This window comes from Pseudomonas sp. PDM19 (assembly GCF_014852215.1).
Lineage (GTDB): Bacteria > Pseudomonadota > Gammaproteobacteria > Pseudomonadales > Pseudomonadaceae > Pseudomonas.
The window spans coordinates 1012803-1126689 of record NZ_JACVBG010000003.1 but is presented as its reverse complement, the minus strand read 5'-3'; the positions used below and the strand labels follow the sequence as shown (position 1 = coordinate 1126689).

Here is a 113887-nt window from a genome sequence, read left to right as displayed (position 1 = left end):
TGTTCGACTATTCCGCCCGCCCCGACCTGCTCAAGGGCCGCGTGATCCTGGTGACCGGCGCCGGCCGCGGTATCGGCCGGGCCGCCTCGCTCGCCTTCGCCGCCCACGGTGCCACCGTGCTGCTGCTGGGCAAGACCGAGGACTACCTCAACGAGGTCTACGACCTGATCGTCGCCGCGGGCCATCCGGAACCGGTAGTGATTCCGCTGAACCTGGAAACCACCCTGCCGCACCAGTACGACGAACTGGCGGCGATGATCGAGAAAGAATTCGGCAAGCTCGACGGCCTGCTGCACAACGCCTCGATCCTCGGCCTGCGCTCGCCCATCGAGCAGATATCCACGGACAACTTCACCCGCGTCATGCAGGTGAACGTCAACGCCATGTTCAGCCTCACCCACACCCTGTTGCCGCTGCTCAAGCTCTCCGAGGACGCCTCGGTGGTCTTCACCTCCAGCAGCGTAGGCCGCAAGGGTCGGGCCTACTGGGGCGCCTACGCGGTATCGAAGTTCGCCACCGAGGGCCTGATGCAGGTGCTGGCGGACGAGTGCGAGGACATCACCCGCGTGCGCGCCAACAGCGTCAACCCCGGCGCCACCCGGACCGCCATGCGCGCCCACGCCTATCCGGGCGAGAACGCCTACAACAACCCGGCGCCGGAAGAGATCATGCCGGTCTACCTGTACCTCATGGGCCCGGACAGCCAGGGTGTGAACGGCCAGGCCTTCAACGCCCAGGACTGATTCCGCCCCCGAATATCCGGCACGGACGTACCAGCGGCGTCGGCCTGCAGCCCAGCAACCACGCCGCTTTCCGCCAATTTTCCGGCTCCATCGCTGACCGCCCTCCGGCAAAGTGCCACTATTTCGCCAGACTTCTGGCGAAACCTTCCGCCCCTCGGGAACCCTGACCGCCATCGGTCGGTCAATACGGCGTCTTTTCAGGCCTTTCCGCGCCCTGGCACGGAAATCGCTCTGTCCTTCGCAAACGCCGTAAAAATGGTCACCGCCATGGTTCCTCCCAAGCAGTCCAACACCATCGATTTCGATGCTGCCAAGCTCCAGCGCGCAGCCAGCCAGGACCCCCGCCCTCTCTCGCGGCGTCCGCTGGACCTGCTGGAATTGCGCCAGCAGTTGAACCTGCAATTGCAGGTGAGCCTGGAGGCCGAGCGCATCCTGGCGGTGTTCTTCCGCGAGATCCAGCAGATGCTGCCGGTGGAATACATGGCCTACTACCACGCCGGCGCCGACCTGCGCCTGGAGTTCGGCGAGGCGGCCCGGCACAGCGCCGACTACCGCCTGACCCACGGTAGCGAATACCTCGGCGAGATCAGCTTCCGCCGCACCCGGCGCTTCTCCGAGGCCGAGCTGTCGCAGCTGGAATCGCTGATGGCCTGCCTGCTCTACCCGCTGCGCAACGCCCTGCTCTACCGCGCCGCCGTGCAGTCGGCACTGCGTGACGCGCTGACCGGCACCGGCAACCGCATCGCCATGGACCAGACTCTGGGCCGCGAGGTCGAGGTGGCGCGGCGGCACCTGCTGCCGCTGTCGATCCTCATGCTCGACCTTGACCACTTCAAGCAGATCAACGACGAGCACGGCCACAGCGTCGGCGACGACGCCTTGCGCGCCGTGGCCACTGCACTGAAGAACAGCCTGCGCAACGTCGACATGGTGTTCCGCTTCGGCGGCGAGGAGTTCCTCGTGCTGCTCTCCAACACCCCCGGCGTCTCCGCCGTGCAGGTGGGCGAACGGCTTCGCGCTGCCGTGGAGGAGCTGAACCTGGCCGCCGACGGCAAGCGCTTGCCGCTGTCCATCAGCCTGGGCTGCGCGACACTCAATGGCGGCGAGTCGGTGGACGATCTCCTGCGCCGGGCAGACAACGCCCTCTACGAGGCCAAGCGCGACGGTCGCAACCGGCTGGCCTGCGCCAGCTGACGCCTGCCTCGCTCCTACGAAGAGCCCATCCGGGTAATTCGCAGGCAATAAAAAAGGGCTCCGAGGAGCCCTTCTTCATTTACTGCTGTCGCTTAGCGCTTGAAGCCCGGACGCATGCCGTCACCGGCAGCTTGCGGACGACGCTTGGCGATCGGCTTGCGGGCGACTGGCTTGCCGGGACGCTCGGCCAGCGGGGCGCCTTTCTCGCGAGCCGGGCGGTCGCTCGGCGCCTTGCGCGGTGCGCGGCCTTCGCCGGCATCGCTGCGCGGACCACGGGCCGGACGATCGGCGCCGTCACGCGGCTTGCGCGGAGCGCGGCCTTCACCAGCATCGCTGCGCGGGCCACGAGCCGGGCGATCACCCGCATCGCGCGGAGCACGAGCAGGACGATCACCACCGGCGTCACGCGGCTTGCGCGGGGCGCGGCTGTCGGCGGAATCACCACGCGGGGCGCGCGCCGGACGGTCGCCTGCATCACGCGGAGCGCGAGCCGGACGCTCGTCGGAATCGCGCGGAGCACGGGCCGGACGCTCACCAGCAGCCGGACGCGGAGCACGCTGCGGACGCTCGCCTTCGGCGCGCTCGGTGCGGGTACGCGAGCCACGGCCCGGACGCTCGCTGGGCGCCAGCTTCTTGCCGAGCTTGCGCTCCTGGCGCTCGACCTTTTCCTTGGTCTTGGTCGAGACCGCCGGCAGGGCGATCGGCGTCAGGCCGACTTCCTCGCTGAGGATGTCCAGCTCGCGCTGGCCCATCTCGCGGTAGCGGCCCATGGTCAGCTCGGAGGTCAGGAAGACCGGTCCGAAGCGCACGCGCTTCAGGCGGCTGACCACCACGCCCTGGGATTCCCACAGGCGGCGGACTTCGCGGTTACGGCCTTCCATCACCACCACGTGGTACCAGTGGTTGAAGCCTTCGCCACCCGGCGCTTCCTGGATGTCGCTGAACTTGGCCGGGCCGTCTTCGAGCATCACGCCGGCTTTCAGGCGCTCGATCATCTCTTCGTCGACTTCGCCACGCACGCGTACGGCGTACTCGCGGTCCATCTCGTAGGACGGGTGCATCAGGCGGTTGGCCAGCTCACCGTCGGTGGTGAACATCAGCAGGCCGGTGGTGTTGATGTCCAGGCGACCGACGTTGATCCAGCGACCACTGCGCAGGCGCGGCAGGCGGTCGAATACGGTCGGGCGGCCTTCCGGATCGTCGCGGGTGCAGACTTCGCCTTCGGGCTTGTTGTAGATCAGCACGCGACGGACGTGCTCTTCGATCTTCTCGCGCTTGAGCAGGCGGTCATCGACGGCGATGGCATCGCGGTCGCCTACGCGCTGGCCGAGGGTGGCCACGGCGCCATTGACCTTGACGCGGCCTTCTTCGATCCAGGCTTCGACGTCGCGGCGCGAGCCGACGCCCATGCGGGCGAGGACTTTCTGCAGTTTCTCGCCGGCCGGGGCTGGGGTAAGTTCTTCAAGGTTTTCGTGCGTGTCGGTCATCTGGGCACCTCCCGGTGTGGCATGCAACGAATAAAAAAGGTCGCGCATCATACGCGCTTGCGGGCAGCAAAGCACCGTCCGCAGTCGGGAAAGACTAGTCGACTTACAGGGGGAAGAAAGCCATGCAGCCAGAAGAAGACTTCACCGGCGCCAAGCTCGCGCTGTTCCACGCCGGCCAGCTGGTGGTCTACAAGCGCGACGAGAAGCCCGGCATCCCCTACCCCGGCTGCTGGGATTTCCCTGGCGGCGGCCGCGAAGGCGACGAAACGCCGGCGCAATGCGCGCTGCGCGAACTGGAGGAAGAATTCGCCCTGCGCCTGGACGAGCAGCGCATCGAATGGCAGCGCCGCTACCCGGCCACCCATGGCCCGGCGCCCTGGGCGTGGTTCCTGGTGGCGCGCCTGGAGCAAGCCGAGTTCGAGGCCATCCGCTTTGGCGACGAAGGCCAGTACTGGCGCCTGATGCGTGTGAGCGAATACCTCGCCCATGACGAGGCGGTGGATTACCTGCAGGAACGCCTGCGGCATTTCCTCGCAGGGCGGCTGGATATCGCCTGATTCCGCAGCGCAGGCCGCTGATCCGTATTTGCGCGGCCTATCTGAATCTGTTTCCTGCCCGCGCATTTTCCTAGATTGCCCGCTCACCGAAGCGTGTCGGACTCGCAGTCCATGGCGCGCTCGGACGTTCTGTCACAAGCGGGAATCGAGCATGAACACGAGAAGCACGGAGCAGGCGTACAACTACAAGGTGGTCCGCCAGTTCGCCATCATGACGGTAGTCTGGGGCGTCATCGGCATGGCCATGGGGGTTCTGATCGCCTCCCAGCTGGTCTGGCCGCAACTGAACCTGGACCTGCCCTGGACCAGTTTCGGGCGCCTGCGCCCGCTGCATACCAGCCTGGTGATCTTCGCCTTCGGCGGTTGCGCACTGTTCGCCACCAGTTACTACACGGTGCAGCGCACCTGCCAGACGCGGCTGTTCTCCGACAGCCTCGCCGCCTTTACCTTCTGGGGCTGGCAGGCCCTGATCGTGACCATGATGATCACCCTGCCGCTGGGCTACACCACCACCAAGGAATACGCCGAGATCGAGTTCACCGGCGCGGTATGGATGGCCATCGTCTGGGTCGCCTACGCCGTGGTGTTCTTCGGCACGCTGATGAAGCGCAAGACTCCGCACATCTATGTGGGCAACTGGTTCTTCGCCGCCTTCATCCTCGTTACGGCAATGCTGCACATCGTCAACCACCTGGCCATTCCGGTGGACTGGTTCAAGTCCTACCCGGTGTACTCCGGCGCCACCGATGCCATGGTGCAGTGGTGGTACGGACACAACGCAGTAGGCTTCTTCCTCACCACCGGCTTCCTCGGGATGATGTATTACTTCGTGCCCAAGCAGGCCGGACGACCGGTGTACTCCTACCGGCTGTCCATCGTGCACTTCTGGGCGCTGATCACCCTGTACATCTGGGCCGGCCCGCACCACCTGCACTACACCGCGCTGCCCGACTGGGCGCAGAGCCTGGGCATGGTGATGTCGCTGATCCTCCTGGCGCCCAGCTGGGGCGGCATGATCAACGGCATGATGACCCTCTCCGGTGCCTGGCATAAGTTGCGCACCGACCCGATCCTGCGCTTCCTCGTGGTTTCCCTGGCGTTCTACGGCATGTCGACCTTCGAAGGTCCGATGATGGCGATCAAGACCGTCAACGCCCTGTCTCACTACACTGACTGGACCATCGGCCACGTCCATGCCGGCGCACTGGGCTGGGTGGCGATGATTTCCATCGGCTCGCTCTACCACCTGATTCCCAAGGTCTTCGGTCGCGAACAGATGCACAGCATCGGTCTGATCAACGCACACTTCTGGCTGGCCACCATCGGCACGGTCCTCTACATCGCCTCGATGTGGGTCAACGGCATCACCCAGGGCCTGATGTGGCGCGCGGTGAACGCCGACGGCACGCTCACCTATTCCTTCGTCGAAGCGCTGCAGGCCAGCCACCCCGGCTTCGTGGTGCGCATGAGCGGCGGCATGCTGTTCCTCGGCGGCATGCTGCTGATGGCCTGGAACACCTGGATGACCGTGCGCCAGGCGCGCCCGGAAGCCCTGCGCATCGCCGAGCGGATGGCCTGAGATGACGCTCTGGCTGGGGCTGGTCAGCCTGCTGGCGCTGTACTTCGGCGTCGGCTGGTGCCTGCGGGCGCACCGCGAGCGGGGCATCGAGGAGGCCAGCATGCTGCCCTTCGCCGATGACGAAGAAGCCGCCCAGCGCATGGAGAAAGCCACGGGCCGCAGCCGCACCGGCTGCGCCTGCCCCGGCCGCTGCCAGGGCGACTGCGAGCACTGGCGCGACTGGCAGCCCTAGCGCGCCACCTCGGGCGCGCACCTGCGACAGAGCGCCGCATCACCTCCATCAATTTTCATTAGCAAGCACATCAATTTCCCGGCGGGCAGCCCGAGGAGGAATATCACTCCCGTGCCCCGCCACCTGATGGACGCCTGAAGCATCGTCCCCTGTCCTGTCTGGACCCCAGGACAGACATCATCGATGCCAGTGCTCCCCGGTGGGGCTTTCAAACCCATTCAGGGCCCCAGCGGGCCCTCACCGAGCGTTTTATCGAGGGAATAAAGAATGAAGCTTGCCTCTGTCGTGTCGGCTGTCATCTCCAGCCTCGCCCCGATGGCTTTTGCCCAGGACGCAATCAAGAACCCCGGCGCCGAGCTGCCGGTTACCGAATACCACTACGGCATGTCCCTGGACGTCGACAAGGTTCTGCACCGCACCGACAACTCCGGCAAGGTCGGCATCGTGCCCGCCTACATGGTCTACCAGGATCACAACGGCGAGACCCACAAGGTCCGCTTCCTCGAATGGGGCGGCAGCACCAGCCAGGGCTGAGCCTTTCGCGAACATCGTCCTCCGGCCGTCTTGGCCCAACCCCGCGAGCCTGTGGTGGCGGTCGGGGGGCGATCCTGATTTCCTGCACAGCGATGCAGTTCGCCCCTGCGAAGAGCCATCAGCACGGGGCTGCACCCACAATGAAAAAACGCGCCATTGGGCGCGTTTTTTCATACAGCGAAAACTCAGATTTCCACCTGCGTCCCCAGCTCGATCACCCGGTTCAGCGGTAGGTTGAAGTAACGCAGGTTGCCATTGGCGTTCTTCAGCAGGAAGGCAAACAGCGCTTCGCGCCAGCGCGCCATGCCGATCAGCTTGGACGGGATCACCGTCTCGCGGCTGAGGAAGTAGGTGGTGCGCATCGGGCTGAAGTCCAGCTCGTTGAGGTGGCACAGTTTGAGCGCCTGCGGGATGTCCGGGTCTTCCATGAAGCCGAAGTGCAGCACCACGCGGAAGAAGCCCTCGCCGTAGGCATCCACCTCGAAGCGACGGTCCGGCGGCACGCGCGGACTGTCTTCGTTGACCACGGTGAGCAGCACGACCTGCTCATGCAGCACCTGGTTATGCAGCAGGTTGTGCAACAGCGCATGGGGCACGGCGTCGGTGCGGGCAGTGAGGAACACGGCGGTGCCCTGCACACGGTGCGGCGGCTGCGAGCGGATGCTGGAAATGAACAGCGGCAGCGGCAGCGAGCCCTCGTCGAGGCGGTCCACCAGCAGTTGGCGGCCGCGCTTCCAGGTGGTCATCAGGATGAACAGACCGATACCGGCGATCACCGGGAAGGCACCGCCCTGAACGACCTTGGGCAGGTTCGCGGCGAAGAACAGGGTGTCGACGAACAGCATCATCAGGAAGAACGGAATCGCCAGCCACAGCGGCCACTTCCACAGCAGCCAGACCACCACGCCCATCAGCAGGGTGGTCATCAGCATGGTCCCGGTCACCGCCACGCCATAGGCCGAGGCCAGGGCGGCGGAGGATTCGAAGCCCAGCACCAGCAGGACCACGCCGACCATCAGCGCCCAGTTCACGCCCGGAATGTAGATCTGCCCCTGCTCGTGGCTGGAGGTGTGCTGGATCGACATGCGCGGCACGAAGCCGAGCTGGATGGCCTGGCGGGTCAGCGAGAAGGCGCCGGAAATTACGGCTTGCGATGCAATCACTGTCGCCGCAGTGGACAGCGCCACCATCGGCACCAGCGCCCAGCCCGGCGCGGTCAGGTAGAAGGGGTTCCGCGCGGCTTCCGGGTTGACCAGGATGGTCGCGCCCTGGCCGAAATAGTTCAGCACCAGCGCCGGCAGCACCAGGGCGAACCAGGCACGGGCGATGGGCTTGCGGCCGAAGTGGCCCATGTCCGCGTACAGCGCTTCGGCGCCGGTCAGCGCCAGCACGGTGGCGCCGAGGATGGCCACGCCGATGCCCGGATGGGAAACGAAGAAGTTGAAGGCCCAGGCCGGGTTCATCGCCTTCAGCACTTCCGGCTGCCGCGACACGCCGTAGGCGCCCAGCGCCGCCAGCGCGAGGAACCACGCCACCATCACCGGGCCGAACAGAATGCCGATGCGCGCGGTGCCGTGCTTCTGGATGAGGAACAGGCCGACCAGCACGATCAACGACAGCGGCACCACCCAGTGCTCCAGGCCGTCGAAGGCGATCTCCAGGCCCTCGATGGCCGAGAGGACCGAGATCGCCGGGGTAATCATGCTGTCGCCATAGAAGAGTGCCGCACCGATCAGGCCGGCGATCACCACCATTGCCTGCAACCGATGCTTCCCGGCGGCGGCGCGGCGAGCCAGCGCGGACAGCGCCATCACCCCGCCCTCGCCCTGGTTGTCGGCGCGCAGTACGAAGATCACGTACTTGATCGACACTACCCAGATCAGCGACCAGAAGATCAGCGACAACACGCCGAGCACGCCGTCGTGGTTGGCCTGTACGCCATATCCGCCGACGAAGACTTCCTTGAGGGTGTACAGCGGGCTGGTGCCGATATCGCCGTAGCAGACGCCCACGGCGCCGACCATCAGGCCGATCGCGGAGCTCGAATGGGGCTGCTCATGCTCAACGGTGCCGGCGCTTGCATCGGACATGTAACAAAATTCCTCAAAAAAATTCGGCGCATCCTGCTCCGACCCTTTCGTCGATGCAAGAGCCGGGTACGAAGGTTCTGAATGACTATAGAGCCTGTTGCCCGGAATTACCGGGCGAACGGGGCTGTCAGGCGGCGTGCGACAGCTTGTCCCAGAGAGGCTGGTCAAGTGCGCGGGACGCCGCTAGAATTGCGCACTTTTTGATCAGAGGCGCCGCCAGCGCGCCCTTCGAGGTTAGCCGCACATGTCCACCGCCACACCCAAAGTCGGATTCGTCTCGCTCGGATGCCCGAAAGCGACCGTCGACTCCGAACGCATCCTCACCCAGCTGCGCATGGAAGGGTACGAAATCGTTCCCACCTACCAGGACGCAGACGTGGTGGTGGTGAACACCTGCGGCTTCATCGACAGCGCCAAGGCCGAATCCCTGGACGCCATCGGCGAAGCCATCGCCGAGAACGGCAAGGTGATCGTCACCGGCTGCATGGGCGTCGCCGAAGACAGCATCCGTGACGTGCACCCCAGCGTGCTGGCCGTGACCGGCCCGCAGCAGTACGAGCAGGTGGTCAATGCCGTCCACGAGGTGATCCCGCCCAAGGCCGAGCACAACCCGCTGATCGACCTGGTGCCGCCGCAAGGCATCAAGCTGACCCCGCGTCACTATGCCTACCTGAAGATTTCCGAAGGCTGCAACCACAGCTGCAGCTTCTGCATCATCCCGTCGATGCGCGGCAAGCTGGTCAGCCGGCCGGTCGGCGACGTGCTCAGCGAAGCCCAGCGCCTGGTCAAGGCCGGCGTGAAGGAACTGCTGGTCATCTCCCAGGACACCAGCGCCTACGGCGTGGACCTGAAGTACAAGCTGGACTTCTGGGACGGCCAGCCGGTGAAGACCCGCATGCTGGAGCTGTGCGAGGCGCTTTCCTCGATGGGCGTGTGGGTGCGCCTGCACTACGTCTACCCGTACCCCAACGTCGACGACGTGATCCCGCTGATGGCCCAGGGCAAGCTGCTGCCCTACCTGGACATCCCCTTCCAGCACGCCAGCCCGAAAGTGCTGAAGTCCATGAAGCGCCCCGCCTTCGAGGACAAGACCCTGGCGCGCATCAAGAAGTGGCGCGAGATCTGCCCTGAGCTGACCATCCGCTCCACCTTCATCGTCGGCTTCCCCGGCGAGACCGAGGAAGACTTCCAGTACCTGCTGGACTGGCTGACCGAAGCACAGCTCGACCGCGTCGGCTGCTTCCAGTACTCCCCGGTGGAAGGCGCTCCGGCCAACGACCTGGGCCTGGACGTCGTACCCGATGACGTCAAGCAGGACCGCTGGGAGCGCTTCATGGCGCACCAGCAGGCGATCTCCGCCGCCCGCCTGCAACTGAAGATCGGCAAGGAAATCGACGTGCTGATCGACGAAGTGGACGATGAAGGCGCGGTCGGCCGCTCCTACGCCGACGCCCCGGAAATCGACGGCGCCGTGTACATCGACAGCTTCGACGTGAAGCCGGGCGACAAGGTGCGTGTACGCATCACCGACGCCGACGAGTACGACCTCTGGGCCGAACTGGTCTGATCCGCAAAAGCCCCGCTGAAGCGGGGCTTTTCATTTCAAGGGTAAGAACATGACCAACAACGACGTGCTGCGCAGCCTGCGCTACCTGCTGGACATCCGCGATGCCCAGGTGGCCGAGATCACCGCGCTGGCCGGGTTCAACGTCAGTGCCGAGGAAATCGGCGCCTACCTCGCCCGCGACGACGAGCCGGACTTCAAGCCGTGCAGCGACCGCGTGCTGGCGCCCTTCTCGACGGCCTGATCGTGCATCGCCGTGGCCGCGACGAATCGCGCCCGCTGCCGCCGGTGGAACTGCCGCTGACCAACAACATCACCCTGAAGAAGCTGCGCGTCGCCTTCGAGCTGCGCGATGACGACATCCTCGCGATCCTCGACAGCGTCAGCTTCATCGTCACCAAGACCGAACTGGGTGCGCTGTTCCGCAAACCCGGCCACAACAACTACCGCCCCTGCGGCGACCAGCTGCTGCGCAACTTCCTCAAGGGCCTGACCCAGCGCCAGCAGCGCTGAGGCCAACGTGCTCTATCGCCTGGCCGCCGACGCCGTCGTCCTGCTGCACCTGGGGTTCATCCTCTTCGTGCTGCTCGGCGGCCTGCTGGTGCTGCGCTGGCCGCGCCTGGCCTGGCTGCACGTGCCGGCGGCGGCCTGGGGCATGGCGGTGGAGTTCCTCCACCTCTACTGCCCGCTCACCCCGCTGGAAAACCACTTCCGCGCACTGGCCGGCGACAGTGGCTACAGCGGCGGCTTCGTCGAGCACTACCTGATCCCGCTGATCTACCCCGCCGGCCTGACCGAGGCGACCCAGGTCGTGCTCGGCCTCGTGGTGGTCGCGGTCAATCTGCCGCCTTACCTGCTTCTGCTGCGCCGGGCACTGCGTTCGCGCTGAGCGGATTGGTCATGGGCAGATACGCCAGGCTGGCTTCCTTGTTCTTCGCATGGCCCAGGCGCTGGCCATTGTTGAGCCTCGACTCGATCAGCCGGTGATCCGCCGTCAGCCAGTTCAGCGGCTGCTTTCCTTCGTGCGTCACCTGGGAAATGATCAGGGTACGCGCCGGGTCCCAGTCCTCGCCGGTAGTCTTGCGCAGCCAGTCGAACAGCGCGGCGCTGTCGCCCTGTGGATAACCGGAGTGGATATAGAGGAACGGATGCGCCTGGCGTTCGCCGCGCTGCTCCAGATACATTGGCAGGCGTGCATCGTCATCGCCGAGGATCAGCACCCGCCACTTCGACCAGGGCGCGGCCTGCTCCGCCGCGGCGCGCACCTCCTTGGCGAACAGCGGAACCCCGCCACCGCCGTTGCTCCACGGATAAGCCACGCCAACCACCAGCAGCATCAGCACCGCTCCCGCGCCCACCACCCGAGGCCAGATACGCCCCAGCCCCGCGAGCCCGCGCTCGTGCCGCGATTCGACCACCCACCAGGCCGCCAGCAACTGGGCGAACGGCACCAGCGGCAGCACGTAGTAGCTGCGCCGGCCGCCGCTGGCGGTGAAGAAGGCGAACAGCAGCACCAGTGCCCAGACCAGCCAGCGAGCGTTGGGTTGCAGTTGCTGCCAGCGGCGCGCGGCGAACCACAGGCCGAGTATCCACAACGGCGCCCAGGGCAGCGTGTAGGCCGGCAGGTAAAGCAGGTAGGTGTAGATCGGCCCCTCGTGGTCAAAGGGCTGGAAGAAGCGCACGACGTTCTCGCGGAACACCAGCGCCAGGCCGCTCTCACCGTAGCTGGGCTGGCCGTAGAAGTGCGACAGCACGAAGGGAATCGCGTAGGCCGCGCCGGCCACCACCAGCGCCGCCAGCAGCCGCAGGTTCAGGTGCCGACGCCAGCGCCTCTCGCTGAACAGGTGCGGCAATAGCACCAGCCCCGGCAGGACGAATCCGATCAGCCCCTTGCACAGCGACGTCAGTGACAGGATCAGGAAGAAGCCCAGGTAGCCGGAGAACCGTGTGTTCTCCGGATCACGCCAGTACCAGGCCAGCGCCGCCAGCACGCCGAACACCGTGAGCACGTCCGCCGTTGCCACCCGCGCCCAGAACAGGAAATAGAAGGTGGTCGCCAGCAGCCAGCCGGCCAGCACTCCAGTCCCCTTGCGCAACAGGCGCTCACCCAGCCACAAGGTCAGCCAGACGCTGCCCAGCCCGGCCAGTACGGTGCTCAGACGCAGCGTCCAGTGGTTGAGGCCGAACAGGCTGGCGGGCGCGGTAATCAGCCAGTAGGACAGCAGTGGCTTGTCGTAGTAAGGCGCGCCACGCAGGTAGGGATCGAAGTAGTCTCCCGACTGCAGCATCTGCAATGAAATGTCCGCCCAGCGCACTTCCGGCCCCCAGACCTCGCGCCAGCCCAGCCCGAACACCAGCAGCACCAGCGTGGCGCCCAGCAATAGCGCCAGCGCCTTGCGATCGTTACTCCAACCCTGCATCACCCGGCCCCCGGCCTCTCGAACGTGCGCCGGACACTAGGGCAGCGATGGTTATGCGCAGGTTAAGAAAATGCAGCCATCGCGTAATGCGTCGGCATTTGCCGATTGGATAGTGCTCGGAGCGCCCCGGCGATACCGCTAGGGTGAGGCGAAAACCCAGCCAGGAGAGGCTCATGCACCCGTACTTTTCCCTCGCCGGACGGACCGCTCTGGTCACCGGCGGCACCCGCGGCATCGGCCGGATGATCGCCCAGGGCCTGCTCGAAGCCGGCGCCAAGGTAATCATCTGCGCCCGTGATGGCGCCGCCTGCGCCGACACCGCCGCCGAGCTGTCGCAGTACGGCGAGTGCATCGGCCTGCCGGCCAACCTCGCCACCGAGGAAGGTGCGCGCGCCCTGGCCGCCGAGCTGAACGAGCGCCTGGACCACCTCGACATCCTGGTGAACAACGCCGGCACCACCTGGGGCGCACCGCTGGAAAGCTACCCGGCCTCGGGCTGGGAGAAGGTCATGCAACTCAACGTCACCGCCGTGTTCAGCTGCATCCAGCAACTGCTGCCGCTGCTGAAGAAAGGCGGCAGCGCGCAGAACCCGGCCCGGGTGATCAACATCGGCTCGGTGGCCGGCCTCACCTCCCACGGCGAAAGCGCCTACGCCTATGGCCCGAGCAAGGCCGCGCTGCACCAGCTGTCGCGCATGCTCGCCCGCGAACTGGTGAAGGACCACATCAACGTCAACGTCATCGCCCCCGGCCGCTTCCCCAGCAAGATGACCCGCCACATCGCCAACGACGAACAGGCCATGGCCGAGGACACCGCTGTCATCCCCATGCGCCGCTGGGGCCGCGAGGAAGAGATGTCCGCCCTGGCAATCAGCCTGGCGAGCTCCGCCGGCGCCTACATGACCGGCAACATCATCCCCATCGATGGCGGCTTCCACCTCGGCTGAGCCCCGCTACGAGGGGAATCGGGTACCATGGCGGCCCCAGCAACAGCCCGTGCCGCCATGTCCCACAGCATCTCGCCGATCGGCCACGTCCGCTCCTGCTTCAAGGAGAAGTTCGCCATTCCGCGCCAGCCGCAACTGGCCCCGGCCGCGACCGGCGTGCTGGAACTGCTGCCGCCATTCGACACCGGCGACGCGGTGGAAGGCCTGGAGCAGGTCAGCCACGTCTGGCTGATCTTCCTCTTCCACCAGGCGCTGGAAGACAAGCCGCGGCTGAAGGTGCGCCCGCCGCGCCTGGGCGGCAACCAGTCGATGGGCGTGTTCGCCACCCGCGCCACCCACCGCCCCAATGGTCTTGGCCAGTCGGTGGTGAAGCTGGAGAAGGTCGAGCCCGGCCGCCTCTGGCTATCCGGCATCGACCTGCTCGACGGCACCCCGGTCATCGACATCAAGCCCTACGTGCCCTACGCCGATATCGTGCCGGACGCACACAACGCCATCGCCGACGCTCCGCCCGCACCCATCGCCGTGCACTGGAGCGACGAAGCCCTGCGCCAGGCCCATGAGCACGGCCTGCGCCTCGGCCAGCCGGTGCGCGAACTGGTCGAGCAGTGCCTCGCCCAGGACCCACGCCCGGCCTACCAGAAGCCGCCGCCCGAGCGCCGCTATGGCGTGCGCCTGTGGGACCTTGACATGCACTGGCACTACCCCAGCGACGGCGAAATCCGCGTGCTGGACCTGCAACCCGCCGCCGACTGAAGCCTGCGTCAGTCCACCGGATTGAGGGCGATCACGTCGCTCTCGAAGCACTCCTGCTCGAGGATCAGCGGTTCCACCAGCGGGCGGCTGTCGCGGAAGTGCGCGGTTTGCGTGTGCGCCTCGTAGGCCGCGTCGTCGCGGTAGATCTCGTAGAGGTAGATCACGTCCGGATCGAGGCGATCCTGGGACACATCGAAGACCAGGCAGCCGGGCTCGCTGGACACGGAAGCGGCGGCGTTGGCCTTGATGGCGTGGAGGAAATCCTCGGCGCTGCCGGGCTTCACGCGGGTCTTGATGAACAGACTGTACACAGGACGTTCCTTTTGTTTTAAATTTGAAATCAAATTGTATACAAAAAAGGAACCGCGTCCATGTCCGATCTCCCTGCCCGCCCCGGCCGCCTCAACGGCCTGCGCCACCTCGCCCTGCTGGTACCGAACCTCGAGGAGTGCGAGCGTTTCTACGTCGAGGTACTCGGCATGCAGGTGCTCAACCGCGCCAACGAAGACCTGGTCTACCTCACCTGCGGCAACGACAACCTCTCCCTGGGGCGCGGCTTCGGCGCGGCCAACGGCCTGCAGACCATGGACCACTACGGCTTTGTCGTCGACAGCGTGGAAGAGCTGGAGGCCTGGTACCAGTATTTCAAGGCGCGCGGCGTGACCCTGCTGGACCGCCCTTTCGACCATGGCGACGGCGCGCGCAGCTTCCACCTGCTCGACCCGGCGGGGAACAAGGTGCAGCCGCTGTATCACCCGGCGGTTTCCGGCCAGTGCCTGGCATAAGCCGTGCCTCGACGCTCGCGCAGGGCGCATAAACCGGTACGGGTTATCCGCCAATTCGGCGGATGACGCCGCTGGCGTAATGCGCCCCACGTCCCGCACCACAGGAATCCGCGCATAAAAAAACGCCGCGATCCCAAAGGAGTCGCGGCGTTCTTTCGACTGAAGCGTCGTGCGCTTCTTACTTCTCGGCTTACTTTTCTACGAAAGCGCGCTCGATCAGGTAGTCGCCCGGCTCGCCCATGCGCGGGGAGATCTGCAGGCCGAAGCCGTTCAGCACTTCGCTGGTCTCGTCGAGCATGCTCGGGCTGCCGCAGATCATCGCGCGGTCGTCCTGCGGGTTCATCGGCGGCAGGCCGATGTCGGCGAACAGCTTGCCGCTGCGCATCAGGTCGGTCTGGCGGCCCATGCTGTGGAACTCTTCACGGGTAACCAGCGGGCAATAGATCAGCTTCTCTTTCACCATATCGCCGAAGTACTCGTGCTCCGGCAGGACCTTGGTGATGAAGTCGGAGTAAGCCAGCTCGCTGACCCAGCGTACGCCGTGGACCAGGATGACCTTCTCGAAGCGCTCGTAGACTTCCGGGTCCTGGATGACCGACAGGAACGGCGCCATGCCGGTGCCGGTGCTCAGCAGGTACAGGTGCCGGCCGGGCTTGAGGTCGTCCAGCACCAGGGTGCCGGTGGGCTTGCGGCTGACCATCAGCTCGTCGCCTTCCTTCAGGTGCTGCAGACGCGAAGTCAGCGGGCCGTCCGGGACCTTGATGCTGAAGAACTCCAGGTGCTCTTCGTAGTTCGGGCTGGCGATGCTGTACGCGCGCATCAGCGGACGACCGTTGACTTCCAGGCCGATCATCACGAACTGACCGGTCTTGAAGCGCAGACCCGGGTTACGGGTGGTCTTGAAGCTGAAGAGAGTGTCGTTCCAGTGGTGCACGCTGAGAACGCGCTCGGTGTACAGGTTGCTCATCAAGGACTCCTAGGAGAAACGTGGCGCACCCCAGCAGATCCCGGACGTAGCGCAATTGCGCGACATTTTATAGGCGGCGACAATATCCGCAAAATAAATTATCTGGATATTGCTAATCCAAAACGCAGATAAGGCCGCCCAGTCGCCGCGAAAGGATACCGTCAGGTGCTTCCTACGCCGGGGTGACGAAATGTCGCGCAGCCTTCTCCGGAGCCCCACAGCATGAAGTTCACCCTGCGCCAGCTCGAAGTCTTCGTCGCCGTCGCCCAGCAGGAAAGCGTCTCCCGCGCGGCCGAAGCCCTGTCCATGTCGCAGTCGGCCACCAGTACCTCGCTGGGCGAGCTGGAGCGACAGTTCGACTGCAAATTGTTCGACCGCTCCGGCAAACGCCTGACACTCAACGCCCTCGGCCGCCAGTTGCTGCCCCAGGCAGTGGCCCTGCTCGACCGCGGCAGCGAGATCGAGAACATGCTCAACGGCAAGAGCGCCTTCGGCTCCCTGGACCTGGGCGCCACCCTGACCATCGGCAACTACCTGGCGACCCTGCTGATCGGCACCTTCATGCAGCGCCAGCCCGATTGCCGGGTGCGTCTGCATGTGCATAACACCGCCCACGTGGTGCAGCGCGTGGCCCACTACGAACTGGACCTGGGCCTGATCGAAGGCGACTGCCAGCACCCGGACATCGAGGTGCAGCCATGGATGGAAGATGAACTGGTGGTGTTCTGCGCGCCGCAGCACCCGCTCGCCCGTGAAGGCCGCGCGAGCCTGGAGCGACTGACGGAGGAGGCGTGGATTCTGCGGGAACAGGGCTCGGGCACACGGCTGACCTTCGACCAGGCCATGCGCCATCACGTGGAGCCCTTGAACGTGCGACTGGAGCTGGAACACACCGAGGCGATCAAGCGTGCGGTGGAGTCGGGGCTGGGCATCGGCTGCATCTCGCGCCTGGCCCTGCGCGACGCCTTCCGCCGTGGCAGCCTGGTGCCGGTGGAAACGCCGGACCTGGACCTGCGCCGGCAGTTCTACTTCATCTGGCACCGGCAGAAGTACCAGACCGCGACCATGCGCGAGTTCCTCGAGCTATGCCGCAGCGAAACCGCCGGGGTCACGCGCAGCGACGACATTGTCCTGCCGATGATTCCCTGACGGGACTTCGGATTTGGCGTAGGGCGAATAACCTGGAACAGGTTATCCGCCGGCTCTTGCTGGCGGATAACGCCGGCGCGTTATCCGCCCTGCGAAAGCCCCTGCAGAAAACCGTTTAGCCGAGCAGGATGCCCGCCCAGGTCACGGTGATGATGGTCAGCGCGACGAACTGGGCGGCGCTGCCCATGTCCTTGGCGTTCTTCGACAGCGGGTGGCGCTCCAGGGAAACCCGGTCCACCACCGCCTCGATGGCGGAGTTGAGCAGCTCGACGATCAGCGCCAGCAGGCACACGGCGATCATCAACGCGCGTTCGCCGCGGGTCACGTCGCAGAAGAACGACAGCGGGATCAGGATGACGTTGATCAGCACCAGCTGGCGGAAGGCCGCTTCACCCTTGAAGGCGGCGGCAAAGCCGGCCAGGGAGTAGCCGGCGGCGTTGAAGATGCGTTTCAGGCCAGTCTGGCCCTTGAAGGGGGAAGCGGACACGTGTGGTTCTCACAGGCAAAGGTCGCGGCACTCTATACCAGCGATCGTCAAAATGGGGTCAAGGCCATTACAGAATGTGACGGCCTCAGGGGCTGAATGTGACGGGCCTCAGGCCCCCGGCACCGATTCCATTTGCGCCAGCAGCAACGCCGCCTGGGTGCGGGTGCGCACGTTCAGCTTGCGGAAGATCGCCGTCACGTGAGCCTTCACCGTGGCTTCGGAGACACTCAGCTCGAAGGCGATCTGCTTGTTCAGCAGGCCTTCGCAGACCATGGTCAGCACGCGGAACTGCTGCGGGGTGAGGCTGGCCAGACCGGCGCTGGCGGCGCGCACGTCGTCGCTCATCTCGGTCACGGCGTCCACCTGCGGCGGCCACCAGACATCACCATCGAGCACCGCACGCACGGCCTGCTGCAGCACGCTCAGCTCGCTGGACTTGGGGATGAAGCCGCTGGCACCGAACTCGCGGGAGCGCTGCACCACGGCGGCATCTTCCTGGGCCGAGACCATCACCACCGGAATCTGCGGGTACTGCCCGCGCAGCAGCACCAGGCCGGAGAAGCCATAGGCGCCGGGCATGTTCAGGTCCAGCAGGACCAGGTCCCAGTCGGCCTTCTCGTTCAGGCGCGTCTCCAGCTCCGCGATACTCGCCGCCTCCGACAGCCGCGCCTCGGGGCCGAGACCGATGGTCAGGGCCTGGTGCAGGGCACTGCGGAACAGCGGGTGATCGTCAGCGATCAGGATCTCGTAGGAAGCCATGAATTTTCCTTGAAGGCCGCGCCGAAGTCCCGCCGTGGATAACAGCCAGACTTGCGCAGGAAAGGTCGGAGCACGGATAGAGCACTACTTGTCACATTGTACGCAAAGAGCGGCTTCGCTGTCCGCCGCGAATACGTCCCTCGCAGTACATGCACAATGGCCTGAAAGCCCCTGCCACTGTGCCCGCCGGGAACCCTGTCCCCTTTCCAAAGGCCCGGCGTTACGGCAGAGTTCCGCTTTTTTTCCTGCCCGTTACGAGAACAAGATGAAAAGCCATGCGCTGCGCGCCGATTTCCTGATGCTGTTCACCGCGATGATCTGGGGGGTCTCCTTCGTCGCGCAACGCCTCGGGATGGATGCCATCGGTCCCTTCCTCTATACCGGCCTGCGCTTCACCCTCGGCGCCATGGCACTGCTGCCGCTGCTGGCCTGGTCGAGCAAGCGCGGCGCCCAGCCGTTCAACCGCGGCCTGATCCTGGCCGGTCTGGCCATCGGCACCGCGCTGACCGTGGGGATCAACCTGCAGCAGGTCGGCCTGATGTTCACCAGCGTGACCAACTCCGGCTTCATCACCGGCCTGTACGTCATCATCGTGCCGCTGCTCGGCCTGCTGATCGGTCATCGCGCCGGCACGGGCACCTGGATCGGTGCTGCGCTGGCGGTGACCGGCATGGCGATGCTGAGCATCGGCCCGGACTTCCACGTCGCTTCCGGTGACTGGCTGCAACTGACCGGCGCCTTCGTCTGGGGCGGCCACGTCCTGCTGGTGGGCCTGTTCGCCAGCCGCTACGACCCGATCCGCCTGGCCTTCCTGCAGTTCGCCACCTGCGCGGTGGTGAGCATGATCCTGGCGCTGGTGTTCGAGGAGATTCACCTCGACGCCATCCTCCAGGCCGGCCCTGCCCTGCTCTACGGCGGCCTGTTCGGCGTCGCCACCGGCTTCACCCTGCAGGTCATCGCGCAGAAGCACGCCATCGCCTCCCACGCGGCGATCATCCTCTCGCTGGAAGCCGTGTTTGCCGCCATCGCCGGCGCGCTGTTCCTCAACGAAACTCTGCACGTGCGCGGCTACTTCGGCTGCGCGCTGATGCTCGCCGGCATGCTGGTCGCTCAGCTGTGGCCGAAGAAGGCTGACGCCAAGGCGGCTTGAAACACCCAATAAGCCTGCAGGCGCGCGCATGACCCGCGTCTGTAAAGGTTGCGTTGGCGAGGCAGGTTATCGCTGGGTAAACGGCATCAACGCCTGATGCGCCGGGCTCTGCTCGTCCAGCGGCTGCTGGCGCTTGGAGCCCAGGTAGCGTTCGCTGAACACATCCAGGTAGGCATCCAGCGCATCGCCGGCGCGGCGGTCGCCGGCCAGCCCCAGGCACAGCGCGGCAACCTCGGCGGTGCACAGGTGTTCGTCGAACTTGGAGCGGCGCAGGCGATAGCGCGACAGCGCATCGGGGGTGATGCTCAGCACCGGGAAGCGGTCCAGGTACGGGCTCTTGCGGAACATCTTGCGCGCCTCGTTCCAGGTGGCATCGAGCAGGATGAACAACGGGCGCTTGCCGTCCTGCGGCTCCACCGTGGTGACCACGCGCTCGGGCTGGACGAACTCGCCAGGGAACACCACATACGGCTGCCACTGCGGATCGTCGAGCAGCGCCAGCAGCGCCGGGTCGACCTCAATGCGCGACCAGCCGAAGGCCCAGGTCTCGGGCACGGTCTCGGCGATCAGCCAGCCGGTGTTGCTGGGCTTGAGCGGTTCGGTGTCGAACATCACCAGGCACATCGCCGAGTTGGACTCGACCTGCGGGCGCAGGCTGCACATGCAGTAGTTCGGCCGCAGGCGGCAACCGGGGCAGCGCGGCGAGCGTGAGCCACGGGCGAAGAACGGCTTGATGCAGCGGGCCAGGCGCTTATCGCGAAGGCGGGCGACGGCGTGGCTCATGCTGCAGCCACCGGGATGAGGAAAAGCGAACGGGACATCGAAGGCTCGAACGGGACGACGGTTGCGGACCGCCGATTGTACCAGAGCCGCCGCCCGCCTCCCTGCGAGCGGCGCGGTGGCTTTCAAGGCAAGTGGCTTGGAGATAAGCGGCCTTCAGAAGCTGTGGTTGAGCGCCAGGCCGATGAACTGGATCTGCTGCTTGTATTCGCCCTTGTAGTTGCCGCCGTTACCGGTGCAGCGCACGCCGCTATCGACGTAGAGCCCTCCGGAACCGGGCGCCCAGCCAGCCGGCGAGCAGCCGTCGGCGTAGTCCATCTTGCCGCTGTCGAACTTCACGAAGCTGTAGGCCAGGTCCACCGAGGTGTCCTTGGTGAAGTGGTAGTTGGCCCCCAGCGACAGCCACTTGCGATTGGCGTCGGGGAAGGCCGGGTGGCGTAGCCCGTCGCCGCTGACCGGGGTCTTGTCGTAGGCGATGCCGCTGCGCAGCAGCAGGTCGTCGTTGAACTGGTAGTTCATCCCAAGCGAGACCTTGTAGGTGTTCTTCCAGTCCTGCTTGACGCTCAGGTCCCCCTCGTTGACGCCATTGAAGTACGGGTAGCCCTGCACCTGGTCGATGCCGATATCCACCGAGTCCAGCCGCGAGTGCCGCGTCCAGGTCACGTCGGCCATCAGCGCGACCTTGTCGTTGAGCTGGTGGAAGCCGTTGATGGACAGAGATTCGGGCGTGTCGATGGTGACCTTGGCATTGGAGTTGGGGTGCAGCCGGGTGGCGGCGAACTGGCCGGGGTTGACCCACTGGTCCGGGTCGAACAATTGCTGGATGGCGTCCTTGGGCGGCAGTTCGATGATGCCCAGGTCCAGGCCGCCGCTGAGGTCGGTATCCGGCGAGGGCACCGTGCCCTGCACGTCGGAGAAGCTCCACTTGGTCTTGCCTTCCAGTTCATGCTTGATCCGCGAACGGTAGGCGATACCAAAGCGCGTGCGCTCCGTGGGTTCCCACAGGTAGCCGAAGTTCCAGCCGTAGCCCCAGTCGTCACCCTTCACGCGGAAGTAACCGTCGCCCTGGACGTTGTCGGAAAAGTTCTTCGCCACGCAGTCGACGAAGGCATCACCGTTCTGGCCGTTACAACTGGTCACCTCCTCCGGCACCTGCACGCCGTAGACCAGCGGGATCACCGCCTGCCCCAGGGGCGAGGCGGCCAGTTCGGTGACGTCCTGATTCTCCTTGACGAACTGCCCGGCCAGTTGCCGCGAGGCACCCTTCACGTCGGCCGCGCCGCGCTGGATGGAGCGGATGTACTGGGCCGAGACGCCGAAGCCGACGCTATGGTGCTCGTTGAGGCGGAAGGAAATGCTCGGGTTGAAGGTGACGGTTTCCAGCGAGGCCGACTGGATGCCGTAGCGGCCGCTCCAGTCCTTCTCGTAGTCGAGCTTGGCGCCATAGGGCGTGAAGATGCCCAGGCCGATGTTGATGGTGTCGTTCACCTGGTGGGAGAAGTAGAAGTTCGGCGCGGCGGCCGCGTCCGGCAGGTAGGAGCCGGCGTCGCCGTCGCCCTCACCGGTGCGGTTGCCGAACACGTCGGTGGAGCCGTCGTCATCGTACTCGCCCTTGGGCAGCAGGATGGTCAGGCCGCCGGTGACCTGGTTGCCGGGCAGGCGGGCCATGCCGGCGGGGTTGTAGAAGATGGTCGAGGCGTCGGCCGCTTCGGCGCCGTTGGCGTGGGCGGTGCCCTGGGCGGACACCGACTGTGAGCCGAAGTGATAACCGGACGCCTCGGCCTGCTGCGCGGGGACTGCGATCAGGCACCAGGAGCCCAGGGCAAGCGGCCAGGGGCGCAATACTCTTGTCATTGTTCTTCTCCTGCGATGGGATGATTCGCCCGACGCATCGACAAGAGTCCGCCCTACCGCAGAAGCAGCATGAAAATGGCACCGCCTTGCGCGGCGGCTGGACCTCCCGATGGTCGACCCTCCCGCTCGGAGGGCAGAGGTTGTGACCGGAGAGCGGCGCCATCCTCCCCCCATCCTTTGACGGGGTTGGCCGCCCGGCGGCGCGGTCTGGGGTCTGAGGTAACAGTTCCTCGGCAGGCGCGCCGTTTTAAGGGACAATAGGCGGCTTGAATGACCGTCGAACCCGGAAGGCTCGCCACGGTCGAATCGGCACCATTGTCAGGAGATGCCCATGCTGCGCCTCACCGCCCTCGCCCTCTGCCTCGTCATTCCCGTCGCGCACGCCGCGTCGAAGAAGGACTTCGAACTGACCCAGACCCTGGAAAAGGTCGCCAAGGAAAGCAGCGAAGGCACCCCGCGCGCCATCAACGAGGACATCCTCGACCAGGGCTACACCGTCGACGGCCCGCAGTTGATCAACCACCTGAGCGTGCGCGCCAGCCATGCCGAGCGCATGCGCGAGAACCCCGACAGCGTGCGCAGCCAGCTGGGCGACAGCGTCTGCAGCAACACCGCCTACCGCCAGTTGCTGGCCGAGGGCGCGATCCTCACTTACAGCTTCACCGAGTACAAGACCAACGCCCCGGTCGCCACCGAGCGCTTCGACGCTGGCAGCTGCAAGATCAAGCTGAAGAAGTAAGCCGCACCCATGCTCGACAAGGAAATGCTGCTGAAGATCGCGCGTACGCCGATGCCCTTCGGCAAGTACCAGGGTCGCATGCTGGTGGACCTGCCTGACGAGTACCTGCTGTGGTTCCACAAAAAGGGGCAGTTTCCGGCCGGCGAATTGGGCCGGCTGATGCAGCTGACCCTGGAACTGAAGATCGATGGCCTGGACGACCTGATCAAAGCGCTCAAGCGCTGAGGCCCGCGCAACCGCCCTGTGGCGGTTGCGCCAGCGCTCGTCAGCGCAGCACGGCGGGGTTCTCCTTGCCGGCCACCGCCGCTGCTTCGTCCGGCGCCAGCAAGGCGCTGCGCGGCACATCCAGCAACCGCGCGCAGGCCGCCAGCACGTGGGCCCAGCTGCAGCGGTTGGCAAACAGCATGCCCGCCTCGTCCAGCGTACCGCCCTGGTTGCGATAGCCCAGCACCGCCGTCTTCAAGGCGTCCGGCAGGATCGGCCAGAGGTGCCCGCGCGCCACTTCCGGACGCATGTGAGTGAGCAGCACACGGCGCTGGTAATGGTCTGGGAACAAACGCATGGCCACGGACTCATCCGTCAGCGCCTGCAACTCCCAGTTGTCACGCGGCGCGCGGAAGCGCCCCGGCTCCTGCAGATAGACCAACCGATACGGATAACCGGCCTCCTCCAGCCGCAACGCGGCGCGACGCATCTCGGCCAGTTGGTAGCTGCCGTTGGCGATCAGCAGCAGTGGCTCGGCACCGGGATGTTCGTCCATCAGGATCGCGCCATCGCGGGCCAGCTGTTCCGCCTGGGCCTGGTTGAACACGGCCGGACGCTCGCGCTTGGGTGCCACGATGCAGGCCAGTTGCCCGCGACTGCGGTAGATGTCCGGCAGCAGGGCCAGGTGACTGTTGTGGTCGGCCGGGAAAACCACCCGAACCATGTCGCTCATCTCGCCCAGCAGCGCCTCGCAGAAGGTGGTGTCCTGGTGTGACTGCTGGTTCTTGCCGTTCTCCCACGTATGCGAAGTCGCCACCAGCGGCCAGCCGAGCCAGCCCGCAGGACGCCCGGCTTCCTTCTGCTGGCGGGCAAAAATCAGCGTCTGGCGCACGGCCCCGAGCATCTTCACGCAGAAGGCTTCGTAGCTGGCCACCAGGTTCAGTCCACCCTGGTTGGCCAGGCAGGCGGAAACCACCGCTTCCTCGTTGAGCGCGGTGATGATCCGGCCATCCACGGCCTCCAGATCGCTTTCCGGCTCACTCACCCGGTGCCGCAGCGCCTTGAGCACGCCGCCCAGGCGGTTGCTCGCCAGCTCGTCCGGGTTGCCGACGCGGGCGCGCAGGTCCGGGTTGGCGCCGCACAGGTCAACGAAAAAGCGATCCAGCGCGGCCATGGGCGAGCATTCGTCGTTGCGGTAATGCAGCGGCGGAATCGAAGGTTCGATAGGCCGACGCACGGCCAACGGGTTGTCCCGCTCCAACACCCGGCCGCTGCGCGAGGCAGTGAACAGGCCGCAGGCCTCGGCGAGCTCTTCCGGCTCCACCCACAGCGGCGCCGCATGCTGGTTGAACAGCTCGCGCGCCTCGGCGTCCACTCCGGGGTTACCCGGGAGTGGCAGGTTGTGCGCGGCGTTGCTGCCGGCCCCGTAGAAGCCGTAACCCTTGGTCGTCTCGGCAATGCCATAGGGAATCGGCAGCGGATAGCGCAGGATGCCGCGCTCCTTCTCGTCGACGCGATGTTGCAGGCGTTCTTCCATTTCCCACAGGGCGCAGACGAATGCCGCCGGGTCACGTCCATCGAAGCTGATCGGGTCGAAGCCACAGCGCCGCAGGTGCAGCTTGAAGCCTTCCAGTCCCTCGTGGGTGCCCAGGTCGGTACGCTGCTCGATGCGCCGGCCGTTGGCGATCATCACCGGCAGCGCCGTGCCGCAATCTTCGGCGCGCCACCAGCGGGGAATCCAGTCGCTGCCGCGCTGTTCCTCGGCGGCGCCGTCGGAAAGAAACGCCACCAGGGTTTCGCCCGGTAGCGGCATGTGCGCATACATCAGCTCGGCGAAGCCGAGGTAGCCGCCTTCGGCAATGCCACCAGCGGTATGCGGGTTGACGTGGCTGCCCAGCGGCGCGGCGACCTTGCCGTCCGGCTGCTGGGCGTAGCTGTAGAAGTCCTGCAACAGCCGATCCAGCCCAGCCGCGCCACTTCCGTAGGCGGCAGCCTGTTCCGGATGCAGGTTACCGGTGAGCACGTTGAGCGCGTCGATCGCCGCCACACAGTGCCCCTGCCCCATCAGCCAGCCGCGGGTCTTGCCGCTCAGGGCATTCAGGGCGAGGTAACCGGCGTAAGCCGGCACCATGTTCAGCGCCCCGCCGGTGTGCCCTTCGGGCTGCGCCTTGAAATCCTCGGCCTGCAAGGGAGCGCCATCAAGGCGGACGCGCCTGGCGTAGGTCATGTGCGCCACCAGCCAGAGCCCGGCGCAGGTCAGCCGGTCCAGCGCGCCAAACAGTCGGTAGACGCTGGCCAGATCAGGCTGCAGACCGTACTGGACCAATTGATGAGCAACACGAAAGACCGCCGCCTGGGTCTGCGGGCTATGCTGAAGCGGTCCACGGCCTTGCCGCCAACGGGCAAATTCCGGCTCGGCTGCCGCGTGGCTGTCGAGTTCCTCGGGACTGGGCAGTATCTGTGGCATCTCGGCTCTCCCTTGGCTTTGCAGGAAAGTCTAGGTCGCCACGGATCGGACCGGCGCTGACATGTATCAACGAGCGCCCCGACCATTCGAGCAAGGCTGAAAGAGAATTCCCACAAGGAGACGACATGGCGCTTCTCACTTTCATCGGCGCGATCCAGGAAGTCACCGGCTCCTGCTACCTCCTGGAAACCCGCGACGGCGTCCGCGTGCTGCTCGAATGCGGGATGCGCCAGGGGCGCGGCGGCAACAAGGGTACCCGCGAAAACGAAGCGACCAACCGCACGCCCTTCCCTTTCGACCCGAAGGAGCTCGATGCCGTCGTCCTGTCCCACGCCCACCTGGACCACAGCGGCCTGCTGCCGCGCCTGGCGAAGGAAGGCTACAAGGGTCCGATCTACGCCACCGAATCCTGCTGCGACCTGCTGGAGCTGATGCTGATGGACTCGGCGCACCTCCAGGAGAAGGACGCCGAATGGGAGAACAAGTGGCGCGCGCGCCTGGGCAAGCCGCCCGTCAAGCCGCTGTACACCGTCGAAGACGCTTCCCGCGCCCTGAACCAGCGCCGCCGCGTCAGCTATGGCAGCACGGTAGACGTAGCGCGCGGCATCCGCGTGACCTTCCACAACGCCGGGCACATCCTCGGCTCGGCCATCGTCGAACTGGAAATCCATGAGTTCGGCTCGACCCGCCGCCTGGTGTTCTCCGGCGACCTGGGCAGCACCTGCTCGCCACTGATGCGCACGCCGACCCCGCTGACCCGCGCCGACGTAGTGCTACTGGAATCCACCTACGGCGACCGCGACCACCGCGAAGCCAACGAAACTCTGCTGGAACTGGCCGGCATCCTGCAACGCGCGCAGAACGAAGGCGGCAACGTGCTGATCCCGTCGTTCGCCGTCGGCCGCACCCAGGACCTGATCTACTACCTCGGGCGCTTCTACCAGGAAGGTCGCCTGCCGCAGCAGGTGGTCTACCTCGACAGTCCCATGGCCGCCCGGGCCAACAACATCTACCTGCAACACATCGGCGAGATCGCCGACGTCGACCGCGAGTACATGCGCGGTACCGGCACGGCCAAGGTCGGCGAGTGGCTGCCGATCCTGCGCACCACCCAGAGCGCCGATGAATCCATGGCGCTGAACCGGATCAAGAGCGGGGCCATCATCATCGCCGGCAGCGGCATGTGCACGGGAGGGCGCATCGTCCACCACCTCAAGCACAACCTCTGGCGCGAGGAATGCCATATCGTCTTCCCTGGCTTCCAGGCCAAGGGCACGTTGGGCCGCGCCATCGTCGACGGCGCCCAGACGGTACGCATCCTGCGCCAGCGCATCAGCGTGAAAGCGCAGATCCATACCCTCGGAGGGTTCTCCGCTCACGCGGGACAATCACAATTAATTCAGTGGGTTGGCCACTTCGAGAACAAACCCGAGCTATACCTGATACATGGCGAGCGGGAAAAGATGGATGTACTCAAGGGTGCACTCCAGGATCGCCTGAACTGGACGGCCAACATTCCGGAGCCCGGAGACCGGATCGCCATCTGAAATCGGGGCCTCACCGACTGTCACACCCCGCGTGCCAGACTGGGCAGGCCTCCTGCTGAACCCTGTGCGTGCGGCGAAGCGCCAATGCGTCAACACCAGAGCCACCTTGCGTGGCCGGCGCCGCCCATGGACAGGCGATCAGGGGTTGATGAACAAGGAGTATCAACATGCCCTATGAGCCCGACGACTACCTCTCCAGACACTTCCAGACCAGCGGCACCGACCTCGCACAGAAGATCGAGGAACTGGCCGAACTGGCCGCCCCCGGAAACAGCCAGAACCTGCCGCTGTACCGCGAGATGCTCACCACCGTGGCCCGCATGGCCCAGGCCGACCGCAACCGCTGGGACGCCAAGATCATGCTGCAGACCCTGCGCGAGATGGAGCACGCCTTCAGCACCCTGGAGCAGTTCAAGCGTCGCCGCAAAGTCACGGTGTTCGGCTCGGCCCGTACACCGGCCGACCACCCCGTCTACGCCCTGGCCCGCGAACTGGGCGAAACCCTCGCCCGCTACGACCTGATGGTCATCACCGGCGCCGGCGGCGGCATCATGGCCGCGGCCCACGAAGGCGCTGGGCTGGAAAACAGCCTTGGCTTCAATATCACGTTGCCCTTCGAACAGCACGCCAACCGCACCGTGGACGGCACCAGCAACCTGCTGTCCTTCCACTTCTTCTTCCTGCGCAAGCTGTTCTTCGTCAAGGAGGCCGATGCCCTGGTGCTCTGCCCCGGCGGCTTCGGCACGCTGGACGAAGCACTGGAAGTACTGACGCTGATCCAGACCGGCAAGAGCCCGCTGGTACCGATCGTGTTGCTGGACCAACCGGGTGGGCACTACTGGGACCACGCCCTGGAATTCATCAAGGAACAGCTGGAAGACAACGGCTATATCCTGCCCAGCGACATGAACCTGATGAAACTTGTTCACACCGCCGAGGAAGCCGCCGAGGAAATCGCCCAGTTCTACAGCAACTTCCACTCCAGCCGCTGGCTCAAGGATCGCTTCGTGATCCGCCTGAACCACCCGCTGAGCGTGCGCGCACTGCAGTTGCTGGAGCGCGAGTTCGGCAGCCTGTGCGTCACTGATGGCTTCCACCAGCAGCCCTACAGCGAATCGGAACTGGACGAGCCGGAGTTCTCCCACCTGACCCGCCTGGCCTTCGCCTTCAACGGCCGTGACCAGGGGCGCCTGAGGGAACTGCTGAACTTCATCAACCAGCCGGAGAACTGGGAGCGCTGATTTCCTGGGCAACTTCCAGAGCAAGAAAACAAAAAAGGCACCCGGTGGGTGCCTTTTTCGTTCAATCATCTGATCGTCGACCGCTCAGAAGCCGGCTGATGGCTTCCATCGAGTAGCCCCGATAGCTCAGGAACCGGCCCTGCTGGGCTCGCTCGCGAGCGTCCTGCGGCAGTCGGGCGAACTTGCGGCGCCAGACCTCACGCAGGTTTTCACTCCAGTCGACATCCGACTCGCTCAGCGCACCGTCGATCTCGCTACGGGGCAGACCACGTTGCGACAGCTCCTCGCGAATCCGCACCGGACCGTAACCGGCCCGCGCACGGCTGGCGATGTAGCTTTCCAGGTAGCGGCTTTCGTTGAGCAGCCCTTCCTCGGCCAGACGGTCGAGGGCGGGATCGATCAGGTCCTGCGTGGCGCCGCGTTGCCGCAGCTTGCGTGAGAGCTCGGCCCGGCCATGCTCGCGTCTTGCCAGCAGGTCCATGGCGACCCGCCTCACCGCGACGGGGTTATCGAGCTCGACGGCCATCGCTATCAGTAGTCGGCTTCAGCTTCTGCTTCGGCTTCCGCCGCAGCGAGCTCGGCCTTGGTCGGCGGAGTCTGCTTGGACAGCAGCTGATCACGGATAGCCTTGTCCAGGGTGGCGCAGACCTCGGCGTTGTCTTCCAGGAACTTGGCGGCATTCGCCTTACCCTGGCCGATCTTGCTGCCCTGGTAGCTGTACCAGGCGCCGGACTTCTCGATCAGGCCCAGCTGTACGCCCAGGTCGATGATCTCGCCGGTGCGGTAGATGCCGCGGCCGTACATGATCTGGAACTCGGCCTGACGGAACGGCGGAGCAACCTTGTTCTTCACGACCTTGACGCGGGTTTCGCTGCCGACCACTTCGTCGCCTTCCTTCACCGCGCCGGTACGGCGGATGTCGAGACGGACGGAGGAGTAGAACTTCAGCGCGTTACCACCGGTGGTGGTTTCCGGGTTGCCGAACATCACGCCGATCTTCATGCGGATCTGGTTGATGAAGATGACCAGGCAGTTGGCGTTCTTGATGTTGCCGGTGATCTTGCGCAGCGCCTGGGACATCAGGCGGGCCTGCAGGCCGACGTGCTGATCGCCCATCTCGCCTTCGATTTCGGCCTTGGGTACCAGGGCCGCTACGGAGTCGACGATGATCACGTCAACGGCATTGGAGCGCACCAGCATGTCGGTGATTTCCAGGGCCTGTTCGCCGGTGTCCGGCTGGGAAACCAGCAGGTCGTCGACGTTGACGCCCAGCTTGCCGGCGTAGTCCGGGTCCAGGGCGTGTTCGGCGTCGACGAAGGCGCAGGTGGCGCCGATTTTCTGCGCCTGGGCGATGACCGACAGGGTCAGCGTGGTCTTACCCGAGGATTCCGGGCCGTAGATCTCGACGATACGGCCGCGCGGCAGACCGCCGATGCCCAGCGCGATGTCCAGGCCCAGCGAGCCGGTGGAGATGGCGGGGATTGCCTGGCGCTCATGGTCGCCCATGCGCATGACCGCGCCTTTGCCGAATTGGCGTTCGATCTGTCCCAGGGCCGCGGCCAGGGCGCGCTTCTTGTTGTCGTCCATTGAAGTCCTCGCGAAGTCAGGCGGCCGGGCGGCCACGAACAACTGTATAAGTAGACAGTATTATTCCACAGGGCAAGCCGCTCGCCTACCCCTGAATCGGATTTTCCCCGTCCGCCAGTCGCAATAGCCCTTCCAGAGCGGTCGCCACGGTCTGCCGGCGAACAGCTTCCCGATCACCGGCATACAGACGGCGTTCACTGAACACCTGTGCGCCTTTCCTCCAGGCCAGCCAGACGGTACCCACGGGTTTCTCGGCAGAACCACCATCCGGTCCGGCAATACCGCTGACCGCTACGGCGATATCCGCGCCACTGCGCGGCAACGCACCGTCCACCATGGCCTCGACCACCTCACGGCTCACCGCGCCGACTTGCGGGAACAGCTCGGCCGGCACATCCAGCTGACGCGTCTTCTGGCTGTTGGAGTACGTGACGTAGCCTGCCTCGAACCAGGCGGAGCTTCCGGATATACGGGTGATCGCCTCGGCAATGCCGCCACCTGTGCAGGATTCGGCGGTGGTGACGCGCAATTTGTTGGCAGCCAGCCGCGCGCCAAGCCGGGAGGAGAGTTCAGTAATAAAGGAATCGGTAACGGGCACAGTGCGCTCCGGGGTTAAAGAAGGCCAGGCGGATACCGTACACTAGGCGCTTTTGCATGTTGAAGCCGGACAGCCAGAAGCCATGAGTCAGAGCGACCTCTCCGCCCACACACCGATGATGCAGCAGTACTGGAGGCTGAAGAACCAGCATCCGGACCAACTGATGTTCTACCGCATGGGCGACTTCTACGAGCTGTTCTACGAGGACGCCAAGAAGGCCGCCAAACTGCTGGATATCACACTGACCGCACGCGGCCAGTCCGCCGGCAACTCCATTCCCATGGCCGGCATTCCCTTCCATTCCGCCGAAGGCTACCTGGCCAAGCTGGTGAAGCTCGGCGAATCGGTGGTGATCTGCGAACAGATCGGCGACCCGGCCACCAGCAAGGGGCCGGTTGAACGCCAGGTTGTACGCATCCTGACCCCCGGCACCGTCAGCGACGAAGCGCTGCTCGACGAGCGCCGCGACAACCTGATCGCCGCCGTGCTGGGCGACGAGCGCCTGTTCGGCCTGGCCGTGCTGGACATCACCAGCGGCCGCTTCAACGTCCAGGAAATAAAAGGCTGGGAAACCCTGCTGGCCGAACTGGAGCGCCTGAACCCCGCCGAGCTGCTGATCCCCGACGACTGGCCCCAGGGCCTGCCGGCGGAAAAGCGCCGTGGCGCACACCGCCGCGCCCCCTGGGACTTCGATCGTGACTCGGCGAAGAAGGGCCTGTGCCAGCAGTTCGGCGTGCAGGACCTCAAGGGCTTCGGCTGCCAGGAACTCACCCTGGCTATCGGTGCGGCCGGCTGCCTGCTGACCTACGCCAAGGAAACCCAGCGCACCGCCTTGCCGCACCTGCGCAGCCTGCGTCACGAGCGGATCGACGACACCGTGATCCTCGATGGCGCCAGCCGCCGCAACCTGGAGCTGGACACCAACCTCGCTGGCGGCCGCGACAACACGCTGCAGTCGGTAGTCGACCGTTGCCAGACTGCCATGGGCAGCCGCCTGCTGACCCGCTGGCTGAACCGACCGCTGCGTGACCGAGCCGTCCTCGAAGCCCGCCAGGAGTCCATTGCCTGCCTGCTGGAGCGCTATCGCTTCGAAATCCTCCAGCCGCAGCTGAAGGAAATCGGTGACGTCGAACGAATTCTCGCCCGAATCGGCCTGCGCAATGCCCGCCCGCGCGACCTCGCGCGCCTGCGCGACGCCCTCGCCGCCCTGCCGGAGCTGCAGACTGGCATGACCGAGCTGGAAGCCCCGCACCTGGGCGAATTGGCCGTCAGCATCCGCACCTACCCGGAACTGGCCGACCTGCTGGCCCGCGCAGTGATCGAGAACCCGCCGGCCGTGATCCGCGACGGCGGCGTCATCGCCCGCGGCTACGACGCCGAGTTGGACGAACTGCAGATGCTCAGCGAGAACGCCGGCCAGTACCTGATGGATCTGGAGACTCGCGAGAAGGCCCGCACCGGCCTGCCAAACCTGAAGGTCGGCTACAACCGCATCCACGGCTACTACATCGAACTGCCCCGTGTGCAGGCCGAACAGGCACCCGCCGACTACATCCGCCGCCAGACCCTGAAAGGCGCCGAGCGCTTCATCACGCCGGAACTGAAGGCCTTCGAAGACAAGGCGCTGTCAGCTCAAAGCCGTGCCCTGGCTCGCGAGAAGCAACTCTACGAAGAACTGCTGGAACTTCTGATCGGCCAACTGGCGCCACTGCAGGACACCGCTGCCGCCCTGGCCGAACTGGACGTGCTGTCCAACCTCGCCGAGCGTGCACTGAACCTCGACCTGAACCGCCCGCGCTTCGTCGAAGAGTCCGGCATCCTGATCGAGCAAGGCCGCCACCCGGTGGTCGAGCAGGTGCTGGATACGCCCTTCGTCGCCAACGACCTGAACCTCGACGAAGACACCCGCATGCTGGTGATTACCGGCCCGAACATGGGCGGTAAATCGACCTATATGCGACAAACAGCGCTGATCGTGCTGCTAGCGCACATCGGCAGTTTCGTCCCGGCTGCGCGTTGTGAACTGTCCCTCGTGGACCGAATTTTCACCCGTATCGGCTCCTCCGACGACCTCGCCGGTGGCCGCTCCACCTTCATGGTGGAGATGAGCGAAACCGCGAACATCCTGCACAACGCCAGCGACCGCAGCCTGGTGCTGATGGACGAAGTGGGCCGCGGTACCAGCACCTTCGACGGCCTGTCGCTGGCCTGGTCGGCCGCCGAACACCTGGCCAAACTTCGCGCCTTTACCCTGTTCGCGACGCACTATTTCGAGCTGACCGTGCTGCCCGAAAGCGAGCCGGCGGTGGCCAACGTTCACCTGAACGCCACCGAACACAACGAGCGCATCGTGTTCCTGCACCACGTACTGCCCGGTCCCGCCAGCCAGAGTTATGGTCTTGCGGTTGCACAATTGGCCGGTGTGCCGGGTGCGGTAATTCAGCGCGCCCGCGAGCATCTGTCGCGCCTGGAAACCACCAGCCTGCCCCATGAAGCACCGCGTTCGACCGACCCGAAAAGCCCGGCACCACTGCAAAGCGACCTGTTCGCCAGCCTGCCGCACCCGATCGTCGAAGAGCTGATGCGTGTCAGCCCCGATGACCTGACTCCGCGTCAAGCTCTCGAATTGTTATATGCATGGAAGATGCGGGTCTGACGGACCGCTGGACAAGCTGCTAGAATCGCGCGCGCTTAGCCGCCCGCCTGAGGAGAAAATTAGAAATGACCTTCGTCGTCACCGACAACTGCATCAAGTGCAAATACACCGACTGCGTGGAAGTATGCCCGGTGGACTGCTTCTACGAAGGCCCGAACTTCCTGGTCATCCACCCGGATGAGTGCATTGACTGCGCCCTGTGCGAACCGGAGTGCCCGGCACAGGCGATCTTCTCCGAGGACGAGGTCCCGGATGGCATGCAGGAGTTCATCGAGCTGAACAAGGATCTGGCCGATGTATGGCCGAACATCACCGAGAAGAAGGACTCCCTGCCGGACGCCGAAGAGTGGGACGGCAAGCCGAACAAGATGCAGTATCTGGAGCGCTGATTTCCAGCACCTCCGGAAATAGAAAAGGCCCGCCTGGTGCGGGCCTTTCTGCATCTGGATGCTTCACTTTTCTGCAGGCAAAAAAAGGGGCGGGATAACCCGCCCACTCTTTCTTCCCTTCTTCATCATCCTGATGAACCGCATCCTGCGGTGGGTCCTGACCGACATCCTTACCGGCCTGCGCCTTTCCGTGTACGCAGGAGTGATATTACCCGCCTGCCGGAACGCGGCAACTGGGACACTTCCGCGCATCCACCACCGCCAGCGCCCCATCATTGAAATAAAATGCTTACAAAACAATAAGATAAGAAAAATAGACGTCAAAGCTGGCGACACTTCAAGCTGAACACTCACACACTGTGTAAGCGAATGCTTACATCGCGACGCATAAAAAAGCCCGGAATCATCCGGGCTTCTTCGTTGTCGACCTGAACGCTACTGGAACAGTGCGTCGCTCGACAGGCCGTTCTTCTCGAGAATCTCGCGCAGACGCTTGAGGGCCTCGACCTGGATCTGCCGGACACGCTCGCGAGTCAGGCCGATTTCCTGGCCGACTTCCTCCAGGGTACTGCTTTCATGGCCACGCAGGCCGAAGCGGCGAATCACCACCTCGCGCTGCTTGTCGGTCAACTCCGACAGCCAAAGGTCGATGCTCTCGCTGAGGTCGTCGTCCTGCAGCAGTTCGCAGGGATCAGTGGGACGGTCGTCGGTCAGGGTATCGAGCAGGGTCTTGTCCGAATCCGGGCCGAGGGAAACATCCACCGAAGTGACCCGCTCGTTCAGACCAAGCATCCGCTTGACCTCTTCCACCGGCTTCTCGAGCAGGTTGGCGATTTCCTCGGGCGACGGCTCGTGGTCCAGCTTGTGGGTCAGCTCGCGAGCGGCCCGCAGGTAGACATTGAGTTCCTTCACCACATGGATCGGCAAACGAATGGTGCGGGTCTGATTCATGATGGCCCGTTCGATGGTCTGACGAATCCACCAGGTTGCATAGGTGGAGAAGCGGAAGCCACGTTCGGGGTCGAATTTCTCCACCGCGCGGATCAGCCCGAGGTTGCCCTCTTCGATCAGGTCGAGCAGGGAAAGGCCGCGGTTGACGTAACGTCGCGCGATCTTCACCACCAGACGCAGGTTGCTTTCGATCATTCGCCGCCGACCGGCCGGGTCGCCCTTCTGCGCGAGACGCGCGAAATGGACTTCCTCTTCCGGAGTCAGGAGCGGCGAGAAACCGATTTCATTCAGATACAGCTGGGTCGCGTCGAGCGCGCGGCTGTAGTCGATGTGCTTGTGTTGCTTGAGAGACGAGAGTGAGGTGGCTTTAGGAGTGACTCGAAGCGATACCTGCTCTTCGGCAAATGACTCTTCGAGGATGATGCCAGGCTCCAGCAGGAGCACTTCATCATCGACGTCAAACTCCGGCCCTTCTTTTTTAAGTGCCATGTCGTTATCCCTTGCTGAGTTCGACAACAAACCCAGGTGCTTCCTTATCCTTAGGACACCTAGGCCCGCTCACCCACGCAGGGGAACAGCAAGCGTCAACGACTTGGCAGGTATTGCAGCGGATCTACAGGTTTACCCTGGCGGCGAATCTCGAAGTGCAGCTTCACCCGGTCGGTCCCTGTGGAGCCCATCTCGGCAATGTTCTGCCCGACTTTGACCTGTTGCCCTTCCCGCACCAGCAACCTGCGGTTGTGACCGTAGGCGCTCACGTAGGTATCGCTGTGCTTGATGATCACGAGTTCGCCGTAGCCCCGCAAACCACTACCGGCGTACACCACCGTGCCATTAGACGCAGCCAGGACAGGCTGGCCCAATTGCCCGCCTATATCAATCCCTTTATTCAAACTGCCGTTTGATGCAAAACGCCCAATGAGAGTGCCATTGGTCGGCCATATCCAGCCCCCCGGAGCCCCCCCTGCAACCGCCGGAGTTCCGCCGCTGGCGGGGGGCTGCGCCGGAGTCGTGACAGCAGGCGTGGTCGGTTTGCTGGCGGTTGCCGGTGTGGATGTCGGTTTGTTGACTACGACTGGAGCGACAGGCGTCGTATTTTTTGCGACAGACGGTGCTGTCGACGAGCCACCATCGAAGCGGATGGTTTGGCCGGGGCGAATGGTGTACGGCGCGGAGATGTTGTTGCGCGCGGCCAGGGCTTTCCAGTCCCAGCCGTAACGGAAGGCGATGGAGTACAGCGTGTCACCGCGGCGCACCAGATACTGCCCACTGGTGACAGCCGGCTTCTGCTGGGCATTGCGGTCCACCACGGTCGTGGTGCTGCGCGAAGTCGAAGAACAGGCCGCCAGCAGAGAGCAGACGGCAATGGCCACCACAGCGTGGCCCAGGCCCTTGATCCAGTTCCGTTGACACAGGGTCGCTGTCAAGCTCACCCATCCCCCTTATCCATGAATTGACGTCCAGCCTCACTGGCCGGCAGTTACCGCAGACTTGACCGGCTTGCTCTCAGCCTAGCGGACCGTTGAGCAGCGGGACGAAGCGTACGGAATCCAGCACCTGGCGCTGGAAGCCGTCCTCGGTGCGGACGATCAGCATCAGTTGCTGCACCTCGCCGCCGCCGACCGGAATCACCAGCCGCCCCCCAGGCGCCAGCTGGTCCAGCAGCGCCTGCGGGACCTCGGCCGCTGCCGCGGTGACAATGATGCCGTTGTAAGGCGCTAGGGCGGGCCAGCCTTCCCAGCCATCGCCCCAACGAAAGACAACATTTCTCAGGTTTAGCTCCGCAAGTCGCTCCTTGGCGCGATCCTGCAGGGCCTGGATGCGCTCGACGGAGAACACCCGCTCCACCAGTTGCGACAGCACGGCGGTCTGGTAGCCGGAGCCGGTGCCGATCTCCAGCACCTTGTCGAGCGGGCCGGCGGCCAGCAGCAACTCGGTCATCCGCGCCACCATGAAGGGCTGCGAGATGGTCTGGTTGTGCCCGATGGGCAGAGCGGTGTCTTCGTAGGCGCGGTGCGAGAGCGCCTCGTCGACGAACAGGTGGCGCGGCGTACGACGGATCACTTCCAGCACGCGGGCGTTGGACAGGCCCTCTTCGTAGAGACGCTGGATCAGACGCTCGCGGGTGCGCTGGGAAGTCATGCCGATCCCGCCGCGACGCGACAATTCATTGGCCATGGTCGAGCCCTCCGAGCCAGTCGCCAAGGACATTGAACGCCTCCCGGAAGGTCCGGTCCATCTGCAGCGGCGTGATCGACACGTAACCCTGCATGACCGCGTGGAAATCGGTGCCCTCGCCGCCATCCTCGGCATCGCCGGCAGCGGCGATCCAGTAGCCTTCCTTGCCACGCGGATTGACCACCTTGACCGGCGGCTTGGCGCGGGCACGATGCCCCAGGCGGGTCAGCTGGATACCCTTGATGCGCTCCAGCGGCAGGTTGGGAATATTCACGTTGAGCACGGTGCGCGGCGGCAGCTCGAGCTTCTCGTGGGACTCCACCAGCAGGCGGGCGAAGTGCATGGCGGCCGGCAGGTTGTCGGTCAGGCGCGAGCACAGCGAGAAGGCAAAGGCCGGGCGGGACAGGAAACGCCCCTCCAGGGCCGCTGCCACGGTGCCCGAATAGAGTACGTCGTCGCCCAGGTTGGCGCCCAGGTTGATGCCCGAGACGACCATCTCCGGCACTTCTTCGAGCAGGCCGTTGAGGCCCAGGTGCACGCAGTCGGTCGGGGTGCCGTTGAGGCTGATGAATCCATTGCCCAGGCGATGGGGATGCAGCGGCCGATCCAGCGTCAGCGAACTACTCGCTCCGCTACGATCGGCTTCCGGGGCGATCACGATGCAGTCCGCATAGTCGGACAGCGCGTCGTGAAGCGCGGCGATACCGGGTGCAGTGACCCCGTCGTCGTTGGCAATCAATATGCGCATGGGCTTTCCGTCTGCCCTGCCGGCACGAGGTCGATCAGCTCGCGCACTACCACGGTGGCGAAGCAGCCAGCCGGCAGGACGAATTCCAGTTGCAGAATGTCAGGGGCGGGATAATGCCATGTAAGACCCGGGATGGGGAGGCGCAGAATGCGCCGTTCGTGCGCCATGTCCGCACTGGCGAGCCACTGGCAAAGCGCCATCTCCGCTTGCTGTACGTTGCTTTCGATCTCTCCGGGCTGGTTCGTCGCCGGTGAATCGCCCTCGCCCCACATCGGACCGGTGGGGTGCAGGTCGAGCGCGGCGAGGCGCGGGTCGGAGCACTCCGCTTCGCCAGCGGGGAAGAAGCTGCGGCTGTCGGTGAACGCCAGCAGGTCGCCGACCCGCGCCTGATTCCAGGTGCCTTCCGCGACGCGGCGGGCCAGCACCTGATTGAAGATGAAGCTGCGGGCCGCCGAGAGCATCCGCGAGCGCATGTTGCGATGTTCCGGCAACTTGCCACGCTCGGCGAAGCCACGGGCATCGAAGACGTTGCCGCCGTCATGGCCGAAACGCTGAGTACCGAAGTAGTTCGGCACGCCCTGGGCGACCAGGGCCTTCAGGCGCGCTTCGAGCTGTTCGCGATCGGCCTGCAACTCGGTCAGGCGCAGGGTGAAGCCGTTGGCCGAATGGGCGCCGCGTTGCAGTTTGCGGCGATGGCGATTGCGCTCGAGGATGCGCAGGCTGTCGTCCTCGGCGGCGGCCAGGTCCGGATCGGACTTGCCCGGCAGGTGCAGGCTGAACCACTGGCGGGTCAGCGCCTGGCGATCCTTGAGGCCGGCGTAGCTGATCATCTTCACCGGTACGCCGGCGGCACGGGCCAGGCGACGGGCGGCTTCTTCGGTGTTCAGGCCGCGCTTCTCGACCCACAGCCAGAGGTGTTCGCCGTCGCCGGAGAGCGGGATGTCCAGCACTTCGTCGACCTGGAAATCTTCCGCCACGGCCTTGAGCACGGCGCTTCCGCAGGCATCGCCATGGGCGCGCGGGCCCAGCAGTTCCAGCTCCGTCATGCGCGAACCAGCAAGGCGACAGCGTGGACCGCGATGCCCTCTTCTCGGCCGGTGAAGCCGAGTTTCTCGGTGGTGGTGGCCTTGACGTTGACCTGGTCCAGTTCGACCTTCAGGTCGGCGGCGATGCTCTCGCGCATGCTCTGGATGTGCGGCGCCATCTTCGGCGCCTGGGCGATGATGGTGGTGTCGACGTTTTCCACCTTCCAGCCCTTGGCTTCCACCAGGCTCAGCACGTGGCGCAGCAGCGCGCGGCTGTCGGCACCCTTGAACTGCGGGTCGGTGTCGGGGAAGTGCTTGCCGATATCGCCCAGCGCGCAGGCGCCCAGCAGGGCATCGGAGAGCGCGTGCAACAGCACGTCGCCGTCGGAGTGGGCGACGAGCCCGAACTTGTGGGGAATACGCACGCCGCCGAGGGTGATGAAGTCGCCCTCGCCGAAGCGGTGCACGTCGTAGCCATGTCCGATACGCATGAAATAACGCCCTGTAGATGTCAGGGCGTCGATTCTACCGGATCACTGCCCCGAGGGTGTCAGCCACAGAGCGCCGCAGCGTGGTGGCGCAGGTGATCATCGATGAAGCTCGCAATGAAGTAGTAGCTGTGGTCGTAGCCGGGCTGCAGGCGCAGGTCCAGCGGATGGCCGACCGCAGCGGCCGCTTCGCGCAGGGCTTCGGGCTTGAGCTGCACGGCGAGGAAGTCGTCGCGCTCGCCCTGGTCCACCAGGATCGGCAGGCGCTCACTGGCATTCGCCAGCAGTTCCACGGCATCCCACTCACGCCAGGCCGCCGGGTCTTCACCCAGGAAGCGGCCCAGGGCCTTCTGCCCCCATGGGCAATCGCTGGGATGGGTGATGGGCGCAAAGGCCGACAGCGACAGGTAGCGGCCCGGGTTGCGCAGGGCGCAGATCAACGCGCCATGGCCACCCATGGAGTGGCCGCTGATGCCGCGCTTCTGGGAAACCGGGAAGTTCGCCTCGATCAGTGCAGGCAACTCCTGCACCACGTAATCGTGCATCCGGTAGTGGCGCGCCCAGGGTTCCTGGGTGGCATTGACGTAGAAGCCGGCGCCAAGGCCGAAGTCCCAGGCGCCATCTGGATCGCCCGGCACTTCCGGCCCGCGCGGGCTGGTGTCCGGCGCGACGATGACAATCCCCAGCTCGGCGGCCATGCGCTGCGCGCCGGCCTTCTGCATGAAGTTCTCGTCGGTGCAGGTCAGGCCGGACAGCCAGTACAGCACCGGCAAGCCCGCCTCGGGCTCGGCCTGGGGCGGCAGATAGACCGCGAAGACCATGTCGCAGCCCAGGGTTGCGGAACGGTGGCGGTAGCGCTGGTGCCAGCCGCCGAAGCTCTTCTGGGTGCTGATGAGTTCGATGGAATCCGTCATGGAGCCTCCTGTGAGGCCGGGCGCGTGGCGCGCCCGGCGGTTCGATCAGTAATGGATGACGGAGCGGATGCTCTTGCCTTCGTGCATCAGGTCAAAGGCCTCGTTGATCTTCTCCAGGCCCATGGTGTGGGTGATGAAGGTATCCAGCGGGATTTCGCCCTTCTGCGCCTTCTCCACGTAGCTCGGCAGCTCGGTGCGGCCCTTCACGCCGCCGAAGGCGGAACCGCGCCAGACGCGGCCGGTGACCAGCTGGAACGGACGGATGCTGATTTCCTGGCCGGCACCGGCGACGCCGATGATGGTGGATTCGCCCCAGCCCTTGTGGCAGCACTCCAGCGCCGCACGCATCAACTGGACGTTGCCCACGCACTCGAAGGAATAGTCCACGCCGCCATCGGTCATTTCGACGATGACTTCCTGAATCGGCTTCTGATGATCCTTCGGATTGACGAAGTCGGTGGCGCCCAGTTCCTTGGCGATGTCGAACTTCGCCGGGTTGATGTCCACCGCGATGATGCGCGAGGCCTTGGCCATCTTCGCGCCGATGATCGCCGCCAGGCCGATGCCGCCCAGGCCGAAGATGGCGACGGTAGCGCCCTCTTCCACCTTGGCAGTGTTCAGCACGGCGCCGATGCCGGTGGTCACACCGCAACCGAGCAGGCAGACCTTCTCCAGCGGCGCCTCCTCGGGGATCTTCGCCAGGGAGATTTCCGGCAGCACGGTGTACTCGGAGAAGGTCGAGCAGCCCATGTAGTGGAAGATCGGCTCGCCCTTGTAGGAGAAGCGGCTGGTGCCGTCGGGCATCAGCCCCTTGCCCTGGGTGGCGCGCACGGCCTGGCAGAGGTTGGTTTTGCCGGATTTGCAGAATTTGCACTCGCGGCATTCGGCGGTGTACAGCGGGATCACGTGGTCGCCCACTTTCAGCGAGGTCACGCCCTCGCCCACCGCTTCGACAATGCCGCCACCCTCGTGGCCCAGGATGCACGGGAACACGCCTTCGGAATCCTGGCCGGACAGGGTGTACGCGTCAGTGTGGCAGACGCCGGTGGCGACGATGCGCACCAGCACTTCGCCCTTCTGCGGCGGCGCAACATCCACTTCGACGATTTCCAACGGCTTGTTGGGGGCGAAGGCGACGGCGGCACGGGACTTGATCATCGGGAAACTCCTGAACGAAGGAAACGACAACGCCCGCCTGGGGCGGACGGATTCGGCGCGGTGGCCGAGAAACCGGGACGGGCCTGGGCCACGTCGGGGAGCGTTCGGGGCAGCGCGGCAAAAGCACGCCCCAAAGCCTTGGAAGTGTAGAAAACCCCGTTTCAGGGAATAATCAGGCAATAATCAAAACATTATTGCCATACAGGGATAATCCAGATGCACCGCTGGGAAGGACTGGACGAATTCGTCGCCGTCGCCGAAACCGGCCAATTCACCGCCGCCGCCGAACGCCTAGGGGTTTCTTCGTCGCACGTCAGCCGCCAGGTCGCGAGACTGGAAGAGCGACTGCAGACGCGCCTGCTCTACCGCAGCACGCGAAAGGTGACGCTGAGCGAAGCCGGGCAGACCTTCCTGCAGCACTGCCGACGCCTGCAGGATGCCCGCGAGGAGGCACTGCGCGCGGTCAGCGATCTGTCCGCCGAGCCCAAGGGCCTGCTGCGCATGACCTGCGCCGTGGCCTACGGCGAGCGCTTCGTGGTGCCGCTGGTGAACGAATTCATGGCGCAGTTTCCGCAACTGCGGGTGGAGATCGAACTGTCCAACCGTCAGCTTGATCTGCTCCACGAAGGCTTCGACCTGGCGATCCGCCTCGGCCGCCTGAGCGATTCGCGGCTCGTGGCGACTCGCCTGGCGCCGCGCGTGATGTATCTCTGCGCTACCCCGGACTATCTGGCGCGTCACGGCGCACCACAGAGCGTCGCGGAACTGGCGCAACACAACTGCCTGGTGGGCAGCAGCGACCAGTGGAGCTTCCTCGAGGACGGCCGCGAAACCCAGCACCGGGTACAGGGCAACTGGCGCTGCAACAGCGGCCAGGCTGTGCTCGATGCAGCGCTACGCGGCTTCGGACTGTGCCAGTTGCCGGACTACTACGTACTGGAACACCTGCGCAGCGGCCGCCTGGTGTCCCTGCTGGATGCGCACCAGCCGCCCAACACGGGGGTCTGGGCGCTTTATCCACAGCAACGGCACCTGTCGCCCAAGGTGCGGCAGCTGGTGGATCATCTGAAGGAAGGCCTGCAGCATCTTCAACCCACTCCGTTGCCCTGAAACAAGCGCCTGAAAGACGCGTTGGCTAGAATGGGCGGTTTCCCACCCTTCGGATCAAGGACGACGAGATGTCAGCCCTATCTTCTTTCCGGGAGCGCTATCTGCTGCGCTTCTGGTCGCCCCTGCCAACCCTGGTTGCCCTGGGCGTCATCTCCGCCTACTACTTCGCCATGACCGGCACCTTCTGGGCAGTCACCGGCGAGTTCACCCGCTGGGGCGGCCACGTGCTGTCCTGGTTCGGCCTGCAGCCCCAGGAATGGAGCTACTTCAAGATCATCGGCCTCCAAGGCACGCCGCTCGACCGCATCGATGGCGTGATGATCATCGGCATGTTTCTCGGCGCGCTGGTCTGCGCGCTCTGGGCCGGCAACGTCAGCCTGCGCTGGCCGACCAGCAAGCGCCGCCTGCTGCAGGGCCTGGTCGGCGGAGTGATCGCCGGATTCGGCGCGCGCCTGGCGATGGGCTGCAACCTGGCGGCCTTCTTCACCGGCATCCCGATGTTCTCCGTGCACGCCTGGGCCTTCATGTTCTCCACCGTGATCGGTGCCTGGTTCGGCGTGAAGATCAGCCTGCTGCCCTTCCTGCGCATTCCGCTCAAAGTCGGCGGCAAGGCCGCCGCCCTGCCAACTGCCGAAGCGCTCGCTCGCCGTGCCAAGCTGCAATGGCGCCTGGGCATGGGCGTGCTGGCGATCGCTGCGCTGTTCGCTGCCTGGCGCTTCGAAGTCTCGCTGGTGCTGGGCATGGCCTGCCTGTTCGGCCTGCTGTTCGGCGGCCTGATCGAACGCGCGCAGATCTGCTTCACCAGCGCCGCCCGTGACCTCTGGACCACCGGCCGAACCCAGGCCGCACTGGGTATCCTGCTGGGCATGGCGGCCGCCTGCGTCGGCACCTTCGCGGCGATCCACAACGGCCTGCCGCCGAAGATCTTCTGGATGGGTCCGAACGCCGTGATCGGTGGTGTGCTGTTCGGCATCGGCATCGTGCTGGCCGGCGGCTGCGAAACGGGCTGGATGTATCGCTCGATGGAAGGCCAGGTGCACTTCTGGGTGGTAGGCGTCGGCAACGTCATCGGCGGCACCCTGGTCGCGGTGTACTGGGACCAGCTCGGCACCAGCCTTGCCCTGCCCTATCCCAAGCTCAATCTGTTGCAGGAGTTCGGCCCTGGCGGCGGCCTGCTGATCACCTTCGCCGGCCTCGCCCTGTGCATGCTGCTGGTACAACTCAACGCGCAACGCTTCACCCGTAAACGGAAACCGTCCGATGCCCGACACCAAGACGCCGACGCTGTCGCTTGATCTGCGCGGCGAACACTGCCCCTACAACGCCATCGCCACCCTGGAAACCCTGGAGACGCTCAAGCCAGGCGATCTGCTGGAGGTGATCACCGACTGTTCGCAGTCAGTGCACGGCATTCCGGAAGACACGAAGCGCCATGGCTATCACTGCCTGGCGGTGGAACAGCACGGGGCGCTGTTCCGCTTCCTGATCGAGGTGCCGCTGCTGGGCTGATGCCCGGCGCTCAACCTGTAGGAGCGGGCCGTGCCCGCGATCGTGCGCATGGCGCACTCCTACAGTCGTAGGGCGCATAACGCGCCAGCGTTATCCGCCGCACAACGCCGGCGGATAATCTGTTCCAGATTATTCGCCCTACAGCTTCGGTGCCGGGCGGGTTCGCGAGAAAAACGATGGCGTCCCCCTCGCTTCTACAGGGTCCGGATATGCCGGAGCAGCGGTGCCGACGGGATTCAGTGCTTGGCGAGATTGCGCTGCAGGCGCTGCAGGTCTTCCGGGGTGGTGACTTTGATGTTGTCCACCCGCCCTTCCACCATGCGCGGCGCATAGCCCGCCCACTCCATGGCAGAGGCCTCGTCGGTGATGGCCGCATCGGCCACCAGCGCATCGGCGAGCGCGCGGTGCAGCGCGCCGAGGCGGAACATCTGCGGGGTATAGGCCTGCCAGACCACGCTGCGGTCGATGGTTTCCACCACGCGGCCGTCAGCGCCAACGCGTTTCAGGGTATCCCGCGCGGGAACCCCGAGCAGGCCACCCACGGCGTCGAACTCCAGCTCGCCCAACAGGCGATCCAGATCAGCGCGAGCCAGGTTCGGCCGGGCGGCGTCGTGCACCAGCACCCAGTCGTCACTGCCAGCGCCCAGCTCGGTCAGGCGCAGCAGGCCATTGAGCACGGAATCGGCGCGCTCGCGGCCACCGTCGGCACGCTGGATCAGTTCGTTGGAAGCACTCGGCAAGGTCGGCCACCAGGGATCGTCGGCGGCCAGGCACACCACCAGACCCTTCAGCCGGGGATGGCCGAGGAAGCAGTCGAGGGTGCGTTCGAGAATGCTGCGACCGGCAAGGTCGAGGTATTGCTTGGGGCGGTCGGCGCGCATCCGCGAACCGATGCCGGCGGCCGGGATCACGGCCCAGAAGGCGGGTGTGGTCATTGCGCGAGCTGGTAGAGGGTTTCCTTGTCCTTGACCATGCCGAGTTCGTGGCGCGCACGCTCCTCGACGGTCTCGGTGCCTTTCTTGAGCTCGGCGACTTCCGCCTCGAGGATGCGGTTACGCTCGAGCAGGCGCTCGTTCTCGCCCTGCTGGTCGGCGATCTGCTTCTGCAGGTCGCGCACCTGCGCCAGACTGCCATCGCCAATCCACAGGCGATACTGCAGGCCGGCCAGCGCCAGGATCAGCACGACGAACAGCCAGTAAGGGCTACGTAACCTCAAACCATCAGCTCCATACGCAAAGGGGTGGCTCGTGCCACCCCTTTACCGTACCAGACTAGTATCAGGATCAGCCGCGGAATTCCGCGCGACCACGGTACGGCGCCTTGGCGCCCAACTGCTCTTCGATGCGCAGCAGCTGGTTGTACTTGGAAACACGGTCGGAGCGGCAGAGGGAACCGGTCTTGATCTGACCAGCGGCAGTGCCGACAGCCAGGTCAGCGATGGTGCTGTCCTCGGTTTCGCCCGAACGGTGCGAGATCACCGCGGTGAAGCCAGCGGCCTTGGCCATCTGGATGGCTTCCAGGGTCTCGGTCAGCGAGCCGATCTGGTTGAACTTGATCAGGATCGAGTTGCCGATCTTCTCGTCGATGCCGCGCTTGAGGATCTTGGTGTTGGTGACGAACAGGTCGTCACCGACCAGCTGTACCTTCTCGCCGATCTTGTCGGTCAGGACTTTCCAGCCAGCCCAGTCGGACTCGTCCATGCCGTCTTCGATGGAGATGATCGGGTAGCGCTGGGTCAGGCCGGCCAGGTAGTCGGCGAAACCTTCGGCGCTGAACACCTTGCCTTCGCCTTCCAGGTCGTACTGGCCGTCCTTGAAGAACTCGGAGGAAGCGCAGTCCAGGGCCAGGGTAACGTCGTCGCCCAGCTTGTAGCCGGCGTTGGCAACGGCTTCGGCGATGGCAGCCAGGGCGTCTTCGTTGGAAGCCAGGTTCGGCGCGAAGCCGCCTTCGTCACCCACGGCAGTGTTCAGGCCACGGGCCTTCAGCACGGCTTTGAGGTGGTGGAAGATCTCGGCGCCCATGCGCAGCGCGTCGGCGAAGTTCTTGGCGCCAACCGGCTGAACCATGAACTCCTGGATGTCGACGTTGTTATCGGCGTGCTCGCCGCCGTTGATGATGTTCATCATCGGAACCGGCATGGAGTACTGGCCAGGGGTGCCGTTCAGGTCGGCGATGTGCGCGTACAGCGGTACGCCCTTGGCCTGAGCGGCGGCCTTGGCGGCAGCCAGGGAGACGGCCAGGATGGCGTTGGCGCCCAGCTTGCCCTTGTTCTCGGTGCCGTCGAGGTCGATCATCGCGTGATCCAGACCTTTCTGGTCAGTCGCGTCCTTGCCCAGCAGCAGGTCGCGGATCGGGCCATTGATGTTGGCCACGGCTTTCAGCACGCCCTTGCCCAGGTAACGGCTCTTGTCGCCATCGCGCAGTTCGAGAGCCTCGCGGGAACCGGTGGATGCACCGGACGGGGCGCAAGCGCTGCCGACGATGCCGTTGTCCAGGATCACGTCCGCTTCAACGGTCGGGTTGCCGCGGGAGTCCAGGACCTCACGGCCCTTGATGTCGACGATCTTTGCCATTCTTGATAACACTCCGAAGATAGAGATAAACGGGGCGGCTGGTGAGACATCAGAACCTGCCCGATGCCCCGCCGAGCTTGACGCTACGGGGCACATCGGGCGGATTCTCAGGCAGTCTCGATAATGGGGAAACTCTTGACCAGGTCGTCCAGCTGCTTGAGCTGGGACAGGAAAGGCTCGAGCTTGTTCAGGCGCAGGGCGCACGGACCGTCGCACTTGGCGTTCTCGGGGTCCGGATGGGCCTCCAGGAACAGACCGGCGAGGCCCTGGCTCATACCGGCCTTGGCCAGGTCGGTGACCTGGGCGCGGCGGCCGCCGGCGGAATCGGCGCGGCCGCCCGGCATCTGCAGGGCGTGGGTCACGTCGAAGAACACCGGGTACTCGAACTGCTTCATGATGCCGAAGCCGAGCATGTCCACCACCAGGTTGTTGTACCCGAAGGAGGAACCACGCTCGCAGAGGATCAGCTGGTCGTTACCCGCCTCCTCGCATTTGCGCAGGATGTGTTTCATCTCCTGCGGCGCGAGGAACTGGGCCTTCTTGATATTGATCACCGCTTTGGTCCGAGCCATGGCCACGACCAGGTCGGTCTGCCGGGACAGGAAGGCCGGCAACTGGATGATGTCGCAGACCTCGGCCACCGGAGCAGCCTGGTAAGGCTCGTGCACATCAGTGATGACCGGCACGTTGAAGGTCTTCTTGATCTCTTCGAAGATCTTCAGCCCTTCTTCCATGCCCGGACCACGGAACGAGGTGATCGAGGAACGGTTGGCCTTGTCGAAGCTGGCCTTGAACACGTAAGGGATACCGAGCTTCTCGGTGACCTTGACGTACTCTTCGCAGACCTGCATCGCCAGGTCGCGCGATTCCAGCACGTTCATGCCGCCAAACAGCACGAACGGCAGGTCGTTACCGATCTGGATATCGCCGACGCGGATGATCTTCTGGGTCATGTTCAGGCTTTCCCGGCTTGCTTCAGGGCGGCGTTGACGAAGCCGCTGAACAGCGGGTGACCATCACGCGGAGTGGAGGTGAATTCCGGGTGGAACTGGCAGGCCACGAACCACGGATGGTCCGGCGCTTCCACGACTTCCACCAGAGCACCGTCGCCGGAGCGGCCGGAAATCTTCAGACCAGCGGCTTCCAGTTGCGGACGCAGGTTGTTGTTCACTTCGTAGCGGTGACGGTGACGCTCGACGATCACTTCCTTGCCGTAGCAGTCGTGCACCAGGGTGCCGGCGGACAGCAGGCATTCCTGGGCGCCCAGGCGCATGGTGCCGCCCAGGTCGGAGGCTTCGGTGCGCACTTCGGTGGCGCCGGTAGCGTCCTGCCATTCAGTGATCAGGCCGACGACCGGGTGGCCGCTGGACTTGTCGAACTCGGTGGAGTTGGCATCGGTCCAGCCCAGCACGTTGCGGGCGTATTCGATGACGGCCACCTGCATGCCCAGGCAGATGCCCAGGTACGGAACCTTGTTCTCGCGAGCGTACTGCACGGCGGTGATCTTGCCTTCCACGCCGCGCAGGCCGAAGCCGCCCGGAACCAGGATGGCGTCGGCGCCTTCGAGCAGGCTGGTGCCCTGCTGCTCGATGTCCTCGGAGTCGATGTAGCGCAGGTTGACCTTGGTGCGGCTCTGAATGCCGGCGTGGGTCATGGCTTCGATCAGCGACTTGTAGGCGTCGAGCAGTTCCATGTACTTGCCGACCATGGCGATGGTGACTTCACGCTCGGGGTTGAGCTTGGCGTCGACCACGCGGTCCCATTCGGACAGGTCGGCCGGGCCGCACTCCAGGCCGAAGCGCTCGACGACCAGGTCGTCGACGCCCTGGGCGTGCAGTACCGACGGAATGCGGTAGATGGTGTCGACGTCTTCCAGCGAGATGACCGCGCGCTCTTCCACGTTGGTGAAGAGGGCGATCTTGCGGCGGGAGGACACGTCCACCGGATGGTCGGAACGGCAGATCAGGATGTCCGGCTGCAGGCCGATGGAGCGCAGTTCCTTGACCGAGTGCTGGGTCGGCTTGGTCTTGGTCTCGCCAGCGGTGGCGATGTACGGGACCAGCGTCAGGTGCATCAGCATGGCGCGGCGCGAACCGATCTCCACGCGCAGCTGGCGGATAGCCTCGAGGAAGGGTTGCGACTCGATGTCACCGACGGTGCCGCCGACTTCAACCAGGGCCACGTCGGCATCGCCGGCGCCCTTGATGATGCGACGCTTGATCTCGTCGGTGATGTGCGGGATGACCTGCACGGTGGCGCCCAGATAGTCACCACGGCGCTCCTTGCGCAGCACGTCCATGTAGACGCGGCCGGTGGTGAAGTTGTTGTTCTGGGTCATCGTGGTACGAACGAAACGCTCGTAGTGGCCCAGATCGAGGTCGGTCTCAGCGCCGTCGTGGGTGACGAACACCTCACCGTGCTGGAACGGGCTCATGGTGCCCGGATCGACGTTGATGTAGGGGTCCAGCTTGAGCATCGTGATCTTCAGGCCACGCGCTTCCAGAATGGCAGCCAAGGAAGCCGAGGCGATGCCTTTCCCCAATGAAGAAACAACACCACCCGTGACGAAGATGTAGCGCGTCATGAAAAGCCCTGAATGTCAGCGTTTAGGCGGCTCGGCCGCCGGGGAAGCGAAGGTGTCGGGTACAAGACCCGGCTCACGACTTCGTCGTGAAAATAGCGAACTCCCACTGATTCGAAGGCGAATCAACAGGAGCGATACAAGACGGGAGCGTAGTCTACCGGAAAGCCGCTATCAGCTCAAACCCGAGTCATTCGTCGGAGGTGTCCAGCGCAGAGTCCAGCCCTGCCCCGCCTCCCCCCGCAGGTCCGGCAGCAGGGCTACGCCAAGCAGTTCGTCGGCTCGCCAGAGCAGCGGCAGACGACCACGCAGGAAGGCCGGCACGGCCGCTTCATTGAGCAGGCGCTTGAGGTCGCGGGAGCCTCGACCGGCTAGCAGCATGACCTCCCCACCCTGCCGGTAGCGAACCTCCAGCGGCCCGTTCGGCGGTTCGCCCTCGAAACGCAGCGAGCCGTTGTCCGGCAGCGAAAGCGGCTGCGCCGGATCACGCCAGGCCTGATTCGCCGGTACGAAGCCGAGCCAGGGGTTGGCCAACCACCAGAGCCGGCCATGGGCGCGGCGCAGTTCACCATCGGCGAGGCGCCAGATCGGTTCGGCATCCTCGCGGGCGTCACGCAGGTCCTGCCAGCCAGCCCAGTGCGCACGGTCGGGCAGACGAGCCAACGGTGCCAGCCAGTGACGCAATGCATTGCGCTGGCGCGGCTCACTCAGCTCCGCCAGCGCGGCGATGGCCAGCGAGGGCAATTGCATGCCGATGTATTCGTTGCGCGCCCCAGCGGAAATCAGGTCGCTTTGTGCCAGCTCGCCCAGCAGCCCGTCGGCTTCCGCCAGGTGCTCGGCGCTGCGGCTGATGGTTTCGACGGCCGCAGGCCAGCGCTCGACGATGCCCGGCAACACCCGGTTGCGCAGGTAGTTGCGGTCGTAATCGTCGTTGGCATTGGACGGGTCCTCCACCCAGGTCAGCCCATGACTGCGGGCGTACCGCTCCAGCTCCGCGCGACTGAAACCCAGCAACGGACGCAGCAGCATTCCAGCGCCAAACGGACGACTGGCCGCCATTGCCGACAGGCCCCGCACCCCGGCGCCGCGGAACAGCCGGAACAGGACGGTTTCCGCCTGATCATCACGGTGCTGGCCGGTCAACAGGCATTCGCCCTCCCCTAGCGCTGCGGCGAAGGCCGCGTACCGCGCCTCGCGCGCCGCGCGCTCCAGGCTGGCGCCGTCATCGACTTGCACGCGCGCCACCTGCATCGGCACGCCAAGGGAGTCGCAGAAACGCTGGCAATGTTCCGGCCAGGCATCAGCGACAGCCTGCAGCCCGTGGTGCACGTGAATGGCGGAAATCGGCGGCAAGGCCTCGCAGGCAGCGAGTTGCGCCAGGAGATGCAGGAGAACGGTGGAATCGAGCCCGCCGGACAAGGCGACACGCCACGCCGGCGCGTTGCGCCAGGGCGCGAGAAAAGTCAGCAGTCGGGATTGGAAATCAGCAGACATGGCGCAGATCGGCAGGGTCGGGGACGAGGCAAGGATACCTCGTCACCCGCGCTGCGCCGAAGGCGTCGATCAGGCGACGCCGTAGCTCATCAGGCGCTCGTAACGGCGCGCCAGGAGCTCTTCGCTGCTCAGCTGGTTCAGCGTGTCGAGCTGGCCGAGCAGGGACTTGCGGATGGTCTCGGCCATCGCGGCCGGGTCGCGGTGGGCGCTGCCCAGCGGCTCGGGGATGACGCTGTCGACGATACCCAGGTCCTTCAGGCGGTTGGCGGTGATGCCCATGGCTTCGGCCGCTTCCGGCGCCTTCTCGGCAGTACGCCAGAGGATCGAAGCGCAACCTTCGGGCGAGATCACCGCGTAGGTGGAGTACTGCAGCATGTTCAGCTGGTCGCACACGCCGATGGCCAGTGCGCCGCCGGAGCCACCCTCGCCGATCACGGTGGCGATGATCGGGGTCTTCAGACGCGCCATGACGCGCAGGTTCCAGGCGATCGCCTCGCTCTGGCCGCGTTCTTCGGCGTCGATGCCCGGGTAGGCGCCGGGAGTGTCGATGAAGGTCAGGATCGGCATCTTGAAGCGTTCGGCCATTTCCATCAGGCGGCAGGCCTTGCGGTAGCCTTCCGGACGCGGCATGCCGAAGTTGCGGCGCACCTTCTCGCGCACTTCGCGGCCCTTCTGGTGGCCGATGATCATCACCGGCTGGTCTTCCAGGCGGGCAACGCCACCGACAATCGCGGCGTCGTCGGAGAAGTGGCGGTCACCGTGCAGCTCTTCGAACTCGGTGAAGATGTGCTCGATGTAGTCCAGCGTATAGGGGCGACGCGGATGGCGCGCGAGCTGGGCGATCTGCCAGCTGGACAGGTTGCCGAAGATGTTCTCGGTCAGCGCCTTGCTCTTCTCCTGCAGACGGGAGATTTCGTCGGTGATGTTCAGGGCGTTGTCGTTACCGACCAACCGCAGCTCTTCAATCTTGGCGTGCAGGTCGGCAATGGGCTGTTCGAAATCGAGAAAATTCGGGTTCATGGGCTATCCGTCGTTCTGTTGGCGGCTGGGCCTGGTCCGTAGGCGCCCTACCTTACGGTATCGGGCGCCAAGGGTCGAGACTGGCGGGCGGCCTTTGGCCACCGGCTTCACTAGCGGGCTTCACTAGCGGTAGTTGAGGAAGACGTTGTCGCGGCCGAACTGGTCACGCAACGCTTGAATCAGGTTGTCTGCCGGGTCGATCCGCCACTGCTCGCCGAACTGCAACAGGGCGCGCGCCTGCTCGCCACTGTAGTCGACGGTGACCGGGCAGCTGCCGCGGTGACGGGTGCACAGGTCGGCCAGCCAGCGCAGACGGTCGCCCTTGAGCGCGTCGGCGTGGACGCGCACGCGCAGGCTTTCCGCCAGCGAGGTGCGCGCCTCTTCCAGGCCCATCACGCGCTTGGCGCGCAGGCGCAGGCCGCCGGAGAAATCGTCCTGGCTGACTTCGCCCTCGATCACCACCAGCGCGTCGGTCTGCAGCAGCGCCTGGTTGGCGGCGAAGGCTTCGGCGAACAACGAGGCTTCGATGCGGCCGGAGCGGTCGTCCAGGGTCACGAAGCCCATCTTGTCGCCACGCTTGTTCTTCATCACCCGCAGGTTGACGATCAGGCCGGCGACGGTCTGGGTATCACGCGCGGGCTTCAGCTCGACGATGCGCTGGCGGGCAAAACGTCGCACTTCGCCTTCGTACTCGTCGATGGGGTGACCGGTCAGGTACAGGCCGAGGGTGTCTTTCTCGCCCTTCAGGCGCTCCTTGAGGTTGAGCTCCTTGACCTTGCGGTGGTTGGCATAGACATCGGCCTCAGGCTCGGCGAACACGCCGCCGAACAGGTCCATGTGGCCGCTGTCGTGGCTGCGCGAGGTCTGCTCGGCGGCCTTGACGGCTTCTTCCATGGACGCCAGCAGCACGGCGCGGTTGATGTCGACGTGGGCGTGGTAGGCCTTCTGCTCTTCATGGAAGTGCGGGCCGAGGCGATCCAGCGCGCCGGCGCGGATCAGCGCCTCCAGGGTGCGCTTGTTGACGCGCTTGAGGTCGATGCGATCGCAGAAGTCGAACAGGGTCTTGAATGGCCCGCCTTCGTTGCGGCACTCGGTGATGGCTTCCACCGGGCCTTCGCCCACCCCCTTGATCGCGCCCAGGCCGTAGACGATCTGGTTGTCCTCGTCGACGGTGAAGCGGAACTCGGAGTTGTTCACGTCCGGCGCCAGGATGCGCAGCTTCATGTGGCGGCACTCTTCGATGAGCGTCACCACCTTGTCGGTGTTCTGCATATCCGCGGTGAGTACCGCGGCCATGAACGGGGCTTTCCAGTGGGTCTTCAGCCAGGCGGTCTGGTACGACACCAGACCGTAGGCGGCCGAGTGCGACTTGTTGAAGCCGTAGCCGGCGAATTTTTCCACCAGGTCGAAGATGTTGCCCGAGAGGTTTTCGTCGATGCCATTGCTGGAGCAGCCTTCGATGAAGCCGCCGCGCTGCTTGGCCATTTCCTCGGGCTTCTTCTTGCCCATGGCGCGGCGCAGCATGTCCGCGCCGCCGAGGCTGTAGCCCGCCATCACCTGGGCGATCTGCATCACCTGTTCCTGGTACAGGATGATGCCGTAGGTCGGCTTGAGCACGGGTTCGAGGCCGGCGTACTGGTAATCCGGGTGCGGGTAGGAGATTTCCTCACGACCGTGCTTGCGGTTGATGAAGTCGTCCACCATGCCCGACTGCAGCGGACCGGGACGGAACAGCGCCACCAGTGCGATGAGGTCTTCCAGGCAGTCCGGCTTGAGCTTCTTGATCAGCTCCTTCATACCGCGCGATTCAAGCTGGAAGACCGCAGTGGTTTCCGCCTTCTGCAGCAGGTCGTAGGTCTTCTTGTCGTCCAGCGGGATACGGTCGATGTCGACCAGATCGGTCTCGCCGTTCTTCTGCTGGATGCGATGGATGATCTCCATCGCCCATTTGATGATGGTCAGGGTGCGCAGGCCGAGGAAGTCGAACTTCACCAGACCGGCGGCCTCCACGTCGTCCTTGTCGAACTGGGTCACCAGGCCGGCGCCCTCTTCGTCACAGGCGATGGGGGCGAAGTCGGTCAGCTTGGTCGGCGCGATCACCACACCACCGGCGTGCTTGCCGGTACCGCGGGTGACGCCTTCCAGCTTGAGGGCCATGTCCCAGATTTCCTGGGCTTCCTCGTCGGTCTTGAGGAAGTCGCGGAGCATTTCCTCCTGCTCGAAGGCCTTCTCCAGGGTCATGCCCACTTCGAAGGGAATCATCTTCGACAGCTTGTCGGCCAGGCCGTAGGACTTGCCCTGCACCCGCGCCACGTCGCGCACCACCGCCTTCGCGGCCATGGAACCGAAGGTGATGATCTGGCTCACCGCGTTGCGGCCGTAGGCGCCGGCCACGTAGTCGATCACCCGGTCGCGGCCCTCCATGCAGAAGTCGACGTCGAAGTCGGGCATGGAAATACGTTCGGGGTTCAGGAAGCGTTCGAACAGCAGGTCATAGGCCAGCGGGTCGAGGTCGGTGATCTTCAGCACATAGGCGACCAGCGAACCGGCACCCGAGCCCCGGCCGGGGCCCACCGGCACGCCGTTGTTCTTGGCCCACTTGATGAAGTCCATCACGATCAGGAAGTAGCCGGGGAAGCCCATCTGGATGATGGTGCCCAGCTCGAACTCCAGGCGATCGACGTAGAGCTGCCGCTTCTCTTCGTAATTGGGCGTGGTGTCCTTCGGCCAGAGCACCGCCAGGCGCTCCTCCAGGCCCTCGTAGGAGACATGGCGCAGGTAGTCGTTGATGTCCATGTCATCAAAGGGAATCGGGAAGTTGGGCAGGAAGTACTTGCCCAACTGCACGTCGATATTGCAGCGCTTGGCGATCTCGACGGAGTTTTCCAGAGCCTCGGGAATGTCGCTGAACAGCTCGGCCATTTCTTCCGGGCTCTTCAGGTACTGCTGGTCGGAATAGCTGCGCGAACGGCGCGGGTCATCCAGGGCACGGCCTTCGCCGATGCAAACGCGGGTCTCGTGGGCCTCGAAATCCGCTTCCTTGATGAAGCGCACGTCGTTGGTCGCCACCAGCGGAGCGCCGCTGCGCGCGGACAGGGCCACGGCGGCATGCACGTGTTCTTCGTCGTTGACGCGACTGGTGCGCTGGATATCCAGGTAGAAGCGGTCCGGGAAGACCTCCAGCCACTCAGCCAACAGCGAGTCCGCCAGGGCGTCGTCACCCTCCAGCAACGCCATGCCGATCTCGCCTTCCTTGGAGCCGGACAGCGCGATCAGGCCTTCGGCGGCGTCCTTGACCCACTGCCGCTCGATGATGATCTCGCCGTTGCGCTGGCCTTCCTGCCAGCCACGGGAAATCAGCTCGGTGAGGTTGCGGTAGCCCTTGGCGTTCATCGCCAGCAGGGTCAGGCGGGTCAGAGGGCCGTCCTCGTCGCGGTTGGCCAGCCAGATGTCGGCGCCGCAGATCGGCTTGATCCCGCCACCCATGGCCGTCTTGTAGAACTTCACCAGCGAGCACATGTTGCTCAGGTCGGTCACCGCCACCGCCGGCATGCCCGCCCCACCCACCGCCTTGATCAGCGGCTTGACCCGTACCAGGCCGTCGACCAGGGAGAATTCGGTGTGCAGACGCAGGTGAACGAAGGTGGCGGTCATGGTGGTCCTTGGCAAACGCGAAAAACGGCAAGCCCCGGATTGTACCGGGGCTGTCCGCAAAGCTACAGGGATCAATGGGCCAGCCGTCGCGCCGGGTGTTTGAAGTCACCGGCGGGCCGCTGGCCGCGAGGAATTCCAGAGTAATAACAGGGTGTTACAGGATTCCGGCAGGGTTTTCCAGCAAGGCGCGCACCGGCCCGAAGGAGCGACGGTGGATGGGCGTCGGGCCCAGACGCTTTAGCGCCTCCAGGTGCACTGGCGTCGGGTAGCCCTTATGGCCGCCGATGCCGTAGCCGGGGTACTGCGCTTCCATTTCCTGCATCTCGCGGTCACGGCTGACCTTGGCCAGGATCGACGCGGCAGCGATGGCCGGCACCTTGGCGTCGCCCTGCACGACCGGCGCGGAAGGCACCTTCAGTTTCGGGCAGCGGTTGCCGTCGATCAGCGCCAGTTTCGGCGTGACGCTGAGGCCTTCCACCGCGCGCTGCATGGCGAGCATGGTGGCGTGGAGGATGTTCAGCTGGTCGATCTCGTGCACATCGGCACGGGCGATGCACCAGGCCAGGGCCTTTTCGCGGATCTCGTCGAACAGCGCCTCGCGGCGGGCCTCGCTGAGCTTCTTCGAGTCATTGAGCCCCTTGATCGGACGCGCCGGATCGAGGATCACTGCAGCGGTGACCACGGGGCCGCACAAGGGGCCACGACCGACCTCGTCGACACCAGCAACCAACTCTTCCACCAGGGTGAAGTCCAGGCCCATCTGCATCAGCGTTTCTCCACCAGGGCGAGCACCGCATCGGCGGCCTGCGCGGACGCGTCCTGGCGCAGGGCGCGATGGATGGCGTCGAAGGATTCGGTCTGCACACTGCCGTCGTCGAGCAGGGGCAACAAGGTCATGGCCAGCGCCTCTGGAGTCGCCGCATCCTGGATCAGCTCGGGCACCAGCAGGCGGCCGGCCATCAGGTTCGGCAGCGAGATGTACGGACTCTTCACCAGGCGCTTGAGGATGCGGTAGGTCATCGGCGCCACCTTGTAGGCGACGACCATCGGCCGCTTGTACAGCAGAGCTTCCAGCGTGGCGGTGCCGGAGGCGATCAGTACGGCGTCGCAGGCGGCGAACGCTTCGTGGGAAGCTCCGTCGAGCAATTGCACCGGCAGATCGCGACCCGCAAGCATTTCTTCGATCTGCACGCGGCGTTCGGGGCTCGCGCAAGGCAGCACGAAGCGCAGGCCAGGGCGATCCTGGAGCAGGCGCTGGGCGGTATCGAGGAACAACGCGCCGAGCTTGCCGACCTCCCCTCCCCGGCTACCGGGCAGGAGCGCGACGACGCTGGCTTCCTGCGGCAGCCCCAGACGCCCGCGCGCACCGGCGCGGTCGGCTTCCAGCGGAATGGTATTGGCCAGCGGATGCCCGACGAAACGCACCGGCACCGCATGTTCTTCGTAGAAACGCGCCTCGAAGGGGAAAAGCGCGAGCATCAGGTCGCAGGCTTCCTTGATCTTCAGCACACGCTTCTGCCGCCAGGCCCAGACCGAGGGGCTGACGTAGTGCACCGTACGGATGCCCGCGCGGCGCAGCTTCAATTCAAGAGTCAGGTTGAAGTCCGGCGCGTCGATGCCGATGAACACGTCCGGTTTGGCCGCGATCAGCATCTTCAGCAGGTCCTTGCGCCGGCGCAGCAGTTCGCGCAGGCGACCCAGCACCTCAACCAGGCCCATGACGGCCAGGCGCTCCATCGGGAAATGCGACCGCAACCCTTCGGCCTGCATGCGCGGGCCGCCGACGCCGATGAACTCGATGTCGGGGTGGCGCTGCTTGAGCGCCTGCATGAGGCCGGAGCCGAGGATATCGCCGGACGCCTCGCCCGCGACCAGGGCGACGCGCAGCTTGCGTGCGGTCGATTGCATGGTCAGCGGGTGATGCCGCGGGTGGAGCTCTGGATGGAGTCGCGGAACACCGCGACTTCCGGGAACTGCTCGGAGACTTCGGCCAGTTCGGCCAGCGCCTCGTCCACCGTCAGGCCCTGGCGGTAGACCACCTTGTAGGCACGGCGCAGCGCCTGGATCGATTCGGCGCTGAAACCGCGACGGCGCAGGCCCTCGAAGTTCATGCTGCGGGCCTCGGCGGGGTTGCCGAAGACTGTGACATAGGCCGGAACGTCCTTGCCGATGGTGGTGCCCATGCCGGAGAAGGCGTGCGCGCCAATGCGGCAGAACTGATGCACCAGGGTGTAGCCGGAGAGGATCGCCCAGTCATCCACATGCACATGCCCCGCCAGCGCGGTGTTGTTCACGAGGATGCAATGGTTGCCGATCACACTGTCGTGGCCGATATGCACATAGGCCATGAGCAAGTTGTGATCGCCGATGGTGGTTTCCGAGCGATCCTGGATGGTGCCGCGATGAATGGTCACACCTTCGCGGATCACATTGTTGTCACCGATCACCAGGCGAGTCGGTTCGCCCTTGTACTTCAGGTCGGGGGTATCTTCACCCACGCTGGAGAACTGGAAAATCCGATTGTGCTTACCGATCTTCGTGGGGCCTTTGACCACCACGTGCGGACCGATCACCGTACCTTCGCCGATCTCCACATCCGGCCCGACCATGGACCAGGGGCCCACTTCTACGTCGTCAGCCAGCTTTGCGCGCGGGTCGATGATGGCGCGAGGATCGATCAAACTCATAGTTTGCGTTCCGCACAGATGATTTCGGCCGAGCATACCGGCTTGTCATCGACGGTGGCATGGCAATCGAACTTCCAGATGCCACGCTTGACGCTCAGGAACTGGGCGTTGAGCTGCAACTGGTCGCCCGGCAGCACCGGCTGGCGGAAGCGCAGCTTGTCGGAGCCGACGAAGTAATACAGGGTGCCGTCGGCCGGCTTCACGTCGAGCATCTTGAAACCGAGGATGCCGGCCGCCTGGGCCATGGCCTCGATGATCAGCACGCCCGGCATGATCGGATGCTGCGGGAAGTGGCCATTGAAGAACGGCTCGTTGATGCTGACATTCTTGTAGGCGCGAATGCGCTTGCCTTCGATGTCCAGCTCGACCACCCGATCCACCAGCAGGAAGGGGTAGCGATGAGGCAGGTATTCGCGAATCTCGTTGATGTCCATCATGTTCAGGGGAGCCTGTTCAGAAAAGGGAAACGCCAAAAAATGCGTGGATCACGCATCTGATGGAGCGTCTCCGCTTGGGGTCACGGCGGCCACGCGCTTTTCCAGCTGCTGCAGACGACGGGCCATGTCATCCAGCTGACGAATGCGCGCGGCACTCTTCTTCCATTCAGCCGCAGGCTGCATGGCGGTACCGGACGAGTAGGAGCCCGGTTCGGTGATCGAACGGGTCACCATGGTCATCCCGGTGACGAAGACGTTGTCACAAATCTCGATGTGGCCGACCAGGCCGACACCGCCAGCAAGCATGCAGTGCTTGCCGATCTTGGCGCTGCCGGAAATCCCGCAGCAGCCGGCCATGGCAGTGTGATCACCGATCTGCACGTTGTGGGCGATCATGATCTGGTTGTCCAGCTTCACGCCATTGCCCACCAGGGTATCGGACAGCGCACCACGGTCGATGGTGGTGTTGGCGCCGATCTCGACGTCGTCACCCAGGGTCACGCCGCCAATCTGGGCGATCTTCTGCCAGATGCCCTTGTGGTTGGCGAAGCCGAAGCCCTCCCCCCCCAGCACGGCGCCGGACTGGATCACCACGCGCTTGCCAATGCGCACGTCGTGGTAGAGCGTCACGCGGGGCGCAAGCCAACCACCGTCGCCAACCACGCTGCGCGCACCGACGAAGCAGTGGGCACCGATGGTGACGTTGGCACCGATCTGCGCACCGGCCTCGATCACGGCATAGGGGCCGACACTGGCGCTCGCGTCGACCTGCGCACCTTCATCGACCACCGCAGTGGGATGAATGCCGACCGGCGCCTTGGGCTTGCGGTCGAACTGGTGGGACAGGCCGGCATAGGCCAGGTAGGGATTGGGGACGATCAGCGCGTTGCCGGTAAAGCCCTCGGCGTCAGCAGTAGTCAGCAAAATGGCGCTGGCCTGGCTGCCTTCGAGGAACTTGCGGTACTGCGGATTGGCCAGGAAGCTCAGCTGACCGGCGCCTGCGTCCTGCAGGGTAGCCAGCCCGCTGATCACCTGAGCGGGATCGCCGCGCAACTCGGCATCGAGTTGCGCAGCCAGTTCGGCGAGGGTAAAGGACAGCTCGGTCATCATCAGCGCAGTTGGTTCATGCGCTCGATGACTTGGCGGGTGATGTCGTACTGCGGCTTGACGTCGACCACGGCACCACGCTCGACCACGAGGTCATAACCACCTTTTTTGATGGTTTCCTCGACGGCCTGGTCCAGCTTCGGCTTGAGCTTCTTCAGCATGTCGCGGTCGGCGACGGCCTTGGCTTCGTTCAGCTCCTTGGACTGGAACTGGAAGTCACGGGCCTTCTGCTTGAAGTCACCTTCGGCCTTGTCGCGCTCGGAAGCGGACATCTTGCTGCCGCCGTTGACCAGCTTGTCCTGCAGGGCCTTGGCATCGGTTTCCAGGGCCTTGAGCTTGGTCAGCTGGGGGCCGAACTTCTTCTCGGCATCCACGGCGTACTGCTTGGCCGCATCCGACTCGAGGAGTGCCATCTGATAGTTGAGCACCGCGATCTTCATGTCGGCGAACGCGGGGCTCGCTGCCAGGGCGGCGGTGATCAGGACGAACTGGGTCAACTTACGCACAATGCACTCCTGCACAAAGCATGGTTGTCATTACAACGATACGGCCAATTAGAAGGTCTGCCCGAGGGAGAACTGGAAGATCTGGGTTTCGGCGTTATCCGGTTTCTTGATCGGCGTCGCCAGGCTGAAACTCAGCGGGCCCAGCGCGGTGATCCAGGTCAGGCCGACACCCGCGGACATAGCCATGTCCTGGAACTTGACGCCATCGCAACCCTGCGTGGAAGACGTCGGGCAATCGGTATCGAACACGTTACCGATGTCATAGAACAGCACGGTACGTAGTTGGCGCTGATCCTTGACGAACGGCAGCGGGAACAGCAGCTCGGCGCCGCCGGTGATCAGGATGTTACCACCGAAGGCTTCCGGATCCTGATCCGGGTCGGTGTAGCGGCCTTTACTATCCGGACCGCCACTAGCCATCTGCGACCCATCCGCATTGCGCGCAATACTCGGGGTGCTACGCGGACCAAGGGAGCTGTCCTTGAAGCCACGCACCGAGTTGAAGCCACCAGCGTAGTAGTTCTCGTAGAACGGCAGGCGATCGGTATCACCGTAGGCGCCGCCGTAACCCAGCTCGGTGTGGAAGCGCATGGTGTAGGTTTCAGTCAGCGGCGCGAAGATCTGGCCACGGTAGTCGAGCTTGTAGAACGACAGGTCGCTGCCCGGAACAGTGGTTTCCAGCACCAGACTCTGCGAGTGACCGCGGTTCGCCAGCACGCCCTTGTTCAGGGTCGACTCGGACCAGCCGATGGACGCCTTGAAGTTGGTGAAGCTGTCGCCTTCCTTCTCGATGAAGTCGAAGATCTCGTCGACGGTATAGGCGCCAGTGTCGATGTCATCGCGCTGCACGGTCAGGCCGTAGGTCAGGCGCGAGGTCTCACTGATCGGGTAGCCGATGCTGACGCCGGCACCCAGGCTGTTCACCGAGTAGCTGGAAACGTCGACATCGAGCTCGTCGTAGTCGGTCTTGCGGTAGAAGGCGTTGTAACCCAGGCTCACGCCGTCGACGGTCCAGTAGGGGTCGACGAAGCCGAAGTTGTAGCGTGTCTGGTAATCGGACTTGGTCAGGCCGATGCTGACCTTGTTACCGGTACCCAGGAAGTTGTTCTGGCTGATCGAGCCGCCGAGGATCAGACCGGCGCTCTGGGCGAAGCCCACGCTCGCGGTGATCGAGCCGGACGGTTGCTCTTCCACGCTGTAGTTGACGTCGACCTGGTCGTCGGTGCCCGGAACAGCCGGGGTTTCGACGTTGACTTCCTTGAAGTAGCCCAGGCGCTCGAGACGCTGCTTGGACTGGTCGATCAGGTAGGTCGAGGCCCAGCCGCCTTCCATCTGGCGCATTTCGCGACGGAGTACTTCGTCCTCGGTCTTGGTGTTGCCACGGAAGTTGATGCGGTTGACGTAGGCGCGCTTGCCCGGATCGACCACGTAGGTGATCGATACGGTCTTGTTCTCGTCGTTCGGCTCGGGAACACCGTTGACGTTGGCGAAGGTATAACCCTCGTTACCCAGGCGACGGGTGATCAGGTCGGAGGTGGTGGTCATCACCTTGCGGGAGAACACCTGCCCCTTCTTCACCAGCAGGAGCTTCTTCACTTCGTCTTCCGGCACTTTCAGGTCGCCGGAGAGCTTCACGTCGCTGACGGTGTACTTCTCGCCTTCGTTGACGTTGACGGTGATGTAGACGTGCTTCTTATCCGGGGTAATGGACACCTGGGTGGAGGCGATATCCATGTGGATGTAGCCACGGTCCAGGTAGTACGAACGCAGACGTTCCAGGTCGCCGGAGAGCTTCTCGCGGGAGTACTTGTCGTCGTTCTTGAAGAAGGACAGCCAGTTGGTGGTCTTCAGCTCGAACAGGTCGGTCAGGTCTTCCTCGGAGAAGACGGTGTTGCCCACCACGTTGACATGGGCGATGGCCGCCACGGTGCCTTCGTTGATGTTGATCTTCAGCGCGACGCGGTTGCGCGGCTGCGGCACGACTTCGGTCTCGATCTCGGCGGAGTAGCGGCCCTGGGCCACGTACTGGCGCTGCAGCTCGTTGCGCACGCCCTCGAGGGTCGCACGCTGGAAGATTTCGCCTTCGGAGAGGCCGGACTGCTTCAGACCCTTCATCAGGTCTTCGGTGGTGATGGCCTTGTTGCCCTCGATCTCGATGCTGGAGATGGACGGACGCTCGACCACATTGACGATCAGCACATTGCCATCACGGCTGAGCTGAATGTCCTGGAAGAAGCCGGTCTTGAACAGCGAGCGGGTCGCTTCGACCAGGCGGCGATCGTCGATCTGCTCGCCGACGTTCAGCGGCAGGGCCGCGAACACGCTGCCGGCAGACACGCGCTGCAGGCCGTTGACCCGGATATCGGAAACAGTGAAGGACTCGGCGTGAACCTGGGCGATCATCAGCGCGGAAAGGGCCGCGGGAAGCAGAAAGCGTTTCATGGAGTCCTTTTATTCCAACTGACAAATAGAGAATCTGCCGCAAAGGGCGGCAGATCCGAAAACCAACGGGCGGTTACAGTCGACTCAGATCGTTGACCAGGGCCAACAACATGACCCCGACTACCAGGCTGATGCCAATCTGCATCCCCCAAGCCTGGACCCGCTCCGACAGTGGGCGACCTCGCACCCACTCGACCATGTAGAACAGCAGATGCCCGCCATCGAGGACGGGAATCGGCAACAGGTTGAGAACCCCCAAGCTGATGCTCAGATAGGCGAGGAAATGCAGAAAATCCCCTACGCCGGACTGGGCTGAAGCGCCCGCCACTTTAGCAATGGTTATCGGCCCGCTCAAGTTTTTTACCGAGAGCTGCCCGAGCACCATTTTCTTTAGAGAATCCAGAGTTAGCAGGCTCATGGACCAGGTTCGGGAGAGCGCCTGCCCCACCGCAGCCACCGGCCCATAGCTCACTTCGCGGAGCATTTCCGGCGGCCACTGACCACCGGCGACACCCGCGCCCAGGTAGCCGGTACGGGCCTTGCCCTCCCCTTTGGCCGCCAGGGTCAGGGCAAGCTCCTCGCGCTGGCCTGCGCGCTCGATACCCAGCGTCACCTTGCCTTCAGGCATGGCGCGGACACGCGAGACAACTTCCTGCCAATCCGTGACCAACTGACCATCCAGACTGACGAGCCGGTCACCAATCTGCAGGCCGGCAGCCTTGGCAGGTCCTTTTTCATCCAGTTCAGCGATCACCGGTGCGACAGCGGGTCGCCAGGGCTGGATTCCCAGACCACCGATGGGATCGGGATTGTCTTCGTTCTTCAGCCAGGAACTGATGCGCACCTGGTGCACGACCGGAGCGCTCGAACCCTGCTCCAGCACCGAAACGCTCAGCTCGCCGGTTTCACCGAGACGGCGCACCAGCTGCAGGTTGACGCCGCTCCAGCCGTCGACGGCCTCGCCATCCACCGCCACGACTTCCTGGCCGGACGCCAGACCGGCGATGGCCGCGGGACTGTTCGCCACCACGGAACCGATGATCGGCTTGATCTGCTGACTGCCCAGCATGGCCAGGACCCAGAAGAACAGGATGGCCAGCAGGAAGTTGGCGATCGGACCCGCCGCAACGATGGCGATGCGCTGGAATACGGTCTTGCGATTGAAGGCGCGGTCGAGCAGCTCGGCGGGAACATCGCCTTCCCGCTCATCGAGCATCTTCACGTAGCCGCCCAGCGGAATGGCAGCGACAACGAACTCGGTGCCCTGGCGATCGTGCCAGCGCACCAGCGGCGTGCCGAAGCCCACGGAGAAGCGCAGGACCTTGACCCCGCAGCGGCGGGCGACCCAGAAGTGTCCGAACTCGTGGAAGGTGACCAGTACGCCCAAGGCGACAATCAGTCCCACCACCATATAAAGGGCGCTCATCGCTACCTCCTCGGGCTCAATGCCCGCGCTCCTGCAACCACGCCTGTGCGGCGCCGCGTGCACGCTGGTCGGCCGCCAGCACCGCATCGAGCGATTCGACCGGTGTGCGCGCCTCGCAGTTCAGCACTTCGTCGATGATAACCGGGATATCCGTGAAGCGGATGCGCCGCTCGAGGAACGCCGCGACGGCCACCTCGTTCGCCGCATTGAGCATCGCAGGCACGCTACCACCCGCCTCGGCGGCCTGCCGCGCCAGGCGCAGACAGGGGAAACGCTGCTCATCGGGCGCACTGAAGTCCAGGCGAGCGATGGAGAACAGGTCCAGTGGCGAGACACCGGAGTCGATTCGCTGCGGCCAGGCCAGGGCGTGGGCGATGGGGGTCCGCATATCCGGATTGCCCAACTGTGCGAGCACCGAGCCATCGACGTAGTCCACCAGGGAGTGGATCACGCTCTGAGGGTGGATCACCACCTCGACCTTCGACGGCGCGGCATCGAACAGCCAGCAAGCCTCGATCAGCTCCAGGCCCTTATTCATCATGCTGGCCGAATCGACGGAAATCTTCCGCCCCATCGACCAGTTGGGGTGTGCGCAAGCCTGCTCCGGGGAAACCCGGGCCAACTGCTCCAGCGGCGTTTCGCGGAACGGGCCACCCGAGGCCGTCAGCAGGATACGACGCACACCGACCTCACCCAGGCCGCGAGCGTAGTCCGCCGGCATGCACTGGAAGATCGCATTGTGCTCGCTGTCGATGGGCAGCAGGACGGCGCCGCTGGCTCGCACCGCATCCATGAACAGGGCGCCGGACATCACCAACGCTTCTTTATTGGCCAGCAAGACCCGCTTGCCAGCCTCGACGGCTGCCAGAGTAGGTTTCAGACCCGCAGCGCCAACGATGGCCGCCATCACCGCGTCCACTTCCGGATGAGCGGAAATCTCGCAAAGACCGGCCTCGCCGACCAGCACCCGGACCTCGAGCCCCGCAGAGCGCAGGCGTTCCTGCAAAGCACGCGCCTGCTCAGCCTCCGGCACGACGACGAAGCGCGGCTGGTGGCGCAGGCAAAGCGCCTCGAGCTCAGCCAGGCGGGAAAAGCCGCTGAGCGCGAAGACGCGATAACGATCAGGATGACGCCCGATGACGTCGAGGGTACTGAGGCCGATCGACCCGGTCGCCCCCAGCACGGTAATCCACTGCGGATGACTCACGGCGTACCCCAACCCACGGCCCAAAGCAGCGCAGTGAACACCGGGATGGCTGCGGTCAGGCTGTCGATGCGGTCCAGCACGCCACCATGACCCGGCAGCAGGTTGCTGCTGTCCTTGAGCCCGGACTGGCGCTTGAACATGCTTTCGGTCAGGTCACCGATGACCGACAAGGCCACCACGATGGCCGCACACGGCAGCGCCAGCAGCAGTTCACGCACAGTCCAGTCACGGTAGATGGCGACAGCAACGGTGATCGCCAGGCACAGCGCCATGCCGCCGAAGAAGCCTTCCCAGCTCTTGCCCGGGCTGACGCGCGGGGCGAGCTTGCGCTTGCCGAAGGCCTTGCCGGAGAAGTAGGCGCCGATGTCGGCAGCCCAGACCAGCACCATCACGGCAACGATCAGCCAGTTGGACAGCGGCCATTGCTTGAGCAATACCAGCCCTTGCCAGGCCGGCAGCAGGATCAGCAGGCCGATCAGCAGGCGACGCCAACGGCCGCCCCAGCTCGACGCACTATCCGGATAGGTCAGCACCATGACGGTCGCGAGCGCCCACCAGAGCAGTGCCAGTACCAGGACTGCACCTGCCAGCTGCGGCAACCAGGCCAATACCAGCATCAGAACGGCCACCACGGCGGCATAGCCGACGCGGGCGGGTTGTTCGTTGTAGCCCGCCAGCCGCGCCCATTCCCAGGCACCCAGGCTGACCACCAGACCGATGAACAGCGAGAAGGCCGCACCATCGAGCAGGAAGAAACCACCCAGCGCGATCGGCAACAGGATCAGCGCCGTGATGATTCGTTGTTTCAACATTTCGGGGGCGCCTCGGCCTCGACCTGCTCACTGGTCTTGCCGAAACGGCGCTGACGAGAGGCGTAGTCCTGCAACGCAGCCTGCATGGCTTCGTGCTTGAAGTCGGGCCAGTAGAGATCGGAGAAATACAGCTCGGCATAAGCCAGCTGCCAGAGAAGGAAATTGCTGATGCGGTGCTCGCCACCGGTACGGATGCACAGGTCGGGCAGCGGCTGGTCAGCAGTGGAGAGACAACCCTGGATCAACTCCGGAGTGATGTCCTCTGCCGCCAGATGGCCGGCCTGCACTTCACGGGCGAGACGCTGGGCCGCCTGGGTGATATCCCACTGGCCACCGTAGTTCGCCGCCACCTGCAGCAGCATGCTGCTGCCATTGGCGGTCAGCGCCTCGGCCTCGCGCATCGCCGCCTGCAAGTCAGGAGCAAAGCGACTGCGGTCGCCGATGATGCGCAGGCGGATGCCGTTGGCACTGAGCTTGCGCACCTCACGGCGCAGCGCCATGAGGAACAGCTCCATCAGCGCACCGACCTCTTCCGCCGGGCGCTGCCAGTTCTCGCTGGAAAAGGCGAACAGCGTCAGCACCTCGACGCCCGCCTCGGCGCAGGTTTTGATGACCGCACGAACGGCATCCACGCCAGCTTTGTGCCCGGCAACACCGGGCATGAAACGTTTCTTTGCCCAGCGGTTGTTGCCGTCCATGATGATCGCCACGTGCCGAGGCACGGGCGTCACCTGCTTGGTCTTTTCCATGACGAGAGCCCGGCCGTCAAACGGCCATCAGGTCCGCTTCCTTGGCCTCGAGGGCCTTTTCGATCTCGGCGACGAACTTGTCGGTGATCTTCTGCACATCGTCACCAGCGCGGCGCTCTTCGTCCTCGCTGATTTCCTTCTCTTTCTGCAGATCCTTCAGCTGTGCCAGTGCGTCGCGGCGGATGTTGCGCACGGAAACACGGGCCTGCTCGGCCTCGGCGCGAGCCTGCTTGGTGAAGCCCTTGCGGGTCTCCTCGGTCAGCGCCGGCATCGGTACGCGAATGGTGGTACCGGCGGTCGCCGGGTTCAGGCCCAGGTCGGAGGTCATGATGGCCTTCTCGACCGCCTGGATCATGCTCTTGTCGAACACGCTCAGAGCCAGGGTACGGGAGTCTTCCACGGTGACGTTGGCCACCTGGCGCAGCGGAGTGTCGGAACCGTAGTAGGACACCATCACGCTATCCAGGATGCTCGGGTGCGCTCGGCCGGTACGAATCTTGGCGAAGGCATGGCCCAGGGCTTCCAGGGTTTTGCCCATACGATCCTGCGCTTCCTTCTTGATCTCGTTGATCATCTCAATCCTCCTCGATCAGGGTGCCTTCAGCACCACCTACAACAATATTCAGCAGCGCGCCGGGCTTGTTCATGTTGAACACGCGCAGCGGCATTTTCTGGTCCCGGCACAGGCAGATGGCGGTGAGGTCCATCACACCCAGCTTGCGATCGAGCACTTCATCGTACGTCAGACGTTCGAACTTCTCGGCATTCGGGTCCTTGAACGGGTCGGCAGTGTACACGCCGTCCACCTTGGTCGCCTTGAGTACTACGTCAGCATCTATTTCGATGGCACGCAGGCAGGCGGCGGAATCGGTGGTGAAGAACGGGTTGCCGGTACCGGCGGAGAAGATCACCACTTCGCCACTCTTCAGGTGACGCATGGCCTTGCGGCGGTCGTAGTGATCGGTCACGCCGACCATGGAAATGGCGGACATGACGATGGCGGTGATGTTGGAGCGCTCCAGGGCATCACGCATGGCCAGGCCGTTCATCACGGTGGCGAGCATGCCCATGTGGTCGCCGGTGACGCGATCCATGCCGGCCGCGGACAGCGCCGCGCCACGGAAAAGGTTGCCACCACCGATCACCAGGCCGACCTGCACGCCGATACCGACGAGCTGGCCGATCTCCAGCGCCATGCGGTCCAGCACCTTGGGATCGATGCCGAACTCCTCGGAGCCCATCAGGGCTTCGCCGCTCAGTTTTAGAAGAATGCGTTTATAGCGAGGTTGACGAGCGCTCAGCTGCTGAGCCATGACCTTTTTCTCCTGCGGCGATTGAATGCTGTGCGCCTTGTGGGCGCTTGGCGGAAAGCTTGGACCAGCCAGCCTTACGGCGCTCTTAAACCCGCCTTGCGGGCCCGCGCCGTGGAAACCGCCCCTTTTGGCTTCCCCAGTTTGGCAAAGAGGCCGCGCGCGTTAGCGGGCAGCCTCTTGCGGGGCGACAGTCGTGAGACTGTCTATTACTGCTTGGAAGCGGCTACTTGAGCAGCAACCTCGGCAGCAAAGTCAGCTTCGACTTTCTCGATGCCTTCGCCTACTTCGAAGCGAACGAAAGAAACGATTTCGGCGCCGGCTTTCTTGGCCAGGTCACCAACCTTGACTTCCGGATCCTTGACGAACGCTTGTTCGACCAGGCTGGCTTCGGCCAGGAACTTCGAGATACGGCCTTTGACCATGTTCTCGACGATGTTTTCCGGCTTGCCAGCGATCTTGTCGGCGTTCAGAGCGAGGAAGATTTCCTTCTCTTTGGCCACGGCTTCTTCGGAAACCTGCGACGGATCGAGGAACTGCGGGTTGCTGGCAGCGACGTGCATGGCGATGTCGCGAGCCAGTTCAGCGTTGCCGCCCTTCAGGGTGACCAGAACGCCGATGCGGTGGCCGTGCAGGTAGGCGCCAACCACTTCGCCTTCGGTACGAGCCAGGCGACGGATGTTGACGTTCTCGCCGCACTTGGCGACCAGGGCTTCACGGGCCGGCTCTTGTTCCGCGATCAGCGGAGCAGCATCGGTCAGCTTCTGGGCAACCGCCTTGTCCAGGCTGGCAGCGACGAAGTTCTTGAAGTCGTCCTGCAGGGCCAGGAAGTCGGTCTGCGAGTTGACTTCGATGATGGTGGCCGATTTGCCGTCGTCAGCCACTTTGGCGGCGATGGCGCCTTCGGCGGCGATGTTGCCAGCCTTCTTGGCAGCCTTGATGGCGCCCGAAGCGCGCATGTCGTCGATGGCCTTCTCGATATCGCCTTCGGCGGCTACCAGTGCCTTCTTGCACTCCATCATGCCCTGGCCGGTACGCTCACGCAGTTCCTTGACCAGTGCTGCAGTAATTTCTGCCATTTCGAAATCCTCTTGAGTTGTTCTCAAAACCAGATCGCCCGGATACCCGGGCGGAATTCTCAGGGTGGCAAAAAGGGGGCCTAGCCCCCTTCCTGCTCACCGTAGGACGTCTGGACGTCCTGGAATCAGCCTTCGGCGGATTCGGCCGGTGCTTCTTCGACGAACTCGTCAGCAGTCACGCCGCCGGCATTCTTGCCGCGCAGGACGGCTTCAGCCATCGAGCCCAGGTACAGCTGCACGGCGCGGATGGCGTCGTCGTTACCCGGGATAACATAGTCAACGCCTTCCGGGCTGCTGTTGGTATCGACGATGCCGATAACCGGGATGCCCAGCTTGTTGGCTTCGGTGATAGCAATGCGCTCGTGGTCAACGTCGATCACGAACAGAGCGTCCGGCAGGCCGCCCATGTCCTTGATGCCGCCCAGGCTGCGATCCAGTTTTTCCAGATCACGGGAGCGCATCAGAGCTTCTTTCTTGGTCAGTTTGGCGAAGGTGCCGTCCTGGGACTGCACTTCCAGCTCGCGCAGACGCTTGATCGACTGACGGATGGTCTTGTAGTTGGTGAGCATGCCGCCCAGCCAACGGTGGTCGACGTACGGCATGCCGCAACGGGCAGCTTCTTCGCGAACGATCTTGCCGGCGGAACGCTTGGTGCCGACGAACAGGATCTTGTTCTTGCCCTGGGCCAGGCGCTCAACGAAGGTCAGAGCCTCGTTGAACATCGGCAGGGTTTTTTCGAGGTTGATGATGTGGATCTTGTTACGCGCGCCGAAAATGAACTTGCCCATTTTCGGGTTCCAGTAACGGGTCTGGTGGCCGAAGTGCACACCGGCCTTCAGCATATCGCGCATATTGACTTGGGACATGATAGTTCCTCGATAAGTCGGGTTAGGCCTCCATGCATCCCAACGGCCAACCCTCCGACTGTGTCGAAAGGCACCCAGGCCATCGTGTCGATGCATGTGTGGGTTAATGCCCCGAAATGGCCGTAGCCTTCAGAGCGGGGCGCTTTATACCACAACCATGGCCAGAACAAAACCCGAAAGGACGCCCGGCACCTCTCCTGCCGCCTCGCCTGAGCAGCCCCTCGGCCGCCTGCCCTTAAAAAGGCGCCAAATCTGATAGACTTGCGTATTCCTCTCATTTACCCGCGCGTACGCAGCGCCTGAAGAGAAGTCGCATGACCGTCACCATCAAGACGCCCGAAGACATCGAGAAAATGCGCGTCGCCGGCCGTCTGGCCGCCGAAGTGCTGGAAATGATCGGCGAGCACGTCAAGCCCGGCGTCACCACCGACGAACTGGACCGCATCTGCCACGACTACATCGTCAATGTGCAGAAGGCCATTCCCGCGCCGCTGAACTACAAGGGCTTCCCCAAGTCCATCTGCACCTCGATCAACCACGTGGTGTGCCACGGCATCCCCAATGAGAAGCCGCTCAAGGAAGGTGACATCGTCAATATCGACGTCACCGTGATCAAGGATGGCTACCACGGCGACACCAGCAAGATGTTCTCCGTGGGCAAGACCCCGGAATGGGCCGATCGCCTGTGCCAGATCACCCAGGAATGCATGTACAAGGGCATCGACGTGGTCAAGCCGGGCGCGCGCCTGGGTGACATCGGCGAAGTGATCCAGAAGTACGCCGAGAAGAACGGCTTCTCCGTGGTGCGCGAGTACTGCGGCCACGGCATCGGCCAGGTGTTCCACGAAGAGCCCCAGGTACTGCATTACGGCCGCGCCGGCACCGGCCTGGAGCTCAAGGAAGGCATGATCTTCACCATCGAGCCGATGATCAACCAGGGCCGCCCGGAAACCCGTTTGCTGGGCGACGGCTGGACCGCCATCACCAAGGACCGCAAGCTGTCCGCACAGTGGGAGCACACCGTGCTGGTCACCGCCGACGGCTACGAGATCCTGACCCTGCGTAACGACGAAAGCTTCCCGCGCACCTCGGCCTGAGGCGCGGTTTGCAATCTCGCCGACGGCTGGGTAGAACATAGAAATCCCGGCCCGGCACAGCCATCGGGCCTGGCGCCATGCGCGCAGGCCCGGTTGCCCTCTTGCCCCTGCCCTCCCCTAAGCCATTGATCAGGAAGGCCGCCATGCCGCAGGTGGATCCCGAGTTGTTCGACCGTGGGCAGTTCCAGGCGGAACTGGCCCTCAAATCCAGCCCCATCGCCGCCTTCAAGAAGGCCATTCGTCAGGCCAACGAGGTGCTCGACGCCCGCTTCAATGGCGGCCGCGACATCCGCCGACTGATCGAGGACCGCGCCTGGTTCGTCGACCAGATCCTGCAGCAGGCCTGGAACCGCTTCGACTGGGGCGACGACGCCGACATCGCGCTGGTTGCCGTGGGCGGCTACGGGCGCGGCGAATTGCACCCGCATTCGGACATCGACCTGCTGGTCCTGCTCGACAGCGAGGACCAGGAAAGCTTCCGCGAGCCGATCGAGGGCTTCCTCACCCTGCTCTGGGACATCGGCCTGGAAGTGGGCCAGAGCGTGCGCTCGGTCGCCGAGTGCGCCGAGGAAGCGCGCGCCGATCTCACCGTGGTCACCAACCTGATGGAATGCCGGACCATCTCCGGCCCGGACAGCCTGCGCCTGCGCATGCTCGAAGCCACCAGCACGAAACAGATGTGGCCCAGCGGGCAGTTCTACCTGGCCAAGCGCAAGGAACAGATTCACCGCCACACCAAATACAACGACACCGAATACAACCTCGAACCCAACGTGAAGGGTTCGCCCGGCGGTCTGCGCGACATCCAGACACTGCTCTGGGTCGCCCGCCGCCACTTCGGCAGCCTCAACCTGCATGCCCTGGTCCGCGAAGGCTTCCTGGTGGAAAGCGAATGTGCAGTGCTTGCCTCCAGCCAGGAATTCCTCTGGAAGGTCCGCTACGCCCTGCACATGCTCGCTGGCCGCGCCGAAGACCGTCTGCTGTTCGACCATCAGCGGCGCATCGCCGGGCTGCTCGGCTATGAAGGCAACGACGCCAAGCTGGCTGTCGAGCGCTTCATGCAGAAGTACTACCGCGTGGTGATGGCCGTTTCCGAGCTGAACGATCTGATCACCCAGCACTTCGAGGAAGTGATCCTGCGCGCCGGCGAGAACGGCCAGATCCAGTCGCTCAACAGCCGTTTCCAGCTGCGCGACGGCTATCTCGAAGTCACCCACGCCAACGTCTTCAAGCGCACCCCGTTCGCCCTGCTGGAAATCTTCGTGCTGCTGGCCCAGCACCCGGAGATCAAGGGCGTGCGCGCCGACACCATTCGCCTGCTGCGCGACAGCCGTCACCTGATCGACGACGACTTCCGCCACGACATCCGCAACACCAGCCTGTTCATCGAGCTGTTCAAGTGTCAGGAAGGCATCCACCGCAACCTGCGGCGAATGAACCGCTACGGCATTCTTGGCCGCTACCTGCCGGAGTTCGGCCTGATCGTCGGGCAGATGCAGCACGACCTGTTCCACATCTATACGGTCGACGCGCACACCCTCAACCTGATCAAGCACCTGCGCAAGCTGCGCCGCCCGGACATGGCGGAGAAATATCCGCTGGCCAGCAAGATCATGGAGCGCCTGCCCAAGCCCGAGCTGATCTACATCGCCGGCCTCTACCACGACATCGCCAAGGGCCGCGGCGGCGATCACTCGGAACTGGGCGCGGTGGACGCCGAGCACTTCTGCCAGCGCCACCAGCTGCCGCCGTGGGACACCAACCTGGTGTCCTGGCTGGTGCAGAACCACCTGATCATGTCGACCACGGCCCAGCGCAAGGACCTGTCCGACCCGCAGGTGATCTACGACTTCGCCCAGCTGATGGGCAACCAGACCTACCTGGACTACCTCTACGTGCTCACCGTGGCCGACATCAACGCCACCAACCCGACGCTGTGGAACTCCTGGCGCGCCAGCCTGCTGCGCCAGCTCTACACCGAGACCAAGCGCGCACTGCGGCGCGGCCTGGAGAACCCGGTGGACCGCGAGGAGCAGATTCGCCAGACGCAGAGCGCGGCCATCGACATCCTGGTGCGCGGCGGCATCGACCAGGACGATGCCGAGCAGCTCTGGAGCCAGCTGGGCGACGACTACTTCCTGCGCCACAGCGCCGCCGACGTGGCGTGGCACACCGAAGCCATCCTCCAGCACCCGGACGACGGCACCCCGCTGGTGCTGATCAAGGAAACCGCCCAGCGCGAATTCGAGGGCGGCACGCAGATATTCATCTACGCCGGTGACCAGCACGACTTCTTCGCCGTGACCGTGGCGGCGATGGACCAGCTCAACCTGAACATTCAGGACGCGCGGATCATCACTTCCACCAGCCTGTTCACCCTCGACACCTACATAGTGCTCGATGCCGATGGCGGCTCGATAGGCAATAATCCCAGCCGGGTCGAGGAAATTCGCGAGGGTCTGGTCAACGCCCTGAAGGACCCGGACGAGTATCCGACCATCATCCAGCGCCGCGTGCCGCGCCAGCTCAAGCACTTTGCCTTCAACCCGCAGGTGACCATCTCCACCGACGCGGCCCGCCAGGTCAGCGTGCTGGAAGTCACCGCGCCCGATCGCCCCGGCCTGCTGGCGCGCATCGGAGGGCTGTTCCTGGACTTCGACCTGTCGGTACAGAACGCCAAGATCGCCACCCTGGGCGAGCGCGTGGAGGACGTGTTCTTCGTCACCGATGCGCACAACCAGCCGCTCTCCGACCCGGAGCTGTGCAAGCGCATCCAGACGGCCCTGGTGGACATCCTCTCGGATGGCGGCCAGCCGAGCATGCCGGTGCGCATCAGCATCTAGCCCCCATTCAGTCAGAATCAGTCGTCAGAATCAGAAAGAAAGAGCCTTGCCATGAACCCTGCCCTCGACTCGCTCCAGCCCTACCCCTTCGAGAAGCTCCGCGCCCTGCTGGCCGGCGCCCAGCCGCCGGCTGAGCTGAAGCCCATCGCGCTGTCCATCGGCGAACCCAAGCACCGCTCACCGGACTTCGTCGCCAAGGCCCTGGCCGACAGCCTCGACCAGCTGGCCGTCTACCCGACCACCCTGGGCATCCCCGCCCTGCGCGAAGCCATCGCTGCCTGGTGCGAGCGCCGCTTCAAGGTGCCGGCCGGCTGGCTGGACGCCGCGCGCCACGTGCTGCCGGTGAACGGCACCCGTGAAGCGCTGTTCGCCTTCACCCAGACCGTGGTGGACCGCAACGCCAAGGGCCTGGTGATCAGCCCGAACCCGTTCTACCAGATCTACGAAGGCGCAGCCCTGCTGGCCGGCGCGGAGCCGCACTACCTGCCCTGCCTGGAAGACAACGGCTTCAACCCGGACTTCGACGCCGTCCCGGCGGACGTCTGGGCGCGCTGCGAGATCCTCTTCCTCTGCTCGCCGGGCAACCCCACCGGCGCGCTGGTTCCGCTGGAAACCCTGAAGAAGCTGATCGCCCTGGCCGACGAGCACGATTTCGTGATCGCCGCCGACGAGTGCTACAGCGAGCTGTACTTCGACGAACAGAACTCGCCGGCCGGCCTGCTGACCGCCTGCGCCGAACTGGGCCGCTCGGATTTTGCGCGCTGCGTGGTGTTCCACAGCCTGTCCAAGCGCTCCAACCTGCCGGGCCTGCGCTCGGGCTTCGTCGCCGGCGATGCCGAAGTACTGAAGAAATTCCTCCTGTACCGCACCTACCACGGCTGCGCCATGCCGGTTCAGACCCAGCTGGCCAGCGTCGCGGCCTGGAACGACGAGGACCACGTGCGCGCCAACCGCGACCTGTACCGCGAGAAGTTCGACGCCGTGCTGGACATCCTCGGCGGCGTGCTCGACGTGCAGCGCCCGGACGGCAGTTTCTACCTTTGGGCGAAAACTCCGGTGGCCGACACCGAGTTCTGCCGCGGCCTGTTCGACCAGCAGCACGTCACCGTGGTGCCGGGCTCCTACCTGTCCCGCGAAGTGAACGGCGAGAACCCCGGCGCCAACCGCGTGCGCATGGCGCTGGTGGCCCCGCTGGCGGAATGCGTGGAAGCAGCCGAGCGCATCAAGCAGTACGTGAAAAGCCTCTGACGCTGCACCGCCCCTTGTAGGAGTGGGTCATGCCCGCGATCGCGCCCACGGGGCGCTCCTACAGGGGATCCGCTACACCCAGCGCCCCGCCTTGCTGGTCACCCAGGCCTCCTGGTTATCCAGCTCGCCCAGCACCTCGCGCATGGTCTCGTCGTCGATCTCGTGCTCGCGGCGCATCCGGTAAAGCTCCAGCCGCTGCGCGCGCAGTGCCTTGATGCGCAGCGCCTGGTCAGCCAGCTCCAGGGCGCGGGCGCGCTCGCGGGCCTCCTTGTTGTCCGGCGCCGGGTCCAGCTCGTGGCGATATTCGGCCATCAGCCTGGCCTTCATCTCCGCCAGCCGCGCCGTCTCGTCGGCATCGCCGCCACCCTCGCTGGCAGGCACCTCCTCGCTCTCCAGCATGTGAATGGCCGCTGCCGCGGTCTTGCGCCAGACCCCCTGCACCTCCAGCTCGCGCTGGTCGTTGCTGGCCGCCGGCAAGCCACGCAACAGGATCGGCAGGCCAATGGTGGCCGCAATCAGCGACACCAGGATCACCCCGGCAGCGATGAAGATGATCAGGTCACGCTGCGGGAAGGCCGAACCGTCCAGCAACAGCAAAGGAACCGACAGCACGCCGGCCAGGGTCACCGCCCCGCGCACTCCGCTCAGCGCGGAGATCGCCGACAGCCGCAGCACTGGCTCGCCCGGTTTGCCGCCCAGCTCGATGCCCCACCACTGCTCGAAGCGCACGGAAATCTTCCAGTAGCACCAGACCCAGCCAAAGCGCAGCGCGAGCAGCACGGCGAATACCGCGAACACGTAGAAGGCCAGCAGCGACGAGCGCCACATCACGTCGTCGGCGTGATGCGCGACGGACTTGAGGATGTCCGGCAGTTGCAGCCCCAGCAGCAGGAACACCACGCCGTTGAAGGTGAACTCCAGCATCGACCAGACGCTGCGGTTGAGCAGGCGGGTGTTGGTCTGCCGGGGCAGCAGGTCGACCCAGCTCTGCATCATGCCGGCCGCCACCGCCGCGAGGATGCCGGAGACGCCCAACTCCTCGGCGATCATGTAGCAGGCGAAGGGCAACAGCAGCATCAGCACCACATGGGTGGCCGGGTCATCCCAGCCGCGGCGGATCATCCAGGCGCGGATGCGCCCCAGCAGCCAGCTGAGGAACACGCCGCTGGCAAGGCCGCCGACTGCCACCAGGAGGAAGTTCAGGCTGGCGTCCACCAGCGAGAAGGTGCCGGTCAGGGCAGCGGCGATGGCGAACTTGAACGCCACAAGGCCAGAAGCGTCGTTCATCAGCGCCTCGCCCTGCAGCACATGCATCAGGCGCTTGGGCAGACGGTTCTGGGCAATCGCCGAGACCGCCAGCGCATCGGTCGGTGACAGTACCGCCGCGAGGGCAAAGGCCGCGGCCCAGGGAATCTCGGGGATCAGCAGGTGGATGAACACGCCGCCGCCGACCACGGTAAACAGCACCAGGGCGAAGGCCAGGGTGAGGATCGGCCAGCGCATCTTCCAGAACTCGCCCTTGGGCATGCGCCAACCATCAGCGAACAGCAGCGGCGGGATGAAAAGGAACATGAAAAGTTCCGGGTCCAGCCCCACATGCAGCCCCAGGCTCGGCCAGGCCAGCATCGCTCCGGCGGCGATCTGGATCAGCGGCAGCGGCAGCGGGATCAGCTGCGCCGCAAGCCGCGTTCCCCCCACGACCAGCAGCAGGATGAGTACGGTGTAAACGGTTTGCATCGACGAACTCCCAGCACAGCTCTCCATTGAAGCACCCGTAGCGCGGCGGATCAGCCCCGCAATGGGCAAAAAACTGTTGCAAACGACCGACCTCCCGGCGGCGTCCCGCAAGCGCTGCGGAAATGGCATAATCCCGCGCCTGAAAAATGCATCGAAAAGGAGTAGCGCCCCGTGAGTGAGCGGACGCTGTATGGAATCAAGGCTTGCGACACCATGAAGAAAGCCCGCGTGTGGCTGGAAGAGCATGGCGTCGACTACGCCTTCCACGACTACAAGAGTAGCGGCATCGACCGCGAACACCTGCGCCAGTGGTGCACCGAGCATGGCTGGGAAACCGTCCTGAACCGCGCCGGCACCACCTTCCGCAAGCTCGACGACGCGCAGAAGGCCGATCTCGACCAGGACAAGGCCATCGAACTGATGGTCGCCCAGCCGTCGATGATCAAGCGTCCGGTGCTGGACCTGGGTGACCGCACCCTGGTCGGCTTCAAGCCCGACGCCTACGCCGCCGCGCTGGCCTGAGCAGCACCACGATGAGCATCGCCTGGGCCCTGTTCCTTCCCGCCTGCTTCGCCCTGAACCTGGCGCCGGGACCGAACAACCTGCTGTCGCTGAACAACGCCGCACGCTTCGGCCTGCTGCGCGCCACCGTCGCGGGCGGCGGCCGGCTGGTCGCCTTCGCCGGCATGCTGGCCCTGGCCGCCTCCGGCCTGGCGCTGGTGCTGCAGGCATCGGCCTGGCTGTTCCTGGCGATCAAGCTGGTGGGCGCCGGTTACCTGTTGTGGCTGGCCGTACAGCTGTGGCGTGCCCCGACGGCGAACCTGTCGGTGGACGGCACCCCGGCTCCCGCCACCAGCCTGTGGCGCCTGGCTCGCCAGGAGTTCTGGGTGGCCGCCGGCAATCCCAAGGCAATCCTCATCTTCACCGCTTTCCTGCCGCAGTTCGTCGATCCGCGTCAGGCCGTGGGCGCCCAGTTCGCCCAACTCGGCGCAGCCTTCCTGCTTCTGGAATGGCTGGCCATCGCCCTTTACGGGCTCGCCGGGGTCCGCCTCGGCAAGCTGCTCGCCGGCGCACGCGCCCGGCGCCTGTTCAACCGTGGTTGTGCCGCGCTGCTGGGCAGCGCCGGGCTGGGCCTGCTGCTCAGCCGCCGTCCGGCCTGACCGACTTCATTCGCCAAGAACCTCTTTGCAAGGAAATACCCACATGTCGAAATCCCTGTTCAGCATCGCTTTCGGTGTCGGCACCCAGAACCGCCAGGGCAACTGGCTGGAAGTCTTCTACGCGCAGCCGCTGCTGAACCCCAGCGCCGAACTGGTCGCTGCCATCGCCCCGCTGCTGGCCTACGAAGGCGGCAACCAGGCGATCGCCTTCACCGCTCACCAGGCCTACCAGCTGGCCGACGCCGTCGAGACCGTCGACGCCGCCCAGGCAGCCCTGCTCAACCGCCTGGCCGAGAGCCAGAAGCCGCTGGTCGCCACCCTGCTGGCCGAAGACGCCGCCCCCAGCTCCACCCCGGAGGCGTACCTGAAGCTGCACCTGCTGTCGCACCGTCTGGTCAAGCCCCACGGCCTGAACCTGACCGGCATCTTCCCGCTGCTGCCCAACGTCGCCTGGACCAACCAGGGCGCCGTCGACCTGGCCGAACTGGCCGAACTGCAACTGGAAGCGCGCCTGAAGGGCAAGCTGCTGGAAGTCTTCTCCGTCGACAAATTCCCGAAGATGACCGACTACGTGGTCCCGGCCGGCGTGCGCATCGCCGACACCGCCCGTGTGCGCCTGGGCGCCTACGTCGGTGAAGGCACCACCGTGATGCACGAAGGCTTCGTCAACTTCAACGGCGGCACCGAAGGCCCGGGCATGATCGAAGGCCGCGTCTCCGCTGGCGTGTTCGTCGGCAAGGGTTCGGACCTGGGCGGCGGCTGCTCCACCATGGGCACCCTGTCCGGCGGCGGCAACATCGTCATCAGCGTCGGCGAAGGCTGCCTGATCGGCGCCAACGCCGGCATCGGCATTCCGCTGGGCGACCGCAACATCGTCGAGGCGGGCCTGTACGTCACCGCCGGCACCAAGATCGCAGTGCTGGACGACCAGAACAACCTGGTGAAAGTGGTCAAGGGCCGCGACCTCGCCGGCCAGGCTGACCTGCTGTTCCGTCGCAACTCCCAGACCGGCGCAGTCGAGTGCAAGACCAACAAGACTGCCATCGAGCTGAACGAGGCGCTGCACGCGCACAACTAAGCTGAGCGCCCCGCTCGCGCGGGGTACGCACTAAGCTTTGAGAAGCGGGGGCTGCGGCCCCCGTTTTCCATTCTCCACAACCGGCCGCACGCCCATGTCCATTCCCTCGCCCTGGCGCACCGACTTCCCGGCCCTCGCCGCCTTCGAGGCCGAAGGCCAGACCTACCTCGACAGCGCCGCCACCGCGCAGAAACCGCGCGCCATGATCGACGCCCTCACCGGCTACTACGCCAGCGGCGCCGCCAACGTGCACCGCGCCCAGCACCTGCCCGGCGAGCGTGCCACCCGAGCCTTCGAGGCGACCCGCAGCCTGGCCGCCCACTGGCTCCATGGCGGCAGCCCGGCGCAGATCATCTTCACCCGCGGCGCCACCGAAGCGCTGAACCTGCTGGCCTACGGGCTGGAAGGCCAGTTCCAGGCGGGCGACGAGATCGTCGTCAGTGCGCTGGAACACCACGCCAACTTGTTGCCCTGGCAGCAACTGGCCAAGCGCCGCGGCCTGAAGCTGGTAGTGCTGCCGCTGGACGCTGACGGGCGTATCGACCCGAACCGCGCCGCCGGCCTGATCGGCCCGCGCACCCGCCTGCTCGCTGTCAGCCAGCTGTCCAACGTTCTCGGCACCTGGCAGCCGCTGCCGGAACTGCTGCAGATGGCCCGCCAGCACGGCGCATTAAGCGTGGTCGATGGCGCCCAGGGCGTGGTCCACGGCCGGCACAACCTGTCGGCGCTGGGCTGCGACTTCTACGTCTGCTCCAGCCACAAGCTCTACGGCCCGGAAGGCCTCGGCCTGCTCTGGGGCCGCCAGGAAGCGCTGGAGCGCCTGGCGCACTGGCAGTTCGGCGGCGAGATGGTGCGCGCGGCGGACTACTTCGACTCGCAGTTCCACAGCGCACCCATGGGCTTCGAGGCCGGCACCCCGCCTATCGGCCCGGTGATCGCCCTGGGCGCCACGCTGGAATGGCTGGCCAGCCTGGACAGCGCCGAAGTCAGCGCCCACGAGGACTTCCTCCACGCCCGCCTGCTGGCCGGCCTGCGCGCCCGTGACGGCGTGCGCGTGCTCGGCGAGCCGGAAGTGGCGCTGGTCAGCTTCGTGGTCGAGGGCGTGCACGTCTCCGACCTCGGCCACCTGCTCACCGAGCAGGGCATCGCCGTGCGCGCCGGGCACCACTGCGCCATGCCGCTGATGAAGACCCTGGATGTCGCCGGCGCCCTGCGCGTCTCCCTCGGCCTGTACAACGACAGTGCGGATATCGAGCGCTTCTTCGGCGCGCTGGACAGCGCCCTGGAATTGCTGCGATGAGCCTCCCCGTCGCTGCCGCCGAGGCACTGGAGACCTTTACCGCCCTGCAGGGCTGGGAGCAACGCGCCCGCCTGCTGATGCAGTGGGGCGAGCGCCTGGAGCCGCTGAGCGAAGCCGAACTGGGTGACAAGCAGCGCGTGCAGGGCTGCGAGAGCAACGTCTGGCTGGTGGCGGATCGGCGTGATGAGCGCTGGCACTTCCGCGCCTACAGCGATGCGCGCCTGCTGCGCGGGCTGCTGGCGTTGCTGCTGGTGCGGGTGGACGGCCTGCCGGCGGACGAGCTGTCCGCCATCGATCTGCCGGGCTGGTTCGAGCAATTGGGGCTGGGCCGGCAACTGTCGCCGTCGCGCAGCAACGGCCTGAATGCCGTGCTGAAACGCATGCAGGATTTGATCTCCGCCTGAGGCGCTGGCCTATGCGTAGGAGCGGACTCCGTCCGCGATTGGCCCGCATCGCGCCGGAGACCATCGCGGATAAATCCGCTCCTACAAAGGCAATCAGCCCGCAGCGCGCTCCGAAGGCCGCCGCGCACCCGCGACAATCTTGTCCACGGCCCGCGCCGCCGCGACCATGCCGAAAGTCGCGGTCACCATCATCACCGCGCCGAAACCACCGGCGCAGTCCAGTTTCACGCCCTCGCCGACAAAGCTCTTGGACTGGCAGACGGTCCCGTCCGGCTTCGGATAGCGCAGCTGTTCGGTGGAAAACACGCACTGCACGCTGTAATGCCGGCCCGGCGTGCGCGAGAAGTTGTAGTCGCGACGCAGTGTCGAGCGAACCTTGGCGGCCAGCGGGTCGTTGAAGGTCTTGTTCAGGTCGGCGACCTGGATCTGCGTCGGGTCCACCTGCCCGCCCGCGCCACCGGTGGTGATGATCTGCAGCTTGCGGCGCTTGCACCAGGCAATCAGCGCGGCCTTGGCGGCGACGCTGTCGATGCAGTCGATCACGCAGTCCAGTTCGGGGGTGATGTAGTCCGCCATGGTCTCGCGGGTGACGAAATCGGCTACAGCGTGTACGACGATGCCCGGGTTGATCGCCTTCAGGCGCTCGGCCATGACCTCGACCTTGGGCTTGCCCACGGCGCCCTGGATGGCATGCACCTGGCGGTTGGTGTTGGTGACGCAGACGTCGTCCAGGTCGAACAGCGAAATCTCGCCCACGCCGCTGCGCGCCAGGGCCTCAGCCGCCCAGGAGCCCACGCCGCCGATCCCGACCACCGCCACATGGCTGGCCGCCAGTCGCTCCAGGCCCTCACGGCCGTAAAGCCGCGCGATTCCGCCGAAACGCTGTTCATCCAGTTGCATCGCCCACACCTCATCTCGAAACGGCCGGCATTCTATAACGACCGGGCCCCTGTAACGACCGCGCCCCTATAACAATCGGCCTGGGCCGGCCTGCAACAAAGCCGGATTGCCGCAGTCTCAGTCACGCGCCTGCCACACATTCTAAACTGTCGGAAAATGCCCACGAACGCCCACGCGGCGGATGGCGCCGGCAACCTGTACAGCCCCCGGAGTGCGGGGTAGGATGCGCCCCGACCGAGCTGTCCCGTACAGAGATTGTCCCGGCCCCTCCCCGTTCCACCCTTTGGAACCCGATCGCACCATGCCTGCACGCAAGTTCGGCCTCAACCTGGTGGTGTTCGTTGCCCTCGCGGCACTCTTCACCGGCTTCTGGGCCCTCTACAACCGCCCCGTCAGCGTTCCCGACTGGCCGGAAAGCATTTCCGGATTCTCCTTCTCGCCCTTCCGCCTGAACCAGAATCCGCAGAAGAACCAGTTCCCCAGCGACGACGAGATCCGTTCGGACCTGGAACTGGTCTCCAAGAGCACTGACAACATCCGCACCTACTCGGTGAAGGGCTCGCTGGCCGATATCCCGCGCCTGGCCGAAGAGCTGGGCATGCGTGTCAGCCTCGGCATCTGGATCGGCCCGGACGAGGCCGAGAACGAGGCCGAGATCGAACGCGGCATCGAGATCGCCAACAACTCGCGCAGCGTGGTGCGGGTGATAGTCGGCAACGAAGCGCTGTTCCGCCGCGAGGTCACGGTCGAGCAACTGACGGCCTACCTGGACCGCGTGCGCAAGGCGGTGAAAGTGCCGGTGACCACCGCCGAGCAGTGGCACATCTACGAGAAGTACCCGGAGATGGCCAAGCACGTCGACCTGATCGCCGCCCACGTGCTGCCCTACTGGGAATACACGGCGATGAACGATGCCATCCCGTTCGTCCTCGAACGCGCCAAGGAACTGCGCGCCAAGTTCCCGCGCAAGCCGCTGCTGCTGGCCGAAGTCGGCTGGCCGAGCAACGGCCGCATGCGCGGCGGCGCCGACGCCACCCAGGCGGACCAGGCCATCTACCTGCGCACGCTGACCAACGCACTGAACAAGCGCGGCTACAACTACTTCGTCGTCGAGGCCTTCGACCAGCCGTGGAAAGTCGGCGACGAAGGCTCGGTGGGCGCCTACTGGGGCGTCTACAACGCCCAGCGCCAACCGAAGTTCAACTTCGACGGGCCGGTAGTGAACATCCCGCAGTGGCGCGCCCTGGCAGTCGCCTCGGTGGTGATGGCGCTGCTCGCCCTGACCCTGCTGATGATCGACGGCAGCGCCCTGCGCCAGCGCGGGCGGACCTTCCTCACCGTGGTCGCCTTCGCCGGCGGCTCGGTGCTGGTGTGGATCGCCTACGACTACAGCCAGCAGTACAGCACCTGGTTCAGCATGACCGTCGGCGGCCTGCTGGGCATCGGCGCACTGGGCGTGTTCATCGTCCTGCTCACCGAGGCCCACGAACTCGCCGAGACCGTCTGGGTACGCAAGCGCCGCCGGCCGTTCGATCCGGTCCTCACCGATACCGGCTACCGGCCCAAGGTCTCGGTGCACGTGCCCTGCTACAACGAACCACCGGAGATGATGAAGAAGACCCTGGATGCGCTGTCCAGGCTCGACTATCCGGACTTCGAAGTCCTGATCATCGACAACAACACCAAGGACCCGGCGGTCTGGGAACCGGTGCGCGACTACTGCGAAGTCCTCGGCCCGCGCTTCCGCTTCTTCCACGTCGCGCCGCTGGCCGGCTTCAAGGGCGGCGCGCTGAACTACATCCTGCCGCACACCGCGCCGGACGTCGAAGTCGTGGCGGTGATCGACGCCGACTACTGCGTCGAGCCGAACTGGCTCAAGCAGATGGTGCCGCACTTCAGTGATCCGAAGATCGCCGTGGTGCAGTCCCCGCAGGACTACCACGACGGCGAGGAAAACGTCTTCAAGAAGCTCTGCTACGCCGAGTACAAGGGCTTCTTCCACATCGGCATGGTCACCCGCAACGACCGCGACGCGATCATCCAGCACGGCACCATGACGATGATCCGGCGGACCGTGATGGACGAGCTGAAGTGGGCCGACTGGACCATCTGCGAGGACGCCGAACTGGGCCTGCGCGTGTTCGAGAAAGGCTATTCGGCCGCCTACTCGCACCAGAGCTTCGGCAAGGGCGTGATGCCCGACACCTTCATCGACTACAAGAAGCAGCGCTTCCGCTGGGCCTACGGCGCCATCCAGATCATGAAGGGCCACGCCCGCGCGCTGTTCCAGGGCAAGGACAGCAAGCTCACCCTCGGCCAGCGCTACCACTTCATCGCCGGCTGGCTGCCGTGGATCGCCGATGGCATGAACATCTTCTTCACCGTCGGCGCGCTGCTCTGGTCCTCGGCGATGATCATCGTGCCCAAGCGGGTCGACCCGCCGCTGTTGATCTTCGCCATCCCGCCGCTGGCGCTGTTCTTCTTCAAGTTCGGCAAGATCATGTTCCTCTACCGCCGCGCGGTGGGCGTCGACCTGTTGCGCTCGTTCCAGGCGGCGGTGGCCGGCCTTGCGCTGTCCCACACTATCGCCAAGGCGGTGCTCTACGGGACATTCACCAAGACCATCCCGTTCTTCCGCACGCCGAAGATGGCCTCCAACCACGGCCTGCTGGTCGCACTGGCCGAAGCCCGTGAGGAGGTCTTCATCATGCTGCTGCTGTGGGGCGCGGCGCTGGGCATCGTGCTGGTGCAGGGCGTGCCGAGCCGCGACATGATGTTCTGGGTAGCCATGCTGCTGGTGCAGTCGCTGCCCTACCTCGCCGCCCTGGTGATGGCGCTGCTGTCTGCCGCACCCAAAGCCCAGGAAGCACCGGTAGCCGACACCGCCCCAGCCAGCTGAACTCGAACGTAGGATGGCGTGGAGCGAAGCGATACCTATCAATATCCGGCAAGCCAGGCCGATGGGTATCGCAAGCTCCACCCATCCTACGAAAGACCGAGGCCTGCAGGAGCGAGCGTGCTTCTACAGGTTGAGCTGCACCGCTTATCCGCTACCAAGAACGCCGGCCATGCGCCGGCGTTTTTGCTTTAAGATGGGCGCCTTTTTCCGTTCCACCCCCAGGATGCCCTCAATGTCCCTCTCGCCGACACTGGCCCTCGCCTGCGAGCTGATTCGCCGTCCCTCCGTCACACCGGTCGATGCCGACTGCCAGCAGATGATGATGCAGCGCCTGGACGCCTGCGGCTTCGCCCTGGAGCCCATGCGCATCGAAGAGGTGGATAACTTCTGGGCCCTGCGCCAGGGTCGCGACGGCGCCAACGGCCCCGTGCTGTGCTTCGCCGGCCACACCGACGTGGTCCCCACCGGCCCCGAGCAGGCCTGGCAGCACCAGCCGTTCGACGCCCTGATCGACGCCGACGGCATGCTCTGCGGCCGTGGTGCGGCAGACATGAAAGGCAGCCTGGCGTCGATGATCATCGCCACCGAGCGCTTCGTCGCCGACCATCCGGACCACCGCGGCAGCATCGCCTACCTGATCACCAGCGACGAGGAAGGCCCGGCCCATCATGGCACCAAGGCCGTGGTCGAGCGCCTGAAGGCCCGTAACGAGCGCCTGGACTGGTGCATCGTCGGCGAACCGTCGAGCACCACCCTGGTCGGTGACATCGTCAAGAACGGTCGTCGCGGCTCCCTCGGCGCCACCCTCAGCGTGCGCGGCAAGCAAGGCCACGTGGCCTACCCGCACCTGGCGAAGAACCCGATCCACCTCGCCGCCCCGGCCCTGGCCGAACTGGCCGCCGAGCACTGGGACAACGGCAACGACTACTTCCCGCCGACCAGCTTCCAGATCTCCAACATCAATGGCGGCACCGGCGCGACCAACGTGATCCCCGGCGAGCTGAAGGTGATCTTCAACTTCCGCTTCTCCACCGAATCCACCGTCGAAGGCCTGCAGCAACGCGTCGCGGCGATCCTCGACAAGCACGGCCTGGACTGGCACATCGACTGGGCGCTGTCCGGCCTGCCGTTCCTCACCCAACCGGGTGAGCTGCTCGATGGCGTGGCGGCGGCGATCCGCGCGGTCACCGGCCGCGAGACCACGCCGTCGACCTCCGGCGGCACCTCCGACGGCCGCTTCATCGCCACCATGGGTACCCAGGTGGTCGAGCTCGGCCCGGTGAACGCCACCATCCACCAGGTGGACGAACGCGTGCTGGCCAGCGACCTCGATGTACTGACCGAAATCTATTACCAGACCCTGGTGCGACTGCTGGCATGAGTGGACCGAACAAAGGCTTCTGCCTGGGCGCCGTACAGCCCGACACCCCGCCGCCCGCGCCAGCCGCCGAGCGTCGTTATTCCCTGCGCGTGTACCAGATCGCCCAGCGCCGCCGTTCCCTGCCCACCGTGCTGCGTAATGACTTGCCGCAGCCGCTGGTGCCGCCGCCGCAAGGGAAGAAAGGATGCTGATCTGCCCGCTGTGCCGCGAGGCGCTGACCGAGGTCGACAACGGTGTCGCCTGCTCCGCTGGCCATCGCTTTGACCGCGCCCGCCAGGGTTACCTGAACCTGCTGCCGGTGCAGCATAAAAAGAGCCTCGATCCGGGCGACAACGCCGCCATGGTCGAGGCGCGCCGGCACTTCCTCGGTGCCGGCCACTATGCTCCGCTGGCCAGACGCCTGGCAGAGCTGGCCGCTGAACGCGCTCCGGGGCGCTGGCTGGATATCGGTTGCGGCGAGGGTTACTACACCGCGCAACTGGGTGAAGCCCTGCCGCAGGCCGACGGCTATGCGCTGGATATCTCCCGCGAGGCTGTCAAACGCGCATGCAAGCGCGCTCCGCAGCTGACCTGGATGGTCGCCAGCATGGCCCGCGTGCCGCTGGCCGAGGCTTCCTGCCAGCTGCTGGCCAGCGTGTTCAGCCCGATCGACTGGAAGGAAGCGGCTCGCCTGCTCACTCCCGGCGGCGGCGTGCTGCGCCTGGGCCCGGCGCGCGACCACCTGCTGGAACTGCGCCAGCGCCTGTACGACGAAGTTCGCGAGTACGTCGAGGACAAGCACCTCGCCGACCTGCCCGAAGAGCTGAAACTGGCGCACAGCGAACAACTGAGCTTCAAGCTGCCGCTGCACACCCGCGAAGCCCGCGAGCACCTGCTGGCGATGACGCCCCACGGCTGGCGGGTCAACCCCGAGCGGCGCGAGCGCATCCTTGCCGAGCCCTTCGAGGTGACGGTCGCGGTACGCTACGATTGGCTGGAACGCCAAGAACCCTGACGAGGACGCCATGCGCCAACCGGATATCGAGATCTACATCAAGGATGCCGACCAGGCCGCCGTCGGCGCCTGGCTGGAGAAGGCTCTTGGCCCCTGCTCCGAATGGCGCGCCCAGGGTGAGACCTTCAAGTGCACCGCCGGCAGCATTCCCGCCACCTGGCTGCCCAAGGCCGTGGGCAAGTGGAACAGCCTGTTCCTGGACAGCGACAAGACCCCGTGGGACGACGATGTCGCCTGCGCCCGCGATGCCTGCGCCGCTCTGGAAGTGGAGGTGCGCTGCGCACCGGGTAGCTGGAGCGAGGATCAGGGCGAGGAAGACGCCGACCGCTGGCTGAAAGTGACCGCCGCGGGCGTCGAAGAGATTACCTGGCGCACGGGCTGAAACCGTGCCGGCAGAGAGTGAAAATCAAAGGCCCGTCCATTGGACGGGCCTTTGATTTCGGGGGCTCAGACCTTCGACACGTCTTCTGCCTGGAGGCCTTTCTGACCCTGGATCACCGAAAACTCCACTTTCTGGCCTTCGACCAGGGAGCGGTGACCATCGCCACGAATGGCACGGTAGTGAACGAAAACGTCCGGACCGCTATCGCGTTGAATGAATCCATAACCTTTGGCGTCATTGAACCACTTGACGGTTCCGACCTCACGATCAGCCATTACCACACTCTCCAACTTGCCTATTATTTTTGGATGGCCCCCGGGAATGAGGACTTCGGCAGTCGCCGGCTGAACGCTTTCCTTATCATCCAACCCGCGCCGAAAGGCACGTAGGAAGGTAATTCGAATAACGCCCAAGGGCGACAGCGCTCCCGAGTATATAAATCAAAAGTTACAGCTGAAAAGCACTTTTTCATCAGCTTCCCGAGCCTATGACCAATCAGGCCAAAGTGCCATTTTTCGGGGCCTGCAGAGCCATTTTGGTGCTCGTTACCCTGCGTAACGAAAGTGTTTCGAACGTGGACCCTTTCGCACTTTCGCGCATTTACGGCGGGTAGTTTCGTTCCCGTTGATCCGTTTTCGGCAACCTACGGAAATGTCTTTCAGAAGCAGTCGGAGTGCGCCCTGCAGCTTCTGCCGCGGCAATATGCCCAATCATTTATCTGCTGAATTGGCAGTCCGCCAATCCATTGCGCCCGATGAATAACGGCCATGAAATACCCCACTGACCGCACTCACGCGCGGTCAGTCGTGCACCATCAGAGGACTCGCGCGCTCAGGGGCTGACCTGGTAGCCCCGCCCCTGCAGGCAACCACTGTAGGCGCTGGCACTGGCAGTGTTCTGCGCCTCACTCTGGGTGCGACGATCCTCCCGGCGGTCCTGGCGCTGGCGCGAAGCGCCCACTACGGCACCCGCCGCCGCCACGTCGCCAGCGCGGTTCTGCCGGTACTCCTGCTTGGCATCGTCACTGGCGCGATCGTAAACCTCATCATGCCGCTGCCCACGCACTTCCGCCGCCACAGCGCCGGCCGCCGCTCCCCTTGCCGCGCCGCGAACCCGGCCGCCGACATTCGGATCGGAACTGCTGGTGGCGCTGCTCGCCGCGTTGGCGGCGACGCTGTTGCACTCAGTCATGTCCTGCTGCATCTGCTGGCTGCTCTGGCCCTTGAGCGGGACAACGGTCTGGGCCGCGACGGGCAGCACAACCGACAAGGCGAGCAGGCATCCCCAGGTGAACGTACGCATCGCGGAACCTCCATAGAATGTCATCCCCTAAATGGCAGGATAGCCGCAGTCCACGGGGTGTCCGCCCGCGCCGACCAAGCGCTCGTGACTTTGCTGGCGGGGGCCTAATCCGGCAAACTAGCCGGCCTGAGCAATCGCTCGTTTTACCTACGCCAGCCATAGGGCCTGTATGCCTCGTTACCCGTTCCGCCGCTTCGGTTTTGGTGCCCTGCGCCGCCTGCTGTACCTCTGGGTGCGCTCGGAAACCATCAACCAGTCGGCCTTCAGCCTGAAGATCGACCGCAGCAAACCGGTCCTCTACGTCCTGCAGCAGCCCTCGGTGACCGACCTTGCCGTGGTCGATACCGAGTGCCGCAAGGCCGGCCTGCCGCGTCCGGTGATGCCGGTGGCAGTGGGTGAATCCATCGAGCCGGCGGCCTTCTTCTACCTGACGCCCGAGCCCGACTGGCTCGGCCGCCAGGACAAGCGCGGCGCGCCGCCAGCGCTGGTGCGCATGCTCGGCGCCATCGGCCAGAACGGTATCGACGATGCGCAGATCGTTCCGGTCAGCGTGTTCTGGGGTCAATCCCCGGACAGCGAGAAGAGCGCCTGGAAGCTGCTGTTCGCCGACAACTGGGCCGTCACCGGCCGCCTGCGCAAACTGGCGCGCATCCTCATCCTCGGCCGCAAGACCCGCGTGCAGTTCTCCGCGCCCATCCACCTGCGCGAACTGGTAGAACAAAACAAGGGCCACGAGCGCACCCTGCGCATGGTCCAGCGCATCCTGCGGGTGCACTTCCGCAACCAGAAGACCGCGGTAATCGGCCCGGACCTCTCCCACCGCCGCACCCTGGTCAAGGGCCTGCTGCGCGCGCCGCTGGTGCGCCAGGCGATCCAGGAAGAATGCGATACCCAGAAGATCTCCCAGGACAAGGCCGAGGCCGCTGCCCTGCGCTATGCCAACGAGATCGCCGCCGATGTTTCCTACCCGGTGATCCGCTTCCTCGAAGTGACCCTGACCTGGTTCTGGAACAAGCTCTACGAGGGCGTGAAGGTCAACCACATCGAGCGCGTGCAGGAAGTCGCCCAGGGCCACGAGATCGTCTACGTGCCCTGCCACCGCAGCCACATCGACTACCTGCTGCTCTCCTACCTGCTGTTCCGCAACGGCCTGACCCCGCCGCACATCGCCGCCGGCATCAACCTCAACATGCCGGTGGTGGGCTCGATCCTGCGTCGTGGCGGTGCCTTCTTCATGCGCCGCAGCTTCAAGGGCAACCAGTTGTACACCGCGGTGTTCAACGAATACCTGCACACGCTGTTCAGTCGCGGTTTCTCCACCGAGTACTTCGTCGAAGGCGGCCGCTCCCGCACCGGGCGCATGCTGCACCCGCGCACCGGGATGCTGGCGATCACCCTGCGCAGCTTCCTGCGCGACTCGCGCCGACCCATCGTCTTTGTCCCCGTGTACATCGGCTACGAGCGTGTGCTCGAAGGCCGCACCTACCTGGGCGAACTGCGCGGCGCGACGAAGAAGAAGGAATCGATCTTCGACATCTTCAAGGTCGTCGGTGCACTCAAGCAGCGCTTCGGCCAGGTGTGGGTGAACTTCGGCGAGCCGATCCACCTCGACGACTTCCTCGACCAGCAGCAACCGGACTGGCGGCAGCAGGACCTGAGCCCGGAATACCGACCGGCGTGGCTGTCGGAAACCACCAACCACCTGGCTCGCGACGTCGCCCGTCATCTCAACGACGCTGCGGCGACCAACCCGGTGAACCTGGTCGCCCTGGCGCTGCTCTCCACCACCCGCCTGGCCCTGGACGAAACCGCCCTGGCTCGGGTGATCGACCTCTACCTCGACTTGCTGCGCAAGGTGCCCTACTCGCCCAGCGCCACGCTGCCCGAGGGCGACGGCCACGAGCTGATCGAGTACGTAAAGAGCATGAACCTGCTCAGCGAGCAGAAGGACGCCCTCGGCCGTATCTGCTATCTCGACGAGCAGAACGCGGTGCTGATGACCTACTACCGCAACAACGTGCTGCACATCTTCGCCCTGCCGGCGCTGATCGCCAGCTTCTTCCAGAACAGCGGGCGGATCAGCCGCGAGCAGCTGCTGCGCTACACCCGCGCGCTGTACCCGTACCTGCAGGCGGAACTGTTCATCCGCTGGAGCCTGGACGAGCTGGACGCCGTGGTCGATCAGTGGCTGCAGGCCATGGTCGCCAGCGAACTGCTCAAGCAGGAGAACGACACCTTCATCCGCCCGCCGCCCAGCTCGCGCCAGTACGTGCTGCTGACCCTGCTGGCCCGCGCCATCGCACAGACCCTGCAGCGCTTCTACATGTCCATCTCGCTGGTGCTCAACGCCGGGCAGAAGCAGCTCACCGCCGAGGAACTGGAAAACCTCTGCACCGTGATGGCCCAGCGCCTGTCGGTGCTCCACGGTCTCAACGCCCCGGAATTCTTCGACAAGAGCCTGTTCCGCCACTTCATCCAGACCCTGCTGGACGAAGGCGTGCTGCGCAAGGACGAGCACGGCAAGCTGAGCTACCACGAGCTGCTCGGCGAACTGGCCGAAGGTGCCGCCAAGCGCGTGCTGCCGGCGGAGATCCGACTGTCCATCCGCCAGGTCGCCCTGGAGCGACCACCCCAGGAAGAAAGCTCCCCCACCGAGCCCCCGGCTGCCAGCCAGGGCTGATCCGCCCTCCTGCCGGCTGCTTGACGCCCCCGCACCGCGACCGATAGATTTCTGACGATCTACCCTCGGTCGCGGTCAGGGACGCTCCCCGTGTTCAACAGGATTCTGATCGTCTGCGTCGGCAACATCTGCCGCAGCCCCATCGCCGAACACCTGCTGCGCGAGTCCCTGCAGGGCAGCGACATCGCCGTGGCCTCCGCCGGGCTCAGCGCGCTGGTCGGCCACTCCATCGACAACACCGCCCTCGCCACCCTTCGCCGTCACGGCCACCACCCCCAACCGCACCGCGCCCGCCAGCTCACCGCCGAACTGGTCCACGAGGCCAACCTCGTCCTGGTGATGGAGCAATCGCAGATCCAGAGCGTTATCCGCCTGGCCCCCGAGGCTCGCGGCAAGACCTTCCTGCTGGGCAAGTGGCAGACCGACCAGGAGATTCCGGACCCTTATCGCAAAGGCCCGGATGCCTTCGAGCGCGCGTATGCGCTGATCGAATCCGCGGTAGCTCCCTGGGGCGATCGACTGCGAATTCGCCGGTAATTTGACGAACAACTATCTTCCCGACAAAAGCGTCAGAAAACCTTACAAACCGATGATGAAAAAGGCTACGCTCTAGCCCAGCAAGACCATATTCAGCTGTTTGGTCTCCCAGTTACGACAAGTAATTTTCCAGGGGCCTACATCGCTTTATGAAGATCCTGCACATCACCGAGTCCTTTGGCGGCGGCGTCACCTCGGCCATCAACTCCTACATCCTCAACTCCCAGCAGCATGAACACTACCTGCTGGCCTCGGTGCGCAAGGGCGACACCACGGGAGAGGAAAGCCAGGGCCTGTTCAAGCACATGGAACTGGTGCCCCGCCGTCTTTCCAGCCTCGCCCGGGTGAAGCCGTACATCGATCGTGTGCAGCCGGATGTCATCCATCTGCACAGCACCTATGCCGGCGCCCTGATCCGCGCCCTGCCCTTCATTCCCGCAAAGAAGATCGTCTACACCCCCCACGGCTTCGCCTTCCTGCGCGGCGACCACCCAATGATGCTCAAGGCCTACCGGGCCATCGAATCGCTGCTGGCGAAGCGCACGGCGGTGATTGCCGGCTGCGGCCTGGACGAACAGCGCATCGCCGGGGAACTGATCGAGCCGGGGCATACCCTGGGCCTGGTGAACATCTGCGACGACCTCCCGGAAGTGCCGGCGATCAACAGCCTTACCAGCAAGCCGGTGATCGGCATGGTCGGGCGCATCAGTCGGCAGAAGGGCCACGAGTATTTCCGCGCGCTGGCAGAGGGCTGCGCAGACATTGCGCACTTCAAGTGGATCGGTGGCGGGGACGCGCAGGTCATGGCGGAGATGATCCAGGCCGGCATCGAAGTGACCGGTTGGCGCCCGCGCGGCGAGGTCATCGCCCACATGAAGGGGCTCGACCTCTACTTCCACACGGCAGCGTGGGACGGCTTCCCCATCTCGGTGCTGGAGGCAGCGAAGCTCGATCTTCCCATCGCACTGCGGCGCATCGGTCCTTTCAGCGCGGAGGGGCTTTCCACCCTGCAGGACCTCGGCCACGCGCGCCAGGAAATTCACGCTTTCATCAAGGGCGACCCCGGAACGCATTCCCGCCTGCGTCACAATACTCACAGCATTCGGCAACTGCACTGCGGTGAACACTTACGCAGTTCACTGAGCGCGCTTTATTCTCGCTTCCCCTCAGAAACGGCCCAAAACGAACTCGCCCAGGGCTGATCCCTTCCTCCTCGAAAATGCCCTTTTCGACAGCGCTGCCCAGTCGTTCGAGGCGCTCAGAAAACGACCAGAATTGTCCGGCACTTTCATTGTTTTGACAGTATTCCCTTTAACCCTCCTCAGAGAATTCTTAAACCCCTGAAACCGGGGGAGGAGTGCATTGAATCGACCGGCTGCGAGGCTTAATTTCGCGGCCTCATTGATTCATGCAGCGGTGACAACCGTGTTCAACAGGGTACTGATGGTCTGTGCTGGCAACATCTGCCGCAGTCCTACAGCAGAACATCTCCTTCGGTATGAACTGACAGACTCCGGCGTTCATGTCTCCTCCGCCGGGCTGACGGCTCTGGTCGGCCGCCCGCTCGAGGCGCGCGCCCTTGCCACGCTCCAGCGCCATGGCCAGCAGCCCCAGGAGCACCACGCCCGGCAACTGACAGCCGAACTGCTGCAGGCCGCCGATCTGGTGCTGGCCATGGAGCAGCGCCACCTGCAAGACATCTTCCGCCAGTTTCCCGAATCCCGCGGCAAGACCTTCCTGCTCGGAAAGTGGCAGCACGACCGCGAAATTCCAGACCCCTACCGACAGAGTGACGCCGCCTTCGAGCACGCCTACGCGCTGATCGCCCAAGACGCCGCTGCCTGGGCGAAACGCATTCGCCCTGCCCGCTAAGACATTCCGAGACCCCGCCACCATGCAACACCCACACACGCCCAAGCCCCAAGCCCCCGTGCTGCAAGCCTCGCACGACGATGACGAGATCGACCTGCTCGCCCTCTTCGGCACCCTGCTGGACCGCAAATGGATGATTGCCAGCATCACCGCCGGCTTCATGGTGATGGGCGTAGCCTATGCCCTGCTCGCACCGCCGGTGTACCGCGCCAGCGCCACCCTCCAGGTGGAACAGAAGAAGCCCGGCATCCCGGGCCTGTCGGACATGAGCGACCTGCTGGGTGCGCAATCGCAAGCGGTCACCGAGATCCAGCTGCTGACCTCGCGCAGCGTGATCGGCAAGGCCGTGGACAGCCTCAAACTGGATATCGATGTCCAGCCCTCGCTGTTCCCGGTGTTCGGCAACTTCCTTCATCGCCACTACAGCCCGGAGCACCCTGGCGATATCGCGCCCGCGCTGCTGGGGATGAGCCGTTTCGCCTGGGGCGGCGAAAGCCTGAAGATCTTCCAGCTCGATGTACCCGACATACTGCTGGAAAAGCAATTGACGCTCATCGCCGGTGAGAACGGGCGCTACAGCCTGTTCGACGACGACAACAACCTGCTGGTGGAAGGCACTGTTGGCCAGCCCGCCGAGCAGAACGGCGTGAAGGTGCAGGTAGAGACCCTGGCCGCCAATCCCGGCACCCGCTTCAAGGTCACCCGCGAACGGCGGCTGAGCGCGATTCTCGACTACCAGCAGAACCTCAACGTCAGCGAAACCGGCAAGGAGTCCGGCATCCTCACCCTGGCCCTGGACGACGAGCAGCCCGAACAGGCCCTCGCCGTACTCGACGCCATCAGCCAGCAATATGTACTGCAGAACGTCGAACGAGCCTCCGCTGAAGCCGCCTCCAGCCTGGAGTTCCTGCGCGGCCAACTGCCGGAAGTCCGCAAGGACCTGGAGCAGTCGGAAAACGCCCTGAGCGGCTACCAGTCCCGCGCCAAGTCGGCGGACATCAGCCTGGAAACCAAGGCCCTGCTGGACCAGATCGTCGCGCTGGACACCAGCATCTCCCAGCTGAAGCTGCAGCAGGCCGAGATGGACCACAAGTTCACCCACCAGCACCCGGCCTACCAGGCCCTGATGCGGCAGATCGGCGAACTGACCAGCAAACAGGCCGGCCTCTCCAAACGCGTCGAAGCCCTGCCGGAAACCCAGCAGGACCTGCTGCGCCTGACCCGCGACGTACAGGTCAGCACCGCTATCTATACGCAAATGCTGAACAAGGCCCAGGAACTGGACGTCATGCGCGCTGGCGCCGTTGGCAACGTTCGCATCATCGACCCGGCCGACGTCGACACCACCAAACCGGTGAAACCCAAGAAACCCTTGATCGTTGCCATTGCGACGCTGCTGGGCCTGTTCTTCGCCATCGCCCTGGTGCTGCTGCGCAAGGCCATGAACCGTGGCATCGAAACCCCTGAAGCCATCGAGCAGCTCGGCCTGCCGGTGTATGCCTCGATTCCTTACAGCACATTGCAGAAAGCCGAAGAAGACCGGCGCAACAAGAGCAACAAGGGCTCGTTCCAGCCCGCCCCGCTGCTGGCCACCAGCCACCCCACAGACCTTGCTGTCGAGTCCCTGCGCAGCCTGCGCACCAGCCTGCACTTCGCCATGCTGGAATCCGGCGACAACCGCCTGATGATCTCCGGGCCAAGCCCCTCAGTGGGTAAATCCTTCGTCAGCGCCAACCTGGCGGCCGTGATCGCACAAACCGGCCAACGCGTTTTGCTGGTCGATGTCGATATGCGCAAGGGCTACCTGCACAAAATCCTCAACGCGCGTGAGCAAAGCGGCCTTTCCGACCTGCTGATCCGGCGCTGTGGCTTCGACAGCGCCATTCAAGCCACGGGCGTGGAGAACCTCAGCTTCATCTCCCGTGGGCAGATTCCGCCCAACCCGTCGGAACTGCTGATGCACCCCAACTTCACCGACATGCTGGAACGGGCCAGCGCCGAATTCGACCTGGTCATCCTCGACACCCCCCCCTCTGCTGGCGGTGACCGATGCCGCCATCGTCGGCCGGCAGGCAGGCACCAGCCTGATCGTCACCCGCTTCGCCAAAAACGCCCAGCGAGAAATCGAGCTGACCATCCGCCGCTTCGAACAGAACGGCATCGAACTGAAGGGAGCCATCTTCAACGGCGTCGAGCGACGCGCAGCGGATTACTACGGTGCCGGGGCTTATGCCTACCAGTACGAATACGTCTCGGACAAGAGCTGAACACGCTTTCCTGCGGGGCACCCCGCCTGGAGGACATATGCAAGCAACAACGGAAAAGCGCTGGTATCTGCTCCAGTGCAAGCCCAGGCAGGATTTTCGTGCACTCGAGCATCTGGAGAACCAGGGGTTCGAGTGCCTGTTGCCGACACATCAAGTCGAGCGCTTGCGCAATGGCCAGTGGCTGCGCCAAAAGGAAGCATTATTCCCCGGTTACCTGTTCATCGAACTGGACACCCAGCAGGACAACTGGATGCCAATTCGCTCGACACGAGGCGTCAGCCAAATCGTGCGATTTGGCGAAAGCCCGCTGCCGGTTTCAAACAACATCATCGATTACTTGAGGCAGAGAAATGTTCCCATGGAGCATGAACTCCAGCCCGGCGACAAGGTAATTATAAACTGGGCCGGGACCAACGGTATCGAAGCCATTTACCTCGCCAAGGACGGAACACAACGGGTAATTCTTCTGCTAAAGCTTCTTCAGCGCGAAGTTCAAGTTAGCTCCCCTGTTCAGGGCTTGATAAGAGCCAGTTAATTTACTAACTCGACAAATATCATCCCACTCTGCAGTACGCAGAAAACCTCCTCCATTCATACCGCTACGTCTCAGGAGCTAAACGAAAAATCCTGGGGCGGTAGCGTGCCTAAATTTTACTGTAGGCATATACCCAAGACGTCTCCCCAGTTAAACGCTACGAGAAACCTAATGAAAGTTACGATCCACGGCATTGGATATGTTGGCCTAGTCCAAGGTGCAGTACTGGCAGAAGTCGGCCACGATGTTCTCTGTGTCGATATTGATTCTAAAAAAATAGATCAATTGAAAGAAGGCCATATTCCGATCTTCGAGCCCGGCTTGGAAAACCTCGTCAAGGAAAATTCCCAAAGAGGTAATCTACGGTTTACCACCGATGCATCTGAAGGCGCCAAACATGGCGATATTCAGTTTATTGCCGTAGGCACTCCGCCAGATGAAGATGGGTCTGCGGATCTACAGTACGTTCTAGCCGTAGCCGAAAATATCGCACGCTATATGCCTGAACCAAAATTCATAGTAAACAAGTCCACCGTGCCTGTGGGTACAGCTGACAAGGTTAGAAAAAAGATTGAGGAAACGCTCGCCCAAGAAGGAAAAGCAGGACTGACCTTTGACGTAATTTCGAATCCTGAATTTCTTAAAGAAGGCTCTGCTGTAACTGACTGCATGCGCCCGGATCGAATAATTATTGGAACCTCCGATCCCAAGTCAGAAGAATTAATGCGCGAACTCTATGCCCCCTTCAACCGTAATCACGAAAAAATAATTGTCATGGACGTGCGCAGCGCCGAACTTACCAAGTATGCAGCCAACTGTATGTTGGCAACAAAAATCAGCTTTATGAACGAGATGGCAAATATTGCTGAGCGCTTGGGTGCCGATATCGAAATGGTACGCCATGGCATTGGTTCCGACCCTCGTATTGGCTACCAGTTTATATATCCAGGGGCAGGATACGGTGGATCCTGCTTCCCAAAGGATATTCAAGCTTTGATCCGCACATCAGATGAGATCGATTTTGACTCTAAAGTGCTTAAAGCTGTGGAAGAACGGAACCGTAGACAAAAACACTTGATCTTTGAAAAAATATCAAGCCACTTCAATTACGATTTAAACGGAAAGATATTTGCACTGTGGGGGCTTGCATTTAAGCCAAATACTGACGACATGCGCGAGGCACCCAGCCGGGTGCTGATGGAGGCGCTTTGGAAGGCTGGAGCAAAAGTACAAGCTTATGACCCAGAGGCAATGAAAGAAGCTCAACGCATATACCCCGACCGTGAAGAACTAGTGCTTTGCGGAACAAAAGAAGCAGCTTTGAAAAAGGCTGATGCATTGGTCATCGTGACGGAATGGCCAGAATTCAAAGCACCGAACTTCTCGGCCATAAAAAGTGAATTAAAAAATAGCGTCGTGTTTGATGGTAGAAATCTATTCAACAAGTCACAGCTTGAGAATCACGATCTTAATTACTTCTCCATCGGCCGCTGAAAAATGCAAAATGTAACTGTAAACCTAACTACAACCTTAAACCGGCAACACTTATGCGCGCAAACAGTATGGTCGCTGCTAAATCAATCAATCACGCCTAGGAAAATACGAGTATGGGCATCAAAAGAACCGTACTTGATTGACACGGGATTTCAATCGCCGCCGAAATGGGTAGATGAACTCAACAGAATAAATAATATAATTGAGTTTCGTTGGACTAAAAACATCGGCCCTTACAGAAAATTAATTCCAGCCTTGAGAGAAGCCAATGAAGATGAAATTATAGTTTATGCTGATGATGATACTTTATACCAAGAGCAGTGGTTAAAATTATTGATCACAAAATTCATTGAATACGGCGGCGAATACGTAACTGCATCTCGAGTCAGAAAAAAGAGAAAAAACATTTTTGGACTCTACACTTCCTATATGCTTTGGCCCATAGTATCAAAAGAGGCAAAAATATCAGATAATTTCATTATCACCGGCATCGGCGGCGCAGCAATCAAGCGCTCTCACATCAAAGAAAGCTATATCAATAACAACGATTTTCTAAGAGTTTGCCCTAAAGCGGATGATTTCTGGATAAGCCATATTCTACAAAAGTCAAATAGCAGTGTAATCACGGTTCCGGATGCGCTGGACGAAATTGTCCCAATTGAGCACTCAATGGGGCTAGCCGAAGAGAACCGACTTAACGCAAAATCATACTTGATGAAAATAACTAACAAAATCAAAATACTAACACTGGGAAATCTTGGCATCAGCATTTGCAACAATGACGAAGCTCAGAAGTCCATATCCAAGTACAGCCAAGATACACAAATATAAATGCAGCACACTGAAAAGCTATATAAAGCTATCGGCAAAAGCATGCTAAGCCGATACACTGTATATGCAGCAAATATTATTTCACTGATGCTATTGTCGCGATTATTCACTCCGGAAATTTTCGGAACAGTGGCATCAATAGCTGTACTTCTGGTTTTTTTCCAAATTCTTTCTGAGGCCGGCCTAGGCCCAGCAGTTATTAACATTGACCATCTTCCACCAGCAGATCGAGATGGGATATTCAGCTTAACACTGATAATCGGTATTATTTTCAGTATCAGCTTTATATTTGCCACTCCGCTCATCGCGAAGCTATACAACTCCGTTGAAATTATTGAGCTAACTCCTTTCGGCGCCATAACTTTATTTTTCTACTCGGCCAGCATATTACCTAACGCAATGTTGCTGAGAGATCAAAACTACTACAAACTCTCTATCATTGGTCTTTGCGCTGAAATCTGCTCAACCTTAACCGCCTCGATTTTATTGCAGTATATAGATCCCAAAATTGCTCTTATTGGAAAAACCGCTTCGAGTTCAGCCATTAGCTTCATAAGTGCCTACTACTTCAGCAGTCATACCGAGTTTGGCCGACCACGTCTAGGACGAAAAATATCCGCCGTATATCCCTTACTATCATTCTCCCTCTACCAATTCCTCTTCAACCTGATTAATTACTTTTCTAGAAATCTTGACAACATACTAGTTGGAAGAGTACTCGGCACTGCTGCCCTAGGAGTTTATGACCGGGCGTATCAAATAATGCGTTATCCACTCATATTACTTTCATTCGCAATGACTCCTGCAATCCAACCTACACTACGCCGTCATGCAAATGACTTAAGAGTAATAGAAAAAATACACACAGACTTCAGTTACAAACTGTCATTAATAGCATGCCCTCTCGCCCTCGCGATAATTCTTTTATCTAAACTCATAGTAAAGATAATTCTAGGGGAGAAATGGATCGGCGTGGCGCCCCTAATTTCAATTTTTGCGTTCTCCATACCTGCGCAAGTAGTACTATCCACAATAGGAAGCTTCTTCCAGGCAATCAATAAAGTAAACTTGTTATTCCTTAGCGGATTAATATCAGCAGCGACAACAATATCACTGATAGCCATCGGAATACATCTTGGAAACTTAGAAAAACTTTCATGGCTTTTGGTGGCAGCCTTTTATATCAACTACCTCCAATCCTATTTCATATTTTACCGTTTTGGATTATCCACCACCCCATTGATATTCTACAAAAAACAAACCCCCCAACTTATACTTTTTATTATAATTTCATATATATTCTACTCGACAACAAACTAGATACGTCATCGAATTCCCTTGCCTTGCAGGCACCATTCAAATAAATATTTCCACCAAGATTCTTCCCAACCTCGCCGAAGGCGAAGTATTTTTCAATTTACTCATCAGTATCGAACCGCTCTACTATTGCTTTTACCTCGGTTTAAGGGCAGTACAATTTCTTCACTAAACCTCCCGCCACACTCTAATTAGTAGATAAGCCGCCCCCCCAAGCCTCTTTATGTAAAACTCTAAAAGCTATGTATTACGTGAAAAGCCAATGGCTAAAAAGCTACATCAATATTTGCTTTGTAGCGCTCGTCGTAATTTCCTCTTCTTGCCTTCAGCTTTTTATTGACGGAGGGGCTCGGAGCGAAGGTTACAATTACACCGACCAGTCCAGCAATGAGCTATATCGCATTCCTTTACTTTGGCTTATAGCCACTTCACCTATTCTAATTTTATTCGCTATAAATCTCACAAAAATTAAAAAAAGACAATTTAACACTCCTCTGGCATCTCTTTTGATGCTGTGTCTCCTATCAAGCACTTGGTCTATAGACAAATATTCCGCAATAAGAGATAGCACATTTATCATGGCATCATATGCCTTAATATCAGTTCAAGCGTCGATAACAGACATTGCGGATAGAGTCAGGCTACTTTGCTCAACTTTATTGCTCATGCAAATCCTATCACTAGTTTTAGCCCTTTCCCTCCCCAGCTATGGAGTTTCAGTGGGTGTGCACGAAGGAGAATGGCAAGGAATATTCACACACAAGAATATTTTAGGGTCATTCTCAGCATTATCGATAGCTATTTTTATCGGCGGAATGCAATTTAATTTGCAATACCGAAGTTCTGCAGGAATCTTGATTTCACTCATACTAATAATTAACAGCGGGTCAACCACATCGCTTACCACCTCCATACTAATAATTTCTATTTACACATTACTTAAACTGAAGCCACTGCTAGCAATTTCGATAAGGAACAAAAACTTATTAATAACATTATTGCTACTTTCAAACCCAATATGCGTAGCCATTTCAGTATTTTCGCCATCATTAATCTTACTAAGTAAAGACTCATCATTTAGCGGGAGAGATGCAATATGGATGGCCACGCTCAATGAGATAAGTAAGAGCCCTATTTTAGGACATGGCCTCAGCCAATTCTCTTATTTTTTCTTTGGCTCATCAGTAACCGAACTTCGCCGACTGGGAGACTTTGCTACATCAAGCCACAATGGCTTTATTGACTTACTATTCTCATTAGGCATCATCGGAACATCACTATTTATCCTATCTATATTCAGAACATTTAATAACTCCCCTCCAACCTACTTCAGCATTAAAATAATAACCATCACCTGCTTGATAATAATAAATACTTTCGAGACAAGATTGATCTCTTTAAACATATATTTTGTTGCATTTCTTTTTATTTCAAAGCTATCAAACATAGATTTAAATTATAAAAAGGTATAAAAGCTCAAGCTTAGCTTAGCTTTCGATATCCTCTTCAAAAGTAAAGAACTAGCCAGTCACCCCAATGCAAAGACCCGCAATTACTTACATAGTTCCGACATACAACAGCAGCTGCTTTATTAAAGAGACATTACTCTCAGCAAAGTCTGCTTCAGGCAACCTCGCATACGAAATTATTCTTATCGACGATTGCTCATCAGACATCGATCAATTGCGAACTATCGCAGCTAACACACCTCATTGTGTACTCATAGAAAAAAAAATAAAGACCAACGCTGCTGACTCTAGACGCCTAGGCGTCGAAGCAAGTAATGGTATATATGTTCAGTTCCTTGATTCTGATGATAGGTTAGTTCCAAATTCACAACCTGGAAAATTAGCAACCCTAATCAAAACTGGGGCGGACTTCATAGTCACTGCTTTTGTTGAAGGTGATAATATCATCAGAAGTGAGCTAGAAGAAAACTTAGCTCTTACTGGCGATGGTCGTATTTATCTATTCGAAAAAGGTCTTGATGTCAGATCATCAGTAGTTCTAATAGATAAATCTTCATTTCAAAATAAAACATTCAACCCAGCCCTGACAAAACACCAAGACTGGGGTTTTTTCATCGAAGCCTTAGATAGAGGCCTAAAATTCTGCTATAGCAAAGAGGTTGCAACAATTATCGATGACAGGCGAGTCGGCAGAATGAGCAGCCGAGTCAATAAGGAAGGAAGTAAATTATTTATATCACTAGCAAAACTATCAAAAAACCAGAGTTCCAATCTAGCTAAGCGCCACATAAAGATATGCTTATATTGCAATGACTTCCAAGCTTTCAAATATTACGCAAGCCTACTCACCAAAACCCCAAACAGCCTGAAAAACACAATAATAAGAACTATCGCCACAGCGCCATTCGGCAAATACATATTCAAACCTCTAAGTTACCTTTTAAGGGCCGTGAAAATCTAATGATTCCGAAGATCATTCATTATTGCTGGTACGGATACTCGACCCCTCCGAAAATGTACGAGCGGTGCATAGCGTCGTGGAAGCAACACCTTCCAGAATATAAAATTCAACGCTGGGACCTATCCAACACAGACCTATCGTCACCATTCCTAAAAAACTGCTTTCAAAAGAAGCACTGGGCATTCATTTCTGACTACATAAGAATGAAAGCACTTCACCAATACGGTGGCATATACCTAGATTGCGACATGGAAATTATCAAAGACATATCCCCACTTCTCAATAACGACTGTTTCTTGGGTTATGAATCTAAAGATCGCCCAACTAGCGGAATTATAGGGTGCATACAAGGGCATTCTCTCCCTAAAGCATGCATGGAAATAATAGATGACCGTTTCAAAAGAAGAATGCCTTACCTAATTGCCCCAGAGGTTGTTATCCAAGCGCTGAGTGGAAATACGGAATCGGAGAGGATATGTATCTACGAAGAAGAGTACTTCTACCCCTATAATCCTTACGACCAGAATAGAAAAAATGAAAGCCTGATGTATGCCGATATCACCGAAAACACCTACGCCATTCATCATTGGGGGAAAAGTTGGAGCCAGAGCTTAAGAACTCGCGCGTTGAAGAAAACCATGGACCTACTTAGAAAAAAGCCAATTTAACTTAAAAACCCTTGAAATTAAAACCCAAACTTCGAATCTACGCACTAGTTATACCACCCATGCCAACCGAGAAAATAAATAACAAATCTCTAATCACATTCATCAATCCTTTCTCTTACTACACGATAAGAAGGCATCATTCTGGCGACCTAATACTAAAAAACTTCGACATTAACTATGATGGAATATCTCTTGTAGCAATTGACAACCTCCTATTCTTCAACAACACAAAGAGATCAAGCTTTGACGACACCTCTCTAGCGCCCATAGTGCTCAAGGCTGTTTCCGAAAAAAATCTTAAACTAGGAATCATAGGATCCTCTCGCGAAACGATCTTAAAAGCCAAGAGAATCATAGAGGCCAAGTATGGAATAAATATAAAACACACACGTGATGGATATTTTAAGGAAAATGAACTTAGCCAGATCTTAGAAGAATTCAAAGAATGTGAAATTGTTATAACCTCGATGGGAACACCTCTTCAGGAGGACTTCCTTCTCAGTCTCAAGCAGAGCGGTTGGAACGGTACAGGATTTACATGCGGGGGATACTTCGATCAATTAGCGTCATCCAATGGCCTTAATTATTACCCGCCCTTAATCGACAAGCTTCATATGCGATGGCTTTACCGAATCTACAAAGAACCCCGACGACTATGGAAGAGGTATCTGGTGTATTATCCTCTTGGAATTATTTACTTCGTCTTTGACAGGCTAACACGACAAAACTGAACGCTCTGCTAATTTGCAATTCAGGACATCGTCGCTTACACCAACTTTTAATATCGTAAATTCTCCGGAATTATTTCTCATGGAGACGCAATGAATAGCATGGACCGAGGAATACTTCGCCCTCACCAAGCAGTCATTTCTATTCTTCAAAAGCTGCTTGATCTCTGCGTTATTGGGGTCAGTATGGAGGTAGTCCTGACAGCGAATGCCGCGCGGTGGGACTATTCGGCTGTTATCGCAACTCTATTTTCGCTCGTAATATTTTATCTGCTAAGCGATTTCGGGCAGTTATACACCTCATGGCGAGGTGAAAGGACGCGAGATGAACTACGTAAGGTTGGAGGGATCTGGGCAGTGAGCTTCGCGGGGGTCGCAGTCACCGACTACCTCTCGCCGGAGATTACGCTGCTCAATGGCGCAGGCCAGCTCCAATGGTTCTGCTTAGTGCTCATTGGTTTCTACGGTTACCGAATTCTCCTGCGCTCTATACTCCATACACTTCGCCGTCGCGGCTTCAATACTCGCTCCGTTGCTATTGCGGGCGCTGGGTCATTGGGCCAGCGGCTGGCCAAGAATATCGCCAGCGCCCCCTGGATGGGGCTGGAGCTGGCAGGTTTCTACGATGATAAACGCTTTGATCCGGTAAGCCTCAGCAAGGGCGGTGTAAAGCTTCCGATTTCCGGAAATCTAGAAGCCCTGGTTGACCGTGCCCGCGCTGGGGAATTGGACCGCATCTACATCGCCCTTCCAATGCGCAGCGAAGAGCGCATCAAGTGTCTCGTGGAACAATTGAGCGATACCACGGCCTCCGTTTACATCATTCCCGATGTTTTCGTCTTCAATCTTCTCCATGCCCGCGCCCAGAACATCGCCGGCATTCCTACCATCAGCATCTTCGACAGCCCCATGGTCGGTGCCGGGGCACTGGTGAAGCGTCTGGAGGATGTCATTCTTTCGACGTTGATCCTCTGCCTTATCGCAGTGCCCATGCTAGTGATCTCTGCCGCCATCAAGTTCACATCCCCCGGTCCAGTGTTCTTCCGCCAGAAGCGCTACGGCATCGACGGCCGCTCCATTGAAGTCTGGAAGTTCCGCAGCATGCGGGTGATGGAAAACGGTGCGAAGGTCACACAGGCCACCCGTAATGACAGCCGCATCACCCCGGTCGGCGCCTTCCTGCGCCGCACGTCGCTGGATGAGTTGCCGCAGTTCATCAACGTGCTGCTCGGCGACATGTCCATCGTTGGTCCACGCCCCCATGCAATCGCCCACAACGAGGAATACCGCGGGCAGATCAGCAGTTACATGCTGCGTCACAAGGTCAAGCCGGGCATCACCGGGTGGGCGCAGGTGAATGGCTGGCGCGGGGAGACGGACACCCTGGAGAAGATGCAAAAGCGGGTCGAGTTCGACCTCGCCTACATCAATAACTGGTCACTCTGGTGGGACCTGAAGATCGTCTTCCTGACCCTGTTCAAGGGCTTCGTTCACCAGAACGCCTACTGAACCGCCGCCAGCACGCCTTAACCAGATATCCCCTTCACCAGCCTCTCTCTTTTCTGACAGCCACCTTCCAAGTCGGTTGCTAACCTGCGCCACCTCCCAGGCTCCCGCTGCCAAACGCCGCTGAGGAAGCCTCACTGTCCATTCCATTTCCTATCCTGGCTTCGTCATGATTCGTCCATTGTCCGTCGCTATCCTTACCGCCCTCGCCTTGCAAGGCTGCATGTTCTCCCCCGGCCAGTACCTGGATACCGGGCGACTGACGCAGGAAGACTCGGCTGAATCCAGCCGCGTCCAGCTGGTGCAGATCACTCCCAAACTGCTCACGGTCGAAGCCGCGACACAGAGAACGGAGTCGATCCCGACGGAGCTGACCAGCTTCCACCCCGAGAGCTATCAGATCGGCGCCGGTGACCTGCTTTACATCACCGTGTGGGACCACCCCGAGCTCACCTCTCCGGCTGGCCAGCAACAACAGACCGACGCCAACGGGCGCCTGGTCCGGCCCGACGGCACGCTGTTCTACCCCTACATTGGCACCTTGCAAGTCGCCGGGCACACCATCGAAGACGTCCGCAAGACCATCAGCCTGGCACTCTCGGCCTATGTGGAAGAGCCGCAGGTCGATATCGCCATCCTGCGCTTCGCCAGCCAGCGCGTGCTGCTCAATGGCGCCTTCATCAAGGCCGGGCCACAAGCGATCACCACGACGCCGCTGACCCTGATGGAAGCCATCGGTGCCGCCCAGCTCGACACCGTCAACGCGGACCTCTCCGGCCTGACCCTACAGCGCGGCAACCAGGTCTACCCCTTGAACCTGGATGCCCTGAACACCGCGCAGGGCTCCGACCTGTACGGCCTTTATCTGAAGGACGGCGACCGCATCTATCTGCCCTACAACGACCGCAAGAAGGTCTACTTGATGGGCGAGGTCAACGCCCCGCGCGCTCTGACCTTCAAGACCCGCGACATGAACCTGGCCGATGCGCTGGGCAGTGTCGGCGGCTTGAACCAGACCACGGCCAGCGGCAAGGCGGTTTATGTCATCCGCGGGGTCGAGAACCTCGAACAGGAACGCGCCACGGTCTTCCAGCTCGACGCCAACTCGCCCACCGCGTTCATCCTGGCCCAACAGTTCCAGCTACAGCCGCAGGACGTGGTCTACGTTGGCCCGGCCGGCGTGACGCGCTGGAACCGCCTGATCAGCCAGTTGGTGCCGTCCGCCGGCATCCTGGGCACCGGTTCGACCGTGCAGCGCAACCTCACAAACAACAACTGACCTCCAGCCATGAACGCCCTTCGCTTGCCGCTGCTGGCCTCTCTGGCCGCCTCGCTGTGCGCCTGCAATCCTCTGATGCAAGGCTCCCTGAACACCCTCGGCGCCAGCCTCAGCCGCCCAGCGCCGCTGGAGCTGACCCGCGCTCAGGTCGAAGCCGTGCCCTATTACCAGATCCAGGTCACCACCGAGTACGGCTCGGCGGTGATGGCTCTGGTACGCATCCAGGGCGACCTGCAGTACTGGCGCACGTCTTCTGGCCAATTTCTGCTGCTGCAGGATGGCATCGTGGTGCGCACCCTGGGCTTCCCGAATGACCTGTTGAGCACAAGGCTCAGCGCTGATTCGCCCTTCCACCGGGGGTTGCACCGGATCACAGACGGCCAGCAGAGCCAACGCAGGGTCGATCTCGGACCTGATTATCAGCTGGGCGTCCTCGTCAACGGAAACCTCTCCCACGGCGGCACCGAGACCATACGAGTTCTCGATCAAGACCTGGCTCTCCTGCGCGTCGACGAGCAGTTGAGCGCGCCTATCGACGGAATGTCGTCCACCAATCGCTACTGGGTCGATCCCAAGGACGGTTTCATCCTGCAGAGCCAGCAGCAGGTCGCACCGGGGTTGAACGTCACCATTACCCAACTGCGCCCACTCCGGGGGCAACCATGAAGTTCGCTCGACTCTGCTGCCTGGCCGCCTGCTTCCTGGCCAGCACCACGCTCCTCGCCGCTTCCCGTATCGAAGTACTGGGCTCCCTGCCCTCCCCCGGGGAAAAGCAGATCGCCGAAGGCCTGCGCCTGGGACAGTTGCTCGGGCAGTTGCAGGTGGACCCTCTCGGTTACTGGCTCGGTGCATCCTGGCAACTTCAAAGCCTGAAGCAGGAACAACAGCGGCTGAAGGCCGGCATCCTGTTCGATCTGATCCAGTTGCAACGTCTGGCCCGATTGCAGGACAACCCCAGCCTGGCGAACGCCGCGCGGCAGTTGAACGAGCAGGTAAGCGCACTTCCGGTGACCGGTCGAAAGATCTACCCGCTTGACCCGCTAGCCGTGGAGCTGAACGCAGCACACTCGCCGAAACTGCTGGGCGGCGACCGCCTGATCTTTCCGCCCCGCCCGGACTACGTTCGCATCGTCGGCGCGGTATCGCAGGACTGCGCACTCCCATTCGTTCCGTTGCAGCAGGCCTATCGCTACGCACAACAGTGCCCCGCATTGGCCGACGCAGACCCGGACTACCTCTACCTGATCCAGCCCGACGGCCAGGTGACGCGCCTGGGCATTGCCCTGTGGAACCGTGAAGAAGCGGTTCCACCGGCTCCCGGTGCCGTGTTGCTGGTTCCACTGAACGCCAGCGATATCAATGCCATCGCCCCGGACCTGAACCGCGAGCTGGCCGAATTTCTCGCCACCCAGCCCTTGCCGGCGGACGCACCATGAACCCTCGCTACGGTCTTTACCCCCTGCTGGTCGTTGCCAGCCTGGCGAGCGCCGAACCCCGCTATACCCAGAATGATTTCGGCGGCGTCGGGCTGCTGCAAACCCCCACTGCGCGCATGGCGCCGGCCGGGGAAATCAGCATCAACGCCAGCCGCACCGATCCCTACTCACGCTACAGCTTCTCGTTGCAGCCGTTCGACTGGATGGAAGGCACCTTCCGCTATACATCGATCAGCAACCGCAAGTACGGCGCGCAAGACTTCAGTGGCGACCAGAGCTACAAGGACAAAGCCTTCGACGTTAAATTCCGACTGCTGCAGGAAAGCCGTTGGGCGCCGGAAATAGCTCTGGGGGGAAGAGACGTTGGTGGTACAGGCCTGTTCTCCAGCGAGTATTTCGTCGGTAACAAACGTGTCGGTGATCTGGACTTCAGTCTGGGTCTGGCCTGGGGCTATATCGGTAATCGTGGCGAATTGGATAATCCCCTTGGATGGGTCGATGACCGATTCAAGAATCGCCCCGTGCCCACGAGCGATGTGAACAATGCTGGCTCGTTCGATGCGAATGCCTACTTCCGCGGCCGCCCCTCCCCCTTCGGCGGCATCAACTGGCAAACCCCCTGGGAGCCGCTCTCGCTCAAGCTGGAATACGACGGTAACGACTACCAGCACGAGCCGCTGAACAACAACCAGAAGCAGAGTTCGCCCTTCAACATCGGCATGGTTTTCAAGGCCAACGACGCGATCGACCTGACTGCCGCCTTCGAGCGCGGCAACACGGCAATGTTCGGCATCACCTTGCACACCAACTTCGCCACGCGCACGGCACCGGCCAAGGTCAGCGACCCGGCCCCCGAACCCCTGGTGGAGCGCACGTCCGAGCCCGGTACCAGCTCGGCGGATTGGGCAGACGTCTCCCGCCGCGTTGAGGAAAATGCCGGCTACAAGGTCGAACGCATCACCCGCAAGAACAGCGAAGTGGTGGTCTATGGCGAGCAGACCCGCTACCTCTACCCGCCCGAAGCCGTCGGCCGTGCCGCGCGCATCCTCGACAACAGCGCCGATGACGATGTCCAGTGGTTCACCGTCGTCGATACCCGCTATGGCCAACCCATGGTCGAAACCAGCGTACCGCGCAAAGTATTCCGTGACGTGGCCAACCAGGAACGCCCGCTGGAAGACCTGCGCCGCAGCACCGAACAGAACGTACCGCTGCCGCAGCAGGAAGAGTTGCTCTACGCACAGCAACCCGACCCGTTCAGCTACAACGTCGGCCTGGGCTACAACCAGAGCATCGGCGGGCCGGACAACTTCCTCCTCTACCAATTCACCGCCGATCTCGACAGCGAATACCGCTTCACGCCGAGCCTGTGGGCGAACGGCCTGCTCAGCGTCAACCTGATCAACAACTACGACGACTTCAAGTACGACGCCCCCAGCGGGCTGCCGCGAGTGCGCACGGACATCCGTCAGTACATGACGACCTCCAACGTCACCCTGCCGACCTTCCAGCTGAACAAGACCGCACGGCTGGACCAGGACCTCTACGGCATGGTCTACGGCGGCTACCTGGAAAGCATGTACGCCGGCGCTGGCGGCGAATTGCTGTACCGCCCAATGAATCAGGACTGGGCGCTGGGCGCCAATCTTGACCTGGTGCGCCAGCGCGATTTCGACCAGCACTTCGGGCTGCGTGACTACCAGACAGCTACTGGTTTCGTCACCCTCTACTGGCAGACCGGCTTCGAAGACATCCTCGCCACCGCAAGCGCCGGCCGCTATCTGGCACGGGACTGGGGTGGCACCCTGGACCTTTCACGGCAGTTCCGCAACGGCGTCCGCTTCGGCGCCTGGGTGACGCTGACCACCGCCAGCAAAGACGAATACGGCGAAGGCAGCTTCGACAAGGGCATGTACGTATCGATCCCCTTCGATGAGCTGATGAGCAGCTCCACCATGCGCCGCGCCAATCTCTCCTGGGACCCGCTGACCCGCGATGGCGGCGCAAGGCTCAACCACTACTACTCGCTGTATGACCTCACGGACGGGCGCGACCAGACGATGTTCCAGAACCTCTTCGGACGTATCGTGAAATAACTCGATGCTCACTTGGATCATGGCGCGGAAACCAAAGTCCCCCACAATGGTCTGACGCCCCTTGGTTCAAAGGAGAGCTCCATGAAGAAAACCCTTCCCCTGCTGCTGATGACCGGCCTGCTCACCGCCTGTAGTTCCAACTTCTCCGGCGACAAGGCGTCGCTGGATGGCGAAGTCTTCTACCTGCAACGCATCGCCCTGCCGCCTACCGCCCAGGTCACCGTCAGCCTGCAGGACGTATCGCTGGCCGATGCCCCGGCGGTCGATCTCGCCCAACAGCAACTGGAGCCCGGGCGTCAGGTGCCGCTGGCGTTCCATCTGGATTACGACCGCAACCAGGTCAAACCGGGCCATACCTACGCCGTCAGCGCGCGTATCGAGGACAGCGGCCGCCTGCTGTTCATCACCACCGAGCGCCACAGTGTGAAACTCGATGGCAGCGATCCGCAGCCGCTGCGCGTCCGCGTCGACCCCGTGCGCTGATTCACCGCGCCGCCGGGTTTTCCCCGGCGGCCATCCTCCGTTAATCTCCCCCCTCCATTCTCCACCTCGGCGGTTCGCAAACCGCCGGGTTTCGCCAAGGAAGTACCGATGCTGCGATTCCCCGTTCTGCTGGCCGGCGCCCTGCTGTCCGTCAATGCCTTCGCCCTGTCCCTCTCCGACCTCAGCCAGAGCGACGCCACCGGCGGCCTGAAGGATGCGCTGACTCAGGGTGCACAGGTGGCCGTGAAGCAGCTCAGCCAGCCCGGCGGATTCAGCAATGACCCCGCCGTGCGCATCGAGCTGCCCGGCAAGCTGGGCAAGGCCGCCAAGACCATGAAGCAGTTCGGCATGGGTGCCCAGGTCGACCAGCTCGAGGCGAGCATGAACAAGGCAGCCGAGGCCGCCATGCCGCAAGCACAGGCGCTGCTGGTCGATGCGGTGAAGAAGATGAGCGTGACCGACGCCAAGGGCATCCTCCAGGGCGGCGACCACTCCGCCACCGACTACCTGAACCGCAGCAGCCGCGATCAACTGCGCGCCAAGTTCCTGCCGATCATCAAGCAGGCCACCGACCAGGTTGGCGTGGCCAAGCAGTACAACGCCTTCGCCAGCCAGGCCGCCGCCTTCGGCGTGGTCGATGCGAAGAACGCGAACATCGAGAACTATGTGACCGAGGAAGCGCTGGACGGCCTGTTCAAGCTCATCGCCGAGCAGGAAAAAACCATCCGCCAGAACCCGACTGCAGCGGCCACCGGGCTGGCGAAGAAGGTGTTCGGGGTGCTCTGACTTCGATCCGAACGAGACAAGGGAAAGCCCGGCAACTGCCGGGCTTTTTCGTGCCTGCTTATCTCTCCCCTGTAACAGCGCGCCGGGACATAAGCGATGGATATCGCTTCGCTCCACACCATCCTACGAAGAGCTCCCCTTTCCGTAGGGCGCATAACCCGGAACGGGTTACCCGCCGTGATGGCTACGTCCGTCTCTCAGCCCAGCAGGCGGGCGGCATCGCCGAAGCGCAGCCAGACGCCGCCTTGCCACTCCAGTACCGCCAGCGGGTAACCCTGCACCTCGCGCACGGCGTGGCGGGGGACGAACCCCGGTGGCAACTGCGCGTCACGCAGGGCCGGCACGACTTCGTTGCTCAGCCACTGGCGCAGGTTGCGGTTTTCCGGGTGGTAGAAGTACACCAGCAGCAGGGTGTAGAGGCCGCTTTCGCTGACCAGTAGCTCGTCCTCTTTCCCGCCTTCGAGCCGTACCCAGCGGTACTGGTCGGCGTCGAGCTTGCGCGGTACGCGGGCGGCGAAGTGGGTATTGGTCAGGCGCGCGAGGTCGCGGGCGGAGAACCAGGCCTGCCGATCAATCATCAAACCGCGCAACGGGCGATCGTAGCGCTGGAAGGTGTGGAAGCTCAGGCCGTTGTCGGCTGGGAACATCGTCGAAGGGTTCATGCGGTCTCTCCCTGTACAGCTCAGTTGGCTACAGCTGGAAAGCCGCCATCCCGGAAAGGGAGGCGGACCGTGCAAGGGTGGAAAACCGGGAGCTTTAAGCCAAAGACCGGCCGGGCCGAAGCCCGCCTCGCACGGTCCGCCATGGACAGCCAGAGTCGGCCCGGCCTTTGAAAAGGCCGGGCCATTCCCTGCTATGGCGAATGCTTAAAGCTCACAGGTTTCCACACCTGACCACGGCTGTTCCGTGGCGGAGAGAACGCTAAGCAGTGGCTTTGTAGGACCGCAACGCCGTTGATGAGTCAGGCGGTTCCCGAATGAATGTCCCGAGCCTGACGGAGTGATCCGGGCTTGGGAATCGTGCTCAGGAAAGGACAGCGAGGGTGACAGGTCGAAGGGTTCGCGTCTGTCGGGTTATTCGCCTCAGAGCGTCGGACGGCGGATAACGCTGCGCGTTATTCGCCCTACATCGGGGTTCGACCTGTAGGAGCGCGCCATGCGCGCGATTCGCGGGCATGGACCGCTCCTACAGGGAGGTACTGAAGCTAGGCCTCTTTCTTCACGCGGAACCAGGCCGCATAGAGCGCCGGCAGGAACAGCAATGTCAGCGCCGTGGCGACGATCAGGCCGCCCATGATCGCCACCGCCATCGGCCCGAAGAACACGCTGCGCGACAGCGGGATCATCGCCAGCACGGCGGCCAGGGCAGTCAGCACGATGGGGCGGAAGCGCCGCACCGTGGCCTCGATGATGGCGTGCCAGGTGTCCAGGCCATGGGCGCGGTCCTGTTCGATCTGGTCCACGAGGATCACCGAGTTGCGCATGATCATCCCCGCCAGGGCGATGGTGCCGAGCATGGCGACGAAGCCGAAGGGCTTCTGGAACACCAGCAGGAACAGGGTCACGCCGATCAGCCCCAGGGGCGCGGTGAGGAACACCATGATCATCCGCGAGAAGCTACGCAGCTGGATCATCAGCAGGCTGAGCACCACCACGATGAACAGCGGTACGCCGGCGTTCACCGAGTTCTGCCCCTTGGCGGAATCCTCCACGGTGCCGCCGACGTCCAGCAGGTAGCCGTCGGGCAGCTCGGCGCGGATCGGGTCCAGCGTCGGCGAGATCTGCTTCACCAGGGTCGCTGGCAGCGAGTCGTCGTAGATGTCGGCGCGAATGGTCACCGTGGGCAGGCGGTTGCGCCGCCAGATGATGCCTTCCTCGAAGCCGTACTCCAGCGTCGCCACCTGTGACAGCGCGACGCTGCGACCACTGCTGGTCTGCATCGACAGGCTGGGCAATTGCGAGAGGTCATGCCGGCCACGCTCGTCGCCACGCAGGAGGATCTCGATCAGCTCGTTGTCCTCGCGGTAGTAGCTGACGGTGGAGCCGGTCAGCGAGCTCTGCAGGAACTGCGAGATGTCCGAAGTGCTCACGCCCAGGGCGCGGGCGCGTTCCTGGTCGATGTCGAGGAAGATCGCCTTGCTCGGCTCTTCCCAGTCCAGGTGCACGTTCACCACGTGGGGGTTCTCGCGCATCTTGTCGGCGACCTTGCGCGCCAGTTCGCGGACCTCCGGGATGTGCTCGCCGGAGACGCGGAACTGCACCGGGTAGCCCACCGGCGGGCCGTTCTCCAGGCGGCTGATACGGGTACGCAGGGTCGGGAAGTCTTCGTTCATGTGCTTGATCAGCCACTGACGAATCTCTTCACGGGACTCCAGGCTCTTGGCCAGGACCACGAACTGCGCAAAGCTCGCCGCCGGCAGTTGCTGGTCCAGCGGCAGGTAGAAGCGCGGCGAACCGGTGCCGATATAGGCTACGTAGTTGTCGATGCCCGGATGCTCGGCGAGCATTTTTTCCAGGCGGTTGACCTGCTCGGTGGTGGCGGTCAGCGAGTCACCCTCGGCCAGCTTCAGGTCCACCAGCAGTTCCAGGCGCGCCGAGGGCGGGAAGAATTGCTGCGGCACCAGGCGGAACAGCATGATCGAGCCGATGAAGGCCGCCACGGTGAGCAGGATCACCGTCTTGCGGTAGCGCACACACCACTCCACCACACGGCGGAAGCGCTGGT

Annotated in this window: 104 protein-coding genes and 2 pseudogenes (2 of these 106 only partly in view); 56 read left to right on the top strand and 50 right to left on the bottom strand. The window is 62.9% G+C overall.

Features of this window, described 5'->3' with window-relative positions; all coding sequences use genetic code 11:
- Together IB273_RS21150 and IB273_RS21145 are read left to right on the top strand one after the other, a co-directional pair.
- On the top strand, window positions 1–743 hold the 3' portion of the coding sequence (locus tag IB273_RS21150) for a YciK family oxidoreductase (protein WP_138215154.1). 1 nt of this gene lie to the left of the window's left edge; the window shows 743 of its 744 coding nt (coding positions 2–744); the start codon is cut by the window's left edge — 2 of its three bases fall inside, at window positions 1–2; the stop codon is at window positions 741–743.
- Between the two features lie 267 nt (window positions 744–1010).
- Window positions 1011–1937 (top strand): GGDEF domain-containing protein, encoded by a 927-nt coding sequence (locus IB273_RS21145; protein WP_192224944.1) that lies wholly within the window; start codon window positions 1011–1013, stop codon window positions 1935–1937.
- A 92-nt stretch (window positions 1938–2029) separates the two neighbouring features.
- On the opposite strand, the gene rluB is transcribed toward IB273_RS21145, so the two are convergent.
- A complete protein-coding gene (rluB, locus tag IB273_RS21140; RefSeq protein WP_081517939.1) occupies window positions 2030–3424 on the bottom strand; it encodes a 23S rRNA pseudouridine(2605) synthase RluB in 1395 nt (464 codons plus the stop codon).
- A gap of 122 nt (window positions 3425–3546) precedes the next feature.
- Here rluB and IB273_RS21135 point away from each other — a divergent pair, with 122 nt between their 5' ends.
- The 4 genes from IB273_RS21135 (at window position 3547) to IB273_RS21120 (ending at window position 6326) form a co-directional block, all read left to right on the top strand.
- Window positions 3547–3981, top strand: a complete 435-nt coding sequence (locus IB273_RS21135; RefSeq protein WP_192224943.1) for an NUDIX hydrolase — start codon at window positions 3547–3549, stop codon at window positions 3979–3981.
- 151 nt (window positions 3982–4132) lie between these two features.
- Entirely contained in the window at window positions 4133–5560 is a 1428-nt protein-coding gene (gene ccoN / locus IB273_RS21130) for a cytochrome-c oxidase, cbb3-type subunit I (protein ID WP_151186357.1), read from the top strand.
- A 1-nt stretch (window position 5561) separates the two neighbouring features.
- Window positions 5562–5792 carry a cytochrome Cbb oxidase CcoQ gene (locus tag IB273_RS21125; protein ID WP_081517937.1) on the top strand — a complete coding sequence of 77 codons (231 nt, stop codon included), beginning with the start codon at window positions 5562–5564 and terminating at the stop codon, window positions 5790–5792.
- Window positions 5793–6059: 267 nt separating this feature from the next.
- Entirely contained in the window at window positions 6060–6326 is a 267-nt protein-coding gene (locus tag IB273_RS21120) for a DUF2790 domain-containing protein (RefSeq protein ID WP_081517936.1), read from the top strand.
- A gap of 185 nt (window positions 6327–6511) precedes the next feature.
- Here the strand turns inward: IB273_RS21120 and IB273_RS21115 are convergent, their stop codons facing one another.
- Window positions 6512–8416 carry a potassium transporter Kup gene (locus IB273_RS21115; protein ID WP_081517935.1) on the bottom strand — a complete coding sequence of 635 codons (1905 nt, stop codon included), beginning with the start codon at window positions 8414–8416 and terminating at the stop codon, window positions 6512–6514.
- Window positions 8417–8660: 244 nt separating this feature from the next.
- On the opposite strand from IB273_RS21115, the gene rimO reads away from it, so the two are divergent.
- From rimO to IB273_RS21100, 3 genes and pseudogenes are all read left to right on the top strand, one after another.
- Window positions 8661–9983: a 30S ribosomal protein S12 methylthiotransferase RimO gene (rimO, locus tag IB273_RS21110; protein ID WP_081517934.1), complete on the top strand. Its 1323-nt coding sequence runs from the start codon at window positions 8661–8663 to the stop codon at window positions 9981–9983.
- A gap of 49 nt (window positions 9984–10032) precedes the next feature.
- A pseudogene (locus IB273_RS21105) lies at window positions 10033–10493 on the top strand (DUF1456 family protein).
- A gap of 7 nt (window positions 10494–10500) precedes the next feature.
- A complete protein-coding gene (locus IB273_RS21100) occupies window positions 10501–10869 on the top strand; it encodes a DUF2784 domain-containing protein (RefSeq protein ID WP_151186356.1) in 369 nt (122 codons plus the stop codon).
- Here the strand turns inward: IB273_RS21100 and IB273_RS21095 are convergent.
- Window positions 10817–12400 carry an ArnT family glycosyltransferase gene (locus tag IB273_RS21095; RefSeq protein WP_192224942.1) on the bottom strand — a complete coding sequence of 528 codons (1584 nt, stop codon included), beginning with the start codon at window positions 12398–12400 and terminating at the stop codon, window positions 10817–10819. The genes IB273_RS21100 and IB273_RS21095 overlap by 53 nt on opposite strands.
- Before the next feature lie 173 nt (window positions 12401–12573).
- Here IB273_RS21095 and IB273_RS21090 point away from each other — a divergent pair, with 173 nt between their 5' ends.
- Both IB273_RS21090 and tsaA read left to right on the top strand, forming a co-directional pair.
- Entirely contained in the window at window positions 12574–13347 is a 774-nt protein-coding gene (locus IB273_RS21090; protein WP_192224941.1) for an SDR family oxidoreductase, read from the top strand.
- Between the two features lie 57 nt (window positions 13348–13404).
- Window positions 13405–14103 (top strand): tRNA (N6-threonylcarbamoyladenosine(37)-N6)-methyltransferase TrmO, encoded by a 699-nt coding sequence (tsaA, locus tag IB273_RS21085; RefSeq protein WP_192224940.1) that lies wholly within the window; start codon window positions 13405–13407, stop codon window positions 14101–14103.
- A gap of 8 nt (window positions 14104–14111) precedes the next feature.
- Here tsaA and IB273_RS21080 read toward each other — a convergent pair whose 3' ends face one another.
- Window positions 14112–14414, bottom strand: coding sequence for a putative quinol monooxygenase (locus IB273_RS21080; RefSeq protein WP_081517928.1), 303 nt, complete (start codon window positions 14412–14414; stop codon window positions 14112–14114).
- 60 nt (window positions 14415–14474) lie between these two features.
- Between IB273_RS21080 and IB273_RS21075 the strand changes: the two genes are divergently transcribed.
- Complete coding sequence (locus IB273_RS21075; RefSeq protein ID WP_192224939.1) at window positions 14475–14888, top strand: VOC family protein; 414 nt, start codon at window positions 14475–14477, stop codon at window positions 14886–14888.
- 190 nt (window positions 14889–15078) lie between these two features.
- Here the strand turns inward: IB273_RS21075 and fpr are convergent, their stop codons facing one another.
- A complete protein-coding gene (fpr, locus tag IB273_RS21070) occupies window positions 15079–15855 on the bottom strand; it encodes a ferredoxin-NADP reductase (RefSeq protein ID WP_081517926.1) in 777 nt (258 codons plus the stop codon).
- Between the two features lie 222 nt (window positions 15856–16077).
- Here fpr and IB273_RS21065 point away from each other — a divergent pair, with 222 nt between their 5' ends.
- Window positions 16078–17004 carry a LysR family transcriptional regulator gene (locus tag IB273_RS21065; RefSeq protein ID WP_081517925.1) on the top strand — a complete coding sequence of 309 codons (927 nt, stop codon included), beginning with the start codon at window positions 16078–16080 and terminating at the stop codon, window positions 17002–17004.
- Window positions 17005–17119: 115 nt separating this feature from the next.
- On the opposite strand, the gene IB273_RS21060 is transcribed toward IB273_RS21065, so the two are convergent.
- Window positions 17120–17491: a diacylglycerol kinase gene (locus IB273_RS21060; protein ID WP_024765290.1), complete on the bottom strand. Its 372-nt coding sequence runs from the start codon at window positions 17489–17491 to the stop codon at window positions 17120–17122.
- A 108-nt stretch (window positions 17492–17599) separates the two neighbouring features.
- Window positions 17600–18250, bottom strand: a complete 651-nt coding sequence (erdR, locus tag IB273_RS21055; protein ID WP_024765291.1) for a response regulator transcription factor ErdR — start codon at window positions 18248–18250, stop codon at window positions 17600–17602.
- A 265-nt stretch (window positions 18251–18515) separates the two neighbouring features.
- Between erdR and IB273_RS21050 the strand changes: the two genes are divergently transcribed.
- Window positions 18516–19400: a DMT family transporter gene (locus tag IB273_RS21050; protein WP_192224938.1), complete on the top strand. Its 885-nt coding sequence runs from the start codon at window positions 18516–18518 to the stop codon at window positions 19398–19400.
- A gap of 66 nt (window positions 19401–19466) precedes the next feature.
- Here IB273_RS21050 and IB273_RS21045 read toward each other — a convergent pair whose 3' ends face one another.
- Window positions 19467–20183, bottom strand: coding sequence for a tRNA-uridine aminocarboxypropyltransferase (locus IB273_RS21045; protein WP_151186351.1), 717 nt, complete (start codon window positions 20181–20183; stop codon window positions 19467–19469).
- A 153-nt stretch (window positions 20184–20336) separates the two neighbouring features.
- On the bottom strand, window positions 20337–22034 hold the full coding sequence (locus IB273_RS21040) for an OmpP1/FadL family transporter (protein WP_192224937.1): 1698 nt from the start codon (window positions 22032–22034) through the stop codon (window positions 20337–20339).
- A 331-nt stretch (window positions 22035–22365) separates the two neighbouring features.
- On the opposite strand from IB273_RS21040, the gene IB273_RS21035 reads away from it, so the two are divergent.
- Window positions 22366–22773: a quorum-sensing-regulated virulence factor family protein gene (locus IB273_RS21035; RefSeq protein WP_017518004.1), complete on the top strand. Its 408-nt coding sequence runs from the start codon at window positions 22366–22368 to the stop codon at window positions 22771–22773.
- A gap of 9 nt (window positions 22774–22782) precedes the next feature.
- Window positions 22783–22998, top strand: a complete 216-nt coding sequence (locus tag IB273_RS21030; RefSeq protein ID WP_045210039.1) for a DUF3820 family protein — start codon at window positions 22783–22785, stop codon at window positions 22996–22998.
- 40 nt (window positions 22999–23038) lie between these two features.
- On the opposite strand, the gene IB273_RS21025 is transcribed toward IB273_RS21030, so the two are convergent.
- Window positions 23039–25444 (bottom strand): xylulose 5-phosphate 3-epimerase, encoded by a 2406-nt coding sequence (locus tag IB273_RS21025; RefSeq protein WP_192224936.1) that lies wholly within the window; start codon window positions 25442–25444, stop codon window positions 23039–23041.
- A 125-nt stretch (window positions 25445–25569) separates the two neighbouring features.
- Between IB273_RS21025 and IB273_RS21020 the strand changes: the two genes are divergently transcribed.
- Window positions 25570–26991, top strand: coding sequence for an MBL fold metallo-hydrolase RNA specificity domain-containing protein (locus IB273_RS21020; RefSeq protein WP_192224935.1), 1422 nt, complete (start codon window positions 25570–25572; stop codon window positions 26989–26991).
- Between the two features lie 167 nt (window positions 26992–27158).
- Entirely contained in the window at window positions 27159–28232 is a 1074-nt protein-coding gene (locus IB273_RS21015) for a TIGR00730 family Rossman fold protein (protein ID WP_081517919.1), read from the top strand.
- 61 nt (window positions 28233–28293) lie between these two features.
- On the opposite strand, the gene recX is transcribed toward IB273_RS21015, so the two are convergent.
- From recX to IB273_RS21000, 3 genes are all read right to left on the bottom strand, one after another.
- Window positions 28294–28758: a recombination regulator RecX gene (recX, locus tag IB273_RS21010; RefSeq protein ID WP_192224934.1), complete on the bottom strand. Its 465-nt coding sequence runs from the start codon at window positions 28756–28758 to the stop codon at window positions 28294–28296.
- A 5-nt stretch (window positions 28759–28763) separates the two neighbouring features.
- Window positions 28764–29819 (bottom strand): recombinase RecA, encoded by a 1056-nt coding sequence (gene recA / locus IB273_RS21005; RefSeq protein ID WP_192224933.1) that lies wholly within the window; start codon window positions 29817–29819, stop codon window positions 28764–28766.
- 85 nt (window positions 29820–29904) lie between these two features.
- Window positions 29905–30417: a CinA family protein gene (locus IB273_RS21000; protein ID WP_081517916.1), complete on the bottom strand. Its 513-nt coding sequence runs from the start codon at window positions 30415–30417 to the stop codon at window positions 29905–29907.
- A gap of 82 nt (window positions 30418–30499) precedes the next feature.
- On the opposite strand from IB273_RS21000, the gene mutS reads away from it, so the two are divergent.
- Together mutS and fdxA are read left to right on the top strand one after the other, a co-directional pair.
- Entirely contained in the window at window positions 30500–33073 is a 2574-nt protein-coding gene (gene mutS / locus IB273_RS20995) for a DNA mismatch repair protein MutS (protein WP_192224932.1), read from the top strand.
- A gap of 65 nt (window positions 33074–33138) precedes the next feature.
- Window positions 33139–33462, top strand: coding sequence for a ferredoxin FdxA (fdxA, locus tag IB273_RS20990; RefSeq protein WP_015476292.1), 324 nt, complete (start codon window positions 33139–33141; stop codon window positions 33460–33462).
- 435 nt (window positions 33463–33897) lie between these two features.
- Here fdxA and rpoS read toward each other — a convergent pair whose 3' ends face one another.
- The 8 genes from rpoS to IB273_RS20950 all read right to left on the bottom strand — a co-directional run bounded on the left by rpoS (window position 33898) and on the right by IB273_RS20950 (window position 40924).
- The gene (gene rpoS / locus IB273_RS20985; protein ID WP_045210031.1) at window positions 33898–34902 is read right to left on the bottom strand and encodes an RNA polymerase sigma factor RpoS; all 1005 of its coding nucleotides are present in this window, start codon (window positions 34900–34902) and stop codon (window positions 33898–33900) included.
- 95 nt (window positions 34903–34997) lie between these two features.
- Window positions 34998–35846, bottom strand: coding sequence for a peptidoglycan DD-metalloendopeptidase family protein (locus IB273_RS20980; RefSeq protein ID WP_081517914.1), 849 nt, complete (start codon window positions 35844–35846; stop codon window positions 34998–35000).
- Window positions 35847–35919: 73 nt separating this feature from the next.
- The gene (locus IB273_RS20975) at window positions 35920–36555 is read right to left on the bottom strand and encodes a protein-L-isoaspartate(D-aspartate) O-methyltransferase (protein ID WP_139791561.1); all 636 of its coding nucleotides are present in this window, start codon (window positions 36553–36555) and stop codon (window positions 35920–35922) included.
- Between the two features lie 25 nt (window positions 36556–36580).
- Window positions 36581–37339: a 5'/3'-nucleotidase SurE gene (surE, locus tag IB273_RS20970; RefSeq protein WP_081517912.1), complete on the bottom strand. Its 759-nt coding sequence runs from the start codon at window positions 37337–37339 to the stop codon at window positions 36581–36583.
- The gene (gene truD / locus IB273_RS20965) at window positions 37327–38385 is read right to left on the bottom strand and encodes a tRNA pseudouridine(13) synthase TruD (protein WP_192224931.1); all 1059 of its coding nucleotides are present in this window, start codon (window positions 38383–38385) and stop codon (window positions 37327–37329) included. The genes surE and truD overlap by 13 nt, the downstream gene beginning before the upstream one ends.
- On the bottom strand, window positions 38382–38855 hold the full coding sequence (ispF, locus tag IB273_RS20960) for a 2-C-methyl-D-erythritol 2,4-cyclodiphosphate synthase (protein WP_081517910.1): 474 nt from the start codon (window positions 38853–38855) through the stop codon (window positions 38382–38384). Before ispF ends, truD begins: the two co-directional genes overlap by 4 nt.
- A 59-nt stretch (window positions 38856–38914) precedes the next feature.
- The gene (gene fghA / locus IB273_RS20955; RefSeq protein WP_081517909.1) at window positions 38915–39766 is read right to left on the bottom strand and encodes an S-formylglutathione hydrolase; all 852 of its coding nucleotides are present in this window, start codon (window positions 39764–39766) and stop codon (window positions 38915–38917) included.
- A gap of 45 nt (window positions 39767–39811) precedes the next feature.
- Complete coding sequence (locus IB273_RS20950; protein WP_192224930.1) at window positions 39812–40924, bottom strand: S-(hydroxymethyl)glutathione dehydrogenase/class III alcohol dehydrogenase; 1113 nt, start codon at window positions 40922–40924, stop codon at window positions 39812–39814.
- A gap of 216 nt (window positions 40925–41140) precedes the next feature.
- Between IB273_RS20950 and IB273_RS20945 the strand changes: the two genes are divergently transcribed.
- The 3 genes from IB273_RS20945 (at window position 41141) to yedF (ending at window position 43543) form a co-directional block, all read left to right on the top strand.
- Complete coding sequence (locus IB273_RS20945; RefSeq protein ID WP_081517907.1) at window positions 41141–42034, top strand: LysR substrate-binding domain-containing protein; 894 nt, start codon at window positions 41141–41143, stop codon at window positions 42032–42034.
- Between the two features lie 68 nt (window positions 42035–42102).
- Window positions 42103–43329 (top strand): selenium metabolism membrane protein YedE/FdhT, encoded by a 1227-nt coding sequence (gene yedE, locus IB273_RS20940; protein ID WP_192224929.1) that lies wholly within the window; start codon window positions 42103–42105, stop codon window positions 43327–43329.
- On the top strand, window positions 43295–43543 hold the full coding sequence (gene yedF, locus IB273_RS20935) for a sulfurtransferase-like selenium metabolism protein YedF (RefSeq protein WP_081517905.1): 249 nt from the start codon (window positions 43295–43297) through the stop codon (window positions 43541–43543). Before yedE ends, yedF begins: the two co-directional genes overlap by 35 nt.
- A gap of 236 nt (window positions 43544–43779) precedes the next feature.
- On the opposite strand, the gene ispD is transcribed toward yedF, so the two are convergent.
- The 23 genes from ispD to rpsB form a co-directional block, all read right to left on the bottom strand.
- Window positions 43780–44478 (bottom strand): 2-C-methyl-D-erythritol 4-phosphate cytidylyltransferase, encoded by a 699-nt coding sequence (gene ispD / locus IB273_RS20930; protein ID WP_192224928.1) that lies wholly within the window; start codon window positions 44476–44478, stop codon window positions 43780–43782.
- Window positions 44475–44759: a cell division protein FtsB gene (gene ftsB / locus IB273_RS20925; protein ID WP_041711814.1), complete on the bottom strand. Its 285-nt coding sequence runs from the start codon at window positions 44757–44759 to the stop codon at window positions 44475–44477. Before ftsB ends, ispD begins: the two co-directional genes overlap by 4 nt.
- A gap of 67 nt (window positions 44760–44826) precedes the next feature.
- Window positions 44827–46116 (bottom strand): phosphopyruvate hydratase, encoded by a 1290-nt coding sequence (gene eno / locus IB273_RS20920; RefSeq protein WP_151186278.1) that lies wholly within the window; start codon window positions 46114–46116, stop codon window positions 44827–44829.
- 107 nt (window positions 46117–46223) lie between these two features.
- Window positions 46224–47069, bottom strand: a complete 846-nt coding sequence (gene kdsA, locus IB273_RS20915; RefSeq protein ID WP_192224927.1) for a 3-deoxy-8-phosphooctulonate synthase — start codon at window positions 47067–47069, stop codon at window positions 46224–46226.
- 2 nt (window positions 47070–47071) lie between these two features.
- Window positions 47072–48700, bottom strand: coding sequence for a CTP synthase (locus IB273_RS20910; RefSeq protein WP_024766069.1), 1629 nt, complete (start codon window positions 48698–48700; stop codon window positions 47072–47074).
- Window positions 48701–48871: 171 nt separating this feature from the next.
- Window positions 48872–50191, bottom strand: coding sequence for a tRNA lysidine(34) synthetase TilS (gene tilS, locus IB273_RS20905; RefSeq protein WP_192224926.1), 1320 nt, complete (start codon window positions 50189–50191; stop codon window positions 48872–48874).
- A 69-nt stretch (window positions 50192–50260) separates the two neighbouring features.
- Window positions 50261–51211 (bottom strand): acetyl-CoA carboxylase carboxyl transferase subunit alpha, encoded by a 951-nt coding sequence (gene accA / locus IB273_RS20900; RefSeq protein ID WP_081517900.1) that lies wholly within the window; start codon window positions 51209–51211, stop codon window positions 50261–50263.
- Window positions 51212–51334: 123 nt separating this feature from the next.
- Window positions 51335–54865 carry a DNA polymerase III subunit alpha gene (gene dnaE / locus IB273_RS20895; protein WP_192224925.1) on the bottom strand — a complete coding sequence of 1177 codons (3531 nt, stop codon included), beginning with the start codon at window positions 54863–54865 and terminating at the stop codon, window positions 51335–51337.
- A gap of 154 nt (window positions 54866–55019) precedes the next feature.
- The gene (gene rnhB, locus IB273_RS20890; protein ID WP_081517898.1) at window positions 55020–55631 is read right to left on the bottom strand and encodes a ribonuclease HII; all 612 of its coding nucleotides are present in this window, start codon (window positions 55629–55631) and stop codon (window positions 55020–55022) included.
- Entirely contained in the window at window positions 55631–56773 is a 1143-nt protein-coding gene (gene lpxB / locus IB273_RS20885) for a lipid-A-disaccharide synthase (protein ID WP_192224924.1), read from the bottom strand. Before lpxB ends, rnhB begins: the two co-directional genes overlap by 1 nt.
- Window positions 56774–56775: 2 nt before the next feature.
- A complete protein-coding gene (gene lpxA / locus IB273_RS20880; RefSeq protein ID WP_081517896.1) occupies window positions 56776–57552 on the bottom strand; it encodes an acyl-ACP--UDP-N-acetylglucosamine O-acyltransferase in 777 nt (258 codons plus the stop codon).
- Window positions 57549–57989: a 3-hydroxyacyl-ACP dehydratase FabZ gene (gene fabZ / locus IB273_RS20875; RefSeq protein ID WP_081517895.1), complete on the bottom strand. Its 441-nt coding sequence runs from the start codon at window positions 57987–57989 to the stop codon at window positions 57549–57551. Before fabZ ends, lpxA begins: the two co-directional genes overlap by 4 nt.
- 48 nt (window positions 57990–58037) lie before the next feature.
- Window positions 58038–59099, bottom strand: coding sequence for a UDP-3-O-(3-hydroxymyristoyl)glucosamine N-acyltransferase (gene lpxD, locus IB273_RS20870; protein ID WP_192224923.1), 1062 nt, complete (start codon window positions 59097–59099; stop codon window positions 58038–58040).
- Window positions 59099–59602, bottom strand: coding sequence for an OmpH family outer membrane protein (locus IB273_RS20865; protein WP_081517893.1), 504 nt, complete (start codon window positions 59600–59602; stop codon window positions 59099–59101). The genes lpxD and IB273_RS20865 overlap by 1 nt, the downstream gene beginning before the upstream one ends.
- A gap of 48 nt (window positions 59603–59650) precedes the next feature.
- Entirely contained in the window at window positions 59651–62044 is a 2394-nt protein-coding gene (bamA, locus tag IB273_RS20860; protein ID WP_192224922.1) for an outer membrane protein assembly factor BamA, read from the bottom strand.
- A gap of 73 nt (window positions 62045–62117) precedes the next feature.
- Window positions 62118–63470 (bottom strand): sigma E protease regulator RseP, encoded by a 1353-nt coding sequence (gene rseP / locus IB273_RS20855; protein ID WP_192224921.1) that lies wholly within the window; start codon window positions 63468–63470, stop codon window positions 62118–62120.
- A gap of 16 nt (window positions 63471–63486) precedes the next feature.
- Entirely contained in the window at window positions 63487–64677 is a 1191-nt protein-coding gene (gene ispC, locus IB273_RS20850) for a 1-deoxy-D-xylulose-5-phosphate reductoisomerase (protein WP_192224920.1), read from the bottom strand.
- Window positions 64674–65489 carry a phosphatidate cytidylyltransferase gene (locus IB273_RS20845; RefSeq protein ID WP_192224919.1) on the bottom strand — a complete coding sequence of 272 codons (816 nt, stop codon included), beginning with the start codon at window positions 65487–65489 and terminating at the stop codon, window positions 64674–64676. Before IB273_RS20845 ends, ispC begins: the two co-directional genes overlap by 4 nt.
- Complete coding sequence (gene uppS, locus IB273_RS20840) at window positions 65483–66238, bottom strand: polyprenyl diphosphate synthase (RefSeq protein WP_151186274.1); 756 nt, start codon at window positions 66236–66238, stop codon at window positions 65483–65485. Before uppS ends, IB273_RS20845 begins: the two co-directional genes overlap by 7 nt.
- Before the next feature lie 16 nt (window positions 66239–66254).
- A complete protein-coding gene (gene frr, locus IB273_RS20835) occupies window positions 66255–66812 on the bottom strand; it encodes a ribosome recycling factor (RefSeq protein WP_045210004.1) in 558 nt (185 codons plus the stop codon).
- A gap of 1 nt (window position 66813) precedes the next feature.
- The gene (gene pyrH / locus IB273_RS20830; protein WP_017521181.1) at window positions 66814–67551 is read right to left on the bottom strand and encodes a UMP kinase; all 738 of its coding nucleotides are present in this window, start codon (window positions 67549–67551) and stop codon (window positions 66814–66816) included.
- Between the two features lie 206 nt (window positions 67552–67757).
- The gene (tsf, locus tag IB273_RS20825; protein WP_017521180.1) at window positions 67758–68627 is read right to left on the bottom strand and encodes a translation elongation factor Ts; all 870 of its coding nucleotides are present in this window, start codon (window positions 68625–68627) and stop codon (window positions 67758–67760) included.
- Between the two features lie 125 nt (window positions 68628–68752).
- Window positions 68753–69493 (bottom strand): 30S ribosomal protein S2, encoded by a 741-nt coding sequence (gene rpsB / locus IB273_RS20820; protein WP_045210003.1) that lies wholly within the window; start codon window positions 69491–69493, stop codon window positions 68753–68755.
- A 299-nt stretch (window positions 69494–69792) separates the two neighbouring features.
- On the opposite strand from rpsB, the gene map reads away from it, so the two are divergent.
- The 3 genes from map (at window position 69793) to dapC (ending at window position 74681) form a co-directional block, all read left to right on the top strand.
- Window positions 69793–70590: a type I methionyl aminopeptidase gene (map, locus tag IB273_RS20815; protein ID WP_225594795.1), complete on the top strand. Its 798-nt coding sequence runs from the start codon at window positions 69793–69795 to the stop codon at window positions 70588–70590.
- A 143-nt stretch (window positions 70591–70733) separates the two neighbouring features.
- Window positions 70734–73433, top strand: a complete 2700-nt coding sequence (locus tag IB273_RS20810; protein WP_192224918.1) for a [protein-PII] uridylyltransferase — start codon at window positions 70734–70736, stop codon at window positions 73431–73433.
- Between the two features lie 51 nt (window positions 73434–73484).
- Complete coding sequence (gene dapC / locus IB273_RS20805) at window positions 73485–74681, top strand: succinyldiaminopimelate transaminase (protein ID WP_192224917.1); 1197 nt, start codon at window positions 73485–73487, stop codon at window positions 74679–74681.
- A 72-nt stretch (window positions 74682–74753) separates the two neighbouring features.
- Here the strand turns inward: dapC and IB273_RS20800 are convergent, their stop codons facing one another.
- A complete protein-coding gene (locus IB273_RS20800; protein ID WP_192224916.1) occupies window positions 74754–76418 on the bottom strand; it encodes a Na+/H+ antiporter in 1665 nt (554 codons plus the stop codon).
- 171 nt (window positions 76419–76589) lie between these two features.
- Here IB273_RS20800 and IB273_RS20795 point away from each other — a divergent pair, with 171 nt between their 5' ends.
- The 5 genes from IB273_RS20795 to IB273_RS20775 all read left to right on the top strand — a co-directional run bounded on the left by IB273_RS20795 (window position 76590) and on the right by IB273_RS20775 (window position 80360).
- On the top strand, window positions 76590–76940 hold the full coding sequence (locus IB273_RS20795) for an ArsC family reductase (protein ID WP_081517882.1): 351 nt from the start codon (window positions 76590–76592) through the stop codon (window positions 76938–76940).
- Window positions 76941–76951: 11 nt separating this feature from the next.
- A complete protein-coding gene (locus tag IB273_RS20790) occupies window positions 76952–77578 on the top strand; it encodes a LysE family translocator (protein ID WP_081517881.1) in 627 nt (208 codons plus the stop codon).
- Between the two features lie 43 nt (window positions 77579–77621).
- Window positions 77622–78656, top strand: coding sequence for a 2,3,4,5-tetrahydropyridine-2,6-dicarboxylate N-succinyltransferase (gene dapD / locus IB273_RS20785; protein ID WP_081517880.1), 1035 nt, complete (start codon window positions 77622–77624; stop codon window positions 78654–78656).
- Between the two features lie 94 nt (window positions 78657–78750).
- Entirely contained in the window at window positions 78751–79956 is a 1206-nt protein-coding gene (locus IB273_RS20780) for an aminotransferase class V-fold PLP-dependent enzyme (RefSeq protein WP_192224915.1), read from the top strand.
- Window positions 79953–80360 (top strand): SufE family protein, encoded by a 408-nt coding sequence (locus IB273_RS20775; protein ID WP_192224914.1) that lies wholly within the window; start codon window positions 79953–79955, stop codon window positions 80358–80360. Before IB273_RS20780 ends, IB273_RS20775 begins: the two co-directional genes overlap by 4 nt.
- 93 nt (window positions 80361–80453) lie before the next feature.
- On the opposite strand, the gene tcdA is transcribed toward IB273_RS20775, so the two are convergent.
- A complete protein-coding gene (gene tcdA / locus IB273_RS20770; protein ID WP_192224913.1) occupies window positions 80454–81260 on the bottom strand; it encodes a tRNA cyclic N6-threonylcarbamoyladenosine(37) synthase TcdA in 807 nt (268 codons plus the stop codon).
- 301 nt (window positions 81261–81561) lie between these two features.
- Between tcdA and IB273_RS20765 the strand changes: the two genes are divergently transcribed.
- The 5 genes from IB273_RS20765 to IB273_RS20745 all read left to right on the top strand — a co-directional run bounded on the left by IB273_RS20765 (window position 81562) and on the right by IB273_RS20745 (window position 86916).
- Window positions 81562–84159 carry a glycosyltransferase gene (locus IB273_RS20765; protein ID WP_151186268.1) on the top strand — a complete coding sequence of 866 codons (2598 nt, stop codon included), beginning with the start codon at window positions 81562–81564 and terminating at the stop codon, window positions 84157–84159.
- 223 nt (window positions 84160–84382) lie between these two features.
- Entirely contained in the window at window positions 84383–85540 is a 1158-nt protein-coding gene (dapE, locus tag IB273_RS20760; RefSeq protein ID WP_192224912.1) for a succinyl-diaminopimelate desuccinylase, read from the top strand.
- Window positions 85537–85731: a hypothetical protein gene (locus IB273_RS20755; RefSeq protein ID WP_081517874.1), complete on the top strand. Its 195-nt coding sequence runs from the start codon at window positions 85537–85539 to the stop codon at window positions 85729–85731. The genes dapE and IB273_RS20755 overlap by 4 nt, the downstream gene beginning before the upstream one ends.
- Window positions 85725–86534, top strand: coding sequence for a putative RNA methyltransferase (locus IB273_RS20750; protein ID WP_081517873.1), 810 nt, complete (start codon window positions 85725–85727; stop codon window positions 86532–86534). The genes IB273_RS20755 and IB273_RS20750 overlap by 7 nt, the downstream gene beginning before the upstream one ends.
- Window positions 86535–86544: 10 nt before the next feature.
- On the top strand, window positions 86545–86916 hold the full coding sequence (locus IB273_RS20745) for a hypothetical protein (RefSeq protein ID WP_081517872.1): 372 nt from the start codon (window positions 86545–86547) through the stop codon (window positions 86914–86916).
- 65 nt (window positions 86917–86981) lie between these two features.
- Here the strand turns inward: IB273_RS20745 and IB273_RS20740 are convergent, their stop codons facing one another.
- Together IB273_RS20740 and IB273_RS20735 are read right to left on the bottom strand one after the other, a co-directional pair.
- Entirely contained in the window at window positions 86982–87191 is a 210-nt protein-coding gene (locus tag IB273_RS20740) for a cold-shock protein (RefSeq protein WP_045209986.1), read from the bottom strand.
- 556 nt (window positions 87192–87747) lie between these two features.
- A complete protein-coding gene (locus tag IB273_RS20735; protein WP_192224911.1) occupies window positions 87748–88218 on the bottom strand; it encodes a YMGG-like glycine zipper-containing protein in 471 nt (156 codons plus the stop codon).
- A gap of 169 nt (window positions 88219–88387) precedes the next feature.
- On the opposite strand from IB273_RS20735, the gene plsB reads away from it, so the two are divergent.
- The 20 genes and pseudogenes from plsB (at window position 88388) to IB273_RS20640 (ending at window position 111163) form a co-directional block, all read left to right on the top strand.
- Window positions 88388–90898 carry a glycerol-3-phosphate 1-O-acyltransferase PlsB gene (gene plsB / locus IB273_RS20730; protein WP_192224910.1) on the top strand — a complete coding sequence of 837 codons (2511 nt, stop codon included), beginning with the start codon at window positions 88388–88390 and terminating at the stop codon, window positions 90896–90898.
- Window positions 90899–90988: 90 nt separating this feature from the next.
- The gene (locus IB273_RS20725) at window positions 90989–91435 is read left to right on the top strand and encodes a low molecular weight protein-tyrosine-phosphatase (RefSeq protein WP_081517869.1); all 447 of its coding nucleotides are present in this window, start codon (window positions 90989–90991) and stop codon (window positions 91433–91435) included.
- A 149-nt stretch (window positions 91436–91584) separates the two neighbouring features.
- Window positions 91585–92637, top strand: coding sequence for a glycosyltransferase family 4 protein (locus IB273_RS20720; protein ID WP_192224909.1), 1053 nt, complete (start codon window positions 91585–91587; stop codon window positions 92635–92637).
- A 223-nt stretch (window positions 92638–92860) separates the two neighbouring features.
- Entirely contained in the window at window positions 92861–93307 is a 447-nt protein-coding gene (locus tag IB273_RS20715) for a low molecular weight protein-tyrosine-phosphatase (RefSeq protein WP_151189634.1), read from the top strand.
- Between the two features lie 22 nt (window positions 93308–93329).
- Window positions 93330–95574: pseudogene (locus IB273_RS20710) on the top strand (polysaccharide biosynthesis tyrosine autokinase).
- Entirely contained in the window at window positions 95537–96109 is a 573-nt protein-coding gene (gene rfaH, locus IB273_RS20705) for a transcription/translation regulatory transformer protein RfaH (protein WP_318652492.1), read from the top strand. The pseudogene IB273_RS20710 and the gene rfaH overlap by 38 nt, the downstream one beginning before the upstream one ends.
- A 171-nt stretch (window positions 96110–96280) precedes the next feature.
- A complete protein-coding gene (locus tag IB273_RS20700; protein WP_192224907.1) occupies window positions 96281–97603 on the top strand; it encodes a UDP-glucose dehydrogenase family protein in 1323 nt (440 codons plus the stop codon).
- A 3-nt stretch (window positions 97604–97606) separates the two neighbouring features.
- Entirely contained in the window at window positions 97607–98434 is an 828-nt protein-coding gene (locus IB273_RS20695) for a glycosyltransferase (protein ID WP_192224906.1), read from the top strand.
- The gene (locus IB273_RS20690) at window positions 98435–99754 is read left to right on the top strand and encodes an oligosaccharide flippase family protein (RefSeq protein WP_192224905.1); all 1320 of its coding nucleotides are present in this window, start codon (window positions 98435–98437) and stop codon (window positions 99752–99754) included.
- 575 nt (window positions 99755–100329) lie between these two features.
- Window positions 100330–101223, top strand: coding sequence for an O-antigen ligase family protein (locus tag IB273_RS20685; protein WP_192224904.1), 894 nt, complete (start codon window positions 100330–100332; stop codon window positions 101221–101223).
- A gap of 64 nt (window positions 101224–101287) precedes the next feature.
- The gene (locus tag IB273_RS31490; protein WP_225610219.1) at window positions 101288–102181 is read left to right on the top strand and encodes a glycosyltransferase family 2 protein; all 894 of its coding nucleotides are present in this window, start codon (window positions 101288–101290) and stop codon (window positions 102179–102181) included.
- Window positions 102124–102849 carry a glycosyltransferase family 32 protein gene (locus IB273_RS20680; RefSeq protein ID WP_318652498.1) on the top strand — a complete coding sequence of 242 codons (726 nt, stop codon included), beginning with the start codon at window positions 102124–102126 and terminating at the stop codon, window positions 102847–102849. Before IB273_RS31490 ends, IB273_RS20680 begins: the two co-directional genes overlap by 58 nt.
- 59 nt (window positions 102850–102908) lie before the next feature.
- Window positions 102909–103580 carry a WecB/TagA/CpsF family glycosyltransferase gene (locus IB273_RS20675; RefSeq protein ID WP_192224903.1) on the top strand — a complete coding sequence of 224 codons (672 nt, stop codon included), beginning with the start codon at window positions 102909–102911 and terminating at the stop codon, window positions 103578–103580.
- A 90-nt stretch (window positions 103581–103670) separates the two neighbouring features.
- Window positions 103671–105086: an undecaprenyl-phosphate glucose phosphotransferase gene (locus tag IB273_RS20670; protein WP_192224902.1), complete on the top strand. Its 1416-nt coding sequence runs from the start codon at window positions 103671–103673 to the stop codon at window positions 105084–105086.
- Between the two features lie 166 nt (window positions 105087–105252).
- Window positions 105253–106362 (top strand): polysaccharide biosynthesis/export family protein, encoded by a 1110-nt coding sequence (locus IB273_RS20665; protein WP_192224901.1) that lies wholly within the window; start codon window positions 105253–105255, stop codon window positions 106360–106362.
- A 9-nt stretch (window positions 106363–106371) separates the two neighbouring features.
- Complete coding sequence (locus IB273_RS20660; protein WP_192224900.1) at window positions 106372–107028, top strand: YjbF family lipoprotein; 657 nt, start codon at window positions 106372–106374, stop codon at window positions 107026–107028.
- The gene (locus IB273_RS20655; protein WP_192224899.1) at window positions 107025–107798 is read left to right on the top strand and encodes a capsule biosynthesis GfcC family protein; all 774 of its coding nucleotides are present in this window, start codon (window positions 107025–107027) and stop codon (window positions 107796–107798) included. The genes IB273_RS20660 and IB273_RS20655 overlap by 4 nt, the downstream gene beginning before the upstream one ends.
- Complete coding sequence (locus tag IB273_RS20650) at window positions 107795–109894, top strand: YjbH domain-containing protein (protein WP_192224898.1); 2100 nt, start codon at window positions 107795–107797, stop codon at window positions 109892–109894. Before IB273_RS20655 ends, IB273_RS20650 begins: the two co-directional genes overlap by 4 nt.
- An 81-nt stretch (window positions 109895–109975) precedes the next feature.
- Window positions 109976–110377 (top strand): YbaY family lipoprotein, encoded by a 402-nt coding sequence (locus IB273_RS20645; protein WP_081517853.1) that lies wholly within the window; start codon window positions 109976–109978, stop codon window positions 110375–110377.
- 108 nt (window positions 110378–110485) lie between these two features.
- Window positions 110486–111163: a DUF4197 domain-containing protein gene (locus IB273_RS20640; protein WP_081517852.1), complete on the top strand. Its 678-nt coding sequence runs from the start codon at window positions 110486–110488 to the stop codon at window positions 111161–111163.
- Between the two features lie 197 nt (window positions 111164–111360).
- Here the strand turns inward: IB273_RS20640 and IB273_RS20635 are convergent, their stop codons facing one another.
- Together IB273_RS20635 and IB273_RS20630 are read right to left on the bottom strand one after the other, a co-directional pair.
- Complete coding sequence (locus IB273_RS20635; protein ID WP_225610218.1) at window positions 111361–111825, bottom strand: Bro-N domain-containing protein; 465 nt, start codon at window positions 111823–111825, stop codon at window positions 111361–111363.
- 542 nt (window positions 111826–112367) lie between these two features.
- Window positions 112368–113887: the 3' portion of an efflux RND transporter permease subunit gene (locus tag IB273_RS20630; protein WP_081517851.1), read on the bottom strand. The gene runs 1549 nt beyond the window's last position; 1520 of the gene's 3069 nt are visible here — the last part of the coding sequence; its start codon lies off the right edge, out of view; its stop codon occupies window positions 112368–112370.

Excerpts from the sequence above, each read along its gene's own strand:
- IB273_RS20695 (WP_192224906.1), top strand. The coding sequence starts at position 97,607 with ATGCAAAATGTAACTGTAAACCTAACTACAACCTTAAACCGGCAACAC.
- IB273_RS20720 (WP_192224909.1), top strand. The coding sequence starts at position 91,585 with ATGAAGATCCTGCACATCACCGAGTCCTTTGGCGGCGGCGTCACCTCG.
- IB273_RS21050 (WP_192224938.1), top strand. The coding sequence starts at position 18,516 with ATGAAAAGCCATGCGCTGCGCGCCGATTTCCTGATGCTGTTCACCGCG.
- IB273_RS21125 (WP_081517937.1), top strand. The coding sequence starts at position 5,562 with ATGACGCTCTGGCTGGGGCTGGTCAGCCTGCTGGCGCTGTACTTCGGC.
- IB273_RS21015 (WP_081517919.1), top strand. The coding sequence starts at position 27,159 with ATGCCCTATGAGCCCGACGACTACCTCTCCAGACACTTCCAGACCAGC.
- IB273_RS20640 (WP_081517852.1), top strand. The coding sequence starts at position 110,486 with ATGCTGCGATTCCCCGTTCTGCTGGCCGGCGCCCTGCTGTCCGTCAAT.
- IB273_RS20670 (WP_192224902.1), top strand. The coding sequence starts at position 103,671 with ATGAATAGCATGGACCGAGGAATACTTCGCCCTCACCAAGCAGTCATT.
- IB273_RS20800 (WP_192224916.1), bottom strand. The coding sequence starts at position 76,418 with ATGCAAACCGTTTACACCGTACTCATCCTGCTGCTGGTCGTGGGGGGA.
- rpsB (WP_045210003.1), bottom strand. The coding sequence starts at position 69,493 with ATGTCCCAAGTCAATATGCGCGATATGCTGAAGGCCGGTGTGCACTTC.
- ccoN (WP_151186357.1), top strand. The coding sequence starts at position 4,133 with ATGAACACGAGAAGCACGGAGCAGGCGTACAACTACAAGGTGGTCCGC.
- fghA (WP_081517909.1), bottom strand. The coding sequence starts at position 39,766 with ATGACGGATTCCATCGAACTCATCAGCACCCAGAAGAGCTTCGGCGGC.
- IB273_RS20790 (WP_081517881.1), top strand. The coding sequence starts at position 76,952 with ATGAGCATCGCCTGGGCCCTGTTCCTTCCCGCCTGCTTCGCCCTGAAC.
- fabZ (WP_081517895.1), bottom strand. The coding sequence starts at position 57,989 with ATGATGGACATCAACGAGATTCGCGAATACCTGCCTCATCGCTACCCC.
- dapE (WP_192224912.1), top strand. The coding sequence starts at position 84,383 with ATGCCCTCAATGTCCCTCTCGCCGACACTGGCCCTCGCCTGCGAGCTG.
- IB273_RS20780 (WP_192224915.1), top strand. The coding sequence starts at position 78,751 with ATGTCCATTCCCTCGCCCTGGCGCACCGACTTCCCGGCCCTCGCCGCC.
- IB273_RS20735 (WP_192224911.1), bottom strand. The coding sequence starts at position 88,218 with ATGCGTACGTTCACCTGGGGATGCCTGCTCGCCTTGTCGGTTGTGCTG.
- IB273_RS20975 (WP_139791561.1), bottom strand. The coding sequence starts at position 36,555 with ATGACTTCCCAGCGCACCCGCGAGCGTCTGATCCAGCGTCTCTACGAA.
- fdxA (WP_015476292.1), top strand. The coding sequence starts at position 33,139 with ATGACCTTCGTCGTCACCGACAACTGCATCAAGTGCAAATACACCGAC.
- IB273_RS20665 (WP_192224901.1), top strand. The coding sequence starts at position 105,253 with ATGATTCGTCCATTGTCCGTCGCTATCCTTACCGCCCTCGCCTTGCAA.
- pyrH (WP_017521181.1), bottom strand. The coding sequence starts at position 67,551 with ATGGCTCAGCAGCTGAGCGCTCGTCAACCTCGCTATAAACGCATTCTT.
- IB273_RS21115 (WP_081517935.1), bottom strand. The coding sequence starts at position 8,416 with ATGTCCGATGCAAGCGCCGGCACCGTTGAGCATGAGCAGCCCCATTCG.
- IB273_RS20675 (WP_192224903.1), top strand. The coding sequence starts at position 102,909 with ATGCCAACCGAGAAAATAAATAACAAATCTCTAATCACATTCATCAAT.
- IB273_RS20685 (WP_192224904.1), top strand. The coding sequence starts at position 100,330 with ATGGCATCATATGCCTTAATATCAGTTCAAGCGTCGATAACAGACATT.
- fpr (WP_081517926.1), bottom strand. The coding sequence starts at position 15,855 with ATGAGCAACCTGTACACCGAGCGCGTTCTCAGCGTGCACCACTGGAAC.
- IB273_RS21040 (WP_192224937.1), bottom strand. The coding sequence starts at position 22,034 with ATGACAAGAGTATTGCGCCCCTGGCCGCTTGCCCTGGGCTCCTGGTGC.
- recA (WP_192224933.1), bottom strand. The coding sequence starts at position 29,819 with ATGGACGACAACAAGAAGCGCGCCCTGGCCGCGGCCCTGGGACAGATC.
- IB273_RS21030 (WP_045210039.1), top strand. The coding sequence starts at position 22,783 with ATGCTCGACAAGGAAATGCTGCTGAAGATCGCGCGTACGCCGATGCCC.
- IB273_RS20945 (WP_081517907.1), top strand. The coding sequence starts at position 41,141 with ATGCACCGCTGGGAAGGACTGGACGAATTCGTCGCCGTCGCCGAAACC.
- IB273_RS20745 (WP_081517872.1), top strand. The coding sequence starts at position 86,545 with ATGCGCCAACCGGATATCGAGATCTACATCAAGGATGCCGACCAGGCC.
- IB273_RS20740 (WP_045209986.1), bottom strand. The coding sequence starts at position 87,191 with ATGGCTGATCGTGAGGTCGGAACCGTCAAGTGGTTCAATGACGCCAAA.
- IB273_RS20765 (WP_151186268.1), top strand. The coding sequence starts at position 81,562 with ATGCCTGCACGCAAGTTCGGCCTCAACCTGGTGGTGTTCGTTGCCCTC.
- tsf (WP_017521180.1), bottom strand. The coding sequence starts at position 68,627 with ATGGCAGAAATTACTGCAGCACTGGTCAAGGAACTGCGTGAGCGTACC.
- yedE (WP_192224929.1), top strand. The coding sequence starts at position 42,103 with ATGTCAGCCCTATCTTCTTTCCGGGAGCGCTATCTGCTGCGCTTCTGG.
- IB273_RS21045 (WP_151186351.1), bottom strand. The coding sequence starts at position 20,183 with ATGAGCCACGCCGTCGCCCGCCTTCGCGATAAGCGCCTGGCCCGCTGC.
- lpxB (WP_192224924.1), bottom strand. The coding sequence starts at position 56,773 with ATGCAATCGACCGCACGCAAGCTGCGCGTCGCCCTGGTCGCGGGCGAG.
- mutS (WP_192224932.1), top strand. The coding sequence starts at position 30,500 with ATGAGTCAGAGCGACCTCTCCGCCCACACACCGATGATGCAGCAGTAC.
- IB273_RS21065 (WP_081517925.1), top strand. The coding sequence starts at position 16,078 with ATGAAGTTCACCCTGCGCCAGCTCGAAGTCTTCGTCGCCGTCGCCCAG.
- IB273_RS20645 (WP_081517853.1), top strand. The coding sequence starts at position 109,976 with ATGAAGAAAACCCTTCCCCTGCTGCTGATGACCGGCCTGCTCACCGCC.
- IB273_RS20755 (WP_081517874.1), top strand. The coding sequence starts at position 85,537 with ATGAGTGGACCGAACAAAGGCTTCTGCCTGGGCGCCGTACAGCCCGAC.
- lpxD (WP_192224923.1), bottom strand. The coding sequence starts at position 59,099 with ATGATGACCGAGCTGTCCTTTACCCTCGCCGAACTGGCTGCGCAACTC.
- IB273_RS20660 (WP_192224900.1), top strand. The coding sequence starts at position 106,372 with ATGAACGCCCTTCGCTTGCCGCTGCTGGCCTCTCTGGCCGCCTCGCTG.
- IB273_RS20650 (WP_192224898.1), top strand. The coding sequence starts at position 107,795 with ATGAACCCTCGCTACGGTCTTTACCCCCTGCTGGTCGTTGCCAGCCTG.
- erdR (WP_024765291.1), bottom strand. The coding sequence starts at position 18,250 with ATGGCTTCCTACGAGATCCTGATCGCTGACGATCACCCGCTGTTCCGC.
- tilS (WP_192224926.1), bottom strand. The coding sequence starts at position 50,191 with ATGTCTGCTGATTTCCAATCCCGACTGCTGACTTTTCTCGCGCCCTGG.
- IB273_RS20750 (WP_081517873.1), top strand. The coding sequence starts at position 85,725 with ATGCTGATCTGCCCGCTGTGCCGCGAGGCGCTGACCGAGGTCGACAAC.
- surE (WP_081517912.1), bottom strand. The coding sequence starts at position 37,339 with ATGCGCATATTGATTGCCAACGACGACGGGGTCACTGCACCCGGTATC.
- plsB (WP_192224910.1), top strand. The coding sequence starts at position 88,388 with ATGCCTCGTTACCCGTTCCGCCGCTTCGGTTTTGGTGCCCTGCGCCGC.
- IB273_RS21090 (WP_192224941.1), top strand. The coding sequence starts at position 12,574 with ATGCACCCGTACTTTTCCCTCGCCGGACGGACCGCTCTGGTCACCGGC.
- IB273_RS31490 (WP_225610219.1), top strand. The coding sequence starts at position 101,288 with ATGCAAAGACCCGCAATTACTTACATAGTTCCGACATACAACAGCAGC.
- ispD (WP_192224928.1), bottom strand. The coding sequence starts at position 44,478 with ATGACCACACCCGCCTTCTGGGCCGTGATCCCGGCCGCCGGCATCGGT.
- IB273_RS21035 (WP_017518004.1), top strand. The coding sequence starts at position 22,366 with ATGCTGCGCCTCACCGCCCTCGCCCTCTGCCTCGTCATTCCCGTCGCG.
- rnhB (WP_081517898.1), bottom strand. The coding sequence starts at position 55,631 with ATGCAGATGGGCCTGGACTTCACCCTGGTGGAAGAGTTGGTTGCTGGT.
- dapD (WP_081517880.1), top strand. The coding sequence starts at position 77,622 with ATGTCGAAATCCCTGTTCAGCATCGCTTTCGGTGTCGGCACCCAGAAC.
- IB273_RS20845 (WP_192224919.1), bottom strand. The coding sequence starts at position 65,489 with ATGTTGAAACAACGAATCATCACGGCGCTGATCCTGTTGCCGATCGCG.
- kdsA (WP_192224927.1), bottom strand. The coding sequence starts at position 47,069 with ATGACCCAGAAGATCATCCGCGTCGGCGATATCCAGATCGGTAACGAC.
- rimO (WP_081517934.1), top strand. The coding sequence starts at position 8,661 with ATGTCCACCGCCACACCCAAAGTCGGATTCGTCTCGCTCGGATGCCCG.
- frr (WP_045210004.1), bottom strand. The coding sequence starts at position 66,812 with ATGATCAACGAGATCAAGAAGGAAGCGCAGGATCGTATGGGCAAAACC.
- dapC (WP_192224917.1), top strand. The coding sequence starts at position 73,485 with ATGAACCCTGCCCTCGACTCGCTCCAGCCCTACCCCTTCGAGAAGCTC.
- bamA (WP_192224922.1), bottom strand. The coding sequence starts at position 62,044 with ATGAAACGCTTTCTGCTTCCCGCGGCCCTTTCCGCGCTGATGATCGCC.
- tcdA (WP_192224913.1), bottom strand. The coding sequence starts at position 81,260 with ATGCAACTGGATGAACAGCGTTTCGGCGGAATCGCGCGGCTTTACGGC.
- eno (WP_151186278.1), bottom strand. The coding sequence starts at position 46,116 with ATGGCAAAGATCGTCGACATCAAGGGCCGTGAGGTCCTGGACTCCCGC.
- IB273_RS21020 (WP_192224935.1), top strand. The coding sequence starts at position 25,570 with ATGGCGCTTCTCACTTTCATCGGCGCGATCCAGGAAGTCACCGGCTCC.
- IB273_RS21025 (WP_192224936.1), bottom strand. The coding sequence starts at position 25,444 with ATGCCACAGATACTGCCCAGTCCCGAGGAACTCGACAGCCACGCGGCA.
- IB273_RS21095 (WP_192224942.1), bottom strand. The coding sequence starts at position 12,400 with ATGCAGGGTTGGAGTAACGATCGCAAGGCGCTGGCGCTATTGCTGGGC.
- IB273_RS21145 (WP_192224944.1), top strand. The coding sequence starts at position 1,011 with ATGGTTCCTCCCAAGCAGTCCAACACCATCGATTTCGATGCTGCCAAG.
- rseP (WP_192224921.1), bottom strand. The coding sequence starts at position 63,470 with ATGAGCGCCCTTTATATGGTGGTGGGACTGATTGTCGCCTTGGGCGTA.
- IB273_RS21135 (WP_192224943.1), top strand. The coding sequence starts at position 3,547 with ATGCAGCCAGAAGAAGACTTCACCGGCGCCAAGCTCGCGCTGTTCCAC.
- IB273_RS20950 (WP_192224930.1), bottom strand. The coding sequence starts at position 40,924 with ATGATCAAGTCCCGTGCCGCCGTCGCCTTCGCCCCCAACAAGCCGTTG.
- recX (WP_192224934.1), bottom strand. The coding sequence starts at position 28,758 with ATGGCCGTCGAGCTCGATAACCCCGTCGCGGTGAGGCGGGTCGCCATG.
- rpoS (WP_045210031.1), bottom strand. The coding sequence starts at position 34,902 with ATGGCACTTAAAAAAGAAGGGCCGGAGTTTGACGTCGATGATGAAGTG.
- IB273_RS20700 (WP_192224907.1), top strand. The coding sequence starts at position 96,281 with ATGAAAGTTACGATCCACGGCATTGGATATGTTGGCCTAGTCCAAGGT.
- truD (WP_192224931.1), bottom strand. The coding sequence starts at position 38,385 with ATGACGGAGCTGGAACTGCTGGGCCCGCGCGCCCATGGCGATGCCTGC.
- IB273_RS20810 (WP_192224918.1), top strand. The coding sequence starts at position 70,734 with ATGCCGCAGGTGGATCCCGAGTTGTTCGACCGTGGGCAGTTCCAGGCG.
- IB273_RS20635 (WP_225610218.1), bottom strand. The coding sequence starts at position 111,825 with ATGAACCCTTCGACGATGTTCCCAGCCGACAACGGCCTGAGCTTCCAC.
- IB273_RS20910 (WP_024766069.1), bottom strand. The coding sequence starts at position 48,700 with ATGACGCGCTACATCTTCGTCACGGGTGGTGTTGTTTCTTCATTGGGG.
- IB273_RS20655 (WP_192224899.1), top strand. The coding sequence starts at position 107,025 with ATGAAGTTCGCTCGACTCTGCTGCCTGGCCGCCTGCTTCCTGGCCAGC.
- accA (WP_081517900.1), bottom strand. The coding sequence starts at position 51,211 with ATGAACCCGAATTTTCTCGATTTCGAACAGCCCATTGCCGACCTGCAC.
- tsaA (WP_192224940.1), top strand. The coding sequence starts at position 13,405 with ATGTCCCACAGCATCTCGCCGATCGGCCACGTCCGCTCCTGCTTCAAG.
- yedF (WP_081517905.1), top strand. The coding sequence starts at position 43,295 with ATGCCCGACACCAAGACGCCGACGCTGTCGCTTGATCTGCGCGGCGAA.
- IB273_RS20775 (WP_192224914.1), top strand. The coding sequence starts at position 79,953 with ATGAGCCTCCCCGTCGCTGCCGCCGAGGCACTGGAGACCTTTACCGCC.
- IB273_RS20690 (WP_192224905.1), top strand. The coding sequence starts at position 98,435 with ATGCAGCACACTGAAAAGCTATATAAAGCTATCGGCAAAAGCATGCTA.
- dnaE (WP_192224925.1), bottom strand. The coding sequence starts at position 54,865 with ATGACCGCCACCTTCGTTCACCTGCGTCTGCACACCGAATTCTCCCTG.
- rfaH (WP_318652492.1), top strand. The coding sequence starts at position 95,537 with ATGCCTACCAGTACGAATACGTCTCGGACAAGAGCTGAACACGCTTTC.
- ispF (WP_081517910.1), bottom strand. The coding sequence starts at position 38,855 with ATGCGTATCGGACATGGCTACGACGTGCACCGCTTCGGCGAGGGCGAC.
- IB273_RS21120 (WP_081517936.1), top strand. The coding sequence starts at position 6,060 with ATGAAGCTTGCCTCTGTCGTGTCGGCTGTCATCTCCAGCCTCGCCCCG.
- IB273_RS21075 (WP_192224939.1), top strand. The coding sequence starts at position 14,475 with ATGTCCGATCTCCCTGCCCGCCCCGGCCGCCTCAACGGCCTGCGCCAC.
- lpxA (WP_081517896.1), bottom strand. The coding sequence starts at position 57,552 with ATGAGTTTGATCGATCCTCGCGCCATCATCGACCCGCGCGCAAAGCTG.
- rluB (WP_081517939.1), bottom strand. The coding sequence starts at position 3,424 with ATGACCGACACGCACGAAAACCTTGAAGAACTTACCCCAGCCCCGGCC.
- uppS (WP_151186274.1), bottom strand. The coding sequence starts at position 66,238 with ATGGAAAAGACCAAGCAGGTGACGCCCGTGCCTCGGCACGTGGCGATC.